This window comes from Streptomyces sp. NPDC037271, assembly GCF_055603605.1.
The window spans coordinates 417,811-530,710 of sequence record NZ_JBVJVN010000002.1; the positions used below are offsets into that span (position 1 = coordinate 417,811).

General features: G+C 72.3%; 99 protein-coding genes and 4 tRNA genes (2 of these 103 running past the window's edge). 56 read left to right on the forward strand and 47 right to left on the reverse strand.

Annotated features, from left to right (window positions below; genetic code table 11):
* Positions 1-715, forward strand: the 3' portion of a protein-coding gene (locus ACZ7G3_RS06520; RefSeq protein ID WP_470923628.1) for a ribokinase. It extends 191 nt beyond the left edge of the window; the window shows 715 of its 906 coding nt (coding positions 192-906); its start codon lies beyond the left edge, outside the window; it ends in the stop codon at positions 713-715.
* Positions 712-1,101: a D-ribose pyranase gene (gene rbsD / locus ACZ7G3_RS06525; RefSeq protein ID WP_470923630.1), complete on the forward strand. Its 390-nt coding sequence runs from the start codon at positions 712-714 to the stop codon at positions 1,099-1,101. Before ACZ7G3_RS06520 ends, rbsD begins: the two co-directional genes overlap by 4 nt.
* Before the next feature lie 170 nt (positions 1,102-1,271).
* On the opposite strand, the gene ACZ7G3_RS06530 is transcribed toward rbsD, so the two are convergent.
* Genes ACZ7G3_RS06530 through ACZ7G3_RS06540 form a run of 3 tightly spaced genes read right to left on the reverse strand, consistent with a single transcriptional unit; the run spans position 1,272 to position 4,446 of the window.
* Positions 1,272-2,105 carry a sugar phosphate isomerase/epimerase family protein gene (locus ACZ7G3_RS06530; RefSeq protein ID WP_470923982.1) on the reverse strand — a complete coding sequence of 278 codons (834 nt, stop codon included), beginning with the start codon at positions 2,103-2,105 and terminating at the stop codon, positions 1,272-1,274.
* A gap of 41 nt (positions 2,106-2,146) precedes the next feature.
* Positions 2,147-3,298: a dihydrodipicolinate synthase family protein gene (locus tag ACZ7G3_RS06535; protein WP_470923632.1), complete on the reverse strand. Its 1,152-nt coding sequence runs from the start codon at positions 3,296-3,298 to the stop codon at positions 2,147-2,149.
* Positions 3,295-4,446 (reverse strand): Gfo/Idh/MocA family protein, encoded by a 1,152-nt coding sequence (locus tag ACZ7G3_RS06540; RefSeq protein WP_426602827.1) that lies wholly within the window; start codon positions 4,444-4,446, stop codon positions 3,295-3,297. Before ACZ7G3_RS06540 ends, ACZ7G3_RS06535 begins: the two co-directional genes overlap by 4 nt.
* Positions 4,447-4,788: 342 nt before the next feature.
* Here ACZ7G3_RS06540 and ACZ7G3_RS06545 point away from each other — a divergent pair, with 342 nt between their 5' ends.
* Both ACZ7G3_RS06545 and ACZ7G3_RS06550 read left to right on the forward strand, forming a co-directional pair.
* Complete coding sequence (locus ACZ7G3_RS06545; RefSeq protein ID WP_426602829.1) at positions 4,789-5,835, forward strand: LacI family DNA-binding transcriptional regulator; 1,047 nt, start codon at positions 4,789-4,791, stop codon at positions 5,833-5,835.
* A 467-nt stretch (positions 5,836-6,302) separates the two neighbouring features.
* Positions 6,303-7,103 carry a sugar phosphate isomerase/epimerase family protein gene (locus tag ACZ7G3_RS06550; RefSeq protein ID WP_426601466.1) on the forward strand — a complete coding sequence of 267 codons (801 nt, stop codon included), beginning with the start codon at positions 6,303-6,305 and terminating at the stop codon, positions 7,101-7,103.
* Here ACZ7G3_RS06550 and ACZ7G3_RS06555 read toward each other — a convergent pair.
* Positions 7,087-7,764, reverse strand: coding sequence for a GNAT family N-acetyltransferase (locus ACZ7G3_RS06555; RefSeq protein ID WP_470923635.1), 678 nt, complete (start codon positions 7,762-7,764; stop codon positions 7,087-7,089). The two genes, ACZ7G3_RS06550 and ACZ7G3_RS06555, sit on opposite strands and share 17 nt — an antisense overlap.
* Before the next feature lie 530 nt (positions 7,765-8,294).
* On the opposite strand from ACZ7G3_RS06555, the gene ACZ7G3_RS06560 reads away from it, so the two are divergent.
* Together ACZ7G3_RS06560 and ACZ7G3_RS06565 are read left to right on the forward strand one after the other, a co-directional pair.
* Entirely contained in the window at positions 8,295-10,145 is a 1,851-nt protein-coding gene (locus ACZ7G3_RS06560; RefSeq protein WP_470923637.1) for a glycoside hydrolase family 3 protein, read from the forward strand.
* 124 nt (positions 10,146-10,269) lie between these two features.
* Positions 10,270-10,947: a hypothetical protein gene (locus ACZ7G3_RS06565; protein ID WP_470923639.1), complete on the forward strand. Its 678-nt coding sequence runs from the start codon at positions 10,270-10,272 to the stop codon at positions 10,945-10,947.
* A gap of 57 nt (positions 10,948-11,004) precedes the next feature.
* Here ACZ7G3_RS06565 and ACZ7G3_RS06570 read toward each other — a convergent pair whose 3' ends face one another.
* The 4 genes from ACZ7G3_RS06570 to ACZ7G3_RS06585 all read right to left on the reverse strand — a co-directional run bounded on the left by ACZ7G3_RS06570 (position 11,005) and on the right by ACZ7G3_RS06585 (position 17,829).
* Positions 11,005-12,429: a S28 family serine protease gene (locus tag ACZ7G3_RS06570; RefSeq protein ID WP_470923641.1), complete on the reverse strand. Its 1,425-nt coding sequence runs from the start codon at positions 12,427-12,429 to the stop codon at positions 11,005-11,007.
* A 94-nt stretch (positions 12,430-12,523) separates the two neighbouring features.
* Positions 12,524-12,916: a hypothetical protein gene (locus ACZ7G3_RS06575; protein ID WP_470923984.1), complete on the reverse strand. Its 393-nt coding sequence runs from the start codon at positions 12,914-12,916 to the stop codon at positions 12,524-12,526.
* A gap of 86 nt (positions 12,917-13,002) precedes the next feature.
* Positions 13,003-16,743 carry an ABC transporter ATP-binding protein gene (locus tag ACZ7G3_RS06580; protein WP_470923986.1) on the reverse strand — a complete coding sequence of 1,247 codons (3,741 nt, stop codon included), beginning with the start codon at positions 16,741-16,743 and terminating at the stop codon, positions 13,003-13,005.
* 96 nt (positions 16,744-16,839) lie between these two features.
* A complete protein-coding gene (locus tag ACZ7G3_RS06585) occupies positions 16,840-17,829 on the reverse strand; it encodes an esterase-like activity of phytase family protein (protein ID WP_470923643.1) in 990 nt (329 codons plus the stop codon).
* Positions 17,830-17,921: 92 nt separating this feature from the next.
* On the opposite strand from ACZ7G3_RS06585, the gene ACZ7G3_RS06590 reads away from it, so the two are divergent.
* The 5 genes from ACZ7G3_RS06590 (at position 17,922) to ACZ7G3_RS06610 (ending at position 22,568) form a co-directional block, all read left to right on the forward strand.
* Positions 17,922-18,293, forward strand: a complete 372-nt coding sequence (locus ACZ7G3_RS06590; RefSeq protein ID WP_470923645.1) for a hypothetical protein — start codon at positions 17,922-17,924, stop codon at positions 18,291-18,293.
* A gap of 71 nt (positions 18,294-18,364) precedes the next feature.
* Positions 18,365-18,592 (forward strand): DUF397 domain-containing protein, encoded by a 228-nt coding sequence (locus ACZ7G3_RS06595; RefSeq protein WP_470923647.1) that lies wholly within the window; start codon positions 18,365-18,367, stop codon positions 18,590-18,592.
* 570 nt (positions 18,593-19,162) lie between these two features.
* Positions 19,163-19,291, forward strand: a complete 129-nt coding sequence (locus ACZ7G3_RS06600; RefSeq protein WP_470923649.1) for a hypothetical protein — start codon at positions 19,163-19,165, stop codon at positions 19,289-19,291.
* A gap of 75 nt (positions 19,292-19,366) precedes the next feature.
* Positions 19,367-21,595 (forward strand): ArnT family glycosyltransferase, encoded by a 2,229-nt coding sequence (locus ACZ7G3_RS06605; RefSeq protein ID WP_470923651.1) that lies wholly within the window; start codon positions 19,367-19,369, stop codon positions 21,593-21,595.
* Positions 21,596-21,743: 148 nt separating this feature from the next.
* Positions 21,744-22,568, forward strand: coding sequence for an endonuclease I family protein (locus tag ACZ7G3_RS06610; RefSeq protein ID WP_426601479.1), 825 nt, complete (start codon positions 21,744-21,746; stop codon positions 22,566-22,568).
* Between the two features lie 4 nt (positions 22,569-22,572).
* Here the strand turns inward: ACZ7G3_RS06610 and ACZ7G3_RS06615 are convergent, their stop codons facing one another.
* The 4 genes from ACZ7G3_RS06615 to speB form a co-directional block, all read right to left on the reverse strand.
* Positions 22,573-23,199 carry a class F sortase gene (locus tag ACZ7G3_RS06615; protein WP_470923653.1) on the reverse strand — a complete coding sequence of 209 codons (627 nt, stop codon included), beginning with the start codon at positions 23,197-23,199 and terminating at the stop codon, positions 22,573-22,575.
* A gap of 101 nt (positions 23,200-23,300) precedes the next feature.
* Positions 23,301-24,119 carry a hypothetical protein gene (locus tag ACZ7G3_RS06620; RefSeq protein ID WP_470923655.1) on the reverse strand — a complete coding sequence of 273 codons (819 nt, stop codon included), beginning with the start codon at positions 24,117-24,119 and terminating at the stop codon, positions 23,301-23,303.
* 210 nt (positions 24,120-24,329) lie between these two features.
* Positions 24,330-26,015, reverse strand: a complete 1,686-nt coding sequence (locus ACZ7G3_RS06625) for a thiamine pyrophosphate-binding protein (RefSeq protein ID WP_470923657.1) — start codon at positions 26,013-26,015, stop codon at positions 24,330-24,332.
* Positions 26,012-27,001 (reverse strand): agmatinase, encoded by a 990-nt coding sequence (gene speB, locus ACZ7G3_RS06630; RefSeq protein ID WP_470923659.1) that lies wholly within the window; start codon positions 26,999-27,001, stop codon positions 26,012-26,014. The genes ACZ7G3_RS06625 and speB overlap by 4 nt, the downstream gene beginning before the upstream one ends.
* A gap of 273 nt (positions 27,002-27,274) precedes the next feature.
* Here speB and ACZ7G3_RS06635 point away from each other — a divergent pair, with 273 nt between their 5' ends.
* On the forward strand, positions 27,275-28,837 hold the full coding sequence (locus tag ACZ7G3_RS06635) for a PucR family transcriptional regulator (RefSeq protein WP_470923661.1): 1,563 nt from the start codon (positions 27,275-27,277) through the stop codon (positions 28,835-28,837).
* A 61-nt stretch (positions 28,838-28,898) separates the two neighbouring features.
* The gene (locus ACZ7G3_RS06640) at positions 28,899-29,687 is read left to right on the forward strand and encodes a phosphatase (RefSeq protein WP_470923663.1); all 789 of its coding nucleotides are present in this window, start codon (positions 28,899-28,901) and stop codon (positions 29,685-29,687) included.
* Positions 29,688-29,746: 59 nt separating this feature from the next.
* Here the strand turns inward: ACZ7G3_RS06640 and ACZ7G3_RS06645 are convergent, their stop codons facing one another.
* The 4 genes from ACZ7G3_RS06645 to ACZ7G3_RS06660 all read right to left on the reverse strand — a co-directional run bounded on the left by ACZ7G3_RS06645 (position 29,747) and on the right by ACZ7G3_RS06660 (position 33,538).
* Positions 29,747-30,721, reverse strand: a complete 975-nt coding sequence (locus ACZ7G3_RS06645) for a cation diffusion facilitator family transporter (protein ID WP_470923664.1) — start codon at positions 30,719-30,721, stop codon at positions 29,747-29,749.
* A 5-nt stretch (positions 30,722-30,726) separates the two neighbouring features.
* Positions 30,727-31,608, reverse strand: coding sequence for an acyl-CoA thioesterase (locus ACZ7G3_RS06650; RefSeq protein WP_470923666.1), 882 nt, complete (start codon positions 31,606-31,608; stop codon positions 30,727-30,729).
* A gap of 10 nt (positions 31,609-31,618) precedes the next feature.
* Positions 31,619-32,776, reverse strand: coding sequence for an acyl-CoA dehydrogenase family protein (locus tag ACZ7G3_RS06655; RefSeq protein WP_470923668.1), 1,158 nt, complete (start codon positions 32,774-32,776; stop codon positions 31,619-31,621).
* Positions 32,777-32,896: 120 nt separating this feature from the next.
* Complete coding sequence (locus ACZ7G3_RS06660) at positions 32,897-33,538, reverse strand: SACE_7040 family transcriptional regulator (protein WP_470923670.1); 642 nt, start codon at positions 33,536-33,538, stop codon at positions 32,897-32,899.
* 105 nt (positions 33,539-33,643) lie between these two features.
* Here ACZ7G3_RS06660 and ACZ7G3_RS06665 point away from each other — a divergent pair, with 105 nt between their 5' ends.
* The 13 genes from ACZ7G3_RS06665 (at position 33,644) to glmS (ending at position 49,877) form a co-directional block, all read left to right on the forward strand.
* A complete protein-coding gene (locus tag ACZ7G3_RS06665) occupies positions 33,644-35,260 on the forward strand; it encodes a carboxyl transferase domain-containing protein (RefSeq protein WP_470923672.1) in 1,617 nt (538 codons plus the stop codon).
* Between the two features lie 37 nt (positions 35,261-35,297).
* Entirely contained in the window at positions 35,298-37,238 is a 1,941-nt protein-coding gene (locus ACZ7G3_RS06670; RefSeq protein ID WP_470923988.1) for an acetyl/propionyl/methylcrotonyl-CoA carboxylase subunit alpha, read from the forward strand.
* Positions 37,235-38,200 (forward strand): hydroxymethylglutaryl-CoA lyase, encoded by a 966-nt coding sequence (locus ACZ7G3_RS06675; RefSeq protein ID WP_470923673.1) that lies wholly within the window; start codon positions 37,235-37,237, stop codon positions 38,198-38,200. Before ACZ7G3_RS06670 ends, ACZ7G3_RS06675 begins: the two co-directional genes overlap by 4 nt.
* A gap of 5 nt (positions 38,201-38,205) precedes the next feature.
* The gene (locus ACZ7G3_RS06680) at positions 38,206-39,366 is read left to right on the forward strand and encodes an acyl-CoA dehydrogenase family protein (protein WP_470923675.1); all 1,161 of its coding nucleotides are present in this window, start codon (positions 38,206-38,208) and stop codon (positions 39,364-39,366) included.
* A gap of 132 nt (positions 39,367-39,498) precedes the next feature.
* Entirely contained in the window at positions 39,499-40,545 is a 1,047-nt protein-coding gene (locus ACZ7G3_RS06685) for an ABC transporter substrate-binding protein (protein ID WP_470923677.1), read from the forward strand.
* A gap of 29 nt (positions 40,546-40,574) precedes the next feature.
* Positions 40,575-41,450 (forward strand): siderophore-interacting protein, encoded by an 876-nt coding sequence (locus ACZ7G3_RS06690; RefSeq protein WP_470923679.1) that lies wholly within the window; start codon positions 40,575-40,577, stop codon positions 41,448-41,450.
* 219 nt (positions 41,451-41,669) lie between these two features.
* A complete protein-coding gene (desA, locus tag ACZ7G3_RS06695) occupies positions 41,670-43,112 on the forward strand; it encodes a lysine decarboxylase DesA (protein ID WP_470923681.1) in 1,443 nt (480 codons plus the stop codon).
* On the forward strand, positions 43,096-44,376 hold the full coding sequence (locus ACZ7G3_RS06700) for a lysine N(6)-hydroxylase/L-ornithine N(5)-oxygenase family protein (protein ID WP_470923683.1): 1,281 nt from the start codon (positions 43,096-43,098) through the stop codon (positions 44,374-44,376). Before desA ends, ACZ7G3_RS06700 begins: the two co-directional genes overlap by 17 nt.
* Entirely contained in the window at positions 44,373-44,930 is a 558-nt protein-coding gene (locus ACZ7G3_RS06705; RefSeq protein WP_470923685.1) for a GNAT family N-acetyltransferase, read from the forward strand. Before ACZ7G3_RS06700 ends, ACZ7G3_RS06705 begins: the two co-directional genes overlap by 4 nt.
* A complete protein-coding gene (locus ACZ7G3_RS06710; protein WP_470923687.1) occupies positions 44,927-46,699 on the forward strand; it encodes an IucA/IucC family protein in 1,773 nt (590 codons plus the stop codon). The genes ACZ7G3_RS06705 and ACZ7G3_RS06710 overlap by 4 nt, the downstream gene beginning before the upstream one ends.
* 81 nt (positions 46,700-46,780) lie before the next feature.
* Positions 46,781-47,671 carry a DUF4429 domain-containing protein gene (locus ACZ7G3_RS06715; RefSeq protein WP_470923689.1) on the forward strand — a complete coding sequence of 297 codons (891 nt, stop codon included), beginning with the start codon at positions 46,781-46,783 and terminating at the stop codon, positions 47,669-47,671.
* A 76-nt stretch (positions 47,672-47,747) separates the two neighbouring features.
* Positions 47,748-48,005 carry a hypothetical protein gene (locus ACZ7G3_RS06720; protein WP_399897016.1) on the forward strand — a complete coding sequence of 86 codons (258 nt, stop codon included), beginning with the start codon at positions 47,748-47,750 and terminating at the stop codon, positions 48,003-48,005.
* Between the two features lie 54 nt (positions 48,006-48,059).
* A complete protein-coding gene (gene glmS / locus ACZ7G3_RS06725) occupies positions 48,060-49,877 on the forward strand; it encodes a glutamine--fructose-6-phosphate transaminase (isomerizing) (protein ID WP_426516929.1) in 1,818 nt (605 codons plus the stop codon).
* 123 nt (positions 49,878-50,000) lie between these two features.
* Here the strand turns inward: glmS and ACZ7G3_RS06730 are convergent, their stop codons facing one another.
* The gene (locus ACZ7G3_RS06730) at positions 50,001-50,528 is read right to left on the reverse strand and encodes a universal stress protein (RefSeq protein ID WP_426601498.1); all 528 of its coding nucleotides are present in this window, start codon (positions 50,526-50,528) and stop codon (positions 50,001-50,003) included.
* A 294-nt stretch (positions 50,529-50,822) separates the two neighbouring features.
* Between ACZ7G3_RS06730 and ACZ7G3_RS06735 the strand changes: the two genes are divergently transcribed.
* The 4 genes from ACZ7G3_RS06735 (at position 50,823) to ACZ7G3_RS06750 (ending at position 53,707) form a co-directional block, all read left to right on the forward strand.
* A complete protein-coding gene (locus tag ACZ7G3_RS06735; protein ID WP_470923692.1) occupies positions 50,823-51,176 on the forward strand; it encodes a hypothetical protein in 354 nt (117 codons plus the stop codon).
* 387 nt (positions 51,177-51,563) lie between these two features.
* A complete protein-coding gene (locus ACZ7G3_RS06740) occupies positions 51,564-52,754 on the forward strand; it encodes a helix-turn-helix domain-containing protein (protein ID WP_426601500.1) in 1,191 nt (396 codons plus the stop codon).
* Positions 52,755-52,910: 156 nt separating this feature from the next.
* Positions 52,911-53,513 (forward strand): oligoribonuclease, encoded by a 603-nt coding sequence (gene orn / locus ACZ7G3_RS06745; protein WP_426601501.1) that lies wholly within the window; start codon positions 52,911-52,913, stop codon positions 53,511-53,513.
* A gap of 121 nt (positions 53,514-53,634) precedes the next feature.
* Positions 53,635-53,707: transfer RNA gene (locus tag ACZ7G3_RS06750), tRNA-His, on the forward strand.
* Between the two features lie 197 nt (positions 53,708-53,904).
* On the opposite strand, the gene ACZ7G3_RS06755 is transcribed toward ACZ7G3_RS06750, so the two are convergent.
* Positions 53,905-54,960: a LacI family DNA-binding transcriptional regulator gene (locus ACZ7G3_RS06755; RefSeq protein ID WP_470923695.1), complete on the reverse strand. Its 1,056-nt coding sequence runs from the start codon at positions 54,958-54,960 to the stop codon at positions 53,905-53,907.
* A 363-nt stretch (positions 54,961-55,323) separates the two neighbouring features.
* Between ACZ7G3_RS06755 and ACZ7G3_RS06760 the strand changes: the two genes are divergently transcribed.
* The 4 genes from ACZ7G3_RS06760 (at position 55,324) to ACZ7G3_RS06775 (ending at position 60,138) form a co-directional block, all read left to right on the forward strand.
* Positions 55,324-56,649 (forward strand): ABC transporter substrate-binding protein, encoded by a 1,326-nt coding sequence (locus tag ACZ7G3_RS06760; RefSeq protein WP_470923697.1) that lies wholly within the window; start codon positions 55,324-55,326, stop codon positions 56,647-56,649.
* A 5-nt stretch (positions 56,650-56,654) separates the two neighbouring features.
* The gene (locus ACZ7G3_RS06765) at positions 56,655-57,665 is read left to right on the forward strand and encodes a carbohydrate ABC transporter permease (RefSeq protein ID WP_426517249.1); all 1,011 of its coding nucleotides are present in this window, start codon (positions 56,655-56,657) and stop codon (positions 57,663-57,665) included.
* A 12-nt stretch (positions 57,666-57,677) separates the two neighbouring features.
* A complete protein-coding gene (locus tag ACZ7G3_RS06770) occupies positions 57,678-58,586 on the forward strand; it encodes a carbohydrate ABC transporter permease (protein WP_470923699.1) in 909 nt (302 codons plus the stop codon).
* Positions 58,587-58,698: 112 nt separating this feature from the next.
* Entirely contained in the window at positions 58,699-60,138 is a 1,440-nt protein-coding gene (locus ACZ7G3_RS06775; protein WP_470923701.1) for a GH1 family beta-glucosidase, read from the forward strand.
* Positions 60,139-60,310: 172 nt separating this feature from the next.
* On the opposite strand, the gene ACZ7G3_RS06780 is transcribed toward ACZ7G3_RS06775, so the two are convergent.
* On the reverse strand, positions 60,311-61,741 hold the full coding sequence (locus tag ACZ7G3_RS06780; RefSeq protein WP_470923703.1) for a sensor histidine kinase: 1,431 nt from the start codon (positions 61,739-61,741) through the stop codon (positions 60,311-60,313).
* A complete protein-coding gene (locus ACZ7G3_RS06785; protein ID WP_470923705.1) occupies positions 61,738-62,475 on the reverse strand; it encodes a response regulator transcription factor in 738 nt (245 codons plus the stop codon). The genes ACZ7G3_RS06780 and ACZ7G3_RS06785 overlap by 4 nt, the downstream gene beginning before the upstream one ends.
* Before the next feature lie 120 nt (positions 62,476-62,595).
* Between ACZ7G3_RS06785 and ACZ7G3_RS06790 the strand changes: the two genes are divergently transcribed.
* On the forward strand, positions 62,596-63,162 hold the full coding sequence (locus tag ACZ7G3_RS06790) for a hypothetical protein (RefSeq protein ID WP_470923707.1): 567 nt from the start codon (positions 62,596-62,598) through the stop codon (positions 63,160-63,162).
* A gap of 104 nt (positions 63,163-63,266) precedes the next feature.
* On the opposite strand, the gene ACZ7G3_RS06795 is transcribed toward ACZ7G3_RS06790, so the two are convergent.
* Positions 63,267-64,136 (reverse strand): spermidine synthase, encoded by an 870-nt coding sequence (locus tag ACZ7G3_RS06795; RefSeq protein WP_470923709.1) that lies wholly within the window; start codon positions 64,134-64,136, stop codon positions 63,267-63,269.
* A 56-nt stretch (positions 64,137-64,192) separates the two neighbouring features.
* Positions 64,193-64,576, reverse strand: a complete 384-nt coding sequence (locus tag ACZ7G3_RS06800) for a hypothetical protein (protein WP_470923711.1) — start codon at positions 64,574-64,576, stop codon at positions 64,193-64,195.
* 294 nt (positions 64,577-64,870) lie between these two features.
* Between ACZ7G3_RS06800 and ACZ7G3_RS06805 the strand changes: the two genes are divergently transcribed.
* Positions 64,871-66,454, forward strand: a complete 1,584-nt coding sequence (locus ACZ7G3_RS06805; RefSeq protein WP_470923713.1) for a hypothetical protein — start codon at positions 64,871-64,873, stop codon at positions 66,452-66,454.
* A 287-nt stretch (positions 66,455-66,741) separates the two neighbouring features.
* On the opposite strand, the gene ACZ7G3_RS06810 is transcribed toward ACZ7G3_RS06805, so the two are convergent.
* Positions 66,742-67,338, reverse strand: a complete 597-nt coding sequence (locus ACZ7G3_RS06810; RefSeq protein ID WP_470923715.1) for a histidine phosphatase family protein — start codon at positions 67,336-67,338, stop codon at positions 66,742-66,744.
* A gap of 194 nt (positions 67,339-67,532) precedes the next feature.
* On the opposite strand from ACZ7G3_RS06810, the gene ACZ7G3_RS06815 reads away from it, so the two are divergent.
* Genes ACZ7G3_RS06815 through ACZ7G3_RS06830 form a run of 4 tightly spaced genes read left to right on the forward strand, consistent with a single transcriptional unit; the run spans position 67,533 to position 72,799 of the window.
* Positions 67,533-68,486: a phosphatase PAP2 family protein gene (locus tag ACZ7G3_RS06815; RefSeq protein ID WP_426601514.1), complete on the forward strand. Its 954-nt coding sequence runs from the start codon at positions 67,533-67,535 to the stop codon at positions 68,484-68,486.
* Positions 68,383-69,816 (forward strand): hypothetical protein, encoded by a 1,434-nt coding sequence (locus tag ACZ7G3_RS06820; protein ID WP_470923717.1) that lies wholly within the window; start codon positions 68,383-68,385, stop codon positions 69,814-69,816. The genes ACZ7G3_RS06815 and ACZ7G3_RS06820 overlap by 104 nt, the downstream gene beginning before the upstream one ends.
* Entirely contained in the window at positions 69,807-71,441 is a 1,635-nt protein-coding gene (locus ACZ7G3_RS06825) for a hypothetical protein (RefSeq protein WP_470923719.1), read from the forward strand. Before ACZ7G3_RS06820 ends, ACZ7G3_RS06825 begins: the two co-directional genes overlap by 10 nt.
* The gene (locus tag ACZ7G3_RS06830) at positions 71,438-72,799 is read left to right on the forward strand and encodes an AAA domain-containing protein (RefSeq protein ID WP_470923721.1); all 1,362 of its coding nucleotides are present in this window, start codon (positions 71,438-71,440) and stop codon (positions 72,797-72,799) included. Before ACZ7G3_RS06825 ends, ACZ7G3_RS06830 begins: the two co-directional genes overlap by 4 nt.
* 283 nt (positions 72,800-73,082) lie before the next feature.
* Here ACZ7G3_RS06830 and ACZ7G3_RS06835 read toward each other — a convergent pair whose 3' ends face one another.
* Positions 73,083-73,514: an ATP-binding protein gene (locus ACZ7G3_RS06835; RefSeq protein ID WP_470923723.1), complete on the reverse strand. Its 432-nt coding sequence runs from the start codon at positions 73,512-73,514 to the stop codon at positions 73,083-73,085.
* Between the two features lie 222 nt (positions 73,515-73,736).
* Between ACZ7G3_RS06835 and ACZ7G3_RS06840 the strand changes: the two genes are divergently transcribed.
* The 3 genes from ACZ7G3_RS06840 to ACZ7G3_RS06850 all read left to right on the forward strand — a co-directional run bounded on the left by ACZ7G3_RS06840 (position 73,737) and on the right by ACZ7G3_RS06850 (position 75,959).
* On the forward strand, positions 73,737-74,588 hold the full coding sequence (locus ACZ7G3_RS06840) for a helix-turn-helix domain-containing protein (RefSeq protein WP_470923990.1): 852 nt from the start codon (positions 73,737-73,739) through the stop codon (positions 74,586-74,588).
* A 6-nt stretch (positions 74,589-74,594) separates the two neighbouring features.
* Positions 74,595-74,789 carry a DUF397 domain-containing protein gene (locus ACZ7G3_RS06845; RefSeq protein ID WP_470923725.1) on the forward strand — a complete coding sequence of 65 codons (195 nt, stop codon included), beginning with the start codon at positions 74,595-74,597 and terminating at the stop codon, positions 74,787-74,789.
* Positions 74,790-74,858: 69 nt separating this feature from the next.
* Complete coding sequence (locus ACZ7G3_RS06850) at positions 74,859-75,959, forward strand: LLM class flavin-dependent oxidoreductase (protein WP_426554448.1); 1,101 nt, start codon at positions 74,859-74,861, stop codon at positions 75,957-75,959.
* On the opposite strand, the gene ACZ7G3_RS06855 is transcribed toward ACZ7G3_RS06850, so the two are convergent.
* On the reverse strand, positions 75,935-77,872 hold the full coding sequence (locus ACZ7G3_RS06855; protein WP_470923727.1) for a putative bifunctional diguanylate cyclase/phosphodiesterase: 1,938 nt from the start codon (positions 77,870-77,872) through the stop codon (positions 75,935-75,937). The genes ACZ7G3_RS06850 and ACZ7G3_RS06855 overlap by 25 nt on opposite strands.
* Positions 77,873-78,156: 284 nt before the next feature.
* On the opposite strand from ACZ7G3_RS06855, the gene ACZ7G3_RS06860 reads away from it, so the two are divergent.
* Positions 78,157-79,533, forward strand: a complete 1,377-nt coding sequence (locus ACZ7G3_RS06860; RefSeq protein WP_470923729.1) for a M6 family metalloprotease domain-containing protein — start codon at positions 78,157-78,159, stop codon at positions 79,531-79,533.
* Positions 79,534-79,668: 135 nt separating this feature from the next.
* Here ACZ7G3_RS06860 and ACZ7G3_RS06865 read toward each other — a convergent pair.
* From ACZ7G3_RS06865 to ACZ7G3_RS06890, 6 genes are all read right to left on the reverse strand, one after another.
* Positions 79,669-79,742, reverse strand: a tRNA-Lys gene (locus tag ACZ7G3_RS06865).
* The gene (locus ACZ7G3_RS06870; RefSeq protein ID WP_470923731.1) at positions 79,733-80,449 is read right to left on the reverse strand and encodes a bifunctional DNA primase/polymerase; all 717 of its coding nucleotides are present in this window, start codon (positions 80,447-80,449) and stop codon (positions 79,733-79,735) included. Before ACZ7G3_RS06870 ends, ACZ7G3_RS06865 begins: the two co-directional genes overlap by 10 nt.
* A 156-nt stretch (positions 80,450-80,605) precedes the next feature.
* Positions 80,606-80,977: a hypothetical protein gene (locus tag ACZ7G3_RS06875; RefSeq protein ID WP_426601525.1), complete on the reverse strand. Its 372-nt coding sequence runs from the start codon at positions 80,975-80,977 to the stop codon at positions 80,606-80,608.
* A 164-nt stretch (positions 80,978-81,141) separates the two neighbouring features.
* On the reverse strand, positions 81,142-82,710 hold the full coding sequence (locus tag ACZ7G3_RS06880; RefSeq protein ID WP_470923733.1) for a pectate lyase family protein: 1,569 nt from the start codon (positions 82,708-82,710) through the stop codon (positions 81,142-81,144).
* A gap of 600 nt (positions 82,711-83,310) precedes the next feature.
* Entirely contained in the window at positions 83,311-84,042 is a 732-nt protein-coding gene (locus ACZ7G3_RS06885; RefSeq protein WP_426601527.1) for a maleate cis-trans isomerase family protein, read from the reverse strand.
* On the reverse strand, positions 84,039-84,908 hold the full coding sequence (locus tag ACZ7G3_RS06890) for a maleate cis-trans isomerase family protein (protein WP_426601528.1): 870 nt from the start codon (positions 84,906-84,908) through the stop codon (positions 84,039-84,041). The genes ACZ7G3_RS06885 and ACZ7G3_RS06890 overlap by 4 nt, the downstream gene beginning before the upstream one ends.
* 188 nt (positions 84,909-85,096) lie before the next feature.
* Between ACZ7G3_RS06890 and ACZ7G3_RS06895 the strand changes: the two genes are divergently transcribed.
* Entirely contained in the window at positions 85,097-86,050 is a 954-nt protein-coding gene (locus tag ACZ7G3_RS06895) for a D-2-hydroxyacid dehydrogenase (RefSeq protein WP_470923736.1), read from the forward strand.
* 28 nt (positions 86,051-86,078) lie between these two features.
* Positions 86,079-87,473: an amidase gene (locus ACZ7G3_RS06900; protein ID WP_470923738.1), complete on the forward strand. Its 1,395-nt coding sequence runs from the start codon at positions 86,079-86,081 to the stop codon at positions 87,471-87,473.
* A 371-nt stretch (positions 87,474-87,844) separates the two neighbouring features.
* On the opposite strand, the gene ACZ7G3_RS06905 is transcribed toward ACZ7G3_RS06900, so the two are convergent.
* Positions 87,845-88,339, reverse strand: a complete 495-nt coding sequence (locus ACZ7G3_RS06905) for a DUF3830 family protein (protein WP_426601531.1) — start codon at positions 88,337-88,339, stop codon at positions 87,845-87,847.
* Between the two features lie 107 nt (positions 88,340-88,446).
* Here ACZ7G3_RS06905 and ehuB point away from each other — a divergent pair, with 107 nt between their 5' ends.
* From ehuB to ACZ7G3_RS06935, 6 genes are all read left to right on the forward strand, one after another.
* On the forward strand, positions 88,447-89,376 hold the full coding sequence (ehuB, locus tag ACZ7G3_RS06910; RefSeq protein ID WP_426601532.1) for an ectoine/hydroxyectoine ABC transporter substrate-binding protein EhuB: 930 nt from the start codon (positions 88,447-88,449) through the stop codon (positions 89,374-89,376).
* Positions 89,373-90,077 carry an ectoine/hydroxyectoine ABC transporter permease subunit EhuC gene (ehuC, locus tag ACZ7G3_RS06915; protein ID WP_426601533.1) on the forward strand — a complete coding sequence of 235 codons (705 nt, stop codon included), beginning with the start codon at positions 89,373-89,375 and terminating at the stop codon, positions 90,075-90,077. The genes ehuB and ehuC overlap by 4 nt, the downstream gene beginning before the upstream one ends.
* Positions 90,074-90,724, forward strand: coding sequence for an ectoine/hydroxyectoine ABC transporter permease subunit EhuD (gene ehuD / locus ACZ7G3_RS06920; RefSeq protein ID WP_426601534.1), 651 nt, complete (start codon positions 90,074-90,076; stop codon positions 90,722-90,724). Before ehuC ends, ehuD begins: the two co-directional genes overlap by 4 nt.
* The gene (ehuA, locus tag ACZ7G3_RS06925) at positions 90,714-91,499 is read left to right on the forward strand and encodes an ectoine/hydroxyectoine ABC transporter ATP-binding protein EhuA (protein ID WP_426601535.1); all 786 of its coding nucleotides are present in this window, start codon (positions 90,714-90,716) and stop codon (positions 91,497-91,499) included. The genes ehuD and ehuA overlap by 11 nt, the downstream gene beginning before the upstream one ends.
* Before the next feature lie 242 nt (positions 91,500-91,741).
* Positions 91,742-92,500 (forward strand): IclR family transcriptional regulator, encoded by a 759-nt coding sequence (locus ACZ7G3_RS06930; RefSeq protein ID WP_426601536.1) that lies wholly within the window; start codon positions 91,742-91,744, stop codon positions 92,498-92,500.
* A 113-nt stretch (positions 92,501-92,613) separates the two neighbouring features.
* Positions 92,614-92,687: transfer RNA gene (locus ACZ7G3_RS06935), tRNA-Lys, on the forward strand.
* 66 nt (positions 92,688-92,753) lie between these two features.
* Here the strand turns inward: ACZ7G3_RS06935 and ACZ7G3_RS06940 are convergent.
* From ACZ7G3_RS06940 to ACZ7G3_RS06950, 3 genes are all read right to left on the reverse strand, one after another.
* Positions 92,754-93,359 carry a lytic polysaccharide monooxygenase auxiliary activity family 9 protein gene (locus ACZ7G3_RS06940; RefSeq protein WP_470923741.1) on the reverse strand — a complete coding sequence of 202 codons (606 nt, stop codon included), beginning with the start codon at positions 93,357-93,359 and terminating at the stop codon, positions 92,754-92,756.
* 113 nt (positions 93,360-93,472) lie between these two features.
* A complete protein-coding gene (locus ACZ7G3_RS06945; protein ID WP_470923743.1) occupies positions 93,473-94,660 on the reverse strand; it encodes an SPFH domain-containing protein in 1,188 nt (395 codons plus the stop codon).
* A 70-nt stretch (positions 94,661-94,730) separates the two neighbouring features.
* The gene (locus ACZ7G3_RS06950; protein WP_470923745.1) at positions 94,731-95,804 is read right to left on the reverse strand and encodes a peptidoglycan-binding protein; all 1,074 of its coding nucleotides are present in this window, start codon (positions 95,802-95,804) and stop codon (positions 94,731-94,733) included.
* A gap of 205 nt (positions 95,805-96,009) precedes the next feature.
* Between ACZ7G3_RS06950 and ACZ7G3_RS06955 the strand changes: the two genes are divergently transcribed.
* From ACZ7G3_RS06955 to glxA, 3 genes are all read left to right on the forward strand, one after another.
* Positions 96,010-96,083: transfer RNA gene (locus ACZ7G3_RS06955), tRNA-Lys, on the forward strand.
* Positions 96,084-96,375: 292 nt separating this feature from the next.
* Positions 96,376-98,367, forward strand: coding sequence for a glycosyltransferase family 2 protein (locus tag ACZ7G3_RS06960; protein ID WP_470923747.1), 1,992 nt, complete (start codon positions 96,376-96,378; stop codon positions 98,365-98,367).
* A complete protein-coding gene (gene glxA, locus ACZ7G3_RS06965) occupies positions 98,364-100,301 on the forward strand; it encodes a radical copper oxidase GlxA (RefSeq protein ID WP_470923749.1) in 1,938 nt (645 codons plus the stop codon). Before ACZ7G3_RS06960 ends, glxA begins: the two co-directional genes overlap by 4 nt.
* A gap of 75 nt (positions 100,302-100,376) precedes the next feature.
* On the opposite strand, the gene ACZ7G3_RS06970 is transcribed toward glxA, so the two are convergent.
* From ACZ7G3_RS06970 to ACZ7G3_RS07025, 12 genes are all read right to left on the reverse strand, one after another.
* Complete coding sequence (locus ACZ7G3_RS06970) at positions 100,377-101,408, reverse strand: glycoside hydrolase family 6 protein (RefSeq protein WP_470923751.1); 1,032 nt, start codon at positions 101,406-101,408, stop codon at positions 100,377-100,379.
* A 140-nt stretch (positions 101,409-101,548) separates the two neighbouring features.
* Entirely contained in the window at positions 101,549-102,199 is a 651-nt protein-coding gene (locus ACZ7G3_RS06975) for a class F sortase (RefSeq protein ID WP_470923992.1), read from the reverse strand.
* A 237-nt stretch (positions 102,200-102,436) separates the two neighbouring features.
* Positions 102,437-103,042: a hypothetical protein gene (locus tag ACZ7G3_RS06980; RefSeq protein WP_470923753.1), complete on the reverse strand. Its 606-nt coding sequence runs from the start codon at positions 103,040-103,042 to the stop codon at positions 102,437-102,439.
* Positions 103,043-103,158: 116 nt separating this feature from the next.
* Positions 103,159-103,938, reverse strand: a complete 780-nt coding sequence (locus ACZ7G3_RS06985; RefSeq protein ID WP_426601188.1) for an HAD-IIA family hydrolase — start codon at positions 103,936-103,938, stop codon at positions 103,159-103,161.
* 83 nt (positions 103,939-104,021) lie between these two features.
* Positions 104,022-105,074 carry a 2-aminoethylphosphonate ABC transporter substrate-binding protein gene (locus tag ACZ7G3_RS06990; RefSeq protein WP_470923755.1) on the reverse strand — a complete coding sequence of 351 codons (1,053 nt, stop codon included), beginning with the start codon at positions 105,072-105,074 and terminating at the stop codon, positions 104,022-104,024.
* Positions 105,075-105,112: 38 nt separating this feature from the next.
* Positions 105,113-105,910, reverse strand: coding sequence for an ABC transporter permease (locus tag ACZ7G3_RS06995; RefSeq protein ID WP_470923757.1), 798 nt, complete (start codon positions 105,908-105,910; stop codon positions 105,113-105,115).
* Positions 105,897-106,766, reverse strand: coding sequence for a 2-aminoethylphosphonate ABC transporter permease subunit (locus tag ACZ7G3_RS07000; protein WP_470923758.1), 870 nt, complete (start codon positions 106,764-106,766; stop codon positions 105,897-105,899). The genes ACZ7G3_RS06995 and ACZ7G3_RS07000 overlap by 14 nt, the downstream gene beginning before the upstream one ends.
* On the reverse strand, positions 106,759-107,904 hold the full coding sequence (locus tag ACZ7G3_RS07005) for an ABC transporter ATP-binding protein (RefSeq protein WP_470923760.1): 1,146 nt from the start codon (positions 107,902-107,904) through the stop codon (positions 106,759-106,761). The genes ACZ7G3_RS07000 and ACZ7G3_RS07005 overlap by 8 nt, the downstream gene beginning before the upstream one ends.
* On the reverse strand, positions 107,904-108,596 hold the full coding sequence (locus tag ACZ7G3_RS07010; protein ID WP_470923762.1) for an HAD family hydrolase: 693 nt from the start codon (positions 108,594-108,596) through the stop codon (positions 107,904-107,906). Before ACZ7G3_RS07010 ends, ACZ7G3_RS07005 begins: the two co-directional genes overlap by 1 nt.
* An 8-nt stretch (positions 108,597-108,604) precedes the next feature.
* Complete coding sequence (locus tag ACZ7G3_RS07015; protein WP_470923764.1) at positions 108,605-109,729, reverse strand: TIGR03364 family FAD-dependent oxidoreductase; 1,125 nt, start codon at positions 109,727-109,729, stop codon at positions 108,605-108,607.
* A gap of 132 nt (positions 109,730-109,861) precedes the next feature.
* A complete protein-coding gene (locus ACZ7G3_RS07020) occupies positions 109,862-110,617 on the reverse strand; it encodes a GntR family transcriptional regulator (RefSeq protein ID WP_470923766.1) in 756 nt (251 codons plus the stop codon).
* 222 nt (positions 110,618-110,839) lie between these two features.
* The gene (locus tag ACZ7G3_RS07025; RefSeq protein WP_470923768.1) at positions 110,840-111,766 is read right to left on the reverse strand and encodes a hypothetical protein; all 927 of its coding nucleotides are present in this window, start codon (positions 111,764-111,766) and stop codon (positions 110,840-110,842) included.
* A 277-nt stretch (positions 111,767-112,043) separates the two neighbouring features.
* Here ACZ7G3_RS07025 and ACZ7G3_RS07030 point away from each other — a divergent pair, with 277 nt between their 5' ends.
* Positions 112,044-112,900, forward strand: partial view of a PQQ-dependent sugar dehydrogenase gene (locus ACZ7G3_RS07030; protein WP_470923770.1) — the 5' portion only. The gene runs 682 nt beyond the window's last position; the window shows 857 of its 1,539 coding nt (coding positions 1-857); the start codon lies at positions 112,044-112,046; its stop codon lies off the right edge, out of view.

Consider the following 112,900-nt stretch of genomic DNA (forward strand, 5'->3'; position numbering starts at 1 on the left):
CGACGACGACTACGGCCGGCTGCTGCTGGACTCGCAGCGGGCGGCCGGTGTCGACACGGTCGGCGTGCTGGTGGGCGGGGCGCCGACCGGCGTCGCGCTGATCACCGTCGACCCGTCCGGCGACAACAGCATCGTCGTCTCGCCGGGCGCGAACGGCCGGCTGGCACCGGGGGACGTCCGCGCCGCCGCGAGCCTCTTCCACGCCTCCCGCGTGGTCTCCACGCAGTTGGAGATCCCGCTGGAGACGGTCGTGGAGGTGGTCCGGAGCCTGGCACCGGACAGCCGGTTCGTGCTGAACCCGTCACCGCCGCGCCCGCTCCCGCCGGAGGTGCTGGCAGCCTGCGACCCGCTGATCGTCAACGAGCACGAGGCGAAGGTCATCCTCGGCGACTCCTGCGTGAGCGAACGCCCCGAGGACTGGGCCCGCATCCTGCTGGCCAAGGGGCCGCGCTCGGTGGTGGTGACCCTGGGCGCCGAGGGCGCGCTGGTGGCGTCCTCGTCCGAGGGTGTCTCCCGCGTCCCCTCCGTGAAGGTGGACGCCGTGGACACGACGGGCGCGGGCGACGCGTTCACCGCGGCGCTGGCCTGGCGGCTCGGCACGGGCGAGTCGCTCACCGAGGCGGCGGCGTACGCGGCGCGGGTCGGCGCGGCGGCCGTCACCAAGGCGGGGGCGCAGGCTTCGTACCCGACGGCGGCCCAGGCGGAGGCGCTGTGAAGAAGGCCGGGATACTCAACCGCCACCTCGCCGGGGCCCTGGCCGGACTCGGCCACGGCGACGGGGTCCTGGTGTGCGACGCGGGCATGCCCATCCCCGACGGCCCGCGCGTCGTCGACCTGGCCTTTCGCGCCGGGGTGCCGTCCTTCGCCGAGGTCCTGGACGGCCTGCTGGCCGAGCTGGTGATCGAGGGCGCCACCGCGGCGACGGAGGTGCGGGAGGCCAACGAGGAGGCCGCCGCGCTGCTCGACCGGCACTTCCCCGCCCTCGGGCTCGTCCCGCACGAGCGGCTCAAGGAACTCTCCGCGGGCGCGCGGCTGGTGGTGCGGACCGGGGAGGCCCGGCCGTACGCGAACGTACTGCTGCGCTGCGGGGTCTTCTTCTGAGGACCGGCCGGCGCGTGCCGAAGAGCTTCGAGGGGACCCGGTCGACCGGGTCCCCTCGGGTTTCCCCACCCCGTTCAGAACCCCGTGATTCCCCCCCGGGTCCCCCACAGGGGTTCTGATGCCGAGTACGACCCGCCGGGCGTCGAAACGGTTGCACGGGTCGCCGGGATTTATTTCTCCGTGCCCGCGTCACCCGCGCCGACCGCGTCCCCCGCGTGGGCGGCGAACCGTGCCGCCGTCTCGGCGAGTACCTCCCGTCCGTCCCGTGCCCACAGCCCCTCGTTGAACAGCTCGACCTCGATCGCGCCGGTGTAGCCGGCCGCCTCCACGTACGCCTTCCACTCCCGCATGTCGATCGCGCCGTCGCCGATCTGGCCGCGGCCGTTGAGGACGCCCTCGGGCAGGGGGGTGGTCCAGTCGGCGAGCTGGAAGGTGTGGATGCGGCCCGTCGCGCCCGCCCGCGCGATCTGTTCCGGTGCCCGGTCGTCCCACCAGACGTGGTACGTGTCGACGGTGACGCCGACCTGGTGGGCCGGGAAGCGTTCGGCGATGTCCAGGGCCTGGGTGAGGGTGGAGACCACGCAGCGGTCGGAGGCGTACATGGGGTGGAGCGGCTCGATGGCGAGGCGGACGCCGTGCTCCTCGGCGTAGGGGGCCAGTTCCGCGAGCGCGTCCGCGATGCGTTCGCGGGCCGCGCCCAGGTCCTTGCTGCCCGCCGGGAGGCCGCCCGAGACGAGGACCAGGGTGTCGGTGCCGAGGGTGGCGGCCTCGTCGACGGCGCGGCGGTTGTCGGCCAGGGCCTTCGCGCGTTCGTCCGCGTCCGTCGCCGTGAGGAAGCCGCCGCGGCACAGGGTGGTGACGGTCAGGCCCGCGTCGCGGACCAGTTTCGCCGCCGCCTCGACGCCGTACGCCTGGACGGGTTCGCGCCACAGGCCGACGTTGCCGACGCCCAGTTCGCGGCAGGCGTCGGTCAGTTCGGGCAGCGTCAGCTGCTTGACCGTCATCTGGTTGATGCTGAAACGGGTCAGGTCGGGTGCCGTGTCGCTCACTGGTCCACTCCGTACAGGTTCAGCAGGGTCCGCATGCGCTCCTGGGCCAGCTTCGGGTCCGGGAACAGGCCTAGGCCGTCGGCGAGTTCGTAGGCGCGGGCGAGGTGCGGCAGGGAGCGGGCCGACTGGAGGCCGCCGACCATCGTGAAGTGGCTCTGGTGGCCGGCCAGCCAGGCCAGGAACACCACGCCCGTCTTGTAGAAGCGGGTGGGGGCCTGGAAGAGGTGCCGGGAGAGTTCGACGGTGGGGTCGAGGAGGGCGCGGAAGCCCTCCGTGTTCCCCGTGTCCAGGACGCGGACCGCCTCGGCCGCCAGCGGGCCCAGCGGGTCGAAGATGCCGAGCAGGGCGTGGCTGAAGCCCTGCTCGTCGCCGGCGATCAGCTCGGGGTAGTTGAAGTCGTCGCCGGTGTAGCAGCGCACGCCCTGCGGGAGGCGGCGGCGCAGGTCGATCTCGCGCTGGGCGTCGAGGAGGGAGACCTTGATGCCGTCGACCTTGTCGGGGTGGGCGGCGATGACCTCCAGGAAGGTGTCGGTCGCCGCGTCGAGGTCCGCCGACCCCCAGTAGCCCTCCAGGGCGGGGTCGAACATCGGGCCGAGCCAGTGCAGGACGACCGGTTCGGCGGCCTGGCGCAGGAGGTGGCCGTAGACCTCCAGGTAGTCGTCCGGGCCCTGCGCCGTCGCGGCCAGCGCGCGGGAGGCCATCAGGATGGCCTGGGCGCCCGACTCCTCGACGACGGCGAGCTGTTCCTCGTAGGCCGCCCGGACCTCGGCGAGCGTGCCGGCGGTGAGCTGGTCGGTGCCGACGCCGCAGGCGATGCGGCCGCCGCACGTCTTCGCCTCGGCGGCGGACCGGCGGATGAGCTCGGCCGCGCCGGCCCAGTCCAGGCCCATGCCGCGCTGGGCGGTGTCCATCGCCTCGGCGACGCCGAGTCCGTGGGACCACAGGTGGCGGCGGAAGGCGAGGGTGGCGTCCCAGTCGACGGCGGCGGGGCCGTCGGGCGTGGTGTCCGCGTACGGGTCGGCGACGACGTGCGCCGCCGAGAACACCGTACGGGACGTGAAAGCGCTTTCTGGGGTGACGATGAGGGGTTCGGCGCGGGGCTCGTAGGCGCGCGTGGTGCCGTTCGCGTCCGGCAGGTGCAGGGTCACAGCGAGACCTCCGGGACGTCGAGGCGGCGGCCCTCGGCCGACGACTTCAGGCCCAGCTCGGCGAGCTGGACGCCGCGGGCGCCGGCCAGCAGGTCCCAGTGGTAGGGGGCGTCGGCGTAGACGTGGCGCAGGAACAGCTCCCACTGGGCCTTGAAGCCGTTGTCGAAGTCGCCGTTGTCCGGGACCTCCTGCCACTGGTCGCGGAAGACCTCGGTGGCGGGGATGTCCGGGTTCCAGACCGGCTTGGGGGTGGCGGAGCGGTGCTGGACCCGGCAGTTGCGCAGGCCGGCCACCGCGGAGCCCTCGGTGCCGTCGACCTGGAACTCGACGAGCTCGTCCCGGTTGACGCGGACCGCCCAGGAGGAGTTGATCTGGGCGATCGCACCGCCGTCGAGCTCGAAGACGCCGTAGGCGGCGTCGTCGGCGGTGGCGTCGTACGGCTTGCCGTTCTCGTCCCAGCGCTGCGGGATGTGGGTGGCGGTGAGGGCCTGGACGGACTTCACCCGGCCGAACAGCTCGTGCAGGACGTACTCCCAGTGCGGGAACATGTCGACGACGATGCCGCCGCCGTCCTCCGCGCGGTAGTTCCAGGAGGGGCGCTGGGCGTCCTGCCAGTCGCCCTCGAAGACCCAGTAGCCGAACTCGCCGCGCACGGACAGGATGCGGCCGAAGAAGCCGCCGTCTATGAGGCGCTTGAGCTTGAGCAGGCCGGGGAGGAAGAGCTTGTCCTGGACGACGCCGTGCTTGATGCCGGCGTCGTTGGCCAGGCGGGCGAGTTCCAGGGCGCCGTCCAGGCCGGTGGCGGTGGGCTTCTCGGTGTAGATGTGCTTGCCCGCTGCGATCGCCTTCCTGATCGCCTCCTCGCGGGCCGAGGTCACCTGGGCGTCGAAGTAGATGTCGACGCTGTCGTCGGCGAGGACCGCGTCCACGTCCGTCGAGACGTGCTCCAGACCGTGCCGCTCGGCCAGCGCCCGCAGCGCGTGCTCGCGGCGGCCGACCAGGATCGGCTCCGGCCACAGCACGGTGCCGTCGCCGAGGTCGAGACCGCCCTGTTCACGGAGGGCCAGGATGGAGCGGACGAGGTGCTGGCGGTAGCCCATGCGCCCGGTCACACCGTTCATGGCGATACGCACCGTCTTGCGTGTCACGTCATTCCCTTCGTACGAGCCGTACAGCGAGCGAGAGCGATCGATACGGCCGGCGATGCGGCGAGCGGTACGGCAACGCAGTACAGCAAGCGCTTTCTATGTATGAGGAAGCTAGCCTGTGGACGGTGGTCCGGACAAGACCGTGTCTCGGGCGAGTTGTTCGAGGGGGCGAACGGGGGCGGGGCGGTGCCCGTAAGGTCACCTGGACGGCTGAGACGGACCTGGACGGCTGCGACGGCCGAGATGGCACTTGGACGGCCGAGACGGCTGAAACGGCACTTGGACGGCGCTTGAACGGCCGAGACGGGCGTTCGGGACACGCGCGATGCGGAGGACGAGGACATGACGGTGACACTGGCGGACGTGGCGGCCCGCGCCCAGGTCTCCCCCGCGACGGTGTCGCGCGTGCTGAACGGGAACTATCCCGTGGCCGCCTCCACCCGGGCGCGGGTGCTGAAGGCGGTCGACGACCTGGACTACGTCCTCAACGGGCCCGCGAGCGCGCTCGCGGCGGCGACGTCCGACCTGGTGGGAATCCTGGTCAACGACATCGCCGACCCCTTCTTCGGCATCATGGCCGGCGCGGTCCAGTCCGAGATCGGCGGGCCGGGCGGCAGAGCGGGCGGCGAGAGACTCGCCGTGGTCTGCAACACCGGCGGCGCCCCGGAGCGCGAACTGACCTACCTCACGCTGCTGCAGCGGCAGCGGGCGGCGGCCGTCGTACTGACCGGCGGTGCGATGGAGGACGCGGCGCACCAGGCGGCCGTGGCGGCGAAGCTGCGCAGGCTGGCGGAGGCCGGCACGCGGGTGGTGCTGTGCGGGCGGCCGCCGGCTCCCGGCACGGGGGCCATCGCGCTGACCTTCGACAACCGCGGGGGCGGCCGGGAACTGACCGAGCACCTCATCGGGCTCGGGCACCGGCGGCTCGGCTACATCGCGGGCCCCGAGGAGCGCACCACGACCCGGCACCGGCTGGAGGGGCACCGCGCCGCGCTGGCCGCGCACGGCATCGAGGAGGACCCCCGCTGGACGCTCCACGGCCGCTACGACCGGCAGTCCGGCTACGAGGCCACGCTGGAACTCCTGCGCAGGGACCCGGAGCTGACGGCCGTCGTCGCCGCGAACGACTCCGTCGCGCTGGGCGCGTGCGCGGCGCTGCGCGAGCTGGGGCTGCGGATCCCGGACGACGTGTCCGTGGCCGGCTTCGACGACCTGCCGTTCAGCATCGACGCGGTGCCCGCGCTGACGACGGTGCGGCTGCCGCTCGCGGAGGCGGGGGCGCGGGCCGGCCGCATCGCGATGGGGCGGGAGGAGGCGCCGCCCGGGGGGATCGCCACGGTGCGGGGGGAGTTGATGGTGCGGGGGTCCTCCGGAGGGCCGCGGGGGTAGGTGCCGTGGGGGTAGGTGCCGTGGGTGTCGGGGCGCCCCGCGTCGGTGTGGGCCTCGCTGGGGGCTGCCGCCCCCAGGCCCCCGCTTCGGCCTGAACGGCCTCGTCCTCAAACGCCGGACGGGCTGGTCGGCCTGCGCCGCGCGCCTTCGCAGGTACTGGGACGAACGGGCTGGGTCGGTCTCGGCCACGCCCCTCCGCAAACACAGGACGAAGGAGATAGGGCAGCCCTGCACCCCAGCCCCTCCGCAAACGCTGGGACGAACGGGCTGGGCCGCGGCCTCGGCCACGCCCCTCCGCAAGCACAGGACGAAGGAGATAGGGCAGCCCTGCACCCCAGCCCCTCCGCAAACGCTGGGACGAACGGGCTGGGCGGCCTGGGCGGCGGCGCCCGTCCGTCGGTGCTGGGGCTGCGACACCCGGCCGGTGGGAGGAGTGGCCGGGTCGGGGGCGGGTACGCTCCGTGGGCATGAAGCTGGCGTTCTCCACCCTCGGTGTCCCCGGCCTGCCCCTGACCGACGTCCTGGGGCTCGCGACCGCGCACGGCTACCACGGTGTCGAGTTGCGCGCCCACCCGGAGGAACCGGTCCACCCGGGCCTGACCCGCGGTGAACGGTCCGCGGTGGCCGAGGCGTTCAAGGCGGCGGGCGTGGAGCTGCTGGGCCTCGCGGGGTACGCGCGGGTCGCCGCGCCGGGCGACGACGACGCCGTGATCGCCGAGATCCGCACCCTGCTCGACCTGGCCCGCGACCTGGGCGCCCCGTACGTCCGGGTCTTCCCCGGCGGCGGTACGGAGCAGAGCCCGGAGGAGGCCGACGCGACGGCCGCCCGGCGGCTGGGCACGGCCGCCGAGTACGCGGCCGAGCTCGGCGTGCGCATCCTCCTGGAGACCCACGACTCGCACCGCACCGGGGCCGACGCGATGCGCGTCCTCGGCCTGGTCGGGCACCGCCGGGTCGGCGCCCTGTGGGACGTGATGCACACCTGGCTGGGCGGCGAGCAGCCCGCGGAGAGCTACCTGGCCCTCGCCCCGCACCTCGGCTACGTCCAGGTCAAGGACATCGCCTCCCCCGACGACACCACGCCGCTGCCGCTGGGCGCCGGTGTGCTGCCGCTCACCGAGGTGGTGGACGTGCTCTCCCGGCACGGCTGGGACGGCTGGCTGTGCTGGGAGTACGAGAAGCGGTGGTACGAGTCGGCCGCCCCGCTGCCGGAGTTGCTGGACGCGGGCCGCGAACACCTCGCCCGGCTGCTCAGCGACGCGGCGTGAGCGTGGCGGCCGAGGCTGAGGCGGAGGCGGAGGCGGAAGCGGGTACCGCCGACCGCACCCGGCGTTCCAGCCGCTCCCGGCACCGCGGCCACTCCGCCGCCGTGACCGAGTAGATCGCGGAGTCGCGCAGCCGGTCCTCCTCGCCCGGCGCCCAGGAGCGGGACCAGTTGCGCAGGACGCCCTCGAAGCGGGCGCCCGTCGACTCGATCGCGGCGCGGGAACGGCTGTTGCGGGCGTCGGTCTTCAGATCGACCCGGGACACCTGCCAGACCTCGAAGGCGTGGCGGAACAGCAGGTACTTGGCCTCGGCGTTCACGCCCGTGCCCTGCGCCGAGCGGGCCAGCCAGGTGAAGCCGACCTCGATCGCGTCGAGGGCGTCGTCCGCCAGCCAGGAGCGGGGTTCCCAGTAGGCGGTGGCGCCGACCGCCCGCCCGGTGGCGAGGGACACCTGCGCGTAGGGCGCCAGCCGTCCCGTGGCCGCCCGGGCCAGCTGGGCGTCGATGTAGGCGCCGACCTCGTCGGCCCTCGGCACCCACGTGTACGCGTAGCTGTCGCGGTCCTCCTCCGCCGCCACCGCCAGGTCGGCCGCGTGCTGCGGGCCCAGCGGTTCCAGTCGGACCAGGGCTCCTTCGAGGGCGGGGCCCTCCAGTGCGAACGTCACCGGGCGGATTCTTCCGCCGGTGCGGGACGCCGTCCAACGAATTCCTGGCGGGCCGGCACGCCGTCCGGCAAGCGCCCCCTGGACGTCCCTCGACGTTCGCGGCGTCCTCGGCCGCCCCCGCCGCTCCCGTCGTCTCCGTCGTCCCCGTCGCTCCCGCCGTCTCCGTAGCCCCACGGCCCCCGTACGCCCCGACTTGGAGAATCCCCTCCCGACCGGGAACCCCTCCCCGGCCCCGGTCGTCCAATCCGCACGCTGCCGGACGAGTCTTCGCGGTGCGGTGTCGGCCTCGCTGCTGGCTGCGATCGCTGACCACCCTCTCCATCCGTACCGCGGCCGGCAGCCCGCCGCCGTCGGCGCGCCCCCCTCCCTAGCGCCGACGGCGGCCCCACCGGCTCGGTCTTCACCGCTTCGGACGACTCCTGTGCGCTCCCTTGACTGGCAGAAACTTCCCGGATATTGGTGACTCCTTGGAAGTTTCCTTCAGCAGCTCTCCAGCGATTCCCCAGCGGATCACTCCGGAAGGAGCGCACGTGCACCACAGCAGCACGGCCGGCCCGGGAAGCACCGCACACCCCTCCAGACGTACCGTCCTCACCGCCACCGCGGTCGTCACCGCGGCTCTGGCGGCCGGCGGCGGCACCGCGTACGCCGACGCCGCCCGCGGGCCCGGCGACGACAAGCTCCGCGCCCTCGTCTCGCGCATGACGCTGGAGGAGAAGGTCGGTCAGCTCTTCGTCATGCGGGTCTACGGCCACTCCGCCACCGACCCGGACCAGGCCGACATCGACGCCAACCTCGAGGAGATCGGCGTCCGCACCGCGGCCGAGCTGGTCGCCAAGTACCGGGTCGGCGGGATCATCTACTTCGCCTGGGCGCACAACACCCGCGACCCGCACCAGATCGCCGGCCTGTCCAACGGCATCCAGAAGGCGTCGCTGGGGCTGCCGCGCGGCCTGCCGGTGCTCATCTCCACCGACCAGGAGTACGGCATCGTGGCCCGGGTGGGCGAGCCCGCGACCCTCTTCCCGGGCGCGATGGCCGTCGGTGCGGGCGGGTCGCGTTCCGACGCCCGCGCCCTCGGCCGGATCGCGGGAGCCGAGCTGCGCGCGATGGGCATCCGGCAGGACTACTCCCCCGTCGCCGACGTGAACGTCAACCCGGCCAACCCCGTGATCGGCGTGCGGTCCTTCGGTGCCGACCCGGAGGCGGTGGCGGGGATGGTGACCGCCGAGGTGACGGGGTACCAGCGGTCCGGGGTCGCCGCGTGCGCCAAGCACTTCCCCGGGCACGGTGACACGGCCACCGACAGCCACACCGGCATTCCGGTCATCACGCACAGCCGCGCGCAGTGGGAGGAGCTGGACGCTCCGCCCTTCCGCGCGGCGGTCGAGGCCGGCATCGACGCGATCATGACCGGCCATCTCATGGTCCCGGCGCTCGACGACTCGGGCGACCCGGCCACCCTCTCCCGCCCCATCCTCACCGGCATACTGCGCGAGGAACTGGGCTTCGACGGGGTCGTGGTCACCGACTCCCTCGGCATGCAGGGCGTACGGACCAAGTACGGCGACGACCGGGTGCCGGTGCTGGCGCTGAAGGCGGGCGTCGACCAGCTGCTCAACCCGCCGGACCTGGACCTCGCCTGGAACGCGGTCCTGACGGCCGTACGGGACGGCGAACTCACCGAGGCCCGGCTCGACGAATCGATCCTGCGCGTGCTGCGGCTGAAGGCGAAACTCGGGCTGTTCCGGGACGCCTACACCAGCCGGCGGGACGTCGACCGCACGGTCGGCACCCGCGGTCACCTGGCCGCGGCCGACCGGATCGCCGAGCGGACCACCACGCTGCTGGTCAACGAGGGGCAGCTGCTCCCGCTGTCCCGGCGGGAGCACCCGAGGGTGCTCGTCGTGGGCGCCGACCCCGCCTCCCCCTCGGGTACGACCGGGCCGCCCACGGGTGTCCTCGCGGACGAGCTGACGCGGTCGGGTTTCACGGCCACCGCCCTGTCCACGGGCACCGCCCCGTCCGCCGCCGTCGTCGACCGGGCGGTCGCGGCGGCCGGGGACGTCGACGCGGTGGTGGTCGCCACGTACAACGTCACGGCGCGCAGCAGTCAGCGCACGCTGGTCGCGCGGCTGCTGGAGACCGGGAAGCCGGTCGTCGCGGTCGCGGTCCGCAATCCGTACGACGTGGCCCACCTCCCGGACGTCCCCGCCCACCTCGCCGCCTACTCCTGGACCGACGTCGAGGTGCGGGCGGCGGCCCGGGTGATCGCCGGGCGGGTACGGCCGCGCGGGAAGCTGCCGGTTCCGGTGGTGCGGGCGGACGACCCGGCGGCGGTGCTGTTCCCCCTCGGGCACGGGCTGTCGTACCGGCCGTAGGGCGTAGCGCGGCCTACGCCACGCGCCGGGGGCGCCCCCGTCACCCGTGCGCAATGCACCCCGCGCGTCTGGCGTGCCCCGCCCGCGGCGGGGCACGCTGGACCAGGGGTCCGGGGGGTTGGCGATGCGTGAGAGATGGTCCGCGGGGGTGCTGTGCGCGCTGTCGATGCTGTGCGCCGTGCTGCTGACGGGCTGCCAGAGCCCGGCGGGCCCGGCGGGCGAGGTCGACGGCGCGAGCGGGGACACGAACGGGGACGCCCGGATCGGCGGCGAGGCCGCGTCGGGCTCGGCCCCGGCCGCCGTCCGGCCGTCCGGGTACGGCGCGGTGTTCCTGGCGATCGACGAGTGCAGCTCGTTCGGGACGGTCAGCTTCACCGAGGTGCCGTGCGGCAGTGAGCGGGCGGCGGCGCGGGTCGTGGCGCGGGAGGACGGCCGTGCGGACGACGGGCCGCCGTGCCCCGCCACCACCGACTTCGTCCTGCACATCAGCGAGCAGCGCCCTTCCGCCGACGAGGACGGCGACGGGGCCGTGCCGCGGGGCTACGCCTGCATGCGCAAGCTCCAGCCGCCGCACCCCGGTGATCCGGGCGGCGGGGGCGGCCCGCGCACCATCGTCGGCGACTGCGTCTACGACGCCGGGAGCGGCAAGGTCCGCGAGACCGCGTGCGACGGCAAGGGCGAGAGGAAACCGCAGTTCAAGGTGGTCGAGGCGGTCGCGTCCCGGGGGGACTGCCCTGCCTCCACCGGCCTCTACGTCCGTCTCGGCGGCGAACGGCCGGTGGGCTGCGCCCGGCCGCTGTGACCCACCGCGGAGCCTCACGGGCTCGGGGTCTCAGCGGCGCCGGACGCAGCCACCGTCCTACGGGCGCAGCATCGGTTCGCGCTGCACGTCCCGCTCGTCCAGCTTGGCGTCGAACGTCGCCAGCGGCCTGGCCGCCGACGGGTTCTCCTGGACCTTGGCGGAGGCGACGCCCGCCCAGTCGAGGATGCGGGCCGTGGCGAGGGCCTTCTCCTCGGGCACCAGACCGGCGACGTTGGCACCGTGGTTCATGCCGGGCGCGGTGAGGACGTAGGAGTCACGCGCGCCGTGCCCGAGGCGGAAGGGCTCGGCACCCCACGGGTCGTTCTCGCCGTACACGAACAGCATCTGGTCGGCGTTGTGCCGCACCCAGCGGTCGACGTCCCGCATCGCCCACGGCTCGAACCTCATGTCGATCGAACGGGGCACGAAGTTGCGCGGCGGCTGGTAGCCGTAGCGGACGTACTTCTTCTCGATGTGCGGGAAGTGGATCGTCGGCGCGCCGAGCTGGGTGCCCGCCTGGTAGTAGTACGGCGTGTAGGGGGCGAGGCCCTGGTCCGTGTAGAAGGAGAAGCCGGAGATGGTGTTCACCGACTCCCAGAGCGCCTCGTCGGTGGCGTTCTCGGCGTCGGCCGGGATGCCGGCGCAGTCCTTCACGGTGCTGTACTGCCAGAAGCCCCAGACGTAGTCGAGGACGACGGCCTCGTAGGCGCGGTCCAGGCCGCCGATGGTGTCGAAGGTGTAGCCGTTCTCGGCCGCGTACGCCCGGTACTTCTCCTTGAGCGGCGCCCGGCGTACCAGTGCCTCGCGCTGCACGCCGTTCAGCCGGTCGCGGCACTCCTCGGTGCCGACGCGGGCGAAGAAGCGGTCGTAGGCGGAGTCCTCGCGGTTCACCACGTCGTTGGGGGCGACGTAGGCGACGACGCCGTCCATGTCGCGCGGGTAGAAGCGCTCGTAGTAGGTGGCGGTCATGCCGCCCTTGGAGCCGCCGGTGGAGATCCAGTTCTCGGAGTAGACCGGCTTCAGTGCCTTGAAGATGCGGTGCTGGTCGCTGGCGGCCTGCCAGATGTCCAGCTTGGACCAGTCGGCGGGCTCGGGACGGGACGGGGTGAAGTAGCGGTACTCCATGGAGACCTGGTTGCCGTCGACGATCTGGGTCGGCTCGCGGCGACTGGGGTTCGTGGAGACGCTGTAGCCGCCGGTGTAGAAGACCGTCGGGCGGGCCGTGTCCTTGTGCAGCACGGTGATCCGCTGCTGGAACGTGCCCTTGGACGGGCGCCGGTGGTCGACCGGCTGGGTGTAGTTGAGGACGAAGAAGCGGTAGCCGGTGTACGGCTTCTCCTCGATCAGGCTCATGCCCGGTATGGACAGCAGCCGGTCCTTGATGTCGACGGCCTTCGGCTCGGCGGCGGTGGCCGCGCCCGCCGTGCTGACGGTGCCTATGAGCACCGCGAGCGCCAGCAGCCATCTGAGCGCCTTGCGCATGCACCCTCCCTGTGAAGCAGATGTGCGCCGGAAGCTATCGGAGCAAGTCGTCCGCACACCAGGGGAGATGAGGAATTGGCAGCCGAAGACCCCTTCAGCAGAGGATCCAGCCGGAGCTGACCGAGCCCCCGGACACCTTGCCCCTCACCCACACGCAGCGCTTCCCGACGTGCACGGTCACCGGCCCCGCCCGGTAGGCGAACCGCCCCGCGTCCACGACCGGCCGGCCGCCGCGCGCCTGCACGCTGACGGACATCTGCCGCTTGGTGCCGGGGTTCTTGGGGACGGTGACGGCGCAGACGTAGCTGCCCCGCTTGTGGACGAGGACGGACCCGGTGGAGAACTGCAGTGTGCGTACCTTGCGGCCCGGGCACGCCGCGGCGGCCTGTGCCTCCTGCGGTACCGCGACGGCGAGCAGCCCGGCCGCGGCCAGCAGGGCCGTGCCGTGCGCCAGCCGCCGTCGTATTCCCGCCCCGCCCTGGCCCACCACGGTCCCCTCCGCCTCATCCGTACGGCGATCACCGACGTACGGGTGTACGGACGCACGCCACCTGTCGCATGGTTGCGCGAGTGTCAGTGCAGGGCGCCGACCGGCTCCTCCGGTTCGGCCGCGCCGACGAAGGTCCGCCACAGCCGCGCGTACCGCCCGTCGAGCGCCAGCAGCTCGTCGTGCGTACCGTCCTCGGCGACCCGTCCGCCGTCCATGACGACGACGCGGTCCGCGCGGGCGGCGGTGGTGAGCCGGTGTGCGACGACCAGTGTCGTACGGCGGCCCGCGACACGGTCGGTGGCCTGGTTGACCTGCGCCTCCGTGGCCAGGTCCAGGGCTGCGGTGGCCTCGTCGAGGAGCAGTACGTCGGGGTCGACCAGTTCGGCGCGGGCCAGCGCGATCAGCTGCCGCTGTCCGGCGGAGAGGTTGCGGCCCCGCTCGGCGACCTCGTGGAGGTAGCCGCCCTCCAGTGTCGCGATCATCTCGTGGGCGCCGACCGCCCGCGCCGCCGCCTCCACCTCGGCGTCGGTGGCGTCCGGGCGGCCGTAGGCGATGGCGTCCCGGACGGTGCCGGGGAAGAGGTACGCCTCCTGCGGGACGACTCCCAGCCGGTGCCGGTAGGAGGTGAGGTCGAGGGCGCGCAGGTCCTGCCCGTCGACGGTGACCCGTCCGCCCGTCGGGTCGTAGAACCGGGCGACCAGCTTGACCAGGGTCGACTTGCCCGCGCCGGTCTCGCCGACGAAGGCGACGGTCTGTCCGGCGGGGATGCGCAGGTCGATGCCGGTGAGGGCGGCGTCCTCCTCGTCGGCGCCCCCGTACCGGAAGTGCACGTCCTCGAAGGCGATGTCGCCGCGCAGGGATTGGACGTCGAGCGGCTTGTCGGGGGCCTTCGTCGACGTCGGTTCCCGCAGCAGTTCCTGGATGCGGCCGAGGGAGACGGACGCCTGCTGGTAGCCGTCGAAGACCTGGGAGAGCTGCTGGACGGGCGCGAAGAACAGGTCGATGTAGAGCAGGTACGCCACCAGCGCGCCGGTCGTCAGCGTCGCGTCGTCGATCCGCGCGCCGCCGACGATCAGTACGGCGGCGACCGCGGCCGAGGACAGCAGCTGCACGAACGGGAAGTAGACCGAGATCAGCCACTGGCCCCGGATGCGTGCCTGCCGGTAGCTGTCGCTGTGTTCGGCGAACCGCCGGCCGCCGTCGTGCTCGCGCCGGAAGGCCTGCACGATCCTGAGCCCGGCCACCGATTCCTGGAGGTCGGCGTTGACCGAGGAGACCCGTTCCCGGGCCAGTTCGTACGCCTTCACGCTGGCCCTGCGGAAGAAGTACGTGGCGATGATCAGCGGCGGCAGGGTCGCGAAGACGACCAGCGCGAGTTCCACGTCGATGACCAGCAGGGCGACCATGATGCCGAAGAAGGTGACGACCGAGACGAAGGCGGTGACGAGTCCGGTCTGCAGGAACGTCGACAGCGCGTCCACGTCCGTCGTCATCCGGGTCATGATCCGCCCGGTCAGTTCGCGCTCGTAGTAGTCGAGGCCGAGCCGCTGGAGCTGGGCGAAGATCTTCAGCCGGAGCGAGTAGAGGATCCGCTCCCCCGTCCGGCCGGTCATGCGGATCTCGCCGGTCTGCGCCGTCCACTGGGCGAGCACGGCGAGCAGCCCCAGCAGCGAGGCCGCCCAGACCGCGCCGAGGGCGGCCTGGGTGACGCCCTCGTCGATGCCGTGCCGGATCAGTACGGGCAGCAGCAGGCCCATGCCGGCGTCCACGGTGACCAGGGCGAGGCTGATCAGCAGCGGTGTGCGGAAGCCGCGCAGCAGGCGGCGCAGGCCGTAGGACTCCTCCGGTTCGACGGCCCGCGCCTCGTCGATGTCCGGGGTCGCGTCGGCGGGGGGCAGCGCGTCGACCTGGGCGAGCAGTTCCGGGGTGGCGGGGGTGCCGGCGAGGGCGGTGTCCTTCGGTACGCGGTCGCCGGTCCACAGCCGTGGGGTGACCCCGCGCTCGGCGTCGAACTCGGCGTCCAGCTCGTCGCGGACGGAGGTGTCCTCGGCGGGCGCGGCGGGCCGGGCGTGCCCCGGTGACACCCCGCCCAGCTCGTCGGGGTCGGTGAGCAGGCGCCGGTAGAGGGCGGAGCGCTCCTGGAGCTCTTCGTGGGTGCCGAGGTCGGCGAGGCGGCCGTGGTCGAGGACGGCGATGCGGTCGGCGAGGCCGAGGGTGGAGCGGCGGTGGGCGATGAGGAGCGTGGTGCGGCCCCGCATGACCTGCTTCAGCGCGTCGTGGATCTCGTGCTCGACGCGGGCGTCCACGGCGGACGTGGCGTCGTCGAGGACCAGCAGCCGGGGGTCGGTGAGGATCGCGCGGGCGAGGGCGACACGCTGGCGCTGGCCGCCGGAGAGGGTCAGGCCGTGCTCGCCGACGGTGGTGGCGTAGCCGTCGGGCAGTTCGGTGATGAACCGGTGGGCCTGCGCGGCCCGGGCGGCGGCCTCGATCTCCTCGTCGGTGGCGTCCGGACGGCCGTACGCGATGTTGGCGCGCACGGTGTCCGAGAAGAGGAAGGAGTCCTCGGGCACGAGTCCGATGGCGGCCCGCAGCGAGTCCAGGGTCAGTTCGCGCACGTCGTGGCCGCCGATGAGGACGGCGCCGCGCGTCACGTCGTAGAAGCGCGGCAGGAGCAGCGAGAGGGTGGACTTGCCGGAACCGGAGGAGCCGACCACGGCGAGGGTCTCGCCCGCGCGGATCTCGAAGGAGAGACCGTCGAGGACGGGCCTGCTCTCTCCGGAGTCCGTGGCGTAACCGAAGGCGACGTCGTCGAACTCGACGGTCGCGGGCGCGTCGGCGGGCAGGGTCCTGGTGCCGTCCTCGATCACGGGCTCGGTGTCGATCAGCTCCAGGACGCGTTCGGTGCCGGCGCGGGCCTGCTGGCCGACGGTGAGGACCATGGCGAGCATGCGGACCGGGCCGACGAGCTGCGCGAGGTAGGTGGAGAAGGCGACGAAGGTGCCGAGGGTGATGTTCCCGCGTACGGCGAGCCAGCCGCCGAGGGCGAGCATGGCGACCTGGCCGAGGGCGGGGACGGCCTGGAGGGCGGGGGTGTAGGTGGCGTTCAGTCTGATCGTCCGCAGCCGCCCGGCGAAGAGCCTGCGCCCGACCTCCCTGAGCTTCCCGGTCTCCTGCTCCTCCTGTCCGAAGCCCTTCACCACGCGTACGCCGCTCACCGAGCCGTCGACCACGCCGGCGACGGCGGCGGCCTGGGCCTGGGCGTACCAGGTGGCGGGGTGCAGGCGGGTGCGGCTGCGGCGGGCGATGAACCACAGCGCGGGGGCGACGGCGAGGGCGACGAGCGTGAGCGGCGGGGACAGCCACGCCATGATGACGAGGGAGATCAGGAAGAGCAGGACGTTCCCGATGGTCATCGGGAGCATGAACAGCAGGCTCTGGACCAGCTGGAGGTCACTGGTCGCCCGTCCGACGACCTGCCCCGTGGACAGCTCGTCCTGACGCTGCCCGTCGAGCCGGGTGATCGTCCCGTACATGTCGGTGCGCAGGTCGTGCTGGACGTCGAGGGCGAGCCGGCCGCCGTAGTAGCGGCGGATGTAGGTGAGGACGTAGACGACGACCGCGGCGCCGATCAGGAGACCGGCCCAGAGCGCCATGCCCCTGGTCTTGTCGCCGATCACGTCGTCGATGATCACCTTGGTGATCAGCGGGACCAGGGCCATGACGGCCATGCCCCCCAGAGAGGCGCCGAGGGCGAGGACGACGTCCTTGGGATAGCGCCAGGCGTAGCCCGCCAGTCGTCGTGCCCATCCCCGTTGCGCGTCCACGCCGTGCCCTCCGGTCATTCGTCGGTCGTCCTGCTCACCTGATCTACCGGAAGGCACCAACGCGGGCGAGCGGGGATTTCATCCCGCGGCAACGATTCAGGCGCGGACCCGGAGCCTGAGGAAGCGGGTCGTCTGTGCGGCGTTCTGGTTGTCGTCGCTGACGATCAGGACCTCCAGGCGGCCCTTGCTCCGGCCGGTGACGGTCATCCCCTCGAAGTTGTCGAGGAGCGGACTGGGCTGGGGCTGCTTGGCGGTGGCGCCGAGGGAGGGGCAGTCGGCGAGGTCGGCGAGGAGGGTCTTGCCGAGGGTGGCGCCGCGCCGGTCGGCCAGGTAGAGGCGGACGGTGTTGCCGACGCCGGAGGTGAAGCCGCGCTCCAGGACGAGGAGGCGCCCGTCGGGGGTGGCGGTGGTCTCGGAGACGCCGAGGCCGGTGTCGGTCCGGTAGGTGTACTGGGCGCCGAGCCGGAAGTGTCCGTGCCGCGTCCGCTGCCAGGTCTGGAAGCGGACCAGGTCGGCCGGGTCACCGGCGAGCGGGTACTCCATGGAGGCGATCAGGGTCCGGCCGCCGGGGAGGGCCGTGAGCCCCTCGAAGCTGCCGTTGGTCCGGGCGCGGCCCTCGGGGGCGGTGCGGAGGGCGTCCGGCACGGGGAGGCGGTCGAGGATCCGGCCGGTGCGGGAGTAGCGGCGGATGGACGGCTCGGTCTCGGAGGAGACGAGGTAGGTGCCGTCGCGGGAGACGACAAGCCCCTCGGCGTCGAGGGCGGCGCCGTTCTCGTCGGCGAGCGGGATCACGCCCCGCGGCTTCAGCGTGCGCGCGTCCAGCCGGAAGAGGGCGGAGCGGTCGGAGAGCGCGGCCAGGGAGCCGTGGCGGTCGCGGGCGAGGGCGGAGAGGTTGCCGACGTAGGTGCCGTCGTGGGTGGTCTTGTCGAGGGCGTCGGAGAAGCCGGTGAGGGAGACGGCGGGCGAGCAGTCGTTCCTCGGCGGCCTCTCGTGCGCGGCGGCGGGTCCGGCGGCGGTGAGGCAGCCGGCCGCCGCGAGACCTGCGGTGAGGGTGGCGAGGGCGGTACGAAGGGTTCTCGGGCGCATGGCCGTCACCGTAGGGCGGAGGGGTGGCCGGAAGTTGGCCGCTTTTCGAAGGGTGGGGTGCGGGAGGGCGTTCCGACGGCAAGTAATGAGACATGGCAGAGCAGAGGGAGAGCGGTCAGAGGCTGGCCGGGCGGCTGTACGCGACGCTGCGGGTACTGAAATTCCTCGTCGACTCCGGCGCGCCCAAGCCGGCGGTCCGGGACGAGTTCGAGGGGAAGGACAGTCCGCGCCGGCGGATCGAGGACCTGGAGCTGGATCTCTTCGAGGACCTGGTGACCGCTGTCCAGCGGGAACGGCACGCGAAGGCGGTGGGCGAGGTGTTCGGCGCGATAGCGGCCCTGGTGCCTGCGCAGGCCGTCGCCCTCGACAAGAACCTGGGCCTGCCGGAACTGGCCGAGTTCAACGCCGGACATCGCGCTCAGCTCGCCGCGCTCAAAGAGGAGTTCCCCGAACTGGTCGAGTGACGGGCCGCGGTCGGCGTCACCGCGTGCCCCGGCTCTCCGCGCCGCGGACGTTGCGAAGGACTACGGACACCATGACTGACCACAGCTTTCCTGACGCCGACGTACTGGGCGGGTGGCGACGTTCGACTCACAGCGACAGCGAGGGCGGCAGCTGCGTGGAGGTGGTGGACGACTGGCCTGCCGGAATACCCGTCCGGGATTCGAAGGTCCCCCACGGCCCCGCGCTGGTGCTCTCGACGGTCGGCTGGTCGTCGTTTATCACAGCACTCAAGGCGCACCCCTCCCCCTCAGAAGCGTGAACTTTCCAGCCCAATCGTCCTTACGTCGCTCATCTGAGTGCCCCAAGGACAAACACCCTCAAAAGTTCACGCTTTTCCGGACCATGGGTCCATGAGCCCGGCCCCCTGGCACGACCGTGACCCCCTCAGCACCGGACACGTGATCAGCACGACGCGCACACTCATGCGCACCGACGGACTGAACGTGTCCCTCCCCTCCGTCGCCCGCGCGTGCGGCGTCTCGCGCAACTACCTCTACTCCAACTGGAAGACGGCCTCCGCGCTTCACCTGCGCGCGCTGAAAACCGAACTTGGGCACGCCTTCGACAGCGCGGACCGCACGCACCCCAGTGACGGCACCGTCCGGGGAATCGTCGAGCACCTCGCGCAGGTCGTACGCGTCGTCCGACGCCATCCGACGACAGCCGCCGTCGCCCGAACCTCCTCCAGGGCGCTCTCACAGGCGCACACGGCGACCGACGGCCCTTTGGTGCAGGTGGTGACGAGGTGCGTCAGCGACCTGCTCCACCCCCTCGCCCGCACGGCGGAGTGTGGAGCGACCCCGCCCTGCATTCCACACCCTGGAAAATCATGTGGATCGCCCGGCCGGCCGCCCTCTGCCCCGAGGCCGTCGGCGACCAGGACTGGGAGGCCACTCTGGACGGGGCCTTCGCCGAGCTGCTGCGCGACCTGCTCGCCCCGTGGGCCGCGCCTGAGTGATCCCGCCACGGGATTCACAGCTGAGCCCCAGGCGGGGCACAGTCCGTGCCCATCGGCCGCGGACACGGTGGTGTGGTGACATCTGCCACCGCTCCACCGCACGCGGCCACCGAGCCGCCCGTACCGTCCCCGTCCCCGTCCCCCGGCGCGCCACGATGGTCGCTGCCGGTCCTGTCGGCGATCCTCGTCCTGGCGGCGGTTCTGTACTCCTGGAACCTGTCCGGGGCCGGCCTGAACAGCTTCTACAGTGCCGCCGTACTCAGCGGCACCGAGAGCTGGAAGGCATGGTTCTTCGGCTCACTGGACGCGGGGAACTTCCTCACCGTGGACAAGCCGCCCCTCGCCCTGATGGTCATGGGCCTGTCCTGCCGCCTCCTCGGCTACGGCACCTGGCAGATGATGCTGCCGCTGATCGCGGCCGCGCTGGCCACGATCTGGATCCTGCACTCCTCCGTGAAGCGGGTCTGGGGCCACGGCGCGGCGGCGGTCGCCGCGCTGGTGCTGGCGCTGACCCCGATCACGGTCGCCATCAACCGGGACAACAACCCCGACACGCTGCTGGTGTTCCTGATGGTGGCCGGGGCGGCCCTCGGCCTGCGCGCGGTCCGGGGCGGCCGGCTGCTGCCCCTGGTGGGCGCGGCGGCCTGCTTCGGGCTCGCGTTCAACACGAAGATGCTCCAGGGCTACATCGCGCTGCCGGCGGTCTTCGCCGTGTACGTGTACGCGACGGACCTCGGTTGGACGAAGCGCATCAGGAACCTGGTGCTCGCCGCTGTCACCCTGGCCGTCTCCAGCTTCTGGTGGGCGGCGGCGGTGTCCCTGGTGCCCGCCTCCGAGCGGCCCTACATCGGCGGTTCGACGGACGGCACGGCCTGGGACCTGATCACGGGCTACAACGGGTTCGGCCGGATCTTCGGCGGCGACGGCAACATGGGCGGCGGCGGAGGTGGCGGAGGCTTCGCGGGGGCGGCGGGCATCGGCAGGATGTTCAACGACGTCCTCGGCGGCCAGATCTCCTGGCTGCTCCCCTTCGCGGGCATCGCACTCGTCGGCGGCCTGGTGCTGTGCGGCAGGGCGCCCCGCACCGACCTCACCCGCGCCGCGCTGGTGCTCTGGGGCGGCTGGACGGTCCTGCACTACCTGACCTTCGCCATGGCCGAGGGCACCATGCACCCGTACTACACGACCGCGCTCGCCCCCGGCATCGCGGCGCTGTGCGGGGGCGGCGGCGTCATGCTGCTGCGCGCCTTCCGGGCCGGCCGGCGGTGGGTGTGGGTGCTGCCGCTCGCCCTCGGTGTCACCGGGGTCTGGGCGATCGTGCTGCTGCGCCGCGCGGCCGGCTGGAACACCTGGCTGTGGCCGACGATCGCGGTGGTGATGGCGCTGGCCATCGCGGGGCTGCTCGTCTTCCGTTCCGGACGCCGGGTGCGGCTGCTTGCGGTGTCCGTGGCCGCGGCCGTCGTCGCCGGGGTCGCGGGCCCGGCGGCGTACGCGTGGTCGGTGCCGTCCGGTTCGGGCGGCGGCATGGGCGGCACCAACCCGACCGCGGGCCCCTCGACGGGCGGTGGAATGGGCGGCGGCCCGGGCGGAGGCGGCGGCGGCCGGGGCGGATTCCCCGGGGGCGGGTCCGGCGAGGGGCCCGGCGGTCAGCCGGGCGGTCAGCCGGGCGGTCAGCCGCGGAGCGGCCAGGACACCCCGGCCGGCGGCACCGCCCCGGGCGGCGGCGAGCTGCCCGACGGCAGCGGGAACGGCCAGGCTCCCGGCGACGCCGGCGAGGCGGGCGGCACACCCCCGACCGGCACTCCCCCGGACAACGGCACGGGCACAGCCGGCAGCGGCGGTACCGACGCGGACGGCGGCGCAGGCACCGCCAACCGGCCGAACGGCGTCGGCGGCATGGGCGGCGTGAGCAGTGAGCTGATCGCCTACCTGAAGAAGCACCAGGACGGCGCCAAGTGGCTGCTGGCTGTGTCGAGTTCGCAGAGTGCCGCGCAACTCGTCCTCAGCAGCGGCGAGCCGGTCATCTCCATGTGGGGCTGGTCCGGCAGCGACAACGCGATGACCCTCGCCCGGCTCAAGGAGCTCGTGAAGAAGGGCGAGTTGCACTACGTCCAGGTCGGCGGCGGCATGGGTGGCGGTACGGGCGGCGGCTCCGGGGTCAGCACCCAGGTGACCCAGTGGGTCCAGGAGCACGGCACGGCCGTAGAGGAGAGCGACTACGCCGCCACCTCCACCGAGGAGTCCGCCTCGCAGGCGGAAAACACGTCGGCCGTGTACCGGTTGGACCCCTCGGACGTCACCTGACACCCGGCACATCCGACACAGCGGCCCCCGACCATCACGGTCGGGGGCCGCCGTCACGCAATCGACACTCTCCGTACACCCCACCTCCTACATGTCCATGCCACGCTCGTCGTACCGCTCCAGTCAACCCGCGTAGATCGGACACCCCATGCTCGCTATACGCATACGCCACCGGAAAGCGGTGGCCCTCGCCACGGCCGCCGTCCTCACCGCCCTCGCCGCCCCCTCGCTGACCGCCACCCCGGCCACGGCCACGACAGCCGCGCCGGCGACGACGGCCTCGGACTACGACTCGACGTACTACAGGAACGCGGTCGGCAAGACGGGCGAGAGCCTCAAGTCCTCGCTCCACACGATCATCAGCGACCAGACGAAGCTCTCGTACTCGGCGGTCTGGAACGCCTTGAAGTCCACCGACCAGGACCCGGCCGACAGCGGCAAGGTGATCCTGCTCTACTCCGGCATCTCCCGCAGCAAGTCGCTGAACGGCGGCGACACCGGCGACTGGAACCGCGAGCACGTGTGGGCCAAGTCCCACGGCGACTTCGGCACCTCGACCGGGCCCGGCACGGACCTGCACCACCTGCGTCCCGAGGACGTCCGGGTCAACAGCATCCGGGGCAACAAGGACTTCGACAACGGCGGCAGCGGCTTCACCGACAGCGGCGGCAGCCTCACCGACTCCGACTCCTTCGAACCCCGCGACGCCGTCAAGGGCGACGTGGCCCGCATGATCTTCTACATGGCGGTCCGGTACGAGGGCGGCGACGGCTGGGCCGACCTGGAGGTCAACGGCAGCGTCGGCAACGGCAGCAGCCCGTACATCGGCAAGCTCTCGGTACTGAAGGCGTGGAACGACGAGGACCCGCCGGACGCCTTCGAGGAGCGCCGCAACCAGGTCATCTACGACTCCTACCAGCACAACCGCAACCCGTTCGTCGACCACCCGGAGTGGGTCGAGGCGATCTGGTAGGCGGTCAGGCCACGAGGTCGGCGTAGACGATGATGTTGTCCGGGCGGTGGCCGTCGGTGATCTCGCCGCCGCAGGTGATCAGGCGCAGCTCGGGGCGGTCGGTCCTGCCGTAGACCTTCTCGGTGGGGAACGCGTCCTTGTCGACCTGTTCCAGCGCGGTGACGGCGAAGACCGCCCGGGTGCCGTCCTCGCGGGTGACGTCGATCGTGTCGCCGGGTTCGATCCTGTCGACGTTCTTCATGACCGCCGGGCCGTTCACCGTGTCGAAGTGGCCGACGAGGACGGCCGGTCCGGTCTCACCGGGCGTGACGCCGTTCCCGTACCAGCCGATGCGGTCGGCCTGGGCGACGGAAGGGACCTCGATGGTGCCGTCGGGGTTGAGGCCGAGCCTGAGCAGAGGGGCGGTGTCGACTCCGGCGGCGGGGACAGTGACCCTGACCGGCGGCGAGGCGGGCATCGGGGCCGGGGCGGTCCTGTCCGGGACGGGGGAGGCGGCGGGTGCGGCGGCGGACGTGGTGATCTTCGGGGGCGGCGTGGCCGCATGCCCGTCCGCCCCGCAGCCGGCGAGCGCGGCGGCGAAGGGCAGGACGAGCAGGGCCGTGGCCAGTCGGCGTCCGGCGGGCAGGCGCATGTCGGTCTCCTGGAAGCCCTGGCCCGATCCGGCCGTGAGGCGCGTACGTGCGTACGTGCGTACGTGCGGTTGACCGGACCAGGGCGCGGGTGTGTGCGGTCTCAACGGGTGGCGGCCGGCCTGCGTCGGCGCAGTGCGACGAAGGCGATCCCGGCGGCGCCGAGGGCCGCGGACGTTCCACCGACCGCAACGAGTGGCGAGTCGCCGCCGTCCGACGCCTCATAGCCCGCTGCGACACCGCCCCTCGGGACCACGGAGGTCTGAGCATTTCCACCCTGCCCCGTGTGACCCTTCTGGCCCGTCTGGCCCTTCTGGCCGGAGTCGTCGGTCCGGTACGCGAAGCTGCACCCCTCCGGCAGGCGGGGGAAAGAGTGGACCGACGCCGGGTGACCGCCGCCCTCCATGTTCGTCCGCAGCTGCGGGTGGCTGCTGTTGGGGCGGAGGATCTCCGCGAGGAAACCCGCGCTCGCGGGCAGCTTCGGGTGCGTGCGGTCGAGCGAGAGGCCCGGGAGAAACCCTTCCTCGCCCGCCACCCGGAAGCGGACGGACGGCCCGGAGGGACTGATCGTGAGCACCGCGGCGGTACCGGCGCCGATGCTCTGCTCCTTCGTCACGACGCACCGGACGGGAGTCACCGGGCCCTGCCCGTCGGAACCCCCGTCGGTGACCGGGGCCGTCGGGGCCGTCGGGGCCGGCAAGGCGGTGGCCGGGGCGGTGGCCGGGGCGGACGTGGAAGCGGAGGCGGAGGGCGAGGGCGGGGCGGTGTCCGGCGCCTCGGGGGAAGCGGATGCCGTGAGGGGGGCGGTCGCCGGGGCGGTGACGGACTCGGCCGGCGAGGGGGAGGTATGGGCGACGGCGGTCACCGCGGAGGTGAGGACGACGCCGGTCACCGCGACGGTACCGACGGCTGCGCGCAGCACGCGACGACGGCCTGCGGACTGGGCAGAAGCAACAAAAGAGGGCGCAACAATCTTTCGCAAGGAAGGGACATCTTTCCGGTTGGCGGGACTCATCGAGGCTATGAACCGCCAACCGTGGAACCGTGTGTTCCACGTCACAGGCCTGTCGCAGGGCACGCGCGGTGCGGCAGTGCCCTGCGGTGCCGTCGAGCGCCTGCGGGTGCGCTGCCGTCAGTCCAGGTGCGTCGGCGCGAACATCCGCAGGACGGCGGGGAGGACGACCACCGACGGACCCGGCGAGGCGAGCGCCTTCGCCAGGTCCGCCTCCAGGGTCCGCGGGCAGGTGCGTACGCCCGGCACACCGAAGGACTCCGCCAGCGCCACGTAGTCGGGGCCGGTCAACTCGGTCGCCGTCGGCTGCCCGAAGGCGTCCGTCATGTACTCGCGCAGGATGCCGTAGCCGCCGTCGTCGACGATCAGCCAGGTGACGTTCAGGTCGTACTGGCGGGCCGTGGCGAGTTCGGCGACGGAGTACAGGGCGCCGCCGTCGCCGGACACCGCCAGCACCGGGTGGGTGGGATCGGCGACCGCGGCTCCCAGCGCCGCCGGGAAGCCGTAGCCGAGGCCGCCCGCGCCCTGGGCCGAGTGCATCGTGTTGGGGGCCTTGGCGTCGAAGGCCGACCACGCCCAGTAGGCGAGGATGGTCATGTCCCAGAAGGACGGGGCGCCGGCCGGAAGGGCCCCGCGGACTGCCGCCAGCACGTCCTGCTCCAGGGTGAGCCCCTGGGACGCGATGCGCTCGCGGACCTTGTCCAGTACCTCCCGTACACGCTCCGCGGCGGTGGGATCGGGACGCTCCTCCACCGTCTCCAGGAGTGCCTGGAGGGCGAGGCGGGCGTCGGCGTGGATGCCGAGGGCCGGGTGGTTGGATTCCAGTTTGCCGAGGTCGGCCTCGATCTGGATCACCCGGCCGCGCGGCTCGAACGTGTGGTAGTTCGAGGACAGTTCGCCGAGGCCCGACCCGACCACCAGCAGTACGTCGGCGTCCTCCAGGAAGTCCGTCGTGTGGCGGTCCTCCAGCCAGGACTGGAGGGAGAGCGGGTGCGTCCACGGGAACGCGCCCTTGCCGCCGAAGGTCGTGACGACGGGGGCCTGGAGCCGCTCCGCCAGCTGCCGCAGCTTCTTCGACGCGTCCGCCCGTACGACTCCCCCGCCCGCGATGACGGCCGGACGTTCCGCGCGCGACAGCAGGTCGGCGGCGACCGCCGTCAGTTCGGGGCGCGGCGGCAGTTCCTCGGGGAAGGTGTCGCCGCCCGTCACCACCGGGATCGACGTCCGCGCCAGGAGGACGTCCTGCGGGATCTCCACCCACACCGGCCCGTGCGGCACGGTCAGCGCCGACGTCCACGCCTCCGCGATCGCGGACGGGATCTGGGACTGGGTGCGGGCCGTGTGGACGGACTTCACCACGCCGCGGAAGGACGCCGCCTGGTCCGGGAGTTCGTGCAGGTAGCCTCGGCGCCCGCCGCCCAGGCCCGCCGTCGGGACCTGGCTGCCGATCGCCAGCACGGGCGCGGAGGCCGCCCGCGCCTCCTGGAGCGCGGCCAGCGAGGTGAGCGCGCCCGGGCCGGTCGACAGCAGCAGCGGGGCCGCCTCACCGGTGATCCGGCCGTACGCGTCCGCCGCGAAACCGGCGTTGTTCTCCACCCGCAGGCCGATGTAGCGCAGGTCGGAGCGGCGCAGCGCGTCGAACACGCCGAGGGCGTGCTGGCCGGGCAGGCCGAAGACGGTGGTCGCGCCGAGCCCGGCCAGGGTCTCCACGACCAGGTCTCCGCCGGTGCGGCCGCCGGGAGGGTTCAGTGCGGCCTCCGTCTGCGCGGCGGTCGGGCGGAGCACCAGGTCGTGGTCGTGGGTCACTTGTTCTCGGTCTCCTGGTCCGTCGCGCGCGCCCGGGCGATCTGGCGGCTCATGATGGTGGTCAGTTCGTAGGCGGTGTGGGAGGCGGCCACCGACGTGATCTCCGCGTGGTCGTACGCGGGGGCCACCTCGACGACGTCGGCCGACACCAGGTTGCAGGATGCCAGGCCGCGCAGGATCTCCAGCAGCTCGCGGGAGGTCATGCCGCCGGCCTCGGGGGTGCCGGTACCGGGGGCGTGCGCGGGGTCCAGGCAGTCGATGTCGATGGAGATGTAGAGGGGGCGGTCGCCGATGCGCTGGCGGAGCTGGTCGGCGACCTCGTCCGCGCCGCGGCGGTAGACGTCGGCGGAGGTGACGATGCCGAAGCCCATCTTCTCGTCGTCGGTGAGGTCCTGCTTGCCGTACAGGGGGCCGCGGGTGCCCACGTGGGAGAGGGCCGACGTGTCGAGGATGCCCTCCTCCACCGCGCGCCGGAACGGCGTGCCGTGCGTGTACTCGGCGCCGAAGTAGGTGTCCCAGGTGTCCAGGTGGGCGTCGAAGTGGAGCAGGGCGACCGGGCCGTGCTTCCTGGCGACCGAGCGGAGCAGCGGGAGGGCGATGGTGTGGTCGCCGCCCAGGGTCATCAGGCGGGCGCCGGTGCCGAGGAGGTCGTCGGCGGCGGCCTCGACGGTCTCGACGGCCTCGTTGATGTTGAACGGGTTGACGGCGATGTCGCCGCCGTCGGCGACCTGGGCGAGGGCGAAGGGAGAGGCGTCCTGGGCCGGGTTGTAGGGGCGCAGCAGGCGGGAGGCCTCACGGATCGCGTTGCCGCCGAAGCGGGCGCCCGGCCGGTACGAGACACCCGAGTCGAACGGCACGCCGACGACGGCGACGTCGGCGGTACCGACCTCGTCCAGGCGCGGCAGCCGGGCGAAGGTCGCGGGACCCGCGTACCGCGGCACGCGGGAGGAGTCGACGGGTCCGCGGGGCGTCTCGTTGCTGCTCATGTACTGCCTTCCTTCTTACGCTTCGTCGCGTATGTACTGCCGCTGTCCGACTCTACTGGTGAGCCGGGAATGCCGGTTCGGACAGGATTTCGGGGGCGTCCGCGCGGACCGTCTTCCCCTCCGCATTCGGTCCGCATTCGGTCCGCATTCGGTCCGCATCGGGTTCCGCGTTGGGTCCGCGTTGGGTCCGGAATGACACTAGGTGGTTGAAAAGCGGCTGCGAAGTGTACGTTTCATCCACTCGGGCTCGCTTTGAGGGAGGAAACGTCCACCATGCAGGAACCGGCCGTTCCACCCGGGCCTCCCGGGCCTCCCACGCCCCCGGTGTCCCTCGCGGCCCTGCTGACCCGCGACGACCTGGCCCTGCGGCAGCTCGCCGGGCCCCCGGCCGCGGACGTCACGATCCGCTGGGCGCACACCTCGGAGATGTCCGACCCCTTTCCGTACCTGCTGGGCGGCGAACTGCTGCTGACGGCGGGCGTGCACATCCCGGACGGGGCGGGCTCGGGGCCGTACTTCGACGGCTACGTGTCCCGGATCGTGGCAGCGGGCGGTGCCGCGCTCGGCTTCGGGGTGGCGCCCGTGCACGACACCGTGCCGGGGGCGCTGGTCGCGGCCTGCGAGGCGTACGGGCTGCCGCTGGTGGAGGTGCCGCCGCGGACGACGTTCTCGGGCGTGGTCCGCGCGGTGTGGCAGCTGATGGCGCAGGCCCGGCTGGCCGAGCTGCGCCGGGTCGCCGAAGCCCAGCAGGGCCTGGCCGCCGCGGCCTCCCGTCCGGACCCGGTGCCGTCGGTACTGCGCCGGCTGGCCGGCCGGCTCGACGGGCGGGCGGTGCTGTACGGGCCGGAGGGCGCGGAGATCGCGGCGGCGGGACGGGAACCCGGGGCCGAGGTGCGGCGGGCGCTGGCGGAGCTGGCCCGGTTCGTCACCGGCCACGCCCCCACCACCGCCACGGACACCGTCGCCGGCACCCGCCTCGCCGCGTACGCCCTCGGCACCGGGCGGGGCTTCGTCCTCGCGGTCGCCGCCCCGCACCGGGAACCCGGGGACCACACCATCGCGTCGGTCGCCGCCGTCCTGCTCTCCCTCCTCACCGGCGAACACCGGAGCGGCACGGGCGCGGCCCGCTCCTCCGCGCTCGTCCGGCTGCTGCTGGGCGCCCGCCCCGAGGAGGTCGCGCCGCTGCTCGGCGGCGGGGACGGCGAGAGTGCCGCCCGCTGGCACGTCGTCCACGCCCACCCCCACACCGGCACTCCCGACCCGGTCGCCGCCTCGGCGCTGGGCGCGGCCCTCGGCTCGCCCCTGGTCGACGCGGCCGGGGACGTCGTGCGGGTACTGGTCCCGGCCGGGCCGGAGGACGGCCGCCCGGCGAACCCGGCCGCCCCGGACCGCCCCACCGGGCCGAAGGCACCCGCCGGCCCCGGATCCAGCCCCGCCGCTCAGCCCGGCTGGACGCTCGGCGTCAGCGCCCCCGTCGCCCCCGCCGAGTGGCCGGCCGCCGATGCCCAGGCGGCCCGTGCGCTGGCCCGGGCCAGGGCCACCCGGGTGCCGCTGGTCCGGCACGGCGCGCGGCCCGCGTTCGCCGACCTCGTGCCGGACGGCGAGGCCGAGGCGCACGCGCGGGCGCTGCTCGCCCCGGTCGCGGCCGTCCCCGCGCTCACCGAGACGCTGCGCACCTGGCTCTCCCTGCACGGCAGCTGGGACCGCACCGCCGTCGCCCTGTCCGTGCACCGCAACACCGTCCGGCAGCGCATCGCCCGCTGCGCGGCCCTGCTGGACACCGACCTCGACGACCCGGACGTACGGATGGAGTTGTGGTTCGCGCTGCGAAGGTGACCCGCGTCCCAGCGTGCGCCATGCCGAAGACGCCGAGCGGCGGCTGCCCCACAATGGAGCCATGCCGATACCCGGGACACCCAGCCGCGCCGAACTCGCCGAACACCTCGTCAGAACCCGTATCGCGGGCGACGTCGCCACGCCCCGCGAGAACAACCTCTCCCACTACCGCAAGCTGGCGAACGGGGACCGGGGCTTCTGGCTCGGCCTGGAGCTGGGCGACCGCTGGACTGACGAGCAGGACGTGCTCGCGGTGATGGCCGAGCGGGTCGGCGTCAACGACGACCCCGAATACCGGTACGGCCAGGACACCATCGACCCCGAACTGACCGTGGCCGCGCTGGAACGCATGGCCGGCCGGCTGCGCAAGGCGGCGGACGGCGGGCAGCGGGTGCTGTTCGCCACCGGCCACCCGGGCGGCCTGCTCGACGTGCACCGCGCCACGGCCGACGCGCTGCGCACCGCCGGATGCGAGATCGTCGTGATCCCCGAGGGGCTGACGACGGAGGAGGGGTACGTCCAGCAGTTCGCCGACGTGGCGGTGCTGGAACACGGCGCCACGCTGTGGCACACCCATTCCGGTGAACCGATGAAGGCCATCCTCACCGGCCTGGAACGTGCGGGCCGCCCGCTGCCCGACCTGGTCGTCGCCGACCACGGCTGGGCCGGTTACGCCGGTCAGCACGGCGTCGACTCCGTCGGCTACGCGGACTGCAACGACCCGGCGCTCTTCCTCGCCGAGTCCGAGGGCACCCTCCAGATCGCGGTGCCGCTGGACGACCACGTGGTCAGCCCGCGCTACTACGACCCGATGACGGCGTACCTGCTGACGGAGGCCGGGCTGAAGTAGCCCCCGCCGCCCCGCCGGCCCGCCGCCTCTCCGTCTTCCCTCCCGCCCCGACGGCCCGTTCACGGCCAGGGCTTGAGCCCCTCCGAGCGGCGCTGCGCGAACCCGGGCGTCGGGTCCAGGTAGACCCGGCGGATCATCGGGAACTCCTCGCGCAGCCGCTGCTCGGCCCGCTCGCACGCCCACTCGATCTGCGCCGCCGTCGCCACGTCCCGGAAATCGACCTTGGCGGCGACCAGCGCCTCCCGCGGCCCCTGCACCAGCGTGGTCAGCTCCAGTACGGCCTCGATGTGCTCGACGGCCACCAACTCCGACCGGATGCGCTCCCGCACGGTGCGGGGCAGCGGGCGGCCGATGAGGAACTCGGCGTTGGAGCGGCCCAGCACCCAGGCGACGTACAGCAGCAGCGCGCCGATGCACAGGGAGGCGACGCCGTCCCAGACGCCGGAGCCGGTGAGCTGCCCGCCGAGCAGTCCGCCCGCGGCCAGCAGCAGGCCGGCCAGGGCGGCGGAGTCCTCCATGACGACGGCCTTGACGGCGGTGTCGGGGGTACGGCGCAGGTAGCGGCCGAAGGGCACCTTGTGGCGGCGGGCCTCGCCGTGCGCCTGCTTGAGGCCGGTGCGCAGCGAGTACCCCTCCAGCAGGAAGGCGACGGCGAGGACGAGGTAGGCGATCAGCGGGTCGCCCACTTCCTCCCCGTGGGTGAGGGTGTGAACGCCGTCGTAGAGGGAGAAGACCGCGCCGCCGACGAAGGTGGCGACGGCGGCGAGCAGGGCCCAGATGTAGCGTTCGGGGCCGTGGCCGAGGGGGTGGTCCTCGTCGGCGGGGCGGGCGCTGCGTTTGAGCGAGGTCAGCAGCAGGACCTCGGTGACGGTGTCGGCGACCGAGTGCGCGGCCTCCGACAGCATCGCGCTGGAGCCGCTGATCACGCCGGCCACCGCCTTGGCGACGGCGATGCCCAGATTGGCGAAGGCGGCGACCAGCACCGTGAAGGTGCTCTCGCCGCCGCCGGTCTCGTGCCGCTGAGGTTCCGCCATGCCCCTCAGTGTTCCCGAGGTACGCGCACCACGCCTTCCTGGATGACCGAGATGGCGAGCCGCCCGTCCTGGGTGTAGATGCGGGCCTGGCCCAGGCCCCGGCCGCCGGACGCGGACGGCGACTGCTGGTCGTACAGCAGCCACTCGTCGGCGCGGAAGGGCCGGTGGAACCACATCGCGTGGTCCAGCGAGGCCCCCACGACGTCACCGACGGCCCAGCCGCCGCGGCCGTGCGCGAGCAGGACCGAGTCGAGGAGGGTCATGTCGGAGACGTAGGTGGCGAGGACGACGTGCAGGAGGGGTTCGTCGACGGCGCCGCCGAGTTTGCCGTTGGTGCGGAACCACACCTGGGAGTGCGGCTCGCGCGGGGTGCCGAAGTCGCCGAAGGGCGGGTCGTCGACGTAGCGGAGGTCGACGGCGGCGCGGGCCTCCAGGAAGCGTTCCACCGTCTCGGCGGGCAGGTGCGGGTAGCTCCGCAGCCGCTGCTCGCCGGTGGGGAGGGTCGCCGGGTCCGGGGCGGGCGGCATCGGGGCCTGGTGGTCGAGGCCCTCCTCGTACGTCTGGAAGGACGCCGACAGGCCGAAGACCGGCTTGCCGTGCTGGACGGCGACCACCCGGCGGGTGGTGAAGGAGCGGCCGTCGCGCAGGCGGTCGACGTTGTAGACGATGGGAGCGCCGGGGTCCCCGGGGCGCAGGAAGTACGCGTGCAGGGAGTGCGCGTGCCGGTCGGCGGGGACCGTGCGCCCGGCGGCGACCAGCGCCTGGGCGGCCACCTGCCCGCCGAAGACCCGGGGGACGACGGCGGAGCGGGAGTGGCCGCGGTAGATGTCCTCCTCGATCCGCTCGAGGTCGAGCAGATCGAGGAGGGACTGGAGTGCTTCGCTCATGCCCCGAGGGTCACAGGCCCATGTTCTTCGCGATGATCATCTTCATGACCTCGCTGGTGCCGCCGTAGATGCGGTTGACACGGTTGTCCGCGTACAGGCGGGCGATCGGGTACTCGTTCATGTAGCCGTAGCCGCCGTGCAGCTGGAGGCAGCGGTCGATGACGCGGTGGGCGACCTCGGTGCAGAACAGCTTGGCGCTGGCGGCCTCGGCGGGGGTGAGCTCGCCGGCGTCCAGGGCCTCGGTCGCGCGGTCGGCGACGGCCTCGGCGGCGTCCACCTCGGCCTGGCAGGCGGCCAGCTCGAACTTGGTGTTCTGGAAGTGGGCGACCGGCTTGCCGAAGACGGTGCGCTCCTGCACGTACTGCGTGGCGAAGCGGACGGCGGCCTTGGCCTGCGCGTAGGCGCCGTAGGCGATGCCCCAGCGCTCGGAGGCCAGGTTGTGGCCGAGGTAGGAGAAGCCCTTGTTCTCCTCGCCGAGCAGGTCCTCGACGGGCACCTTGACGTCGACGAACGCCAGCTCGGCGGTGTCGGAGGTGCGCAGGCCCAGCTTGTCCAGCTTGCGGCCCACCGAGTAGCCCTCGGACTTGGTGTCCACGGCGAACAGGGAGATGCCGTGGCGGCGGTCCTCGGCCGTGGGGGCGGCGGTGCGGGCGCAGACGATCACCTTGTCGGCGTGCACGCCGCCGGTGATGAAGGTCTTGGCGCCGTTGAGGACGTAGTGGGTGCCGTCCTCGGAGAGCTTGGCGGTGGACTTCATGCCCGCGAGGTCGGAACCGGTGCCCGGCTCCGTCATCGCGATGGCCCACATCTCCTCGCCGGTGACGAACTTCGGCAGGTAGCGCTTCTTCTGCTCGTCGGTCGCCAGCATGTTGATGTACGGCAGGGCGAGCAGCACGTGCACGCCGGAGCCGCCGAACTGGACGCCCGCGCGGGCGGTCTCCTCGTAGAGGACGGCCTCGAACTTGTGGCTGTCCATGCCGGCGCCGCCGAACTCCTCGGGCACGTTGATGCCGAAGATGCCCAGCTCACCGAGCTTGTAGTAGAACTCGCGCGGCGCCTGGCCCGCGGCGAACCACTCGTCGTAGACGGGGACGACCTCGGCCTCGATGAAGGCGCGGAGGGTCTCCCGGAACGCCTCGTGGTCCTCGTTGAACACCGTACGGCGCACCGCGCCACCTCCAGGGTACGTATCTAAGCGCTTGCTCAGACTTCACCGTACCGGCGGGTAGGGAGAGGCGTCCAGAGTGGGGCGCGGGTAACCCTCGTCACTCCCCGGCCCCGTCGGGCGTCAGCCCTCCCCCACCGCCGCGAACGCCCCCCGCGCCATCCGGTGCAGCAGCGCCGCCGTCACCGCACGGCCCGGCAGGGAACCCGAGCGGCCCAGGTGCGGGGTGGAGTTCAGGAGGCCGAAGACCGAGTGGACCGCGGAGCGGGCGGCGGGCTCGGCGACCGCCGGGTAGACCTCGCGGAGCACGCCGACCCACAGCTCGACGTACTGCCGCTGCAACTGCCGCACCAGCTTGCGGTCGGTGTCCCGGAGGCGGTCCAGCTCGCGGTCGTGCAGGGTGATGAGCGGGCGGTCGTCGAGCGCGAAGTCGATGTGACCCTCGATGAGCGAGTCGAGGACCGCCTCGGGACCCGCCCCGGCACCGGAACCGGCCCCGGGCCCCGCACCGGAGCCGCTCACCCCCTCGGCCTCCGCCAGCCGCCGCTTGGCCCCGGTCAGCAGCGAGTCGCTGATCCCGACCAGCAGCTCGGCGAGCATCGCGTCCTTGCCGGCGAAGTGCCGGTAGAGGCCGGGGCCGCTGATACCGACCGCGGCCCCTATCTCGTCGACGCCGACCCCGTGGAAGCCGCGCTCGGCGAAGAGCCGGGCGGCCTCCCTGAGGATCTGCTCACGGCGGGTGGGGGCGTCGGTTCTGGTGGCCATGGGATCAATTCTAGACAGGGCGGTTAGCGGTCGTTAACCTGAGGGAAATGCGTTAACGCTCATTAACCGATCGACCGATCGACCATCGGGTGAGGGGACCGCAGGATGCACGAGGCACCGGAGCTGACGACGGCGGCGGATCCCGCCTCAGAGGCCTTTCGGGCCAACGAGGAGGCGCACCGCGTCCTCGTGGAGGAGCTGCGCGCCAAGCTGGCGGCGGCCAGGCTCGGCGGCGGGGAGCGGGCCCGGGCCCGGCACACCGCCCGCGGCAAGCTGCTGCCGCGCGACCGCGTGGACACGCTGCTCGATCCGGGCTCGCCGTTCCTGGAGCTGGCGCCGCTCGCGGCCGACGGGCTCTACGACGGGCAGGCCCCGGCCGCCGGCGTGATCGCCGGGATCGGCCGGGTCGGCGGCCGGGAGTGCGTGATCGTCGCCAACGACGCCACCGTCAAGGGCGGCACGTACTACCCGATGACCGTGAAGAAGCACCTGCGGGCGCAGGAGGTGGCCCTGGAGAACCGGCTGCCGTGCCTGTACCTCGTGGACTCCGGGGGCGCCTTCCTGCCGATGCAGGACGAGGTCTTCCCCGACCGCGAGCACTTCGGGCGGATCTTCTACAACCAGGCCCGGATGTCCGGCGCCGGCATCCCGCAGATCGCGGCCGTCCTCGGCTCCTGCACGGCGGGCGGCGCGTACGTCCCGGCGATGAGCGACGAGGCGGTGATCGTCCGCGATCAGGGGACGATCTTCCTGGGCGGCCCGCCGCTGGTGAAGGCGGCCACCGGCGAGGTGGTCACGGCGGAGGAGCTGGGCGGCGGCGAGGTGCACGCGCGGGTGTCCGGCGTGACCGACCACCTGGCGGAGGACGACGCGCACGCGCTGCGGATCGTGCGGCAGATCGTCTCCACGCTGCCCGGGCGCGGCCCGCTCCCGTGGGGCGTGGAGCCCGCCGTGGAGCCGAAGGTCGACCCGCAGCAGATGTCCGGCGTGGTCCCGGTCGACTCCCGCACCCCCTACGACGTGCGCGAGGTCATCGCCCGGGTGGTGGACGGCTCCCGCTTCGCCGAGTTCAAGTCCGAGTACGGGCAGACCCTGGTCACCGGCTTCGCCCGCATCCACGGCCACCCGGTCGGCATCGTCGCCAACAACGGCATCCTGTTCTCCGAGTCCGCCCAGAAGGGCGCCCACTTCATCGAGCTGTGCGACCAGCGCGGCATCCCGCTCGTCTTCCTCCAGAACATCTCCGGGTTCATGGTCGGCAAGGACTACGAGGCCGGGGGCATCGCCAAGCACGGCGCCAAGATGGTGACGGCGGTGGCGTGCACGCGCGTACCGAAGCTGACGGTGGTGGTCGGCGGGTCGTACGGCGCGGGGAACTACTCGATGTGCGGGCGGGCGTACTCGCCGCGCTTCCTGTGGATGTGGCCGGGCGCCAAGATCTCGGTGATGGGCGGCGAGCAGGCCGCGTCCGTGCTGGCCACGGTCAAGCGGGACCAGCTGGAGGCCCGGGGCGAGGAGTGGGCGGCCGAGGAGGAGGAGTCCTTCAAGGCGCCGATCCGCGCGCAGTACGAGCACCAGGGGAACGCCTACTACGCGACCGCCCGCCTGTGGGACGACGGGGTGATCGAGCCCGCGGACACCCGGCAGGTGCTGGGTCTGGCCCTGACCGCGTGTGCCAACGCGCCGCTGGGCGAGCCCCGGTTCGGCGTCTTCCGGATGTGAGGAGGGGACTTCGATGGGAAGCGCGATGGGGAGCTTGATGTTCGACACGGTGCTGGTGGCCAACCGCGGTGAGATCGCGGTGCGGGTCGTCCGGACCCTGCACTCGATGGGCGTGCGCTCGGTGGCGGTCTTCTCCGACGCCGACGCGGACGCCCGGCACGTACGGGAGGCCGACGAGGCGGTACGGATCGGCCCGGCGCCGGCGGCGGAGAGCTATCTGTCGGTCGAGCGGCTGCTGGAGGCCGCCGCCCGCACCGGGGCGCAGGCCGTCCACCCGGGGTACGGCTTCCTCGCCGAGAACGCCGGTTTCGCACGGGCCTGCGAGGAGGCGGGGCTGGTCTTCATCGGTCCGCCCGCCGACGCGATCGCCCTGATGGGCGACAAGATCCGCGCCAAGGAGACGGTGAAGGCGGCCGGGGTGCCGGTCGTCCCCGGCTCCAGCGGCAGCGGCCTGACGGACGCGCAGCTCGCGGAGGCCGCCCGTGAGATCGGGACGCCGGTGCTGCTGAAGCCGTCGGCCGGCGGTGGCGGCAAGGGCATGCGGCTGGTGCGGGACGCGGCCGTGCTGGCCGACGAGATCGCCGCCGCCCGCCGCGAGGCCCGCGCCTCCTTCGGCGACGACACGCTGCTGGTGGAGCGGTGGATCGACCGGCCCCGGCACATCGAGATCCAGGTCCTGGCCGACGGCCACGGGAACGTCGTGCACCTGGGCGAACGCGAGTGCTCACTGCAACGCCGTCACCAGAAGATCATCGAGGAGGCGCCCAGCGTGCTCCTCGACGAGGCGACCCGCGCCGCGATGGGCGAGGCTGCCGTGCAGGCGGCCCGCTCCTGCGGCTACCGGGGCGCGGGCACGGTGGAGTTCATCGTGCCGGGCGAGGACCCCTCGCAGTACTACTTCATGGAGATGAACACCCGCCTCCAGGTCGAGCACCCGGTGACCGAGCTGGTCACGGGCCTGGACCTGGTCGAGTGGCAGCTGCGGGTGGCGGCGGGCGAGGAGCTGGGCTTCGCGCAGCAGGACGTACGGCTGACCGGGCACGCCATCGAGGCCCGGCTGTGCGCGGAGGACCCCGCGCGCGGCTTCCTCCCCTCCGGCGGCACGGTGCTGCGGCTGCACGAGCCCGAGGGCGACGGCGTCCGCACCGACTCCGGGCTCAGCGAGGGCAGCGAGGTCGGCAGCCTCTACGACCCGATGCTGTCCAAGGTGATCGCGTACGGTCCCGACCGCGCCACCGCCCTGCGCAAGCTGCGGGCGGCCCTCGCGCGGACGGTGACATTGGGCGTGCAGACCAACGCCGGGTTCCTGCGCCGGCTGCTCGCCCACCCGGCGGTGGTGGCGGGTGAGCTGGACACCGGGCTGGTGGAGCGGGAGGTCGATTCCCTGGTCTCCACCGACGTACCGGAGGAGGTGTACGAGGCGGCGGCGGCCGTACGGCTGGACGCGCTGCGTCCGCGCGGGGACGGCTGGACGGACCCGTTCTCGGTGCCGAGCGGCTGGCGCATGGGCGGCGAGCCGAAGCCGGTCTCCTTCCACCTGCGGGTCACCGACCCGGTGGAGCACACCCCGCGCGGCGTCCACACCGTCACCGACGACCACGTCGCCGTCACCCTGGACGGCGTCCGGCACACCTTCCACCGCGCCGCCGACTGGCTGGGCCGCGACGGCGACGCCTGGCACGTGCGCGACCACGACCCGGTCGCCGCCTCCCTCACCGGTGCCGCCCACGCGGGCGCCGACTCGCTGACCGCGCCGATGCCGGGCACGGTGACGGTGGTGAAGGTCGCCGTCGGCGACGAGGTGAGCGCGGGGCAGAGTCTGCTGGTGGTGGAGGCGATGAAGATGGAGCACGTCATCTCCGCCCCGCACGCCGGCACGGTCGCCGAGCTGGACGTGGCGCCGGGCACGACCGTCGCCATGGACCAGGTACTCGCGGTCATCACCCCGACCGAGAACGGCGAGGAGGAGACGGCGTGAACGCCACCGAACTGGGCCTGCCCATGGCCGTACCGGCCGAAGGACTGCCCGCCCGTGTCCGCATCCACGAGGTCGGCGCCCGCGACGGCCTGCAGAACGAGAAGGCGACCGTCCCGGCGGAGGTGAAGGCGGAGTTCATCCGCCGCCTGGCCGGCACGGGCCTGACCACGATCGAGGCGACGAGCTTCGTGCACCCCAAGTGGGTGCCCCAACTGGCGGACGCGGAGCAGCTCTTCCCGGCGGTCGCCGGCCTGCCCGTCGAGCTGCCCGTCCTGGTGCCGAACGAACGCGGCCTCGACCGCGCCCTCGCGCTGGGCGCCCGCCGCGTCGCGGTCTTCGCCAGTGCCACGGAGTCCTTCGCCAAGGCCAACCTGAACCGGACGGTGGACGAGGCGCTGGCCATGTTCGAGCCGGTGGTGGCGCGGGCCAAGGGCGCGGACGTCCACGTCCGGGGCTATCTCTCGATGTGCTTCGGCGACCCGTGGGAGGGCGCCGTCCCCGTCGAGCAGGTGGTGAAGGTCTGCCGGGCCCTGCTGGACATGGGCTGCGACGAACTCAGCCTCGGCGACACGATCGGGGTGGCGACCCCGGGCCACGTCAGCGCCCTGCTCACCTCCCTCGGCGACGCCGGCGTTCCCGTGGACACGCTCGGCGTCCACTTCCACGACACGTACGGACAGGCCCTGTCCAACACCTACGCCGCCCTCCGGCACGGCGTGACGACCGTCGACGCCTCCGCCGGCGGACTGGGCGGCTGCCCCTACGCGAAGTCCGCCACCGGAAACCTCGCCACCGAAGACCTCGTGTGGATGCTGCGCGGCCTCGGCATCGACACCGGGGTCGACCTCGGCTCTCTCGTCGCCACCAGCGTCTGGATGGCCGCCCACCTGGGCCGACCCAGCCCGTCCCGCACCGTCCGGGCCCTCGCGGGCCCGGGCGACGACTCCGACCAGGAGAAGTGACAGCCATGGACCACAAGCTCTCCCCCGAACTCGAGGAACTCCGCCGCACGGTGGAGGAGTTCGCCCACGACGTCGTGGCACCCAAGATCGGCGACTTCTACGAGCGGCACGAGTTCCCGTACGAGATCGTCCGCGAGATGGGCCGCATGGGCCTGTTCGGCCTGCCCTTCCCGGAGGAGTACGGCGGCATGGGCGGCGACTACCTGGCCCTCGGCATCGCCCTGGAGGAGCTGGCCCGCGTCGACTCGTCGGTGGCGATCACGCTGGAGGCGGGCGTCTCGCTGGGCGCGATGCCGGTCCACCTGTTCGGCACCGAGGAGCAGAAGCGCGCGTGGCTGCCCCGGCTGTGCTCCGGCGAGATCCTGGGCGCCTTCGGCCTGACCGAGCCGGACGGCGGCTCGGACGCGGGCGCGACGCGGACCACGGCCCGCCTCGACGAGGCGACGAACGAGTGGGTCATCAACGGCACCAAGTGCTTCATCACCAACTCGGGCACCGACATCACCGGCCTGGTGACGGTCACGGCGGTCACCGGCCGCAAGCCGGACGGCCGTCCGCTGATCTCGTCGATCATCGTGCCGTCCGGCACCCCGGGCTTCACGGTGGCCGCCCCGTACTCGAAGGTCGGCTGGAACGCGTCGGACACCCGTGAGCTGTCCTTCGCCGACGTCCGGGTCCCGGCGGCGAACCTCCTGGGCGAGGAGGGCCGCGGCTACGCGCAGTTCCTGCGCATCCTCGACGAGGGGCGTATCGCCATCGCCGCGCTGGGCACGGGGCTGGCGCAGGGCTGCGTGGACGAGTCGGTGAAGTACGCCAAGGAGCGGCACGCCTTCGGCAGGCCCATCGGCGCCAACCAGGCCATCCAGTTCAAGATCGCCGACATGGAGATGAAGGCCCACACGGCCCGGCTCGCCTGGCGCGACGCGGCCTCCCGGCTGGTGACCGGCGAGCCGTTCAAGAAGGAGGCGGCACTGGCGAAGCTGTACTCGTCGACGGTGGCCGTGGACAACGCCCGGGACGCCACGCAGATCCACGGCGGCTACGGCTTCATGAACGAGTACCCCGTGGCCCGCATGTGGCGGGACGCGAAGATCCTGGAGATCGGCGAGGGCACGAGCGAGGTCCAGCGGATGCTGATCGCCCGGGAGTTGGGGCTGGTCGGCTAGGTCCACTTCCAGCGGCCGGCGGTCCGGGCGGGGCAGGTCTCAGCCCCGCCCTATGGACAAGATCTGAGGTTAGGCTAACCTACCTTCGACTTGTCCCGCGGAGGCTCCGCACCGTTCGAAAGCAGCCACACCATGCCCAACGCCAGCGCTACCCACCTGACCCGCCGTGGAATCCTCGCCGCGGGCGGCGCACTCGGTCTCGGTGCCGCGCTCACGGCCTGCGGCGACGACGACGCGAAAAACGGTGGCTCGGACGACGGGACGGCCGCCGCCAAGTCCGGCCCCTGGTCCTTCAAGGACGACCGCGGCACGACCGTGAAGCTGGACAAGGTCCCGACGAACATCGTCGCCTTCACCGGCGTCGCCGCCGCCCTCTGGGACTACGGCGTCCAGGTCAAGGGCGTGTTCGGGCCCACCACCACCAAGGACGGCAAGCCCGACGTCCAGGCCGGCGACATCGACGTCGACAAGGTGACCGTGCTCGGCAACGAGTGGGGCAAGCTCAACATCGAGAAGTACGCCACCCTCGCCCCCGAAGTGCTCGTCACCACGACGTTCGACACCGCGGGCACCCTCTGGTCCGTCCCGGAGGACTCCAAGGACAAGATCGCCAAGCTCGCCCCGAGCGTCGCGATCTCCGTGTTCGACCGCCAGCTCACCCAGCCGCTCCAGCGCATGTGGGAGCTGGCCGAGTCGCTCGGCGCGGACATGAAGGCGAAGAAGGTCACCGACGCCAAGGCCGCCTTCGAGAAGGCCGCGGCCCGGCTGCGCGCCGCCGCGAAGGCCAGGCCCGAGATCAGGGTGCTGGCCGGCTCCGCGAGCCCCGAGCTCTTCTACGTCTCCGGCACCAACCTCTCCGTCGACCTGGAGTACTTCAAGGCTCTCGGCGTGAACTTCGTCGAACCCTCCGAGGCGGCCAAGAAGGCGACCGGCGGCTGGTTCGAGTCCCTGAGCTGGGAGAACGTCGACAAGTACCCGGCCGACGTCATCATCATGGACGACCGCGCCTCCACCATCCAGCCTGCCGACATCACCGAGGGCACCTGGAAGCAGCTCCCCGCGGTCAAGGCCGGCCAGGTCATCTCCCGCTCTCCCGAGCCGATCCTGTCCTACGACAAGTGCACGCCGCTCCTCGACAACCTGGCCGAGGCGATCGAGAACGCCAAGAAGGTCGGCTGACCTTTCCGCCCTCCCTCCCGGAGCCCTCCATGACGACGGCCGTGGCCGCCCCGTTCCGTTTCTTCTCCCTCCAGGTCGTACGGACGAGGCGGCTCGGCCCGTCCCTGGCCCGGGTCACCTTCGCGGGCCCCGACCTGCGTGCCTTCCACTCCGACGGACAGGACCAGTCCCTGTCGCTGTTCCTGCCGCACCCGGGGCAGTCGGAGCCCGCCGTTCCCGTCGAGTCGGGAGACGGATGGTGGCAGGGGTGGCGTGAACTGCCGGACGATGTCCGGGCGGTGATGCGCTCGTACACACTCCGTGCACTGCGCCGGGACGCCGACGGGCACACCACCGAGATCGACATCGACTTCGTACTGCACGGCGTCGAGCTGCACGGCGTCGAGCCGGAGTCGCCGGTCCAGGCGGGCCCCGCCGCCCGCTGGGCCGCCGGCGCCGCCCCCGGCGACCGGGTCGTCCTGCTCGGCCCGGCGGTCGCGGACAACCGGGCGATCCGCTTCCGGCCGCCCGAGGACACCGACCTGGTGGTGATCTGGGGCGACGAGACCGCCGTACCGGCCGCCTGCGCCATCGTCGAGGCGCTGCCGCCCGGCACCCGCGCCCGGGTCTGGCTGGAGGTGCCGCACGCCGACGACGTGCAGGACCTCCGGACCGCGGCGGACGCCGAGGTCACCTGGCTGGTCAAGGACGCCGGCAGCAGCCCCGGGACGACCCTCGCCACCCTCCGCGCGGCCCAGCTGCCGCCCGCCGGACACCCCTACGTCTGGATCGCCGGCGAGTCCGGCCGCGTCAAGCAGCTCCGTCGGCACTTCGTCGGCGAACGCGGCATCGACCGCCGCCGCGTCACCTTCGTCGGCTACTGGCGCCAGGGCCTGACCGAGGAACAGCTCCGCGAACAGGGCTGACGCCCCGCACACCCCCCATGCCCCGCGCACTCCGCACACTCCGCACGCCCCGCAGCGCGCCAACTCACCCTCCGTGACGCACGGATGAGGCGTGAGTGACGGCAGTCACGTACAGGCACGCGTTTGAACAAGGTCAATTAGGTTAGGCTAACCTAAGTCGAAGCCAGGGCCCCGCCCTCTCCCGTCCCTCTCGGACCGTCCCCACCGGAGGACCCCCGCATGCGCTCGCACCTGCTCAACGACACCACCGCGGAGCAGTACCGCCGCTCCGTGACCGAAGGAGTCGAGCGGGTGGCCGCCAAACTCGCCACCACCGACCGCCCGTTCACCGGTGTCACGGTCGACGCCCTCTCCCCCCGCATCGACGAGATCGACCTCGACAAGCCGCTGCACGACACGGCCGCGGTCCTCGACGAGCTGGAGGACGTCTACCTCCGCGACGCCGTCTACTTCCACCACCCCCGCTACCTCGCCCACCTCAACTGCCCGGTCGTCATACCGGCCGTGCTCGGCGAGGCGGTGCTCTCCGCCGTCAACTCCTCCCTGGACACCTGGGACCAGTCGGCCGGCGGCACGCTCATCGAGCGGAAACTGATCGACTGGACCTGCGCCCGCATCGGCCTCGGCGCGGCGGCCGACGGCGTGTTCACCTCCGGCGGCACCCAGTCCAACCTCCAGGCGCTCCTGCTGGCCCGCGAGGAGGCGAAGACCGACAACCTCGCCGACCTGCGCGTCTTCGCCTCCGAGGTCAGCCACTTCAGCGTGAAGAAGTCGGCGAAACTGCTCGGCCTCGGCCCCGACGCCGTCGTGTCGATCCCCGTCGACCACGACAAGCGCATGCAGACCGTCGCCCTCGCCCGCGAACTGGAGCGCTGTGCGCGGGACGGCCTGGTCCCCATGGCCGTCGTCGCCACCGGCGGCACCACCGACTTCGGCTCCATCGACCCGCTGCCGGAGATCGCCGGCCTGTGCGAGCAGTACGGCGTGTGGATGCACGTGGACGCGGCCTACGGCTGCGGACTGCTCGCCTCCCTGAAGTACCGGGACCGCCTGACCGGCATCGAGCGGGCCGACTCGGTCACCGTGGACTACCACAAGTCCTTCTTCCAGCCGGTGAGCTCGTCCGCCGTGCTGGTCCGGGACGTGGCCACCCTGCGCCACGCCACCTACCACGCGGAGTACCTCAACCCGCGCCGCATGGTGCAGGAACGTATCCCCAACCAGGTGGACAAGTCCCTCCAGACCACCCGCCGCTTCGACGCGCTCAAACTGTGGATGACGCTGCGCGTGATGGGCGCCGACGGCATCGGACAGCTCTTCGACGAGGTGTGCGACCTGGCCGCCGAGGGCTGGAAACTGCTCGCCGCCGACCCCCGCTTCGACGTCGTCGTCGAACCGTCGTTGTCCACGCTGGTCTTCCGCTACGTACCGGCGGCCGTCACCGACCCCGCCGAGACCGACCGCGCCAACCTGTACGCCCGCAAGGCCCTGTTCGCCTCCGGCGACGCCGTGGTCGCGGGCACCAAGGTGGCCGGGCGCCACTACCTGAAGTTCACCCTGCTCAACCCCGAGACGACCACGGCCGACATCGCCGCCGTCCTCGACCTGATCGCCGGCCACGCCGAGCAGTACCTGGGAGAGTCCCTTGACCGCGCTTCCTGAAGCCAGTGCCCCGTACGACTTCGTGGGGATCGGCCTCGGCCCCTTCAACCTCGGACTGGCCTGCCTGACCGAGCCCATCGCCGAGCTGAACGGCGTCTTCCTGGAGTCCAAGCCGGACTTCGAGTGGCACGCCGGGATGTTTCTGGACGGCGCCCACCTCCAGACCCCGTTCATGTCGGACCTGGTCACCCTCGCCGACCCGACCTCCCCGTACTCCTTCCTCAACTACCTGAAGGAGAAGGGCCGGCTGTACTCGTTCTACATCCGGGAGAACTTCTACCCGCTGCGCGTCGAGTACGACGACTACTGCCGCTGGGCCGCGAACAGACTGAGCAGCGTCCGCTTCTCCACCACGGTCACCGAGGTGACGTACGACGGGACGGACGAGCTGTACACCGTCGCCACCACCTCCGGCGACACCTACCGCGCCCGCCGCCTGGTCCTCGGCACCGGCACCCCGCCGCACATCCCGGACGCCTGCCGCGGCCTGGCCGGCGACTTCATCCACAACTCCCGCTACGTGCAGCACCGGGCGGAGCTGGTGAAGAAGAAGTCGATCACGCTGGTCGGCAGCGGCCAGTCCGCCGCCGAGATCTACCACGACCTGCTCGGCGAGATCGACGTCCACGGCTACCGGCTGAACTGGGTGACCCGCTCCCCCCGCTTCTTCCCCCTCGAGTACACGAAGCTCACGCTGGAGATGACGTCCCCGGAGTACGTGGACTACTACCACGCGCTGCCGGAGCCGACCCGCTACCGCCTCATGTCCGAGCAGAAGGGCCTGTTCAAGGGCATCGACGGCGACCTGATCAACGAGATCTTCGACCTGCTCTACCAGAAGAAGCTCGGCGGCCCGGTCCCCACCCGCCTGCTCACCAACTCGGCGCTGACCGGCGCCCGGTACGCCGACGGCACGTACACCCTCGGCTTCCGGCAGGAGGAGCAGGGCACGGACTTCGAGATCGAGACCGAGGGCCTGGTCCTGGCCACCGGCTACCAGTACGCGGAGCCGGAGTTCCTCAAGCCCGTCCGGGACCGGCTGCGCTACGACTCCCGGGGCAACTTCGACGTGGCCCGCAACTACGCCGTCGACGTCACCGGCAACGGCGTGTTCCTGCAGAACGCGGGTGTCCACACGCACAGCATCACCAGCCCCGATCTGGGCATGGGTGCCTATCGCAACAGCTACATCATCCGAGAGCTGCTCGGCACCGAGTACTACCCGGTCGAGAAGTCGATCGCGTTCCAGGAGTTCAGCGCATGAGCACCACCACCCCCACGGTCGCCGGCATCGGCGCCCTCACCCTCCGCCCCCTCGACCCGCTGAAGGACGCCGGCCTGCTGCACGGCTGGGTCACGCACCCGAAGTCCGCGTTCTGGATGATGCAGGACGCGAAGCTGGTCGACGTCGAGCGCGCCTACATGGAGATAGCCGCCGACGAGCACCACCACGCGTACATCGGCCTGCACGACGGCGTCCCCGCCTTCCTGATGGAGAAGTACGACCCCGCCCACCGCGAGCTGACCGGCCTGTACGAGCCGGAGCCGGGTGACGTCGGCATGCACTTCCTGGTCGCCCCCACCGACCGGCCCCTGCACGGCTTCACCCGCGCCGTGATCACCGCCGTGATGACCGAGCTGTTCGCCGACCCGGCGACCGCCCGCGTCGTCGTCGAGCCGGACGTCGGCAACAAGGCCGTCCACGCCCTGAACGCAGCCGTCGGATTCGTGCCCGAGCGCGAGATCCAGAAGCCGGAGAAGAAGGCGTTGCTGAGCTTCTGCACCCGCGAGCAGTTCGAGAAGGCGGTGTCCGCATGAGCCTCGCCGACGCCGTCGCCCACCTGACCCCCGAGCACTGGGAGCAGGCCAACCGCCTCCTGATCCGCAAGGCGCTGGCCGAGTTCACGCACGAGCGGCTGATCACGCCGGAGCGGTCCGCGGGTGACGCGTACGTCGTCCGCTCCGACGACGGCAAGACCGAGTACCGCTTCACCGCCACCGTCCGCGCCCTGGACCACTGGCAGGTGGACGCCGCCTCGATCACCCGCCACCGGGACGGCACCGGGCTGCCGCTCGCCGCGCTGGACTTCTTCATCGAGCTGAAGGAGTCCCTGGGCCTGAGCGACGAGATCCTCCCCGTCTACCTGGAGGAGATCTCCTCCACCCTCTCCGGCACCTGCTACAAGCTCACCAAGCCGAAGCTCACCTCGGCCGAGCTGGCGAGGAGCGACTTCCAGGCCGTCGAGACCGGCATGACCGAGGGCCACCCCTGCTTCGTCGCCAACAACGGCCGCCTCGGCTTCGGCATCCACGAGTACCTGTCGTACGCCCCGGAGACCGCGAGCCCCGTCCGGCTGGTGTGGCTGGCCGCGCACCGCTCGCGGGCGGCGTTCACGGCCGGCGTCGGGATCGAGTACGAGTCCTTCGTGCGCGACGAGCTGGGCGAGGCGACCGTCGACCGCTTCCACGGCGTCCTGCGCGACCGCGGCCTGGACCCGGCCGACTACCTCTTCATCCCGGTCCACCCCTGGCAGTGGTGGAACAAGCTCACGGTCACCTTCGCCGCCGAGGTCGCCCGCGGGCACCTGGTCTGCCTCGGCGAGGGCGACGACGAGTACCTGGCCCAGCAGTCCATCCGCACCTTCTTCAACACCGCGCACCCCGAGAAGCACTACGTGAAGACGGCTCTGTCCGTCCTCAACATGGGCTTCATGCGCGGCCTGTCGGCGGCGTACATGGAAGCGACCCCGGCCATCAACGACTGGCTCGCCCAGCTCATCGAGTCCGACCCGGTGCTGAAGTCGACGGGCCTGACGATCATCCGGGAGCGGGCGGCCGTCGGCTACCGGCACCTGGAGTACGAGCAGGCCACCGACCGCCACTCGCCCTACCGCAAGATGCTGGCGGCGCTGTGGCGGGAGAGCCCGGTGTCCTCCCTCCAGGACGGCGAGACCCTGGCCACCATGGCCTCCCTGGTCCACGTCGACCACGAGGGCGCCTCCTTCGCGGGCGCGCTGATCGAGCGGTCGGGGCTCGCGCCCACCGAGTGGCTGCGGCACTACCTGCGGGCGTACTTCGTCCCGCTGCTGCACAGCTTCTACGCCTACGACCTGGTGTACATGCCGCACGGCGAGAACGTGATCCTGGTCCTGAAGGACGGGGTCGTGCAGCGCGCGGTCTACAAGGACATCGCCGAGGAGATCGCGGTGATGGACCCGGACGCGGTGCTGCCGCCGGAGGTCTCCCGCATCGCGGTGGACGTGCCCGAGGACAAGAAGCTCCTGTCGGTCTTCACGGACGTCTTCGACTGCTTCTTCCGCTTCCTCGCCGCGAACCTCGCGCAGGAGGGCGTCGTCGAGGAGGACGACTTCTGGCGGACCGTCGCGGAGGTCACCCGCGAATACCAGGAGTCGGTACCGGAGCTGGCCGACAAGTTCGGCCGGTACGACATGTTCGCGCCCGAGTTCGCGCTGTCCTGCCTCAACCGGCTCCAGCTGCGCGACAACAAGCAGATGGTGGACCTCGCCGACCCGTCCGGCGCGCTCCAGCTCATCGGCAACCTGAAGAACCCCATAGCGGGCCGGTAGGCGAAGGCCCCCGCAAGCGGGCGGGCACCTCGGAGACGGTCCTCCGGGGTGCCCGTCGGGCGTCGGTGGAACAATCCCCGCATGGCGGAAATCATCCAGAAGGACGGAACGTGGGTCTTCGACGGCGACACCCTGCGGCTGACCCCCGGACGGGACAAGAACGTCAGCCTGATCCGCAGGGAACTGGGTGAACTGCTCGTCCCCCTCGCGGCGTTGGCGGGCATATCGTTCGAGCAGGGCAAGAAGTCCGGGCGGCTGCGGCTGCGCCTGCGGGACGGCGCCGATCCGCTGCTGCACGCGACCGGCGGCCGGCTGACCGAGCCGCACGACCCGTACCAGCTGACCGTGGAGTCCGACCGGTACGGCGTCGCCGAGTACGTCGTGGACGAGGTGCGCAACGCCCTGCTCCTCGACCAGGTCCCCTCCGGTCCGGTCGACTCCTACCTGCTGCCGGGCCCCTCCGTCCCGCTGTCGGTGTCCGCCGGGGACGGCGTCGCGAGCTTCGACGGCGAGCGGGTGCGGCTGGAGTGGAAGTGGCAGGCAGAGGACGCCAAGTCGGCCGCCGGCCCGCGCACCCTGCCCCTGGCCGACATCGTCGCGGTGGAGTGGCAGCCGACGGTCGGCCTGGAGAACGGCCACCTCCGCTTCACCGTGCGGGGCGCGCCGACCAAGGCGCCGCCCAAGTACGACCCCAACGCCGTGGAGCTGTGGGGCTTCAAGAAGGACCCGCTGATGGCCCTGGTCGCCGCCGCCGTGCAGGCCCGCCTCCCGCACCCGTCCACACCGGCCGCCCGTGCGGCGACGGAGGACGCCCCGCCGGCCGCGGCGGCGCCCGCCCCGGCCCCCGCCGCCGAGGACGACCACGACGCGCTGCTGCGGCGGCTGCGGGAGCTGGGCGAACTGCACCGCTCCGGGGTGCTGACGGACAAGGAGTTCAGCCTCGCCAAGCAGGCGGTACTGAAGCGTATGTAGGCACAGCCACGCAGACCCTGCCCGAAATCGGGCAGGTTTCTTGCGAAACCTGCCCCCGTACCCCAGGATCTACCGGGTGCACGACGAACTGGTTGATCACCTGACGCGGTCCACTCCCCTGAGCCGGGGCGAGGCACTGCGTGTGATCCAGGACGTGCTCGCCTACTTCGACGAGACGACCGAGGAATACGTCCGTCGCCGCCACCGCGAGCTCCAGGCCCAGGGCCTGGTGAACGCGACGATCTTCGAACGGATCGAGGCGGAACTGAAATACCGGGCGGTGGCACCACCGGAGCTCTCGCTCCGCCAGCTGCGCCGCATCGTCTACGGCTGAGAAGCCATCGTCTACGGCTGAGAAGCCGAAGAGGGACACGAGGTTTACGTATACATGTGCGGAATCGTCGGATACATCGGCAAGCGTGACGTCGCGCCCCTGCTCCTCGAGGGCCTCCAGCGCCTGGAGTACCGCGGCTACGACTCGGCGGGCATCGTCGTCACGTCCCCGAAGGCGGCCGGCCTGAAGATGGTCAAGGCCAAGGGCCGGGTCCGCGACCTGGAGGCCAAGGTCCCGGCACGCTTCAAGGGCACCACCGGCATCGCCCACACCCGCTGGGCCACCCACGGCGCCCCGTCCGACGCGAACGCCCACCCGCACATGTCGGCCGACGACAAGGTCGCCGTCGTGCACAACGGCATCATCGACAACGCCGCCGACCTGCGCCGCAAACTGGAGGCGGACGGCGTCGAGTTCCTCTCCGAGACCGACACCGAGGTCCTCGTCCACCTCATCGCCCGCTCCGAGGCCGCCAAGCTCGAGGACAGGGTCCGCGAGACCCTCCGGGTCATCGAGGGCACGTACGGCATCGCCGTGATGCACGCCGACTTCCCCGAGCGCATCGTCGTGGCCCGCAACGGCTCGCCGGTCGTCCTCGGCATCGGCGAGAAAGAGATGTTCGTCGCCTCGGACATCGCCGCGCTGGTCACCCACACCCGCCAGATAGTCACCCTCGACGACGGCGAGATGGCCACCCTCAAGGCCGACGACTTCCGCACCTACACCACCGAGGGCACCCGGACCACGTCCGAGCCCACCACCGTGGAGTGGGAAGCCGCCTCCTACGACATGGGCGGCCACGACACGTACATGCACAAGGAGATCCACGAGCAGGCCGAGGCCGTGGACCGCGTCCTGCGCGGCCGGATCGACGACCGCTTCTCCACCGTGCACCTCGGCGGCCTCAACCTGGACGCCCGCGACGCGCGTGCCGTGCGCCGGGTGAAGATCCTCGGCTGCGGCACCTCGTACCACGCGGGCCAGATCGGCGCCCAGATGATCGAGGAGCTGGCCCGCATCCCCGCGGACGCCGAGCCCGCCTCCGAGTTCCGCTACCGCAACGCGGTCGTCGACCCCGACACCCTGTACATCGCCGTCTCCCAGTCCGGCGAGACGTACGACGTGCTGGCCGCCGTGCAGGAGCTGAAGCGCAAGGGCGGCCGCGTCCTCGGCATCGTCAACGTCGTCGGCTCGGCGATCGCCCGCGAGGCCGACGGCGGCATGTACGTGCACGCCGGCCCCGAGGTCTGCGTCGTCTCCACCAAGTGCTTCACCAACACCTGCGTCGCCTTCGCGCTGCTCGCCCTGCACCTGGGCCGCACCCGCGACCTCTCGGTCCGCGACGGCAAGCGGATCATCGAGGGGCTGCGCAAGCTGCCCGCGCAGATCGCCGAGATGCTGGAGCAGGAGGAGGACGTCAAGAAGCTGGCCGCGCAGTACGCCGACGCCCGCTCGATGCTCTTCATCGGCCGTGTCCGGGGCTACCCGGTCGCCCGCGAGGCCTCCCTGAAGCTGAAGGAGGTCTCCTACATCCACGCCGAGGCCTACCCGGCCTCCGAGCTCAAGCACGGGCCGCTCGCCCTGATCGAGCCGGCCCTGCCGACGGTCGCGATCGTGCCGGACGACGACCTGCTGGAGAAGAACCGTGCGGCCATGGAGGAGATCAAGGCCCGCAGCGGCCAGATCCTCGCCGTCGCCCACCAGGAGCAGGAGAAGGCCGACCACACCATCGTCGTCCCGAAGAACGAGGACGAGCTGGACCCCATCCTCATGGGCATCCCCCTCCAGCTCCTCGCCTACCACACGGCCCTGGCCCTGGGCCGCGACATCGACAAGCCGCGGAACCTCGCCAAGTCGGTGACGGTGGAGTAGGACTGCTCAGCAGAACCCCGGCAGGGATTCAGAACGCCGGCAGGGCTTCAAAGGGCCGGCAGCGCTTCGGCTTCCAGAGCGGCCCCCCGTGTGCCACCGGCACGCGGGGGGCCGTCCGGCGTGTCAGGGGATGACCACCACGGGCCGCTTCGCCCGCTTGGCGAGCCGGCCGGCGACGGAGCCGAAGAGGCGGCCCACCAGGCCGTGGCTGGAGCCGACGACGATGGCGTCCGCCTCGTACTCCCGGCCCACCTCCTCGAGTTCGTGGCAGATGTCGCCGCCGCGCTCGACCAGGATCCAGGGCACTTCGACGAGATAGTCCGCACACGCCAGCTCCAGACCCAGCACCTCGGTGCGGTGGTCCGGTACGTCGACGAAGACGGGGGGCTCGCAGCCGGCCCACACGGTGGTGGGCAGCCGGTTGGCGACGTGCACGATGACCAGGCCCGAGCCGAGCCGGCGTGCCATGCCGATGGCGTACGCGAGGGCACGCTCACTGGAGGTGGAGCCGTCGAAGCCGACGACGACACCGTGCTTGAAGGCTGGGTCGCACGACTGGCGTGGCTCTTCGGCCGCCAGGGGCTCGGCCGCCGTAGGTTCGGCGACGGGCCGCTTGCGGTCCGCGGGTTCGAAGAATTCGTGACCGGCCATGGCTGTCTCGGCGTTTTTATCCTCTGTGGGGGACAACAGTGTGCGGCGAAGCTGTGTGTCCGGGAATCATCTTCCCAAGCCCATACCCCCAAGGGTACGGCGCCACGCCTCCTTCGCCCGGATCCCGCACGGTGTCCGCCGCGGGTTCCCCGGAGCATGCCCGAGGGGGTGCCCGTAACGCAATGGTTGCTGCGCTGTACAGGCGGTTTGCACGGGGTTCAACTGTCCGTGATCGTCGTGACCGACGCGTCGCACGGGCGTTGATCCCCATGCCGCCAGCCCCAGGGAGCACGCATGTCCGGACCGCACCGCCCCGCCGATCCGCCGTCCGGCACCCCCGACGCCCCGGAACCGGCCGCGCCGCCGCGGGACGGCGTCACCGACCTCGTCCGCTGGGCGGCCTTCAGCTGCTTCCTCGTCCCGGTCGTGCTCCTCTGGTACGGCACCTCCTTCGCCGGCACCGCCGGTACGGCCCTCGGCCTGGCCGCCGTCACCGGCGTCTGCCGCCTGCTGCTGCGCCGGTCCGAGCGCGTCGCGGCCCGGCTGCCCGGCGACGATTGCGCGGGCCGGGCCGGCCGCCGGCACCGGGCCGGACGGCCGGCGCGCAGGGGCGGGCGGCACGCCGGGCAGAAGACACCGGTCGACTGACCGGTTTCCGCGCACACGTCCGCTTCTTTTCAGCCAACTTCCATCGGTGGTACGTCCCGGTCCCCACCCACCCCCCATACCCCGTTCCACCTGCACGGAAAGGGTCTCAGGGCCCATGCGCACCCTACGGGGATTGGCCACTGACACAAGGCGTACTTCCCTGTGGCGCCCCGGAGTGCAACGCTTCGTGATCGACTGCTTCACGCCAAGTTGCCATGTCGACAATGTCCCAAGTGCCGAACCGGCCACCTCGGCTCGACGGGACACAGTAGATTCGATCTTGACTGTCTACGGCGGGGGACTCGTGCAGGACCGAGGGGAAACGTGTTGGAGCGACAGACCCGAAAGGACCAGGGCGCCGCGACCACCGAGGGGGGCTTAGCAGTTATGGGCCACGACTCCACTGCCGCGCCGGAATCCGCGGCCCGGAAGCTCACCGGGCGACGCCGCAAGGAGATCGTCGCGGTGCTGCTGTTCAGCGGCGGCCCCATCTTCGAGAGTTCCATACCGCTGTCGGTGTTCGGGATCGACCGCCAGGACGCCGGCGTGCCGCGCTACCGACTGCTGGTGTGCGCCGGCGAGGAAGGCCCGCTGCGGACCACAGGGGGCCTGGAACTCACCGCGCCACAGGGTCTGGAGGCGATCTCGCGGGCCGGCACCGTCGTGGTGCCCGCCTGGCGGTCGATCACCTCTCCGCCGCCGGAGGAGGCGCTCGACGCCCTGCGCAGAGCGCACGAGGAGGGTGCCCGCATAGTCGGGCTGTGCACCGGCGCCTTCGTGCTCGCCGCGGCCGGCCTGCTGGACGGCCGGCCCGCCACCACCCACTGGATGTACGCGCCGACGCTGGCCAAGCGCTATCCGTCGGTGCACGTCGATCCGCGCGAGCTGTTCGTGGACGACGGGGACGTGCTGACGTCGGCGGGCACGGCGGCCGGCATCGACCTGTGCCTGCACATCGTGCGCACGGACCACGGCAACGAGGCGGCCGGCGCGCTGGCCCGCCGGCTGGTGGTCCCGCCGCGCCGCTCGGGCGGGCAGGAGCGCTACCTCGACAGGTCTTTACCGGAGGAGATCGGTGCCGACCCGCTCGCCGAGGTCGTCGCCTGGGCACTGGAACACCTCCACGAACAGTTCGACGTGGAGACGCTGGCGGCCCGCGCCTACATGAGCCGCCGCACCTTCGACCGCCGCTTCCGCTCCCTGACCGGCAGTGCGCCGCTGCAGTGGCTGATCACCCAGCGGGTGCTCCAGGCGCAGCGCCTGCTGGAGACGTCCGACTACTCGGTGGACGAGGTCGCGGGCCGCTGCGGCTTCCGCTCGCCGGTGGCCCTGCGCGGCCACTTCCGCCGCCAGCTCGGTTCGTCGCCGGCCGCCTACCGGGCCGCCTACCGGGCCCGCCGCCCGCAGGGCGAGAGAACGGTGGACCCGGAGGCCGGCACCGCGGGAGCCTCCCGGCCCCCGGCCCCGCCCGAACCGGCCGCCCTGCCGCCCGAGAGCGCCGTCCCGTTCCAGACCCGCCGCACGGCGGCACCGATGCCGACGGCGGCGAGCCTGCCGGGCCAGCGCAGCGCGCCGTGACCCCGTGAACGCCGGACGGGCAGACCCACTCAGCCCGTCCGGCGTTCGAGGACGAGGCCGTCCGGGCCGAAGCGGGGGCCCGGGGGCGGCAGCCCCCGGAGAGGCCCGCACCGACGCCGGGGTCCGGGAAACATGCACCCACCGTAAAGTGGCCGCATGAACGATCGCATGGTGTGGATCGACTGCGAGATGACCGGCCTCTCGCTGTCCGACGACGCGCTCATCGAGGTTGCCGCCCTCGTCACCGACTCCGAGCTGAACATCCTCGGCGAGGGGATCGACATCGTCATCCGCCCGCCGGATCGGGCGCTGGAGACGATGCCGGAGGTGGTGCGTCAGATGCACACCGCGTCCGGCCTGCTCGCGGAGCTCGACGGTGGGACGACGCTGGCGGACGCCGAGGCTCAGGTCCTGGCGTATGTGAGGGAGCACGTGAAGGAGCCGGGCAAGGCCCCGCTGTGCGGCAACTCGGTCGGCACCGACCGCGGCTTCCTGCTGAGGGACATGGCGGCACTGGAGAGCTACCTCCACTACCGGATCGTCGACGTCTCCTCGATCAAGGAGCTGGCCCGCCGCTGGTACCCGCGGGCGTACTTCAACAGCCCCGAGAAGACCGGCAACCACCGCGCGCTCGCCGACATCCGCGAATCCATCGCCGAACTGCGCTACTACCGGGAAGCGGTCTTCGTCCCGCAGCCGGGCCCCGACAGCGACACCGCGAAGGCGATCGCCGCGAAGCACGTCAGGTCCGCCGAGTAGCTGCCGGACGGCCGGAGAGCGGTGTCCCGAAAAGCCTGGCGCGAGCACCCCTTCGGACCCTGTACACTTTTTCTCAGCCGGTCGGGGAACCCCACCACGCGGGATTCGACTACCGGCCTTGGTGGGTGTAGCTCAGCTGGTAGAGCACCTGGTTGTGGTCCAGGATGCCGCGGGTTCAAGTCCCGTCACTCACCCTGAGTAATCAGCCGGTGGCCTTCCGAAGAAGGCCACCGGCTGATTCGCGTTGGCGGAGCACGCCGGAGCGGTCGGACCGGCGGAGATCGGGCCATCGGGCCATCGGGCCATCGGCCCGGCGAACGATCAAACGGTCGGGCAGTACGGCAGTCCGGCCGTCGCGCGGAGGATCACGCGCGGCCCCGCCGCCGCGGCCTCACGACGACCTGCGCTCCACCAGCTCCGTCGCCAGCACCACCTGATGCCGCTCCAGTCCCCGCGAGACCGCCGGACGACGATCCGCGATCTCGGTCAGCAGCAGGTCTATCATCGCGCGGCCCATCTCCTCGATGGGCTGCCGCACACTGGTCAGCGGCGGCTCCATGTGGCGGGCGATGGCCGAGTCGTCGTAGCCGACCAGCGCCACGTCGTCCGGAATGCGCCGGCCCATCTCACGCAGGGCCTGGCGGGCACCGGCCGCGGTGACGTCCGAGGCGGCGAAGACCGCGTCCACCTCCGGGCGGCGGCGCAGCAGCTCCAGCATGGCGCGGCGCCCGCCCCCCTCGGTGAAGTCCCCCGCCTCGATCAGCTGCTCGTCCGCGGGGTGGCCCGCGTCGCGCAGAGCCTCGCGGTAGCCGTCGACGCGCCGCTGGGCACCGTAGACGTCGAGGCGTCCGGTGATGTGCGCGATGTGGCGCCGGCCGCGCGACAGCAGGTGCTCGACGGCCGAGCGGGCACCGCCGAAGTTGTCCGAGTCCACCGACGCCAGCGACTCCGCGGCCGAGCGCGGGCCGCTGATCACCGCGGGGATCTCCAGCTGGGACAGCAGGTCGGGCAGCGGGTCGTCGGCGTGCACCGAGACCAGCAGGACGCCGTCCACGCGGTGCGCGGCCAGGTACTGGGCCAGCCGCCGCCGCTCCCGGTCGCTGCCCGCGAAGATCAGCAGCAACTGCATCTCGGTGTCGGACAGTTCCGAGCCGACACCCTTCAGCATGCCCGAGAAGTACGGTTCCGCGAAGAACCGGGTCTCCGGTTCGGGCACCACCAGCGCGATCGCGTCCGTACGGTTGGCGGCCAGCGCGCGGGCCGCCGTGTTCGGTACGTAACCGAGTTCCGCGACCGCCGCCTCGACCGCCGCCCGGGTCGCGTCGCTGACCCGGGGCGAGCCGTTGATCACCCGGGAGACCGTGCCGCGGCCGACGCCCGCCCGTGCCGCCACCTCTTCGAGGGTGGGCCGGCCACCGCTCCGCCCACGCGCTCCGTGGCCTGCCATCGGCTCCGCCTCCCGTCGACACCCCGCACTCTGCGGCTGGCCTGGAATTTAACAGGCCGGTCGGGTGTAATGACCGGCTCCGGGCCGTCGCCCGCCGCCCGGAGGTGTCTCCGCGCCGCTCGACACGTCCAGTTAACAGGCCGATAACTGAACGCGTTTCGCCGCGTCCGCTCCCTTGACACCCTCGCCCGGACCGACGACTCTTCAACACATCACTTGTGGGAGCGCTCCCACACTACCTGGCACATACACATCCCGCACGTTCCCCGCCCGAGCCGCAGCGACGAACGAACGACATGAAGCAGCGGGCCCAACCATGTAGTTGGCCGGGGGGTCGGCACGTCAGGGCAACAGGAGGACGCAATGCGAGCAGCACGTACACGATCCGCCCGCAAGGCGGTGGTCGTCGCGGCCATCGCGTCGCTGGGCGCCGGGCTGCTGGCCGGCTGCGCCGACGACGGCAACGACGAGGACAGCACGTCGTCGGGCGACAGCAGCGGCAAGACCACCATCACCCTCGGCCTGTTCGGCACCATGGGCTTCAAGGAGGCCGGGCTCTACGAGGAGTACGAGAAGCTCAACCCCGACATCAACATCGAGGAGACCGTCACCGAGCGGAACGAGAACTACTACCCCGCTCTGGTCAACCACCTCACCACCGAGAGCGGCCTGCAGGACATCCAGGCCATCGAGGTCGGCAACATCAACGAGATCGTCGAGACCCAGGCCGACAAGTTCGTGGACATGTCCAAGGTCCAGGGCGTGCAGGCGAGCAGCTGGCTGGACTGGAAGTGGAAGCAGGGCATCACCAAGGACGGCAAGGCGGTCGGTCTCGGCACCGACGTCGGCCCCATGGCGATCTGCTACCGCAAGGACCTCTTCGAGAAGGCGGGCCTGCCGACCGACCGCGACGAGGTCAGCGCGCTGTGGGCCGGCGACTGGAACAAGTTCGTCGAGACCGGCGAGAAGTACAAGAAGGGTGCCGGCAAGGACACCTACTTCATGGACTCGCCCGGCGGTCTGATCAACGCCATCCTCAGCAGTGAGGAGGAGAAGTTCTACGACGCCTCCGGCAAGGTCATCTACAAGACCAACCCCGCCGTCAAGAAGGCCTTCGACCTGACTGCGGAGGCCGCCGAGAAGGGCCTGGTCCAGGCGCAGACCCAGTTCCAGCCGGCCTGGGAACAGACCATCTCCAACAACCTGTTCGCCACCGTCGCCTGCCCGCCGTGGATGCTCGGCACCATCAAGGCCAAGTCCCAGCCCGAGGCGGCCGGCAAGTGGGACGTGGCCGCGGCGCCGAAGTCCGGCAACTGGGGCGGCTCCTTCCTGGGCGTGCCCAAGAGCGGCAAGAACGTGAAGGAGTCGGAGAAGCTGGTGGCCTGGCTGACCGCTCCGGAGCAGCAGGCCAAGCTGTTCGCCGTGCAGGGCAGCTTCCCGAGCGCCCCGGCCGCGTACAAGCTGCCCCAGGTGACGGACGCCAAGAACGAGATGACCGGTGACACGCCGCTCGGTGACATCTTCGCCAAGGCCGCCGACGCCATCCCGGCCCAGGTGATCGGCCCGAAGGACCAGATCATCCAGCAGGGTCTGACCGACAACGGCGTCATCCTCGTCACCCAGGGCAAGTCGCCCAAGGATGCCTGGGAGAACGCCACCAAGACCATCGACAACAACCTGGAGAAGTGACCGGAATGACCACCCGGCACGACACCGCCGCGCCCCCCTCGAAGGGGGGCGCGGCCCCGGGCCGACCGCCCGGTGACGCGGTCTCCCCCGAGGCGGCGAAGAAGCGGGCCCGGCTCTCCCGCCGCTGGCAGCGGGACATGCGCTGGAGCCCGTACGCGTTCGTCTCCCCGTTCTTCCTGCTCTTCGCCGCGTTCGGCCTGTTCCCGCTGCTCTACACCGGCTGGGCCTCGCTGCACTCGGTGCAGCTGACGGCGCCCACCGACATGGAGTGGGTGGGCCTGAAGAACTTCACCAGGCTCTTCGACGACGACTTCTTCTGGAACGCCGCGAAGAACACGCTGACCATCGGCATCATCTCCACGGTGCCGCAGCTCCTGATGGCGATGGGCCTGGCGCACATCCTCAACTACAAGCTGCGCGGCTCCACCTTCTACCGCGTCGTGATGCTGGCGCCGTACGCCACCTCGATCGCCGCCGCCTCGCTGGTCTTCATCCTGCTCTTCGGCCGCGACTACGGCATGATCAACTGGGCGCTCGACTCGGTCGGCCTGGGCAAGATCGACTGGCAGAACGACAAGTGGGCCTCCCAGATCGCCGTCTCCACGATCGTCGTCTGGCGCTGGACCGGCTACAACGCGCTGATCTACCTGGCGGCGATGCAGGCGATCCCGCAGGAGCTGTACGAGTCCGCGGCGCTGGACGGTGCCAGCCGTTGGCGGCAGTTCATCCACGTCACCCTGCCCCAGCTGCGTCCGACGATCCTCTTCACGGTCATCGTGTCGACCATCGGCGCCTCGCAGCTGTTCGGCGAGCCGCTGCTGTTCGACGCCAACCGGGGCGCGTCGGGCGGCTCCCAGCACCAGTTCCAGACGCTCGGCCTGTACATGTACGAGCAGGGCTGGATCAACCAGCACCTGGGCCGCGCCTCCGCGATCGCCTGGACGATGTTCCTGATCCTCATCGTGATCGGGCTCGTCAACTACGTCATCTCGCGCCGGCTGCGCGCCAGTAGTTAAGGAGAACCGGCCGTGACGACGACCCTGACGAAACCCCCGGCCGAGCCGGCATCCGAGCCGCCCAGGCGGCGCCTGCGGTCCAAGGCGTCCCGGGCCGGCGGGCAGCACCACGCCGGACCGATCGCGTACATCATCCTCGCCGTGTTCACCATCGGCTCGCTGTTCCCGCTGGTGTGGACGGCGATCGCCGCCTCCCGCGACAACCAGCGCCTGGCCCAGACGCCGCCGCCGTTCTGGTTCGGCGCCAACCTCTTCGACAAACTGGAGATCGCCTGGAAGGACGCCAACCTGGGCGAGGCGATCCTCAACACCACCATCGTGGCGGGGATCTCGTCGATCACCGTCGTCCTGCTGTCGACGGTCGCCGGCTTCGCCTTCGCCAAGCTGCGGTTCAAGGGCCGCAACGCCCTGATGCTGATCGTGGTCGGCACGATGACGGTGCCGCCGCAGCTCAGCGTCATCCCGCTGTACATGATGGTCGCCGAGCTCGACTGGACCGACCAGCTCCAGGCGGTGATCTTCCCGTCGCTGGTCAGCGCGTTCGGCGTGTTCTTCATGCGGCAGTACCTGCTCCAGGCGCTGCCGGACGAGATCATCGAGGCGGCCCGCGTGGACGGCGCCAGCAGCTGGCGCGTGATCTGGCACGTGGTGTTCCCGACGGCGCGGCCCGCGATGGCCGTGCTGGGCATGCTGATGTTCGTGCAGGTGTGGAACGACTTCCTGTGGCCGTTCCTGGTGTTGACACAGACCGGCAGCCCGACCGTGCAGGTCGCGGTGGCGGGCCTCGGCCGCGGTTTCACCCCCGACCAGGCCCTGATCATGGCCGGCGCGCTGCTCGGTACGCTGCCCCTGCTGCTGGTCTTCGCGATCTTCGGCAAGCAGATCGTGGGCGGCATCATGCAGGGCGCCGTCAAGGGCTGACGCCGCGCCCGCGGGGGTCGGGTCACCGCCGCCCCGGCCCCGCCTTCCCCCCTCGTCCTTCGTACCCGTCGGTCTTCCACGACCAGCCACGACCCGCTATGGGAGCGCTTCCATGCTTGAGTCCGCAACGCCGGTGACCCCGGTGACCTTCCCCCCTGCCTTCCTGTGGGGCGCCGCGACCTCGGCGTACCAGATCGAGGGCGCGGTCCAGGAGGACGGCCGTACCCCCTCGATCTGGGACACCTTCAGCCATACGCCGGGGAAGACGGCCGGCGGCGAGACCGGTGACATCGCTGTCGACCACTACCACCGCTACCGCGACGACGTGGCGCTGATGAAGGATCTGGGTCTCAGCGCCTACCGCTTCTCCGTCTCCTGGCCCCGGGTGCAGCCGACCGGCCGCGGCCCCGCCGTCCAGCGCGGCCTGGACTTCTACCGCCGCCTGGTGGACGAGCTGCTGGCCGCCGGGATCAAGCCGGCCGTCACGCTCTACCACTGGGACCTGCCGCAGGAGCTGGAGGACGCGGGCGGCTGGCCGGCGCGGGACACGGCGTACCGGTTCGCCGAGTACGCGCAGATCGTCGGCGAGGCGCTCGGTGACCGGGTGGAGCAGTGGATCACGCTCAACGAGCCGTGGTGCGCCGCCTTCCTGGGCTACGCCTCCGGGGTGCACGCCCCCGGCCGTACCGACCCGGCGGCCTCGCTGCGCGCGGCGCACCACCTGAACCTGGCGCACGGCCTGGGCACGGTGGCGCTGCGTTCGGTGATGCCGGCCCGCAACTCGGTGGCGATCAGCCTCAACACCTCCGTGGTCCGGCCGCTGTCGCAGAGCCCGGCGGACCTGGCGGCCGCGCAGAAGATCGACGACCTGTCCGGCGGGATCTTCCACGGCCCGATCCTGCACGGCACCTACCCGCAGACCCTGCTGGAGGCGACGGCGTCCGTCACCGACTGGTCTCACGTCGAGGACGGCGACCTGGGCCTGATCCGCCAGCCGCTGGACGCGTTCTGCCTCAACTACTACACGCCGACCGTGGTGTCGGCGGCGGACGCGGGTTCGCACGTCCCGAACTCCGGTGGACACGGCGAGAGCGACCACTCGCCGTGGCCGGCCACCGAGGACGTGACGTTCCACCAGCCGCCCGGCGAGCGCACGGAGATGGGCTGGAGCGTCGACCCGACCGGCCTGCACGAGCTGATCATGCGCTACAACCGTGAGGCTCCCGGACTGCCGCTGTACATCAGCGAGAACGGCGCCGCCTACGACGACAAGCCCGGCGCGGACGGCACGGTGCACGACCCCGAGCGGGTCGCCTACCTGGACGGCCACCTCAGGGCGGTCCGCCGGGCCATCGCCGACGGCGCCGACGTCCGCGGCTACTACCTGTGGTCCCTGCTGGACAACTTCGAGTGGGCCTACGGCTACGAGAAGCGGTTCGGCGCGGTGTACGTCGACTACGTCACCCAGCAGCGCATTCCGAAGTCGAGCGCCCTGTGGTACGGGCGGGCGGCCCGGACGGGCTCCCTGCCGCCGGTGGAGCCGGCCGAGTAGTCCACTGTCCCGGGAGGCGGGGGCGCGGCATTCCACGGGGGGGTGCCGCCCCCCCGCTTGCGGGATGTCATGTGCGCCGGGTGGTTGTCCCGCCGGCGACGTCGCTGACGCCGATCGTGACGTTCCCGCCTCCGCCGGAGACGGGCCGGGGCCGGGCGACCCGTGGGCGCGCTCAGCGAAGGGATCGGGTCCGGTCGGTGGCCGGCGCCGGCCGGGGTTGCCGGCGGCGGCGTACGGTCCCGCGGTGTCCGCGCCGTCCCGTCGCCGCCCGCCCGTTCAGCTGGATCCAGATCCGCACCTCGGTGCCGCCCAGCACGGAGGAGCCGATCCTCACGTCACCGCCCGTCGACTCGGCGAGCCGGCGCACGATGTCCAGGCCGAGGCCCGTGGATCCGTCGCTGCCCGAGCCCCGGCCGCGGGCCATCGCCGCCTCGGGGTCGGAGATGCCGGGGCCCGCGTCCGAGACGAGCACGATCACCGCGTCCTCGCCGTTGTGCAGGTCGACGGCGAAGGCGGTGCCCTCGGGGGTGTGCCGGAAGACGTTGCCGAGCAGGGCGTCGAGGGCGGCGGCCAGGTCGGCGCGGGCCACGGGTATGCGCACCGGCCGGTCGGTGCCGGCCACCCGCCACTTGCGGCCCTCGTCCTCGGCGAGCGCGGACCAGAACCCCATCCGCTCCCGGACCACCTCGGCCGCGTCGCACCCGGCTCCGGGACCGGCCGCGGCCGTCTGCGGCTTGGCGTCCCGGGCGGTGCGGATGATCGTGTCGACCTCGCGTTCCAGCTGCTCGACGGCGGCCCGGGTCTGGTCGGCGGCCGGTCCGTCGCCGAGCGAGGCGGCGTTGAGCCGCAGCACGGTGAGCGGGGTACGGAGTCGGTGGGACAGGTCGGCGGCCAGTTCCCGCTCGTTGGCCAGGAGCTGGACGACCTGGTCGGCCATGGAGTTGAACGCGACCGCCGCGAGCCGCAGTTCGTTCGGCCCCTCCACGGGCACCCGGGCGCCCAGTTTCCCCTCCCCCAGCTCGTGCGCGCCCTCGACCAGGCGCCGCGCGGGCTGCACCATCCGTACGCCCAGCCGGTCGGCGACGGCGACCGAGCCGACGATCAGGGCGGCGCCGACCGCGGCGAGCACCGCCCAGGCCGTGCCGACGCCGTTGGTGACCTCGGACTCGGGGACGTACACCTCGACGACGGCGATCTCGCCGGAGCTGAGCGCGACCGGCTGGAGCAGCGTGGAACCGCCGGTGACCTCCGTGGTGGAGGCGCGCCCCATCCGGCGCACGGCGGCGATGTCCTCGTCGGTGGCGCGCTGCCGGCCGATGCCGGTGGTGCGCCGCCCGGTGTCGGTGGCGCCGCTCGCCTCGCCGGACGCCGGTACGTGCACGGCCATCCCGGCGTCCGAGCCGGCGGAGGCGACGACGCGCTCCAACTGGTCGCGGTCGGTGGTGATAGACAGCGCCGGGGCGACGGCGGCGGCCTCGCGCTCGGCGTTGGTGAGGGCGCGGTCGCGGGCCATCTCCCGGACGACCAGTCCCAGCGGGACCGCGAAGGCGACCACGACCATCGCGGTGACCGCCAGCGACACCTTGACCAGGGCCCACCTCATCGTGGCGGCTCCGCTCCGGGAAGCGTCGCCGGCCCCGTGGGCGGCTGCGTGGGCGGCTCCAGTTTCACGCCGACACCGCGCAGGGTGTGCAGGTAACGCGGCCGGGCCGCGGTCTCACCGAGTTTGCGCCGCAGCCAGGACAGATGGACGTCGATGGTCTGGTCGTCGCCGTAGGACTGCTGCCAGACCTCGGCCAGCAGTTCCTTGCGGGGGACGACGACTCCCGGCCGGCCGGCCAGGAAGGCGAGCAGGTCGAACTCACGGCGGGTCAGGTCGAGTCGCGTGCCGTCCAGTTCGGCCTGGCGGCGCAGCGGGTCGACGGTGAGGCCGCCGACCCGGATGACGGCCGGCGGTGCCGCCTGAGCGGCGCCGGTCCGGGCGCGGCGCAGTACGGCCGCCATCCGGGCCGACAGGTGCTCGACGGAGAACGGCTTGGTGAGGTAGTCGTCCGCGCCCGCGTTCAACAGCCGTACGACCTCCGCCTCGTCGTCCCGGGCGGTGGCGACGATCACCGGTACGTCGGTGATGCCGCGCAGCATCTTCAGCGCCTCGGAGCCGTCCAGGTCGGGCAGTCCGAGGTCGAGGACCACCACGTCGAAACGGAAGTGGGCGACCTCGCGCAGCGCCTCCAGCGCCGTCCCGACGCTGCGCACGGTGTGCGAGGCGTCGGTCAGCTGCCGGATGAGCGCCGAGCGTACGAACTGGTCGTCCTCGACCACGAGCACACTTGCCATGGGCGGCACCGTACGCCATGCGGGCGAGCCCGGTGCGGGCCCTGTGGACAACTCCGGTGCGTTCCCGTTCCGGCCGGGTTCGGGCGACACGCGTGTGACGCGTGCGGCAGTATGGCCGCGATGCGCAGAGGACTCGTACACGTACTCGCCTGGCTGCTCGCCACCGGCGCGGCGGTCACGCTGTCGTGGTGGGGTGTCCACACGGTGTTGTCGGGCACGGCCTACGACCGTCCCCGCGCCCTGCCCATCACGGCGGCCGACGCGTCCGTGCGCGACTCGCGGGAACCGGACGACGCGGGGGACACCGACGGCCCGGAGTCGTCGGTCTCCTCCACCAGGAGGCCGCCCCCGTCGGGCAGTTCGTCGTCGGCGCCGAGCACGCCGCCCCGCGAGCCGAGTCCCGCGCCGTCGCGGACGGCGACGGCCACGGCTCCCGCCGCCCACGGTCCGGCCCCCACGGCTTCCGGCCGGGTCAGGAGTTACGACACGGACGGCGGCCGCGCGGTGTTCGACCTCGGTACCTCGTCCGCTTCCCTGGTGTCGGCGACGCCGGGCGCGGGCTGGTCGATGCAGGTGTGGAAGACGGAGTCGTGGATCCGGGTGGAGTTCACCTCGGGCGCGGACCGGGTGTCGGTGTTCTGCACCTGGCACGACGGGCCGCCGCGGGTGGAGGTCGGAAGCTACTGAGCCGGGCCGGGCCCGACGGACCCGGCCGGCTCAGTCTGCTCAGTGCCCTGTCGGAATCACCGGGTCACCGGGGTCACCGGGTCACCGGGTCACCGGGTCCCGTGTCACCGGAAGACGGAGGCCGGCGGTGCCGGGGAGGCCACCGCCGCCGCGTCCGTCACGGGTGCGGCGCCGCCGGTGAAGTCGGTCAGCGCGCGGCCGTGTTCCACGCGCGCCGGCTGCGGGTCGGAGGCGGCGCGGCGGGTGAGTTCGGCGACCGGCAGCGGGTGGTCGGAGGCGACGAGGACCGCGTTGCCGAAGCGTTTGCCGCGCAGCACGGCCGGGTCGGCGACGAGGGCGAGTTCGGGGAAGCGGTCGGCGGCGGTGGCGATCTGGCCGCGCAGGTGGGCGAGCGGCGGGCCGTCGGCGAGGTTGGCGGCGAAGACACCGCCGGGCACGAGCGCGCGCCGGACCTCGTCGAGGAACTCGGTGGACGTCAGATGGGCCGGGGTCCGGGCCCCGCTGAACACGTCCGCGATGACCAGCCGTGCCCAGCCGTCGGGCACCTTGGCCAGCCCGGCGCGCGCGTCGGTGGAGCGCACCCGGATCCGCGCGCCGGGGTCCAGGGGGAGCTCCCGGCGGACCAGTTGGACGAGGCCCACGTCCTTCTCGACGACCTGCTGGGTGGAGCGGGGGCGGGTGGCGGCGACGTAGCGGGCGAGGGTGAAGGCGCCGCCGCCGAGGTGCACGGCCTGGACGGGCCTGCCCGCCGGGGCGGCCAGGTCGATGACGTGCCCGAGGCGGCGCTGGTACTCGAAGGACAGGTACGCCGGGTCGTCGAGGTCCACGTGCGACTGCGGGGCGCCGTCGATCAGCAGCGTCCAGGCCCGCGTCCGTTCCCGGTCGGGGACCAGCTCGGCGAGCCCGCCGTCGACGTTCTCGGCGACGGTTTCGGCGGCAGCGCGCCCGCGGCGGGCGTTCCTGGACTTTCCCATCGATCCATTATCGGCGCACGGGAACGCCTTCGACGGCCGTACCTCTCGGGGGTGGCTCAGCGGCAGCTGTCCGCGGCCTCGATCAGCCGGGCCGCCTCGCCCAGCGCGGCGCGCAGCACGACGGGGTCGGTCGCCGGGTCGGCCTCACCGGGCGGCAGCAGCCAGGCCGAGCCGTCCACGGGAGGCTCGGGGGCCGGGTCGAGGTGCCGTCCTCGGCCGTCCGTCTCCGTGCAGGTGCTGCCCGGCACGTCCCAGGCGGCGGCCGTGCCCGGGGGCACCAGGAACCCCAGGGTGTCGCAGCCGTCGTCGTGGATCACCGGGCCCACCCCCTCACCGACACCGCGCCTGATGATGTCGACCGCCTCCAGGCCCTGCCGGGCCGGCACGGTGACCACGTCGCAGGCATCACAGGGGGGATCACCGATCCACCTGGTATCCATCCCGGCCTCCACCACGGAACTCCTCCTCGGACGAGCGGCTCGGGAGTCGGGAGCCTCCCGGCCCACAGGGTTCAACGCGTGGGACCGTCAACGGCTACGGCACGATTCGGCCGTAAAGGATGGCACTTCATGGCAGATCAAGCATGAGATATCCGGTTTGTAGCCAAACACCGCGTGGTCGATCGGTCACAGCCGGTACGTTCTTGCTCGCCGGAAACAGGGCTGCCGGAGGGAGGAATCCTCACCGGTCCCTGTCCCGGCATGGTTCGACGGTTCGCACGAGAGGACCCGGCCATGGCGTCGACGACAGTGCCCTCCGCCCAGCCCGAACGGCCGCCTCGGCCGAACCTCGCCTTCCGGCGGTTGCGCGGAAAGCGCTCGCCGGCCGAGTTCGCCGCGGCGGTGCGCCGGGCCGCGCGCGAGATCGGCGAGCGGGTCAGCTGTGACGCGCGCTACGTCGGGCGGGTCGAGGCGGGCGAGATCCGCTGCCCCAACTACGCGTACGAGCGGGTGTTCCTCCACATGTTCCCCGGCCGCACGCTCACCGACCTGGGGTTCGCGCCCCGCTCGTCGGTACGCGGGCGCCGGGCGCCCGCCGTCGAGAACGCGCTCCCGGCGCACTCCGAACGGTCACCGCGCGCCGCAAGTGAGACGCACGGGCCCGACGAGGCGTATGAGACGCGGGACACGCAGGACACGGACGACACACAAGGCAGGCATGACCCACACGACCCCCACGGCACGTACAACCCGTATGACCCGTACGACAGGCGTGATCCGCACGACCGTCATGGCACGGACGACCGCCATGACCCGTACAACCCGTACGACACGTACGACACGCACGACGACAATGAGGAGAGCGACGTGCTGCGTCGCGCATTCATGACGAGCGGTGCCACGGCGGCCGCCGCCTCGCTGGGCCCCCTGGGGTTCGCCCTCGACGCCGCGGCGGCGCGACGCCCCGTGCGCCGGGCCGGGGCGGGCGACGCGGGCGCCCTCGAAGAAGCCGTCCGCCGGATCCGGCTGCTCGACGACCGGCACGGCGCGGACGGTCTCTACCGGCGCGCGGCGGCCCCGCTGCGCACCGCGTACGCACTGCTGGACGCCGGCGCGACCCGGCAGGCGACGGCGGACCGGCTCTACTCGGGCGCGGGTGAGCTGGCGATCTCCGTGGGCTGGCTGGCGCACGACTCCGGGCGCTTCGACGACGCCCGCTCCCACTACGCCGAGGCCCTCGCCACCGCCCGGACGACCGGCGACCCGGCTCTGGAGGCGCACGCCTTCTGCAACATGGCGTTCCTGGCCCGCGACGCCGGCCGGCCGCGCGAGGCGGTACGGGCGGCCCAGGCCGCTCAGCGCGCCGCCCGGCCGCTGGGCTCCGCCCGGCTGATGTCCCTGCTGGCGCTGCGCGAGGCGGGCGGCTGGGCGGGGCTCGCCGACCGCGTCGGCTGCGAGCAGGCGCTGGCCCGCGCGCAGGCCTTCTACGAGCGGGGCGCCTCGGACGCCGACCCCGAGTGGATGAGCTTCTACGGCGAGGCCGAGCTGGAGGGGCTGGAGGCGCAGTGCTGGTCCACCCTGGGCGACTGGCCGCGGGCGGCCCGGCACGCACGACGGGCGGCCGGTCTGCAGGACCCGCACTTCACCCGGAACCTCGCGCTGTACTCGGCGGAACTGGCGGACGACCTGGCCCGCGGCGGACGCCCCGACGAGGCGGCGGGGGCGGGCATGCGGGTCCTGGACCTCCTGGGCGAGGTCCAGTCGTCCCGTATCCGTACGATGCTGGCCGGCACGGCCCGGGTGCTCCTCCCCCACCGGCGGGCCTCGGGTGTGGCGCCCTTCCTGGACCGCCACGCGTCCCTGCCGCGGACGGCGTGAGGTCCGTCACCGCCCGGGCAGCCGCGGACGGTCGTGCCGCGCCGGGCGGCACGGGTCGGCGACGGGGAGGCACCCCACGACGCCGGGCGGGGCGCGCCACCCGCCCGCGCCGGCGCCGGGCCGAGGTCGGGCCGGGCCGAGGTCGGGCCAGGCCGAGGTCGGGCCAGGCCGAGGTCGGGCCAGGCCGAGGTCGGGCCAGGCCGAGGTCGGGCCAGACCGGGCCAGGCCGGGCCGGGCCAGGCCGGGCCGGGCCAGGCCGGGCCAGGCCGGGCCAGGCCGGACCGAGGTCAGCCGGCCAGGTGCCCCAGGTCGTTCCAGCTCTCCAGCGCCGGCTCCCCGTACGCCCACCCCAGCACCGACAGCGACGTCGGATTCAGTCGTATCCGCGCCGCGAAGTCCAGCGGCAGCCCCAGCCACCGCGCGCCGATCGACCGGAGGATGTGGCCGTGGGCGAAGACGAGGACATCGCGGTCCGCCTCACGCGCCCACGCCACGACCTCGTCCGCGCGCGCGGTGACGGCCGCCAGGCTCTCCCCCTCGGGAACCCCGTCCCGCCAGATCAGCCAGCCGGGCCGGACGGCCTGGATCTCGTCGGGGGTCATGCCCTCGTACGCCCCGTAGTCCCATTCCATCAGCGTGTCCCACGCCTGGGCGCGCTCGCCGAAGCCGGCGAGTTCGCAGGTCTCCCGCGCGCGGACCAGCGGGCTGGTGCGCACCTCGACCCCGGGCAGCCCTTCCAGCGGCGCCCGGTGCAGCCGCTCGCCGAGCAGTTTGGCGCCGCGCCGGCCCTCTTCCAGAAGCGGCACGTCGGTCCTGCCGGTGTGTCTGCCGGACAGTGACCACTCCGTCTGTCCGTGCCGTGCCAGCAGGATGCGCGGTGCCATGAAGGGGGCCTTTCCGGGAGGGTGTCGGAGGGGACGCCTCCATCATCGCGCACGCCGTGCACGGGCAACCCGGCGGGCGATGTGGGCGTCTATCAGGGCCGAGGGCGCTCCGTGAACCGGGCGCACGAAGGCCGTAGAGTGGCACGCCCGTGTCCGTCCGAGGCGCGCGAGAACGAAGGGGGAGGGCGATCGGATTGCCGCACACCGAGACACCGGGCACCGAGGCGATCCCGAAACCCCGGCCGCGCTGGTGGACCGAGCTGCCGCTCATCGTCCTCGTGTACGCCTGCTACTCCGCGGGCCGCCTCCTCGTCCGGGGCGACGTCTCCGACGCCGTCGATCACGGTCTGGCCATCCTGCGCATAGAGAAGGTGCTGTTCCTCAACGCGGAGCACCCGCTCAACCGCCTCTTCACCCGCGAGCCGTGGATCGGCATACCGGCCGACTTCTGGTACGCGTCACTGCACTACCTGGTCACCCCCGCGATCCTGGTCTGGATCTTCCGCTCACGCACCGTGCGCTACCGGGCCGCCCGCACCTGGCTGATGACGTCCACGTTCATCGGTCTCATCGGCTTCACCCTGCTGCCGACCTGCCCGCCCCGGCTGCTGGACGCGAGCCACGGCTTCGTCGACACGATGGCCCAGTACAGCACGTACGGCTGGTGGGGCGGCGAGGCGAGCGCGCCGCGCGGCCTGGGCGGGATGACCAACCAGTACGCGGCCATGCCCAGCCTGCACGTGGGCTGGTCCCTGTGGTGCGGGGTGATGCTGTGGCGCTACGGCGGCACGCGCACGGCGAAGGTGGCGGGCGTCGTCTACCCGCTGGTGACCACGATCGTGGTGATGGGTACCGCGAACCACTACTTCCTCGACGCCGTGGCCGGCGCGGCCGTGATGGGCGCGGGGCTGCTGCTGACGCCGTTCGTGCTGCGGAGCGCGGACCGGGTACGGACGCGGTTCGCGACCCGCGCCACCCCGGCCGCACAGGCCCCGGCCGGCGTGAGTTCCGCGATTGTCAGTGGTGGATGCCAGACTTCCGCGGGTGAGCGATTTCCACGGCAGCGCGAGCAGCGGTTCGGAGCGGGAGCCGAGCCGGACCCCTCCCCAGCGGACGCGGGGGACGAGACTCCGGCACCGGCTCGCTGAGCTGCGCGGTCCCGACGTACCGGCCAGGGCACTGGACGCGCGCGCCCTGGCCGCGCTCGCCGCCAACCCCGGGTGCCGCCGTCGCGCGATCCTCGACGGCGCCGGGGTGGACAAGGCGTCGCTCGCGAGCGCGCTGGGCTCGCCGTCGGTCTTCGGGCAGTCGCAGTTCGCCTTCGTGCGGGGCAACGCCTTCGAGGCGCGGGTCAAGGCGGACGGCGGCGCCGAGCTGCTGCGGCTCGTGCACGAGAAACTGGACCGGGGCGCCGAGCCGCCCTCCGGCGCGCACGTGCCGGACCTGTCCGCGACCGGCCCCGAGGGCCGCGCGGCCCGGACGTCGCTGGCGCTGCGGGAGGCCACCGGCACACCCGGGGCCTCGAGTGCGCCAGGGGCGTCCGGTCCACCCGGTACTCCTGGCACGTGGACGCTCCTCGACCACCCGATGCTCGCCCTCGACGTCGCCGGTTCCCCCGCCTTCCTGGAGCCGGACGCCGTGGTGGTGCACCCGGACGGCAGCTGGACGGTGGTCGAGATCAAGTCCTTCCCCATGCTGGACGGCTCCGCCGACCCGGCGAAGGTCGGCGCCGCCGCCCGGCAGGCAGCGGTGTACGTGCTGGCCCTGGAGCGGGTCGCCGCCCGGCTGGACCCCGCCCCGCGCGTGCGCCACCGGGTGCTCCTCGTCTGTCCCGAGGACTTCTCCAACCTGCCCACCGCCTCCGCCGTCGACGTGCGCAAGCAGCGCGCGGTCACCGACCGCCAGCTGGCCCGCCTGACCCGTATCGAGGACATCGCCGACACGCTCCCCGAGGGCGTCTGCTTCTCCCCCGCGCTGCCGGCCGAGGAGCTGACGGCCGCGGTCGAGGCGGTCCCGGCGACGTACGCGCCCGAGTGCCTGTCCGCCTGCGAGCTTGCCTTCCACTGCCGCGGCCGGTCCCTCGAGGCCGGCGCGGTGACCGCGCTGGGCCGCCCGGTACGGGCCGAGCTCGGAGGGCTGTCGACGGTGGAGGACGTGCTGGCGGCGGCCCGGGGGGAGACCGGCGATCCGGACGACCCGGCGGTGGCCGCGCTGCGCAGGGCGGCCCGGCTGCGTGCGGAGGCCCTCGCGACGGCCGGCAGCGGGGTCGGCGGACACGGCGTCGGCGGACACGGGGCCGGTGGGAGCGGGGCCGACGGGAGCGGGACGACCGGGCACGGCGTGGCCGGGCACAGGGCCGACGGGAGCGGGACGACCGGGCACGGCGTGGCCGGGCACAGGGCCGACGGGAGCGGGATGACCGGGCACGGGGTGGCCGGGCACAGGGCCGACGGGAGCGGGGTGGCCGGGTGTCACTGATCACCACGCTCGCCCGTCTGGAGGCCATGCGCACCGGCCGGGCCCAGCCCGCCGCCACCGTCCGGCACCGGCACCTGTCCGACCGTCCGCTGGTCTTCGTGCCGCTGATCACCGCCGGTGAGGCCGGTGCCCCGCTCGGTGCCCTGGTCGGCACCGACCGGGACGCCCCGCATCTGCTGGTCGTCCCGCAGCCCCGCGACCGCGACCTGCGGTTCGCGTTCCTGGCCGAGCTGGCCGGCATCGTGCTGCCGCACATCGAGGCGTACGCCGACAGTGTGGAGACCGCCGAGCGCACCGAGACCGACCCGGAGACGGGCAAGCGCGTCAAGGTGGAGGTCGACCTGTGCGCGGACGCCGCGCAGCTGGTCGTGCCGAGCCGCGCGGGCATCGACTTCGTCCGGCTGCTGGGCCGGTCGATGCGGTTCCGGCGTACGGCGGAGGAGGACCCGGACACGCCGCATCCCGCGCCGCCGAGGGTGCCGTTGCTCGGCCGGTGGCTGACCCACTACGGCGAGCGGGCCCGGGTCCCCGGATCCTCCCTCCTCCTGGCCATGACCGACCTGCTGGGCCGGCAGTGGGCGACCGGTCAGTCCTCGTTGGAGGACCAGCACCTGGGGGCGCTGCTGGCCTGGATCGACCCGGAGGCCGACGCCGCCGGACTGACCGGCGCGCAGGCCGCGCGGCGCGCCGAACTCGCGCGTGACGCCGACGGTCAGTTGCTGTGCCCGCCCGCGGGCCCGGCGACCGACCCGGCCTTCGACAACAAGCTGCTCGCCCCCGCCATCGAGCGCTACGACCGCGCCCGCACCGCGCTCGCCGCCGCCGAGGACGGCCTGGAGGCCGACGACCGGCTCGGCGCCCTCACCACGGCCGAGCGGGAGATCCGCGCCCTGGTCGAGAGCCGTACCCGCCCCACCTGGGACACGGTGTGGCGGGGTCTGGACCTGCTGCGGGAGCTGCCCGTCGGCGCGCATGTCGAGGAACGCTGGACCCGCGACCGCTGGTCGTTCACCTCCCACCGCGACCGCGTGCTGTCCGGCGAGCCCCCGCAGCCGCGCCGCGACGACGCGGTGACCGCGGCGAACAAGCTGGCCACGCGCGAGCGCGAACAGGCCCGGCTGGAGGCCCAGGAGGCGCTGGACGATCCGCTGGTGATGGCCGGGCGGCGGCTGTCCGGCGAGGCGTTCGCCGGTGAGGTCACCGACGTGGTGATGGCGTACAGCGAGAGCAGGCGGCCCAGTCCGCGCCCGCTGGTCACGGTCCGCACGGACGACCGCCCGCACCTGGGCGAGCGCGTGAAGGTCTACCGGTCGCTGAACGGCAAACCGCAGGCGGCGGAGTACGTCGGGCCGGCCGACGCGGACGGGGACGGGGTCGGGGGCGGGGGCGGGGGCGGACTGGTCCTGCGGATCGTCGACAAGATGGGCCGCGGCAAGGAGCCCGAGGCCGGGTCGGTGCCCGAGAAGGGGGACCTGGTCTGCTTCACCCTCTTCGAGCACGAGCAGCGGGGCGGCGCGAAGCTGCCCGACCCGGAGCAGACCCCGTGGACGCACGGCGGACCGCCCGGCGAGACGGCGGCCGTACCGGAGGCCGCGGACGCCCAGACGGAGGAGGACATCCTGTGACCGCCGAGGCCACCACCGCTCCCGTCGAGGCCGGATTCGACCCGGGCGCCGAGGCCGCCCGCGCCACCGCCGCGATCCTCCACGACACCCTGCACGGCACCGAGCGCGGTGTCGTCGTCGACTCCCCGCCCGGCGCCGGCAAGTCCACGCTCGTCGTCCGGGCGGCGCTGGAGCTGGCCGAGGCCGGCCGCCCCCTGATGGTGGTGGCGCAGACCAACGCCCAGGTCGACGACCTGGTCCTGCGTCTCGCCGAGAAGAACCCCGACCTGCCGGTGGGCCGCCTGCACAGCAGCGACGCCGACCCGTACGACAAGGCACTCGACGACCTCGCGAACGTACGCAAGTCGGCGAAGGCCGCCGACCTCGCCGGGCAGGCCGTCGTCCTGTCCACGGCCGCGAAGTGGGCGCACGTCAAGGTGGACGAGCCGTGGCGGCACGCGATCGTCGACGAGGCGTACCAGATGCGCTCCGACGCCCTGCTGGCGGTCGCCGGTCTCTTCGAACGGGCGCTGTTCGTGGGCGACCCGGGCCAGCTGGACCCGTTCGCGACCGTGGGCAGCGAGCAGTGGGCGGGCCTGTCGTACGACCCGTCGGGCTCCGCGGTGACGACACTCCTCGCGCACAATCCGGGCCTGCCTCAGCACCGGCTGCCGGTGTCGTGGCGACTCCCGGCCTCGGCGGCGGGGCTCGTCTCCGACGCGTTCTACCCGTACACGCCGTTCCGCAGCGGCACGGACCACGGCGACCGGAGTCTGGCCTTCGCGGTGGCGTCGGACGGCTCGGGCCCCGACCAGGTGATCGACGAGGCCGCCCGTTCGGGCTGGGGTCTGCTGGAGCTGCCCCCGCGGCACACCCCGCGCACCGATCCGGAGGCGGTGCGGGCGGTGGCGGCGGTGGTCCGGCGGCTCCTCGACCGGGAGGGCGCGGCGACGTCCGAGCGCTCGCCCGACCCCGCCCCGCTGACCGCCGGCCGTATCGCCGTCGGTACGGCGCACCGGGACCAGGCGGCGGCGGTACGGGCCGCGCTGGCCGACCTCGGGGTGAGCGGCGTGACCGTAGACACGGCGAACCGGCTCCAGGGCCGCGAGTACGACGTCACCGTCGTCCTGCATCCGCTCTCCGGCCGCCCCGACGCCACCGCCTTCCACCTGGAGACGGGCCGCCTGTGCGTCCTGGCCTCCCGTCACCGGCACGCGTGCATCGTGGTCTGCCGGGAAGGGGTGGGCGAGCTGCTGGACGACTATCCGTCCACGGAGCCGGTCCAGCTGGGCACGCTGGTGAAATTCCCCGACGGCTGGGAGGCGAACCACGCCGTCCTCGCCCACCTGGCGGAGCACCGGGTGGCCTGGCGGCCCTGACGTGGGCGCCACGCGCCACTGGTCCGCGCCACGGGTCCGCGCAACTGGCCCGGAGTGGCGAACGCGGAGGGGGTGGGGGGCTGTCTCCGCGGTGAGGACAATCTGATGGTTTTGTCCTTGGGGCGCTCATCTGAGGGGTGCGTGAACGATTTCGCCGGAAAGTTCACGGATGCGGGCTACTGGGTGGGGGGGTGCCCGTCGTCGCGGACATCCGCGCCGCGTGGGCCGCCAAGGGCGTCAGCGGCCGGACCACCGCACGGCGATCGACCGCCCCGCGCCCGCTTCACGCCGTGCGTGTCACGGCTGTCGGGGCGGCACTCAGTTGACACCACACGTACTTGCCCCGGTTGCCCTCACGCGCCAACGGCTGCCACCCCCACACGTCGGCACAGGCCCGGACCAGCGCCAGACCCCGCCCGTCCTCCCGGTCCACGTCCCGGTCGAACGGCTGCGGCGGCTGCGGCGGCGTCGGGTCCGCGTCCCACGCTCCGATGCGCAGTACGCCCGCCGCCCAGCGCACCCGCAGAGCGACGGGCCCCTTGGTGTGCCGCACGGCGTTCGAGACCAGCTCCGTCGCCAGCAGTTCCGCGACGTCGACCAGCCCGATCAGTCCGTGCATCGTCAGGATCAGCCGGAGGGTCCGGCGGCAGACGGTGACGGCACGGGGATCGTTCGGAATGTAGAGGGAGTACTCCGACGGATCGTTTTCGGACATGCCGGGTCCCTTCGGGGATGTGGAGTGGTGTGCGGCGGGTGCCGGTGTCATTGCCGCGCCGCCACGGCAGGACGGAGCGGTGCGCTTCCAGCGCCCCGGAATTGCGCGGAGTGCGCGTCACGTCACCGACGGTAGGTCATAGATTTATTACTCAGCAAGCCCATCGCGTAACCTTGCCCCGAACGAGCCGCCTGCGGGCATCCGTTGAGCGAGGAGGAAGTCGTGCCGCCGAGACGCACGCCCACAGCACGTCAGGTGCGCCTGGGGGCCGAACTGAGAAAGATGCGGGAGGCCGCGGGACTCAAAGCAACCGAGGCGGCAGCCCTTCTCGGCGTGAACTCCGTCCAGATCAGCCAGATCGAGTCCGGAATCGCCGGAGTGAGCGAAGAACGCCTACGGCGCCTCGCAGCGCATTACGCCTGCACGGACGAAGAGTTGGTCTCGGCGCTGGCTGCGATGGCGACCGACCGCACGCGCGGCTGGTGGGAGGAGTATCGGGGCTCATTGCCCCACTCGTTCCTCGACCTCTCGGAGTTGGAGCATCACGCCTCCCTCCGCTGGGACGTTGACTTCCTACACGTCCCCGGGCTCCTCCAGACCGAGGATTACGCCCGCGCGCTCTTCCACTACGTGAACCCCCAGTTCTCGGAGGAGGAGGTGGAGCGCTGGGTGGAGCATCGTATGAAGCGACGGGGCATCATCGAACAGCCGCAAGCGGTTCCGTACGAGGCGGTCGTCCACGAAGCCGCCCTGCGCATCAAGGTCGGCGACAGTGCCGCGATGAGGGCTCAGCTCGACCATGTCCTGGACTTCGCCACTTCCGGCCACGTCACCGTGCGCGTCATCCCCTTCACGGTGGAAGGCTTCGCCGGCGCCGGGAGCGCCATGGTGTACGCGGGCGGCCCCGTCCCCCAGTTGGACACTGTCGTTCGCGACACCCCTCACGGCACCGTCTTCGTCGACGCCGAAGCTCAGCTGAGCCACTTTCGAACACTGTTCCATAAGGTGAGAGAAGCCGCGTTCGAGCCCGAGCGTTCCCGTGACTTCATCCACAAGCTGACGAAGGAGCTGTAAGCCCAGATGGTGACCCCCCGCATATGGAAGAAGTCGTCCTACTCCGGCGGTGGTGAGGGCAATGCCTGCGTGGAAGTGGCCCGCCGCCACCCCCACATAGCCGTCCGCGACTCCAAGACTCCCGCCCGCGCCGTGCTCACCTTCCCCGCCCCCGCCTTCACCGCCTTCCTCGCCGCCCTCAAGACTCCCACCGGGGAATAACCGGAGACCGCCTCCTGTTACGTCGCGCAGCGAACCGCGAACGTCACACCACACAGGAGGCACCCCACGATGGCCGCAGACGCCGCAGAGGAGATCCGGGGCCCGGTCCACGGCACCGCACCCGTTCCCCTCTCCGTACTGGACCTGGTGACCGTCGGCGCCGGTCGCACCGCCACCGACGCCCTGCGGACCAGCGTGGACATCGCACGCCTCGCCGAGGCCCGCGGCTTCCACCGTTACTGGGTCGCCGAGCACCACTCCATGCCCGGCGTCGCCTCCTCCTCACCCGCGGTGATCCTGGCCCACCTGGCGGCCCACACCGACCGCATCCGGCTCGGCTCGGGCGGCGTGATGCTGCCGAACCACGCGCCGCTCGTGATCGCGGAGCAGTTCGGCACGCTGGAGGCCATGGCCCCGGGCCGCGTCGACCTCGGCCTCGGCCGTGCCCCCGGCACCGACGGGGCCACCGCCGCCGCCCTGCGCCGCACCGACCGCCTGAACGAGGGCGCCGACGACTTCCCGCAGCAGCTCGCGGAGCTGCTGCGGTTCCTGGACGACGACTTCCCCGACGGGCACCCCTACCGCCGTATCCACGCCGTGCCCGGTCCCGTGCAGGCGACCTCCCCCGGCGGTGTCCAGTCCCCGCACCGGCCGCCGGTCTGGCTGCTCGGCTCCTCCGGCTTCAGCGCGCGGCTGGCCGGCACCCTCGGGCTGCCCTTCGCCTTCGCGCACCACTTCTCGGCGCAGAACACCGTCCCGGCGCTGGACCTGTACCGGGAGTCCTTCCGGCCGTCCGCCGTCCTCGACGCGCCCTACGCGCTCATCGGCGTCTCCGCGCTGGCGACGGACGACGAGAAGGAGGCCCGCCGGCAGGTGCTGGCCGCCGCGCTGAACATGGTCCGGCTGCGCTCCGGGCGTCCCGGGCTCGTACCGACGCCGGAGGAGGCCGAGGCGTACGACTTCAGCCCGATGGAGCAGGAGTTCGTGGCGTCCTGGAACTCCAACGTCATCCACGGCACCCCGGACGAGGTCCGGTCCGGCCTCGACGACCTCCAGAAGCGCACCGGAGCCGACGAGCTGATGCTCACCGCCAACGCCCACGGCGGCGACGTACGGCTGCGCTCCTACGAGCTGATCGCCGACGCCTACGGGTTGCCGACACCGGCCTGAACCCCGGCGGCCCCGGCGGTGCCGGCCGCCCCGTGCCCGCCGGCACCGAGCAGTGCGGAGATACGATCCGGCGCCACCGGTCGGGAGTACAGCCAGCCCTGACCGGTGTCGCAGCCGATGCGGCGCAGGCGGGTCGCCTGGTCGGAGGTCTCCACGCACTCGGCGGTGACGGTCAGCCCGAGCCGGTGGGCGAGCTGGACCATCGCCTCGACGATGACCTCGTCGGCCGGGTTGGCCGAGGCCGCGTCGGCCGCCGGGTCGGCGTCGGCGTCCGCCCCGGCGGCCTGGATCCCGCCGTCCCGCACCCCGTCGTACTGGAACCCCCGTACGAACGCACCGTCCAGCTTCAGGACCGAGACGGGCAGCCGGCTCAGGTACGCGAGGTTCGAGTAACCCGTGCCGAAGTCGTCGATGGCGATGTGGACACCCATGTCGCTGAGCGCCTTGAGGGCCTGGAGCGGGCGGCCCGCCGAGCCCATCACCGCCGACTCCGTCAGTTCCAGCTGGAGCAGGTGCGGGGCCAGGCCCGTCTCCTCCAGGGTCGCCGCCACGTCCGCCACCAGGTCGGAGTCCCAGACCTGGCGGACCGCCACGTTGACGCTGACGAAGATCGGCGGGTCGTCCGGGTGGGCCAGCTGCCAGCGGCGGGCCTGGTGGCAGGCGGTGCGCAGGATCCAGCGGCCCAGGGGAACGATCGAGCCGTCCTCCTCCGCCAGTGCGATGAACCGATTCGGCGCCAATACGCCGAACTGAGGATGATTCCAGCGGATGAGCGCCTCCACGCCCCGCACCCGGCCGTCCTCCATGCCGACCAGCGGCTGGTACTCCAGGGCGAACTCCCCGCGCTCGATGGCGGGGCGGAGCGTGGCGGCGAGGGCCTGGCGGGTCATGCGGTTCGCGTTGCGCTCGGGGTCGAAGAGCGTCCAGCGGGCCCGGCCGTCGGCCTTGGCCCAGTACAGGGTCGTGTCGGCGGCCTGCATCAGGGCGGTGGGGGTGGTGCCGACGGTGTGGCGTTCGACGACGCCGACCGACGCGGTGACCGACAGGCTGCGGTCGGCGAGCTCGAAGGGCGCCTGGAGCGCCGTCAGGACCGATTCGGCCAGTTCGGCGAGCTGGTCGGTACCCGTGGAGTCCTCCACGAGCAGGGCGAACTCGTCGCCGCCGAGCCGGGCGACCAGCGGGGCGCCGGACCGGGCGTGGGCGGCGTCCTCCGCGCAGCGGGTGAGGCGTTCGGCGACGGCGGCCAGCAGCCGGTCGCCGACACGGTGGCCGAGGGTGTCGTTGATGGCCTTGAAGCCGTCCAGGTCCAGGTAGCACACGCCGATCCGGCCGGTGCCCCCGTGCTCGTGCGACTCCGCCTCCAGCGCGGCCGTCAGGCGCTCGAAGAACAGCGCGCGGTTGGGCAGCCGGGTCACCGGGTCGTGCATCTGGAGGTGGCGCAGCCGGGCCTGGAGCTCGCGCCGGGCACTGATGTCGGCCACCGACAGCAGCAGCCCCTCCTGCGCGTCCCCGGACTCGGCCAGGGGAGCGAGGGTCACCTGCACCCACAGGGAGTGCCCGTCGGCCCGCTTCAGCCGCCGGGTGCAGCGCAGCCGGGGCCGCCGGCCCCGCAGCACCTCGCGGTACGCGTGCCAGGTGCCGGCGTCGGAGGCGAGGTCGACGAGGTCGGCCGCCGGGCTGCCGGCCAGCGCGGCCGGGTCGGTGCCGAGCAGGGCGCCCAGCGATGCGTTGGCGCCGACGACCAGGCCCTCGGCGTCGACGACGGCCATGGCCAGGGGGGCGGCCGTGAACGCCGACCGGTAGGCCGGGGACCCCGTACACGGAGTACGAGACGCCAGATGGTTGTCACTGTCCGTGACGGCCGACCGGTCGAGGTCTGCCGCGGGCGCCGGCCCTTCGGAGGTTCCGTTCACCGCTCGCTCCCGCAGTGCCTCGATCTCTGTTCGTGCTCTGTTCGTGCAGGAAAGTGTGCCGATCATAGAGGCTGCCAACGGGCCCTTCCACCCGCCGTTCCGCGTTCGGGACCAAGTGATCTCTCCGGCAGATCGTTTCTGCTCACACCTGGACGGGTTTCACGCACCCCCGACCAGTTGTGACGTTCTGTGAGTGACCCGAAGGTGCCGGCCAGGAGTCCTCCGGCGAAATTCCGGGCGGCTCACCCATCCGGTGCAGGCGAACAGGGCGCAGTACGACAAACATGCACAAGCTGAGTGCGGTGTCCCGTCAACCGCACCCGGAGGTCCATGTGCCGCGCCAGCTCCCCCTGAGGCGACTCCCCCGGGAAGCCCTCAAGAGGCTCGGCGCGGACCGGCGGGCCGCGGGGGCGGTCCGGCCCAGGCTGCGCAGCACGACGGCGATGTGCACCACGATGTCGGCCCTCGCCGCGACCTCCCTGGTCACCGCCCCCTCGGTCGCGGAGCCCTTCTCCCCGGAGCCCTGCGCGCTCCGGCGCGCCGACGTGCACCACTCCGAGGGCCTGGACACCTGGAACGCCGCCTATCCGCGGCCCGTCCGCGCCCTGGACGCGGTGATGGTGTTCCTGTCCTTCCCCGACTCCCAGCCGCTGACCGCGCCGGCCGAACTGGCCGCCGACCACTTCCCGGCCACCACCCGTTTCTTCCGGCGCGCCTCGTACGGCACGTTCACGCTCCGCCCGCACCCGCTGCGCACCTGGGTCCCCATGCCCCGGCCCTCGACCTGGTACGACATACGGCGCGACTGGAGCCCCCGGCACCGGGCCGCGTACCTGCGGGACGCGCTCGACGCCGCCGACCGGCACGTCGACTTCTCCCGCTACGACGTCGTCTACTTCGTCGCCGACCCGGACGCGCCCGGCGTGGACTCCGACGCCACGAAGGTCGTCAACCTGGACACCCCGATGCGGGCCGACGGCACCGACATCCGGCGCGTCGTCACGGTCTTCGAGAACCATCCCCCGGACCGGCTGGTCCTGGCCCACGAGACCGGGCACGTCTTCGACCTGCCCGACCTGTACCAGCGGCCCGTCGACGGCAAGGGCGACTGGGACACCCACGTCGGCGACTGGGACCTCATGGGCAGCCAGTTCGGACTGGCCCCCGACCTGTTCGGCTGGCACAAGTGGAAGCTGGGCTGGCTGCAGCCCCGGCAGGTGGCGTGCGTGCGGGGCAGCGGCCCCACCCGGCTGACACTGGAGCCGCTGGGGGCGGGGCCGGGGGTGGTGGTGACGGGCGCGGCCGGGGCGCCGGCCTTCGGTCTCGGCCGGGGCACCAAGCTCGCGGTGGTGCGCACCGGGGCGGACAGCGTGCTCGCCTTCGAGGCACGGGGGCCGGTCGGCAACGACGCCGCCGCCTGCCGGGCGGGGGTGCTGGTGTACCGGGTGCGCAGCGGGGCGGAGTCCGGGGGCGGGCCGGTCGAGGTGGTCGACGCCCACCCGGACACCGAGGCCTGCTGGGAGGACTCGGTCTACCCGCCGCTCGCCGACGCCCCGGTGGGTCTGGGCGAGAGCTTCACGGTGCCGGGCGAGGGCGTACGGGTCGAGGTGGCGGGGCGGACGGTGTCGGGGGCGTGGACGGTGCAGGTCACGCCGGGGTGAGCCATGCGCCCGGGGTCACGACGGCCGAGGGGGGCGGGTGGCGGAGCCCCCGGCCACGCGCGGCGCAGCCGCGCGGGAACAACGATGGCGAGGCCGCTTCGCGCTTTCCGCGAACCTGCCTCGCCATCGACAACGTGCGCCGCCAGGGACTCGAACCCCGGACCCGCTGATTAAGAGTCAGCTGCTCTAACCAACTGAGCTAGCGGCGCCTGCTGACGTCGTAGACCTTAGCATCCTGGTCGGCGCAGGGAAAAATCGAAATACGGACGGCGGCGCGGGCTGCCCGTACGGCCGCCCAGAGCAGGATCTCCGGGCCCGGCAGCCACGGCCGGCGCGTGTCCGGAGCCACCAGCCAGCGGGAACCGGACCGGGCGGACTCGCCCGCCGGGGCCGGGCCGGCCGCCGCGCCCACCGGAGCCGACCGGACGACCGCGTCCACCGGAGCCCGCCCGGCCACCGCGCCCACCGGAGCCCGCCCGGCCGCCGCGCCCATAGGGGCCGGCACGGTCACCGCGTCCCCGGCGCCGTGGCACAGCAGCGGCGGCACCGCGCCCGTGCGGCCGCCCTCCCGGCCACGCGCGCTCCACTCCTCCCACTCCAGCAGCGACGGCAGCCGCTGGGCCGTGCCCGGCGCGGTGAACAGCAGCATGCGGCCCCGGAACTCGGCCACCGGCCCCGAACCCGGCCCCTCCTCCCACATCCGGTCCAGCATCCGGCGCCCGAAGATCGCGGGGGCGCTCACCACGTCGAAGACGGAACCGCAGGGCAGGACGACCGGGGCCCCGGGGCGCTCCCCCCAGAGCGTGAGCGCGCTGCGCGGGTACGGGCCCGCCGAGGCCAGCCAGGCAGCGCCGTCCGAGGTGACGTCCGAGGTGCGGGGGGCGGATTCGAGGGCGACTTCGCGCGTGCTGCTCATGCCGCATACATTTACCGGGCGTGAGGAACCGACTCCGGCGAGTTGCGGGAAACCGGGACAGGAGGGAGGCGGACGCAGTATCTTGCCCACCCGCCTGGCATATGCGAGAGGACCGGCCGGCCGGCGCGGGGGCCCGACACCGGGCGTGGAGATCCGTCAGGGCACGGGCCGCCCGGGGTGCGAGCCGCCCTCGCCGCCGCGCATCAGGTCCCGGCCGAACTCCACCATCTTCTTGGCGTAGTCCTCGGTCCACTCGGCCCGCTCGGCGATGTCCGCGGCCGTCAGCCGGTCGAACCGCCGGGGGTCGGCCAGCTGCGCCGCCGCCATCGCCTGGAACTCCATCGCCCGGTCCGCCGCCGCCCGGAAGGCGTGCGTCAGCTCCGTCGCCCGGTCCAGCAGCGCACGGGGGTCGTCGATCGACTCGAGGTCGAAGAAGTGCTCCGGATCGGCGGCCGCCTCCGCCGGCTCGAAGAGCAGGGGCGCGGGGCGTAGCCGCGGTTCGTTCCGACGCGGCGTGGGCTCCGCCATGTCTTCTCCTCCTCGTGCGCACGACGGCCCTCCCCGGGGACCGGGGCACTCCGGGTGGAGTGGGCCACCGTCCATTGTCCCGCGCCCGTGCAAGAGGGCGAGGCCGTGCCCGGTACGCGCGCACCGGGCACCCCTCGCCCACTCCCGCGGGACCACGCCGCTCGCTAGCCGGCGTAGGTCTCGAACTCGGCGACCTTCGGTGTGCCGCCGGAGCCGGTGATCTGGAAGGTGATCTTCTTCAGCGAGGTCCGGTCGAAGCCGATGACGCCCGCTCCGCTGCCGGAGGCCAGTACGGAGCCCGTGTCGTGGTTGACGACCCGCCAGGTTCCGATGCTGCCCTCGGAGCCCGCCGCCTCCCGAATGTTGATCTTGGAGACCGTGGTGGCGGACCCCCACTTGACGGAGACGGAACCGGTGGAGCCGGACGGGGACCAGTAGGTGCTCATGTCACCGTCACGGACGTTGCCGTAGCTCGTTCCGTCGGCCTTGGAGGACCCGTCGGCGCCGGCCCCGATGCTGAGGTTGGTCCCGGTGGGCGGGTCGGTGGGGTCGGGCTCGGTCGGGTCCGGGTCCGGGTCGGTGGGGCCGGGCTCGGTCGGGTCCGGCTCGGTCGGGTCCGGGTTCTGCGGCGTGCAGCTGCCGTCCGACACCTTCAGGCCCTTGTTGGCGCCCGCCGTCTGACTCACGACGCCCGGCACGCAGTCGGCCGCGTCGAGGGCGTAGGAGTACGGGATGCTGACGCTGGTGTTGGACTGCGGGTCGGGGCCGGCGGGGTTGTTGTCGCCTTCGCGCTCGGACCAGGTCACGTTGTCGAAGATGTTGCCGCTGACCTGCCAGTAGCCGGCCTGGTCCGTGTAGAAGGTGCCGAGGACGTCCTTGGAGTCCTCGAAGTAGTTGTTGTCGACCTTGGCCTTCGCGCCGGCCCGGGAGTTGATGCCGGACTCGTTGAGGCTCACGTAGTGGTTGTTGTAGACGTGGGCGATGCCGCCGCGCAGCAGGGGCGCGCGGGAGTCGATGTTCTCGTACTTGTTGTGGTGGAAGGTGACGTAGCCGTTGGAGCGGTCGCTCTCGCTGGAGCCGATCAGGCCGCCGCGGCCGGAGTTGCGCAGGACGCTGTAGGACAGGGTGACGTACTTGGTGTCGTCCTTCATGTCGAAGAGGCCGTCGTAGCCCTCCGACTCCCCGCCCGACGCCTCCAGGGTCGTGTGGTCGACCCAGACGTTGCGGACGCCGCTCTCCATGCCGATGGCGTCGCCGCCGTTGGAGGTGGGCGAGCCCGACTTCTTGACGTTCCGGACCGTCACGTTCTGGATGATGATGTTGCTGGACTCCCGGATGTGGATGCCCAGTTGGTCGAAGACGGCGCCGCCGCCGACCCCGACGATCGTGACGTTGCTGATCTGCTTGAGCTCGATCTTGTCGGCCGCGGTGCTGCAGCTGTCGCCGGACACCTTGGTGGTGTTGCCGTGGTTGATGGTGCCCTCGACCTCGATGGTGATCGGGGTGCTGCTGCTGGCCCGGCCGCACAGGGCCTGGTGGATCGCGGTTCCGGTGGTGGCCCGGACCGTCTGTCCGCCCGCACCGCCGGTCGTGCCGCCGTTCTGGGTGGCGTAGCCGGTGGCGCCACTGGCCGCTGCCGCCGCCTCGGGCATCGACAGCACCACACCGGTCGCGGCGGCAACGGCCAAGGTGGCCAGCGCCGCGTTGAGTCGCAGCGCGACTGATCGTCTCATCTCGGGCTCCCCATTCGTCTTCACATGCCGGAACGGCATCTTTGTCGCGATCATGTCAATCGAATCGCGTGAAAGCGCTTTCTCGGCGTGAGAATAGGGGCGCCCCCGGGGGCTGGCAAGGGATCGGGCACGTTCAGAATGAAGGCCGCTGTACATGTGAGTGAACGTCAGGTGAGTTATCACCCCCGCCAGGTGAGTTCTCACCCACCGCCGCACCACCGCCGCGCCGAGCCGATGTGCACCTGGGGCGGAGCTGCGATACGATCATCCTGCCAGCTCGCGGGGGGCCAACCCCCGGCGAACGGCAGTGCGTTGGTGGTCCAAGGAAAGACGCCCCACTTCCCGTGGGGAAATGCAGGTGCAAGGCCTGCCCAGCGCTCGACGAGAACCCCGGCCCCGCTCCAGCGGGACCGGGGTTCTTTCCTGTGGTCCGGGCCACGCCGTCTGCCCGCCGCCGGTGACGGCGGGCCGGCCGCCCGCACGGCTCGCACCGCGGTCCCGACGCCCCGGCCGACGCGATCCGCTTCCCGACCGTGGTCCGCTTCCCGACCGGGATCCACGTCCCGACCGGCATCCGCGCTCCTGACCGGGAACCGCGCCTCAGGCCTGCACCACCGGCTCCCGGGTGAACAGCGCGCCCAGCTCCGGTGCGTTGACCCGGCGGTCGGCCAGGCGCAGGCCCTCCCAGACGGTGACCTGGTTCGCGGTGAGGACCGGCTTGCCCAGTTCCTTCTCCAGGGCCGGGATGTGGGCCACCGTGTGCAGGGCCGTGTCCGGGAGGAGGACGGCCTCCGCGTCCGGGCGGTCGGCGGCGCGGGCCAGGGCCAGCACCTGCGACTCGGTCCAGGTGCCGACCTCCGCCGCCGTGATGATGCCGGAGCTGACGACGCCGGCCGCTTCGATGCCGGCGGCGGTGAGGAAGTCCGCGAAGAGCCGCGCCACGTCGTCCGGGTAGGTCGCGCCGACGGCGACTCGCCGCGCCCCGATCTCCTGCGCCGCGCGCACGAAGGCGAAGGAGGTGGAGGAGGCCGGGAGGCCCGCCGCCCGGGCGAGGGCGCGCACCTGCTCCCGGGCGCCCTCCCAGCCGTGCACGAAGCTTCCGCTGGTGCAGGCCCACACCACGGCGTCGGCGCCGGCGAGGCGCAGTTCCTCGACGCCGGCCGCGAGCCGCCGCGGTGAGCCCATCTCGCGAAGGGCGTCGACCCGGTGCGCGTCCTCGCCGATGTCCGTGTGCACCAGGTCCACCCGGATGTCGCTGCCCAGGAGCTGCTCGATGCGTGGATAGTCGTCCTCGCCGGAGTGGCCCGGGTACAGGAACCCCAGTGCTGTCATGTCCACCCTTCCTGCTGCTGTTCCGTGTCCGGGGCGTCACCGACGCCCGGCAGGTCCGCCACCGCGGGACCGACCGGGCCCGCCACCGCGGGACCGACGGGCCCCGGCACCGCGGGGCCGATGCGCGCGGCCGGATCGGTCAGCGCCTGGTACGGCCCCACGGCAGGGGTACCCAGTCGGCGCAGCGCTGCCCACATCGTCACTTGGTTGGCCGAGATCACCGGGATCCGCAGCTCGGCCTCCAGCTGCGGGATGACGTCGTAGGTGGGGAGGTTGGTGCAGGAGATGAACAGGGCGTCCGCCGATCCCGGGCGCGGTACCGCCCGGCGTGCCATGTCGGCCACGTCGCGGTACGGCACCTGCCAGATGTGCCGGGTCAGCCCCATGAAGGCGCAGCCGGTGACGGTCACGCCGGCCTCGGCGACGTACGCCTCCAGCGCTCGGGTCACGGACACGGTGTACGGCGTCACCAGCGCGACCCGGCGTGCGCCCAGCTCGGCCAGCGCGTCCAGCAGCGCGCCGGAGGTGGTCACGGACGGGACCGCGCCCGCCCAGGTCATCGCCTCGCACATGGCGCGTTCGCCGGCGACGCCGCCGACGAAGCTGCCCGAGGTGCAGGCGTAGGCGACGACCTCGGGCGTGATGGCGTTGAGGGTGCGCACCGCCTCGCCGAGCGTCTCGTGCTCGCTGACCAGCCGGGCGAGGTCCAGACTGACCTCGACGGGCACGAACGGGGTCCGCGTCATGTGCAGTGACACGTCGTCGGGCACCCACCGCCACAGCTCGCGGTCGAGTGCGAAGTCGAACGGGGCGACCACGCCGACCCCGCGTTGCGGAGCTGGTCCGCCGAGAAAGGAGATGTCCATGGCACGCACCGGCCTCACACTGAGGAAGGAGAGGGCAACGCACCGTTACGCACGGCCGTGTTGACGAAGGTAGGTTCCGGTGCGAGCGTGGTCAATCCGCCCGCGTCACCTCCAGGTCAACAGCCGGTCAAGTTCCCCGCCGACCACCGAACCGCCCCCGCTCACGCCGACCGGAGACAGGCCTGCCGATGACCACGCCCACGCCCACGCTCCTCGTCCTGGACGCCGAACCGCTCCCCCGCCTGGGCCGGCTGACCGGCCGGGCCCGGATCGAGCACGCCGACGAGACGACCCTCGCCGAGCGGCTGCCGCACGCGGACGTCCTGCTCGTGTGGGACTTCACCTCGCACGCCGTACGGAAGGCATGGCCCGGCGGCGGCCCCCGGCCGCGCTGGGTGCACACGGCGAGCGCCGGTGTGGACCATCTGATGTGCCCGGAGCTGGCCGAATCGGACACGGTGGTGACCAACGCGCGCGGTGTCTTCGACCAGCCGATCGCCGAGTACGTCGCCGCGCTCGTCCTGGCGATGGCCAAGGACCTGCCCACGACGCTGCGGTTGCAGGGCGAGCGGACCTGGCGGCACCGCGAGTCGCTGCGGGTGGCCGGAACCCGCGCCTGCGTGGTGGGTTCCGGGCCGATCGGGCGGGCGATCGCGGGCACGCTCAAGGCACTCGGCATCACGACCGCGCTGGTCGGCCGGACCCCCCGCACCGGTGTCCACGGGCCCGGCGAGCTGGACCGGCTGCTGGCCCGGGCCGACTGGGTGGTCGCGGCGGCGCCCCTCACCGACGACACGCGCGGCATGTTCGACGCCCGGCGGTTCGGGGTGATGCAGCCCTCCGCCCGGTTCGTGAACGTGGGGCGGGGTCAGCTGGTCGTCGAGAACGCTCTCGCCGAGGCGCTGACCAGGCGCTGGATCGCCGGCGCCGCCCTGGACGTGTTCAGCCACGAGCCCCTCGCGCCCGACAGCCCGCTGTGGCGGGTCCCGGATCTGATCGTCTCGCCGCACATGAGCGGGGACACGGTCGGCTGGCGGGACGAACTGGGGGCGCAGTTCGTGGAGTTGTTCGAGAGCTGGGCGGCGGGCGGGCCGCTGGCCAACGTGGTCGACAAGAAGCGCGGATACGTGCCCGGACACTGACGTCCCCAGAAACGCGGGAGGGTGCTGCATGACCGACCTCACCGAGCTGACCGCGGTACAGCTCGTCGACGGTTACCGCAAGGGCGCTTTCAGCCCCGTGGAGGTGACCCGGGCGGCCCTGGGGCGGGCCGAGCGGATCCAGCCGGAGCTGAACGCGTTCGTCCGGCTGACCGGCGAGGAGGCGCTCGACCGGGCGCGGCGGGCCGAGGAGCGGTGGCGGCGCGGGGAGCCGTGCGGGCGGCTGGACGGGGTGCCGGTCACGGTGAAGGACATCCTGCTGACGCGGGGCCACCCGACGCTGCGCGGCTCCCGGGCCGTCTCGCCGGACGGGCCCTGGGACGAGGACGCGCCGTCCGTCGCCCGGCTGCGGGAGCACGGCGCGGTGTTCGTCGGCAAGACGACGACGCCCGAGTTCGGCTGGAAGGGCGTGACCGACTCGCCGCTGTCCGGCGTCACCCGCAACCCGCACGACCCCAGCCGCACCGCGGGCGGTTCCAGCGGGGGTGCGGCGGCGGCCGTCGCCCGCGGGGCGGGGCCGCTGGCGCTGGGCACGGACGGCGGCGGCAGCGTGCGCATCCCGGCGTCGTTCTGCGGCGTCTTCGGCCTGAAACCGACGTACGGCAGGGTCCCGCTCTACCCGGCGAGCGCGTTCGGCACGCTCGCGCACGTCGGCCCGATGACGCGGGACGCGGCGGACGCGGCGCTGATGCTGGACGTCATCGGCGCCCCGGACGCCCGGGACTGGTCGGCGCTGGGCCCGGCGCCCGGCTCGTACTCCGAGGCGCTGTCCGGCGGGGTGCGGGGGCTGCGGGTGGCGTACTCGCCCTCGCTCGGCGGGCAGGTGGCGGTGCGGCCGGCGGTGGCGACGGCGGTCCGGCGGGCGGTGGAGCGGCTGGCGGAGCTCGGCGCGTACGTGAGCGAGGCCGACCCGGACTTCGCGGACCCGGTGGACGCCTTCCACGCGCTGTGGTTCAGCGGGGCGGCACGCGTGGTGCAGCGTCTGCGGCCGGGGCAGCGGGAGTTGCTCGACCCGGGGCTGCGGGAGATCGTCGGCGCGGGGGCGCGGTACTCGGCGCTGGAGTACCTGGCCGCGGTGGACGTGCGGATGGAGCTGGGCCGGCGGATGGGCCGCTTCCACGAGGCGTACGACCTGCTGGTCACGCCGACGCTGCCGATCACGGCGTTCGAGGCGGGCGCCGAGGTGCCGAAGGGCTCGGGGCACCGGCGGTGGACCGGGTGGACGCCCTTCACCTATCCGTTCAACCTGACCCAGCAGCCGGCGGCGACCGTACCGGTCGGGACCGACGGGGACGGACTGCCCGTCGGCCTCCAACTGGTGGCGGCCCGCCACCGGGACGACCTGGTCCTGCGCGCGGCACACGCGCTGTACGAGGCGGGTGCGGTGCCCGCGCCGCACACGTAGGCCCGCCACGCCGAACGCGCGGGCCCGTGAAGCGAACGCGCAGGCCCGCGAACCGGCCGCCACGCCCGCCCGGAGCGGGGCCCGGCTCCGCCCCCGGGCGGAGCCACGGCACCGCCCCCCGGCGGCGGGAGGCCGAACCCACCTCGCGCACACCCCACCTCGCGCGCACACCCCGCCCCGCGACACGCCGGCCCCGCTGCGCCGGCACGGCCCCCGGCCCGCTCCCCGGCCCGGTACGGCCCACACCCGGCGGGACGCCATGAGCGCGCCGGCGCGCGGTCGCCTCCCCGAGGGATCGACGGCCAAGGCGGAGGCCGCGGCCCGGTGAGGCGCCGCCCCCGTCCCGCGGCCGGCCCGCCGGAGGCCCGGGCCTACGCCCGCCGGAAGCTGAGCGTCTCCCCCGCCGCTCCCGTGCGCCACAGGTCGTTGCAGGCGTCGGCCATCTCGCCCAGCCCCTCGACGACCTGGCCCCAGACGGTGCCCGGGACCCAGCCGACGTCGCCGTTGAGCAGCAGGTTGTTGCGTTCGTAGAACAGGGCCAGGTCGACGAGGGTGGTGCCGGCGCGGACCTCGCGGTCGTAGCCGTACGCCTTGGTGCCCAGCTCGGCGCCCGCGAAGGCGAAATAGCACAGGTCGCCCGGGATGGGCGTCACGGTCGGGTTCTCCAGGGGTGGTTCGGATGCCGCGAAGGGCGGGAAGAGGGCGTAGATCTCGTTTCGCGCGTATTTGGCGTGATACACGTCGCCGCCGAGGGGGAGCGCGTCCCAGACCGCCGCGCAGGTGACCGGTGCCCGGTCCTCCAGGAGTTGGGCCGTGCACGTGATTCCGCGCTTGACCAGCGAGACTTCGATGTAGCGATCAGCCATGCCCTCCATGGCAGTGCCCGGCGCCGTCCGGGTCAAGGGTGCCGTGCCGTCGTACCGGTCCGAAAAAGATCGGCATAACCTGCCCGGCTTCGGGTAGCTGCGCGCCCATGGCTCCACCACACAGAACCCCTCCATGGGGCATATCCGACCAATGGTCCAGGACAGCCGGGCCCACCCGCCGGTCGCTGCTCGCGGGGGTCGCGGCGCTCGGCGCGCTGGGGGCGGCCGGCTGCTCGCGGGTGGCCACCGCGTCCGACGTGGAAGGCGGCGATCTCCTCGACCGGCTCAGGGCCCAGGGCGTGGCCCGGCTCGGCATCGCGGGCGAGATCCCCTTCGGGTACATCAACAAGGACGGTGAGCTGACCGGCGAGGCCCCGGAGCTGGCGAAGGTCATCTTCAAGCGGCTCGGAGTGGACCGGGTGCAGCCGGTGCCGACGGAGTTCGGCTCCCTCATCCCGGGGCTGGCGTCGCAGCAGTTCGACGTGGTGGCGGCCGGGATGTACATCAACCCCGACCGCTGCCAGCAGGTCATCTTCTCCGACCCGGACTACCAGATGCTCGACGCGTACATCGTGCGCAAGGGCAACCCGCTCGGGCTGCACAACTACAAGGACGTCTTCCGGAAGAAGGCCAAGTTCGCGACCGGCACCGGTTACGCCGAGATCGCCTACGCGGTGGAGCACGGGATCAAGGAGGACGACATCCTGATCGTCCCCGACCAGGTGGCCGGACTCAACGCCGTCGAGTCCGGGCGCGTGGACGTCTTCGCGGGTACGGCGCTGACCGTCCGCGAGGTGGTGAAGAAGTCCGGCAAGGCCGAGGCGACCGAGCCCTTCTCGCCGGTCATCGACGGCAAGCCGAAGGTCGACGGCGGCGGTTTCGCCTTCCGGCCGACCGAGACGAACCTGCGGGACGCCTTCAACGTGGAACTGCAGAAGCTCAAGAAGAGCGGTGAGCTGCTCCGCATCCTCAAGCCCTTCGGTTTCACCGAGAACGAGATGACCGATCTGACCGCGAAGGAGCTCTGCGGCGGATGACCTCGGGACTGTGGGAACTCGTACTCCAGGGTGTCTGGGTCACGGTCCAGCTGCTCGTCTTCAGCTCACTGCTCGCGGCGGCCGTCTCCTTCGTGGTCGGCGTCGCGCGCACCCACCGGCTGTGGATCGTCCGCTTCCTGGCGGGCGTCTACACCGAGGTGTTCCGCGGGACCTCGGCACTGGTGATGATCTTCTGGGTGTTCTTCGTGCTGCCCCCGGCCTTCGGCTGGCAGCTGGTGCCGATGTGGGCGGGCACGCTGGCGCTGGGCCTGACCTACGGGGCGTACGGCTCCGAGATCGTGCGCGGCGCGCTCGGCGCGGTCGACCCGGCGCAGAAGGAGGGCGGCATCGCGCTCAGCTTCACGCCCTGGCAGCGGATGAGGCTGATCCTACTGCCGCAGGCGGTGCCGGAGATGATTCCGCCGTTCTCCAACCTGCTGATCGAGCTGCTCAAGGGCACCGCGCTGGTGTCGATCATGGGCATGGGCGATCTGGCGTTCAGCGGCAACCTGGTGCGCCTGGCGCTGCAGGAGAGCGCGGAGATCTACACGTACATCCTGTTGATCTACTTCGTGATCGCGTTCCTGCTCACCCGGGTGATGCGCGGTCTGGAGAAGAAGCTGAAGGCGGGCGTCGGGAAGACGGCCCCCAAGCGCACGGCCGCCGCCGCTGAGCCGGCCGGGATCGGGGGTGTCCGATGAAGTGGGACTGGAGCGCGGTCTCCGACTTCATGCCGCACTTCTGGGACGGGCTGCTGGTCACCCTGCAGATCCTGGTCCTGGGATCGCTGGTCTCGTTCGTCCTCGGTCTGGTGTGGGCGCTGCTGATGCGGGTGCCGTCCCGCTGGGTGACCTGGCCCGTCGGCGTGGTCACCGAGTTCGTCCGGAACACGCCGCTGCTGGTGCAGCTGTTCTTCCTCTTCTACGTGCTGCCCGAGTGGGGGGTGACCGCCTCGGCGCTCACCACCGGCGTGCTCGCCATCGGCCTGCACTACTCGACGTACACGATGCAGGTCTACCGGGCCGGTATCGAGGCGGTGCCGGTCGGCCAGTGGGAGGCCGCGACGGCGCTGAACCTGCCGCTGAAGCGGACGTGGACGGCCGTGATCCTGCCGCAGGCGATCCGCCGGGTGATCCCCGCCCTCGGCAACTACGTGATCTCCATGCTGAAGGACACGCCGCTGCTGATGGCGATCACGGTGCTGGAGATGCTCGGCGAGGCACGGCTGTTCTCGCAGCAGAACTTCCAGTTCACCGAGCCCCTGACGGTGATCGGCGTGGCCTTCATCGTCATCTCCTACCTGGCCTCCCTTGCCCTGCGAGCCCTGGAGCGACGCCTTGCCCACTGACACTCTCCCCAATCCCGAGAAGAGCCCCGAGCGCAGCTCCGGCGAGCTGATACGCCTGGAGCAGGTCACCAAGAGGTTCGGTGAGAACACCGTCCTCGACCACCTCGACTTCTCCGTCGACGCCGGCAAGCACGTCACCCTGATCGGCCCGTCCGGGTCGGGCAAGACGACGATCCTGCGGCTGCTGATGACGCTCCTCAAGCCCGACGAGGGCACGATCACCGTGGACGGGCAGAAGCTCTTCCCAGCGACGGAGAAGGAGCGGCGCGAGGTCCGCAAGCAGATCGGGATGGTGTTCCAGCAGTTCAACCTGTTCCCGAACATGAGCGTCCTGCGCAACATCACCGAGGCGCCGGTCACGGTGCTCGGGATGTCCAAGGACGAGGCGGTGGAGCGGGCCAAGGGCCTGCTCGACATGGTGGGCCTGGCCGACAAGTGCGACGCCCGCCCGGCCCAGCTCTCCGGCGGCCAGCAGCAGCGCGTGGCGATCGCCCGGGCGCTGGCGATGCGGCCGAAGGTGCTCCTCCTCGACGAGGTGACCTCCGCGCTCGACCCGGAGCTGGTCGCGGGCGTCCTCGACCTGCTGCGGGACATCGCCCGCAGCACGGACATCACCATGCTCTGCGTGACCCACGAGATGAACTTCGCCCGGGACATCTCGGACCAGGTCCTGATGTTCGACTCGGGCCGGGTCATCGAGACCGGCCCGCCGGAGAAGATCTTCACCGAGCCGGAGCACGACCGGACCCGGGAATTCCTCAGCGCGGTGCTCTGAACACCGCGCGCCGCTCCCCCTGTGCGGCGTCGCCGCCCCAACGCCCGAGGTCGGCGCGTTGGGGCAGGCCGCTGGCATATGCCAGCGGATCAGCGCCGCAGCTGGGGGCCCTGGAATCTCGCCAACATCCCCTCCCGCCCGGCCCGTTGGCCGCTATCGTGAAGGGGATCCGCTGTCCGGATCGCGGGCACAGGCAGGGACAGGGACAGGGGCCTACCAGCCAAGCGCAGGGGGAGACCACCGTGGCGCTGCAGCACAAGCCGACCGCGCCGCACCACTCGGCCCAGAACGCCCTGCGCGTCCTGGAGACAGTGGCGCGGCAGACCACCGGAATCACCGACACCGAAGTCGCCCGGCAGACCGGCCTCGACCGGGAGCGCCTGACCACGCTCCTGCGCATGCTGCGCCGCGAGGGCTACGTCGAGCAGAGCGCCGACGGCGCGTACACCGCCGGGGAGGCCCTGGCCCGCCTGGGTTCGGCCCACGGCCGCGAGGAGGCCCTGCGCGACAAGCTCCAGCACACCCTGGACCGGCTGCGCGACTCGGTGGGCGCCGCCGTCTACATCAGCCGGTACGTCGACGGCGAGGTCAGCGTCACCCAGTACGCCGACAGCCCGGCCACGCCCAAGGTCAACGAGTGGGTGGACTTCCGCGTCTCGGCGCACGCCACCGCGGTCGGCAAGAGCCTGCTGACCCAGCTGGACCACGCGGGCCGGCGCGACCACCTCGCCCGGCACCGGATGGCCCGCCTCACCTCGCGCACCATCACCAGCGACAAGCTGCTGCTGTCCCGGCTGGAGTCCCAGCCGCCCACCGTGCCGGTCCTCGACCTCCAGGAGTACGCGGTGGGCACGGTCTGCGCGGCCGTCCCCATCACGGCCGGTTCCGCCGTCGGCTGCCTGGCCCTGTCCCTCCCGGTCGCGCACGCCCACCGGCTGCGCCGGGCCGCGGACGAGCTGAACCGGAACGCGGCGCCGGTGCTGCTGTCACTGGCGATCTAGGGGGTGTCGTTCGGCTCTTGCCGGGGTCGCCCCGGCGGTGGTCGGAAGCACCCCTGAGGACCAGGTAGTATTTTCGTCGTCGCCGGCCGCGGGAAGCGGAAGGCGGGAGTCATGCGCCGCTAGCTCAGTTGGTTAGAGCAGCTGACTCTTAATCAGCGGGTCCGGGGTTCGAGTCCCTGGCGGCGCACAGAAGAAGGGCCCCTCGCCCAGGCGAGGGGCCCTTCTCTTGTTCCGGAACGTCACGTCCGCCTGTTCAGAAGGTCACGTCCGAGCACGCGTAGAACGCGTTGGCCGTGTCGGCGACCGTCCACACCGCGACGATCACGTGGCGCCCGCTCAGCCCGGACGGCAGCGTCCCGCTGTGGGAGAGCGTGGCCGGCGGCTGCTTGCCGCCGTAGGGCACCGTGAAGAACGGCGTGAGGTTGAGGTCGGACCGGGCCAGGTTGTGGTTCTGGTTCCAGCCCGGCTTGGTGACGTAGTACCTGAAGTCGGTCGTGGCGTGCCGGGCGGTGAACTGCCAGCGGAAGGTGTAGCTCTGCCCGCCGTTCACCTTGGTGGTCGGCCACGCCTGGCCGTTCGGCGTCCTCGGGCTGTCGAGTTGGCCGAACCGGGTGTTGTTCGCGGAACATATCCGCCCGTCGGCCGGCCCGCCCGCCGGGAAGCCCTTGGGGCCCTCGACGCTGTGCGGCTCCCACTGGATGTCGCCGCAGCCGCTGACGGTGCCGTTCTGGCAGACCTTCTGCCGGCTGACCGGCAGGTCGGTGTATCCGTGGCCGCTGGCACCGCCGGACGAGAGCACGAGGGCTCCGGTGGTCGCCATGGCCACCGCGGCGGCGTACAACGTGGTCCTTGTGCGCATACTGCTGCTCCTGTGACGTGGGGGAGGTTCAGTGAGCCGTGCAGGTCTAGACCAAGTCCCAGATTATTGCCGCGGATTGAACATGTCCATACCAATAACTGAACTGGACCCGTTCAGGGCCCCGCGTCCCCCCGCCCCGCGCAGAACGCCACCGTCAGGTCCTTCACCAGCACCTTGCGCTCGTAGTCGTCGAGTTCCACGAGCCCGCGCATGGTCAGCCGGGTCACCGTGTCCTCCACCGAGTCCACGACCGACGTGAGCACGCTCACCCGCTGGGCCGCGTCCAGCGCGGCGATCCGACGCTGGTGCATCGCGGCGGCGACCTCGGGGTCGTACTCCACCCGGACCGGCCGCACCGAGAACACCTCCAGGCCGACCGGCGCCGTGTCCGCCGCCACCAGCCGGGTCAGCGTCTCGCCGGCCACGTCCGCCGAGCTGCGGACCGTGCCCAGCGGCTCCACCGGGACCCGGGCCAGCGCCGCCTCCACGCACTCGCGCAGGTACGCCTCGTGGTCCTCGACGCCCAGCGTGGCCTTCGCGGTGTCCCGCACCCGCCACACCACCAGCGTCACCGCCCTGAGCGCCACCCCGTTGCCGTCGGCCGCGGGCATCGGCTCGCTGCGCCAGTGCCGCAGCCGGACGTCGACCCGGCGGCGCAGCAGCAGCGGGTTGACCCACATCAGGCCGGTGCGCCGGACGGTCCCCCGGTAGCGGCCGAAGAGACCGAGCACCCAGGCCCGCCCGGTCCGGCCCCGGGCCAGCCCGCCGAACCCGAACAGCCCCAGCGTCCCGGCGGCCGCGTACGCCGCCCACTGCGCGGGCCCGAGCCCGGACCCCGTGTGCGCCCCCAGCCCCAGCGCCTCGGCCGCGAGGGGCGGTACGGCCCCGGCCCACCAGGAGGTGACCGCGCAGCCCGCCACCCCGCAGGCACCGGCGACCACACCCGCCGCGCCGGACAGCACCCGGGCCGGACGCTCCGCCAGCTCCGGGTCGACGACCGGCACCGGGCGGGCGCGCGCGGCGACGGGGCGCCGCCCGCGGGGCGGCTCCCCCGCACCCGGCCGCCCGCCGGCGACCGCGGACCGCGCCGGCACCGGTGACGGTGACGGCGCCGGCGCCGGCGCCGGATCGGGGTCGTCGCGGAACAGCAGGTGGACGGGGATCTCGGTGGTGGCCTCGTTGTGGATGAGCCGGACGGACCGGTGGCCGGCCCCCGCCGCCCCTTCGGGCTCGGGAGCGGCCGGCGGCCGGGTCTCCGGGTTCGGCCGGGTCTCCGGGTTCGTGGGAGAGGTCGTACTCATGCGTGCTCCAGCCTCCGCGCCAGATGCGTCACGAACGGGGGAACGGGGGGGTCACCGCCGGGGCGGACGGTCAGGAGAAGAGCCGCCGCCAGGTCTCCGGGCCCGGGTAGCCGTCCGCCGCGCCGCCGCGCCAGCCCTGGGCGCGCTGGAAGGCCTCGACACCACGCCGGTCCGCCTCGCCCCAGCGCGGACCCGGTCCGCTCGTGTAGTACGTGCCGAATCCCCTCTCCACCAGCCGCCTGCCGAGCCGGGTGACGTACGGGTTCTCGGCGCCCGGCCGGAACATCGCCCGGCCGGGGTATCCGGCCACTCCGTGCGAGGCGGGGGTCGCGGCGGCCGGCGTGGCGGGAGGCGTGGCGGCCGGCGGCCCGCCCGCCGCGCCGGCGGTGCCCGCCGTGGCGCTGGTGAGGCCCTTGTAGCGGTAGGGCAGGTACTTGGCGGAGTTGCTCCAGTAGGCGTAGGGCGTCGACTGCTTGCGGGTGTGCGGCGGGGTCTGCTCGTAGGCCGTGTAGGTGGTGTGCGCGGCGTCCGTCCAGCCGCCGAAGATCACCACGTGGGAGCCGTTCAGGGGGTCGGCCGCGTTGTGGAACAGCAGGATGTCGCCGGGCAGCAGGTCCGCCTTCGTGATGCGGTCGGCGAACGTGCCGAGGCTGCCCGTCCATTCGTTCGTGGGCAGCTTCCAGGCCATCGACACATAACCCGAACAGTCCTGCCGGTAGCCGTCGGACCAGTAGGCGGACGTGCTGTACGGCACCTTCGCGGTGACCCAGGTCTGCGCCCGGGCGATGATCTCCGTTCGGGTGATCGCGGCCAGCTCCGCACCGGCCGGGGGCGCCGCCGGCCGGCCGGGCGGGCCGTACAGCGGGGCCCTGACCCCCTGGGGGGTGTCAAGCTCGTCACCTGCCGAAACGCCCGGCCGGTGCGGTGCGTGGGCGGCGGCCGGGGCTGCCGCCGCCGGGCCGGCGCCGAGAGCCGAAGCGGCAGTAGCAGCGGTGGCGGCGGCCACGATCAGCGCGCGGCGGGCCGCCGGGTGGGCGGGGGCGCGGCCGTCCGGGGAATGCGGCAGGACGCGGCGCCAGTGGCGGCAGCCGGGGCAGTCGCAGTCACTCGCGGGCTCGATCTCCTCGAATACGGGAGCATCCATGCGATTCCCCTCACACTCCCGGCGAACATGTCCGCAGTGGTGCACTTGTGTACATGACGGTCAGTTTCTCAACTGTCTTGTTCACGCGCATGTTGACGGTCCGAATGATGTACACGGCTGCGGGCGCCGCCCCGGGGGCTCGCGGGGCGCCCGGGAGCGGTCCGGAGCACCTGTCGGCATCCGGTAGAGTTGTGCAGGTCAGCAGGCGCCGCTAGCTCAGTTGGTTAGAGCAGCTGACTCTTAATCAGCGGGTCCGGGGTTCGAGTCCCTGGCGGCGCACCGACGGCCGAAGGCCCCTCGTAGCACACGAGGGGCCTTCGGTGTATCCGGACCCGTGCATCTTGCGATCATGACGAACACCGTAGAACCCTGGTCCGGTTGGGGGGCCGGGTGCCGTGGGGATGCCGAGGGGGGCATCATGCAACCGGGGGTCGCTGTTCCATGTCTATATAAGGTGTGGATGCCGTGGTGACAGCAACCCACCACAGTTACGTCCGTGAAGGTCGAGGGGGACCGGAGCGGGCGATGGAAGCGACGAAACACGCGTGACGCGCGTGTGGGGGGATGACTCATGACGTCGACGCCGACGGGCGCCGGGCAGGACCACGACCCGTCCCAGACCACGCAGCTCCGGGTGCCCGCGCATCGGACCTGGAACACCGGCTCGTTCCGCCGGCTCAAGAAGACTCTGCCGAGGTACGACTACGAGCACTACAGCCGGCTCGCGGGCCCCCTCACCCAGCCCGACCCGAACAAGCCGTACAAGGTGCAGTACCGGTCGCTGATCTCGCAGGAGCCGCACCGCATACGGGTCGCGCTGATGCTGGCCGCCGCCCCGCTGCTGTCGGTCGTACTGCTGGTCTGGCTGCTCCAGCCCACGCACTGGACCGAGCGCGACTACCCGGCCTTCGACTGGCTGCCCACGCTCGACATCGTGATGCTCGTCTCGATCGGCCTGATCGAGCTGTTCCGCTGCCTGAACGTGCTGTCGAACGCGCACGCCACCCTGGTCGCCCGGGACCCGATCCCGGTGGTGCCGGAGACCGGCACCCGGGTCGCCTTCCTCACCTCCTTCGTGCCCGGCAAGGAGCCGCTGGAGATGGTGACGAAGACCCTGGAGGCGGCCGTCAAGATCCGCCACCGCGGTCTGATGCACGTCTGGCTCCTCGACGAGGGCGACGACCCCGAGGTGAAGGCGGTCTGCGAGCGCCTCGGCGTCCACCACTTCTCCCGCAAGGGCGTCGCGAAGTGGAACATGCCCAAGGGCCCGCACCGCGCCAAGACCAAGCACGGCAACTACAACGCCTGGCTGGACGCGCACGGCGACGACTACGACTTCTTCGCCTCGGTCGACACCGACCACGTGCCGCTGCCGAACTACCTGGAGCGGATGCTCGGCTTCTTCCGCGACCCGGACGTCGGCTTCGTCATCGGCCCGCAGGTCTACGGCAACTACGACAACCCGATCACCAAGGCCGCCGAGTCGCAGCAGTTCCTCTTCCACGCGCTGATCCAGCGCGCCGGCAACCGCTACGGCTCCCCCATGTTCGTGGGCACCTCGAACGCGGTGCGCATCAGGGCCCTGAAGCAGATCGGCGGCCTGTACGACTCGATCACCGAGGACATGGCGACCGGCTTCGAGATCCACCGCCACAAGAACCCGGCGACGGGCCGCAAGTGGCGCTCGGTCTACACCCCGGACGTGCTCGCCGTCGGCGAGGGCCCGAACGCCTGGACGGACTTCTTCACCCAGCAGATGCGCTGGTCGCGAGGGACGTACGAGACGATCCTCAAGCAGTACTGGAAGGGCTGGTACTCGCTCCCGCCGAGCAAGCTCTTCAACTACACGATGATGATCATCTTCTACCCGATGTCGGCCCTGAACTGGATCCTGGCGGCGCTCAGCTGCTGCCTGTTCCTGGGCCTGGGCGCCTCGGGCGTGAACATCGACCCGGCGGTCTGGCTGATGCTCTACGGCAACGCCTCCGCCCTGCAGATCGGCCTGTACGTCTGGAACCGCCGCCACAACGTCTCCCCGCACGAGCCGGAGGGCTCCGGCGGTGTGGCCGGCATGGTCATGTCCGCGCTGTCGGCGCCGCTCTACGCGAAGGCGCTCATCGACTCCGTGCTGCGCCGCAAGAGCAAGTTCGTGGTGACGCCCAAGGGTGACTCGGCCAGCCCCGACACGCTGTTCGGGACCTTCCGGTACCACTGGTACTTCATCCTGATCTTCGCAGGCTCGATCACCGCGGGCTACGTCTACGGGCACGCGCACCCCGCGATGATCATCTGGGCGACGTTCGCGCTGCTGATCACCGCGTCGCCGATGTTCGCCTGGCGCCACGAACTGCGGAAGGCGAAGAAGCAACCGCCGGCCGTGGCGGCGGAGCCCGAGCCGCGGGTCCCGTCGCAGCAGTCGGCACCCGCGGACCCGGCGCAGGCCCACGCGCCACACGCGCCACACGCGCCGCAGCAGAAGCCCAGCTGGGCTGCCTCCGCCGACGGAGGCAGCGACCAGACCATGCAGATCGCCCTTGGTGGACTTGGGGGACGTAAGGAATGAAGGACCGTGCCGGCCGCCGCCGCGCCCGTCGCTTCGCGATAGGCACGGCGGTGGTAGTAGCGCTGGCCGGGATGAACGGGCCGTGGCTCTACCGCTTCGGAACCGAGAAATACCACCAGTACAAGATCAATCAGCCGGAGTACAAGGCCGCCAACGGCAAGTGGGAGATCATCGAGTTTCCCGAGGAGTACCGGCAGAACACCATCCACGCGGCGCTGCTGCGCACCGGCAAGGTGCTGCTCGTCGCCGGGTCGGGCAACAACCAGGACAACTTCGACGCGAAGCAGTACGACACCCGGATCTGGGACCCGGTCAAGGGCAGCATCAAGAAGGTGCCGACGCCGACCGACCTGTTCTGCACCGGCCACACCCAGCTCGCCAACGGCAACCTGCTGATCGCGGGCGGCACCAAGCGGTACGAGAAGCTCAAGGGCGACGTCACCAAGGCCGGCGGCCTGATGATCGTCCACAACGAGAACCCGGACAAGCCGATCACCCTGCCGGCGGGCACGAAGTTCACCGGCAAGGAGAACGGCAAGACGTTCGTCTCCAAGGACCCGGTGCTGGTGCCGCGGGCCGAGAAGGTCTTCGACAAGGAGACCGGGAAGTTCCTGCGCAACGACGCGGGCCTCGGCCGGATCTACGTCGAGGCGGAGAAGAGCGGCCAGAAGTACGCGACCGGCACCCAGGACAACTACACCGTCCAGGGCCTGTCGGGCGCCGACGCCCGCAACACGTACGGCATCGCGGAGAAGCTCGCACTCGACAAGAAGGACTTCCAGGGCATCCGGGACGCCTTCGAGTTCGACCCGATCGCCGAGAAGTACATCAAGGTCGACCCGATGAAGGAGGCCCGCTGGTACCCGACGCTCACCACCCTGAGCGACGGCAGGATCCTCAGCGTCTCCGGCCTCGACGAGATCGGCCAGATCGTGCCGGGCAAGAACGAGGTCTACGACCCGGAGACCAAGACGTGGGAGTACACCGGCAAGGTCCGTCAGTTCCCGACGTACCCGGCGCTGTTCCTGATGCAGAACGGCAAGATCTTCTACTCGGGTGCGAACGCCGGCTACGGCCCCGCCGACGTGGGCCGTGACCCGGGCGTGTGGGACCTGGACACCTACGAGTTCGACAAGGTCCCCGGCATGAGCGACCCCGACATGCTGGAGACCGCCAACACGGTGCTGCTGCCGCCGGCGCAGGACGAGAAGTACATGGTGATCGGCGGCGGCGGGGTCGGCGAGTCCAAGAAGTCCAGCGAGAAGACCCGGATCGTCGACCTGAAGGCGGACGACCCGAAGTTCGTGGACGGGCCGTCGATGGGCAAGGGCACCCGCTACCCGCAGGCCTCGGTCCTGCCGGACGACAGCGTGCTGGTCTCGGGCGGCTCGGAGGACTACCGGGGCCGCGGCGACTCCAACATCCTGGAGGCCCGGCTGTACCACCCGGACACCAACGAGTTCGAGCAGGTCGCGGACCCGCTGGTGGGCCGCAACTACCACTCGGGGTCGATCCTGCTGCCCGACGGACGCCTGATGTTCTTCGGGTCGGACTCGCTCTACGCCGACAAGGCCAACACCAAGCCGGGCAAGTTCGAGCAGCGCATCGAGATCTACACGCCGCCGTACCTGTACCGGGACTCGCGGCCGGACCTGTCGGGCGGGCCGCAGACCATCGAGCGCGGGGAGTCGGGCACGTTCACCTCGCGGGCGGCGCAGTCGGTCAAGAAGGTGCGGCTGATCCGGCCGAGCGCGTCGACGCACGTCACGGACGTCGACCAGCGGTCGATCGCGCTGGACTTCAAGGCGGACGGGGACAAGCTGACGGTGACGGTGCCGGAGAACAAGAACCTCGTCCAGGCGGGGTGGTACATGATGTTCGTCACCGACGGGGAGGGGACGCCTTCCAAGGCGCAGTGGGTGCGGGTGCCGTAGCGCTCCCGCAGGTGGTGACCAGGGGTGCGGGAGCGCTGTGGCTTGTCGCGCGGTTCCCCGCGCCCCTGGGTTTTCTTATCCCTGCGCCAGCTTCAGGGCGTACTCGGACCACCATGCGCCGGCCTTGGGGCCGCCCTTGCACTCGCCGTCCGACTCCCCCGGGCGCTTGACCCACAGGTAGGCGTCCACGAGGGGGTCGGCCGTCTTCGTCGTCGGGGTCTCACCGAGGGCGCGGCCGGGCGGGTTGCACCAGCGTTCGCCCGGGTCGCCCTCCGTGTAGGGGCCGTTGCCGTTGCGGCTGGTGTCGATGACGAAGTGCTTGCCGCCGACCTTGGCGGAGAGCTGCTTGCCGTAGGCGATGGAGTCCTCGGTGGTGTAGAAGTTCGAGACGTTGACCGAGAAGCCGTCGGCCTGGTCGATGCCCGCCCACTTCAGCGGCTCGAAGATCTGGTCGGGACTGCCCCAGCCGGCGTTGCCCGCGTCCAGGTAGACCTTGGTGTTCTTCAGCGCGGAGAGCTTGGCGATGGCGCCCTTGAGGAGGTCGTACCGCTCCTCGTGGAACTGCTCCGGGGTGCAGCCGTCCACCAGGTGGAGCACCGCGTCCGGTTCCAGGATGACCGTGGCGGAGCGGTCGCCGATGCCCTTGGCCACGCCGTCGATGAAGGCGCGGTAGGCGTTGCCGTCGGCGGCGCCGCCGCCCGAGTACTGGCCGCAGTCGCGGTGCGGGATGTTGTAGAGGACGAGCAGCGCGGTGCGCCCGGCCTCGTCGGCGGCCTCGGTGAAACCGCGGGCCTGCTCCTCGGGGTTCTCGGGGCTGATCCACTCGCCCGTCGGCTGCTGGGCGATCTTGCGGATCTGCTCGGCCTGTTCCTTCTTGTCGGACTTCTCCAGGGCCGCCAGTTGCTGGGCCGCGTTGCCGTCGGGGTTGACCCAGAACGGGTCGGCGTCCTTCGGCTGCTGCGTTATCCCGGCGCCCGCGCCCTTGTCCTTGTTCTTGTCCTCGCCGTCCGAGGACGAGGAGCAGCCCGCGAGCAGCAGTGCCGCCCCCAGCACCACCGCGGACGCTCGCCTCGTGGACAAGGTTCCGGCCCCCCTGCTGCCGTACATCCAACCCCCCTGGGTGCACTGTTCCGAGAGTCAATCCTGACATACGCCTGTGGCACCCACGAGGGTCCCGGGCACCGCCCCGGAGGTTCCTGGGGTTTCGGAGGTCTCGGAGGTATCGGAGGTTCCGAAGGTTCCGGGAGTCATCGGGGTCCGGTGCCCGTGAGGTACGCCGAGACGACGACGTTGGCCGTGTAGCTGTCGGTGGCGCGGTCGAAGGTGCCGCCGCAGGTGATCAGGCGGAGTTCGGCGCGTCCCGTGCGGTGCGGGCCGTACGCCTGCTGGGCGTCGAAGCCGTCGCGGGGGAGGACCCGGACGTCGTCGACGGTGAACTCGGCGACCCCGGCGGCCCCGGCGGCCCCGGCGCCGGCGCGGACCACCCGGATCGTCTCGCCGGGTTCCAGGGTGCTGACCTCGTGGAAGACGGCGGGCCGGGTCTCGGTGTCGACGTGTCCCACCATCAGCGCGGTGCCGGCCGCGCCCGGCATCACGCCGGCCGCGTACCAGCCGACGGTGCCGGGCCGGTCGAAGGGCGGTGGTTCGATCGCGCCCTGGGCGTCGAGGCCGCGGGCCACGACCGGGGCCCGGACACCGAGGGCGGGGATGTCGAGCCGCTGCGGCGGGGCGTCGCCGAGGGGCGTGTGGGCGGGCGGCAGCGGTACGTCGGGGGGCCGGCCGGCCGCCGCCATGTCGCCGGTGGCCGGCCGGGACACCTCCTCCCGCACGTCGGTGGCCTCGCGGCCCCACAGCCACAGCCCGAGGAGCAGCACCACCCAGGCGATGCCGGTCACCAGGCGACCGGAGCCGGCGGCGTCCTGCTGGTCCTGCCGGTCCCGCTGGTCTTGCCGGTCCCGCTGGTCCTGCCAGTCGCGCTGGTCCTGCCAGTCGCGCTGGTCCTGCCAGTCACGCCGGTCCTGCCAGTCACGCCGGTCCTGCCAGTCACGCCGGTCCTGCCAGTCACGCCGGTCCTGCCAGTCACGCCGGTCCTGCTGGTCCTGCTGGTCCTGCTGGTCCCGTTCGGACATGGTCGGTCAGTCCGTCCCGCGGCTCCGGCTGCGGACGCCGCGCAGCGCGACGGCGACGGCGGCGATGCCCGCGAGGACCAGGCCGGTCACGGTGTGCGCCGTGCCGGGGGGATCGGGGCGGGCCTCGTCGCGGGCGTCGGCGGCCAGTCGCGCGGTGCCGCCGCCGCCCGCGTCGACGGGCGCGACGGGCGAGGCGTGGGCGGCCGGGCGCCGCTGTTCGACGACGGTGACGGTGCCCTCGCGCACGTCGCGGGCGTCGTGCGCGTCGTGCGCGTCGTGCGCGTCGTGCGCGTCGTCGCCGCACGCGACGCGCACGGTGTACGCGCCGGCCGCTGTGGTGGAGCGGATGCTGCTCGACCCGACGAGGACGCCGTCCTGCGCGGACGGGGTGAGCGGTGCGTCCGAGACGAACGCCGCCGACACGGCGACGGCCGTCTGCTCGGCGCAGCCCGCCACGCGGACCGTGACGTCGCTGCCGGGCGCGGGTGTGGACGGTGACACCGAGACGCCTCCCCCGCCCGTCGCGTACGCGGTCGGCACGAGGGGTGCGACCGGTGCGAGCACCGCGGTCAGGGCGGCCCCGGCACGGAGAGTGGCTTTCAGTGAGCCCATCGTGCACCTCCAGTCACCTGGAGACTCCCCCGCGGGGCGGGCCCCCGCATCCTGCGCGGGGGCCCGGTTGCTCCGAACGGGTGGTACCGGGGGGCTGCGGGTTTACCCGGGTTCGATCAGACCCGGTCGACGAGGTCCGCGATCGAGTCGACCACCTTGGACGGGCGGTACGGGAAGTTCTCGACCTGCTCGGGCCGGGTAAGGCCGGTCAGCACCAGGAAGGTCTGCATCCCGGCCTCCATGCCGGCCAGCACGTCGGTGTCCATGCGGTCGCCGATCATCGCGCTGGTCTCGGAGTGGGCGCCGATCGCGTTGAGCCCGGTGCGCATCATCAGCGGGTTGGGCTTGCCGGCGAAGTACGGCTGCTTGCCGGTCGCCTTGGTGATCAGCGCGGCCACCGCGCCGGTCGCCGGGAGCGGGCCCTCGGTGGAGGGGCCGGTCTCGTCGGGGTTGGTGCAGATGAACCGGGCGCCCGCGTTGATCAGCCGTACCGCCTTCGTCATGGCCTCGAAGGAGTACGTACGGGTCTCGCCGAGGACCACGTAGTCGGGGTCGTGGTCGGTGAGGATGTAGCCGATGTCGTGCAGGGCGGTGGTCAGGCCCGCCTCGCCGATGACGTACGCCGAGCCGCCGGGCCGCTGGTCGTCCAGGAACTTGGCGGTGGCCAGCGCCGAGGTCCAGATGGACTCGATCGGCACCTCCAGCCCCATGCGCCGCAGCCGGGCGTGCAGGTCGCGCGGGGTGTAGATCGAGTTGTTGGTGAGGACCAGGAAGGGCTTGCCGGACTCGCGGAGCCTCTTGATGAAGGCGTCGGCGCCGGGGATCGGCACGCCCTCGTGGATGAGGACACCGTCCATGTCGGTGAGCCACGACTCGATGGGCCTGCGTTCTGCCATGTGCGGGATCTCCTGCCTGAGCGGTCCTGCGTGCGCCCCAGCCTAAACGGCGGCCCGATCATGGGGAACGGCCAGTTCCCGGGTCAGCTGCCGGTCGCCTCCTTCCAGGCGTCGACGTACGAGGTGAGGTTCTTCTCGATGTCGTCCCAGTCGGGCTCGAAGACCTCCACGCCGTCCATCAGTCTGGTGAGCGCGATGGCGTTGGCGTCGGTGGCCTTGACGTCCTGGCGGGCCGGGAAGCCGCCGCCGATCTCGCTGACCTGCTGCTGTGCCTTCTGGCTCAGCATGTGGTCGAGGAGCTTCTTCCCGTTCTCGGTGTGCGGGGCGTCGGTGACGAGGCCGGCCGCGTAGGGCAGGGCGAAGGTGGTGGGCTCGCCGCCCTCGCGGGCGGGGAACCAGATGCCGAGGTTGGGCATGGACTTGGACTGGGCGTAGTTCATCTGGACGTCCCCGTTGGCGACGAGGAGTTCGCCCTTGTCGACCTTGGGCGCGAGTTTGCCGGTGGAGGCGGACGGGCCGACGTTGTTGGCCTGGAGCTTCTTCAGGTACTCCATGGCGGGCTTCTCGCCGCCGAAGTCGTGCATGGCCTTGATGAGGACGGCGGTGCCGTCGCCGGCGATGCCGGGGGTGGAGTACTGGAGCTTGTTCTCGTACTTCCCGTCGAGCAGGTCCTCCCAGGTGGTGGGGGCCTGCTTCAGCTCCTTCTTGTTGTGGATGAACCCGAAGTAGTTGTTGACGACGGCGGTCCAGGTGCCGTTCGCGGCCTTGTCGGCGCCGCCGACCCGGTCGGCTCCCTCGGGCGCGTACTTCTGGAGGAGGCCCTTGGTGTCGGCCTGCTGGATGAAGGGCGGGAGGGTGACGAGCACGTCGGCCTGCGGGTTGCGCTTCTCGCGGGCGGCGCGCTGCACCATCTCGCCGGAGCCGCCCTCGACGTACTCGACCTTGATGCCGGTCTCCTTCTCGAAGTCGTCGAAGACCCGGTCGTACCAGCCGTCGCCGTTCTCGCCCTTGAGGCCGTCGGCGCTGTAGACGGTGACGACGTTCTCGTCGGAGGCGGCGGTGCCGGTGCCGCAGGCGGTGAGCGGGAGGGCGAGGGCGCAGAGGGCGGCGAGCGGCTTGGCGGCGTTCCTGGGCATGGCGAGGTGGACTCCTTGCGCGAGGGCGGGGAAGGGGGTCAGCGGTACGAGGCTCTGGTGCGGATCCGGGAGACCGCGAGGAGGACCAGCACGGTGGCCGCCATGAGGACCACGGCGATCGCCGAGCCGGTGAACAGGGCACCCCGGTCGGTGGCCGCGTAGATCAGGACGGGCAGCGGGGTCCAGTCGGGCGGGTAGAGCATCATCGTGGCGCTCAGCTCGCCCATGGACAGGGCGAAGCAGAGACCGGCGGCGGCGGTCAGGGAGGGCAGCAGCAGCGGCAGTCTCACCCGCCACAGGACGTACGCCGGGGAGGCCCCGAGGGAGGCGGCGGCCTGCTCGTAGGCGGGGTCGAGGCGGGTGAGCGCGGCGGAGACGGACTGGTGGGCGAAGGCGGTGACCAGGACCGTGTGGGCGATGACCACGATCCAGCGGGTGCCGTTGAGCAGCATCGGCGGCTGGGAGAAGGCGACCAGGGTGGCGAGGCCGACGACGACGGAGGGCACGGCGAGGGGCAGCACGAACAGGGCGTCGAGCACCTTGCGGTGACGCTTCCTCAGCGCCGCCGCGGCGAGGGCGGCCCAGGTGCCGGTGGCGAGGGCGAGCAGGCTGGCGGTGACGGCGGTGACCAGGCTGGTGGTGAGCGCTTGGAGGGCCTCGCCGCGGGTGGCCGCCTGGAAGTTGGCGGTCGTCATGCCGGAGGGCAGGACGCTCGACCAGTTGGTGGCGAGGGAGGCGCCGAGGACCACGAGGAGGGGCAGGGCGAACAGGGGCAGGAAGAGGAGGAGGAAGACCGTCCACACGGCCCACCTCGCCCCGCGGCTATGCACCAGCACGGCGGCTCACCACCCGGTAGAGGCCGTAGAGGCCCACGGAGATCAGGACGTTGACGACGGCGACCACGCAGGCGCCCGGGTAGTCGGACTCCAGGATCGCCTTGCCGTAGACGAGTGTCGGCAGGGTCGTGACGCCCTTGGCGCCGGTGAAGAGGACGATGCCGAACTCGTTCAGGCACAGGACGAGGACCAGGCTGCCGCCGGCCGCGAGGGCGGGCAGCGCCTCGGGCAGGATGATCTGCCGGATGATGCGCGGCGCGCGGGCGCCCAGTGAACCGGCGGCCTCCAGCTGGGCGGTGTCCAGTTGGGAGAAGGCGGCGAGCAGCGGGCGCATCACGAACGGCGTGAAGTACGTGATCTCCGCGAGCAGCACGCCCCACGGCGTGGTCAGGAACTGGAACGGCCCCTCCGCGGCGCCCGTGGTGTCGGTCCACGCGCCGTTGGCCATGCCCACCGTGCCGTAGATGAACAGCAGGGCGAGCGTGATCAGGAAGGACGGGAAGGACAGGAAGACGTCGATGAACCGCGACACCGCCCTCGCCCCCGGGAACGGCACGAAGGCGATGACCAGCGCGAGCGCGAACCCGAGCACCAGGCACCCGGCGGTGGCGGCCACCGCCAGCCACATGGTGGTCCACAGCGCCTCGCGGAACGCCCCCGAGGCGAAGACGTCGGCGTAGGGCTGGAGCGAGGTGCCGCCGGTGTCGGGCTGGAAGGACTGCTGGACGACGAGGGCGAGGGGGTAGAGGAAGAACAGGGCGAGGAGGGCGACGGGGGGCAGGGCCCAGACCCAGGCCGGGACCGCGGCACGGGTCCGTTCCTTCGTGACCGGTGTGCTGATCGTCGTACTAGCCATGGCCGCCCACCTCGGCCGGAAGCAGCACCGCGTCGTCGGGGGCGAAGTGCAGGGTGACCTCGTCCCCGTGCGCGGGCGGGTCCCGCAGTTCACGGAGGTCGGCCATGACACGGTGGCCGGCGACGTCGACGTAGAGGCGGTGGGTGGCGCCCCGCCACTGGATCTCCGCCACCGTCCCGGTGAGCCGGTTGGGCCCGTCGTCCGCACCGAGTCCGACGAGGTGGGGGCGTACGCACAGGGTGGCCGACGCGCCCCGCGCGACACCCGCCGTGTCGACCTCGATCCCGGCGCCGGCGAAGGTCACTCCGCCCGCGCCCACCGTCACCGGCAGCAGGTTCGCGTTGCCCACGAAGGACGCCGTGAACGCGTTGGCGGGCTCCCGGTACAGCTCGCGCGGGGTGCCGCAGGCCTGGAGGCGCGCCTTGTCCATCACGGCGATCCGGTCGGCGAGGGTCAGCGCCTCGACCTGGTCGTGGGTGACGTAGAGGATCGACACGTCGGGCAGCTCGCGGTGCAGCCGCGCCAGTTCGGCGAGCATGCCGGAGCGGAGCTGGGCGTCGAGCGCGGACAGCGGTTCGTCGAGGAGCAGGACACCGGGCCGGATGGCGAGCGCGCGGGCGATGGCGACGCGCTGCTGCTGGCCGCCGGACAGCTCGCGGGGGTAGCGGCGGGCGTAGGCGCCCATGCCGGTCATGTCCAGGGCCTCGGCGACCCGCTCCCGTAGGCCGGCGCGGGCGGCCTTGCGGGCGCGGAGCCCGAAGGCGACGTTGTCCTCCACCCGCATGTGCGGGAACAGGGCGTACTGCTGGACGACCATGCCGATGCCGCGCCGGTGCGGGGGCAGGCCGGTGACGTCGCGGTCGCCGAGGAACACCCGCCCGGAGACGGGCCGTACGAACCCGGCGACCGCCCGCAGCGCGGTGGTCTTGCCGGATCCGGACGGCCCGAGGAGCGCCATGACCTCGCCGGGTTCGACGGTGAGGTCCAGGGCGTCGAGGACGACGTTGCCGCCGTAGGCGACGGTGACCTTGTCGAAGCGGATGCCGGTGGTGGTGGCGGTGCGGGCGGCGGTGGCGGTGGTCGCGGTGGCGCTGTCGGTGGCGGTGGCGGTGGCGGTGGCGGTGGCGGTGGTGTCCATCAGCCGGCTCCCCTCAGGAGGGCGGGCAGGTCGGCGACGGAGTCGAGGACGTGGCCGGCGCCCGCCTCGCGGAACGCGTCGTCGCCGTGCGCCCCGGTGCGTACCCCGGCGACCAGGCCCGCACCGGCCCGTACGCCGCTGAGCACGTCGTACGAGGTGTCGCCGACGACGGCGACCTGGCGTACGGCGTCGGCGGCCTTCGTGCGCAGGAAGGCCTCCAGCACCATGTCCGGGTACGGCCGTCCGCGCCCGCCGGCGTCGGCGGGGCACAGGGTGAGCGGCACCAGGTCCTGCCAGCCGAGGGCGGCGAGGACGGCGTCCTGGGTGACGCGGGCGAAGCCGGTGGTGAGGACGACGGTGCGACCGTCGGCGGCCAGCTCCTCGACGGCTTCGCGGGCGCCGGGGACGGGGGCGATCAGGCCGCCGTCGACGAGTGCGCCGTACGCCTTCTCGAAGGCGGCGTTGGCCTGCCGGGCGCGGTCCTCGTCGCCGAACAGGTGCCGGAAGACGGAGATCTTGGACTCGCCCATGGTGGCGCGGACGTAGGCGAGCTTGTCGGCGTGGTCGTCGGTGCCGGGTTCGACGCCCAGTTCGCGGGCGGCGGCGAGGAAGGCGCGCTCGACGAGGCCGCCGTCGGCGACGGTGGTGCCGGCCATGTCGAGGACGACGAGGCGGATGTCTGTCGTGGTCATAGGGGTGTTCACCAGCCCAGTTCGTTCGCGGTGGTCTCGGCTATCGCGGGTGAGCAGGTCATGCCGCGCCCGCCCGGCCCGGTGACCAGCCAGACGCCGTCGCGGACCTGCTGCCGGTGCACGACCCGGCTCTTGTCGGTGCACTGCGCGTACACCCCGGCCCAGCGGCGGCGGATCTTCGGCAGCGGGCGGCCGAGGAGGGACTCGACGACGCCGGTGAGGTGCTCGTAGGGGTCCTCGACGGTGTCGAAGGCGAAGGGGTGCTCGTACTCGTGGGTGTCGCCGATGGTCAGGCCGCCGTCGGCGCGCTGCACCATCAGCAGCTGCATACGGTGCTCGGCGGCCGTGGCCGGCTGCGGCTGACGCGCGTTCAGCTCGTCCAGGGCGGGCGAGCCGTAGGCGGGGTAGTAGCGGAAGCTGTCGGCGTCGGCGACGGAGGTGGTCAGCGGTTCGCCGAGGGGGTCGGTCTGCATCATCTGGAGGCGGACCCGGCGCACGGGCAGGCCGGGTCCGGCGAGTTCGCGGACGAGGCCGCCGAGCCAGGCGCCGGTGCACAGGACGACGACGTCGCCGGTGTGCGTGTCGCCGTGGTCGTCGCGGACGGCCCGCTCGCCGATGACCTCGCGGACCTCGCGTCCGGGCAGGAACGTGTACGTCGGGGACCTGCGCAGCTCGGCGCGCAGGGCGATCTGCGCGGTGCGGGGTTCGACGGCCGCGTCCCGCTCGCAGTACAGGGCGGCGTCGAACGCGCCGCGCAGGGCCGGGTTCAGAGCCCGGGCCTCACCGGGGGTGAGGAGCTTGTGGCCGCGGGCGGCGGCGTCCGGGCGGGCGACGGCCGCCTCGGCGACCGCGCGTTCCAGGTCGCCGCGGACCGGGGTCAGGGAGCCGTTCGGACGGAAGCCCAGCGCCGGGATCCGGCCGCCGATCTCCTCCCACAGCTCCCGCGCCCGCAGCGCGGTCTCCAGCTCCTCTCCACCCGCGCGGCCACTGACCCAGATCTGGCCGAAATTGCGCAGTGAGGCGCCGCGTGCCTCGGTCTCGCGCTCGATCTGTACGACCTCGTGGCCGCGGTTCACTGCGTGCCAGGCGTGCATGGTGCCCACCACGCCGGCTCCGACGACTATCACTCTCACGACCGCCACGCTCCTTGGCACCGGGGAACCGGAGGAATCCGGCCGACGACGAGAGCGTGAACTGGTCATCACGTTTGGGCTAGACCCGTTATCTTTTCGTTATGCGTCTGGGGTGAGGGGATGCGGTGGTTTTCAGCCGCGGAGGTGGGTCGTGAAGGAGAAGCGGTCGCCCCGGTACAGCGTCCGTACGCGTTCCAGTGGGCGGCCTTCCGTGTCCCGCGAGACGCGGTGGATGAGCAGCATGGGGAGGGCCGGCGGGGTGCCGATGAGCAGCGCCTCGCGCGGGGTGGCGAGCACCGTCTCGATGCGTTCGTCGGCGTCGCCGAAGGCGATGCCCTGGGCGGCGAGGTGGGCGTAGAAGGAGGAGTCCGGGTCGAAGGCGGTGTCCAGGTCGGGGATGCGGGCCACGGCGACGTAGGTGCTCTCCAGGCCGACCCGCTCGTCGTCCGCGAGCAGTACGCGCTCCAGGTGCCAGACGGGCTCCCCGCGCGTGAGGCCGGTCTCGGCGGCGAGCGCGTCGGGGCAGGGGAAGCGGTCGAGGGTGACGAGCGCGCGGCCGGGGGTACGGCCCTGGCGCCGGACGCCCTCGGTGTAGCTGGCCAGGGACAGCGGCTGCGCCAGCTTGGGGCCGGCGACCACGGTGCCGCGTCCCTGCCGGCGCAGCTTGCCCTCCAGTACGAGTTCGCGCAGGGCCTGCCGGACGGTCTCCCGGGCGACCTCGTACCGCTCGGAGAGGTCCCGCTCGGTGGGGATGGCGCTGCCCTCCCCCAGCTCGGCGACCAGACGGTCGATCCGCGCCTTGACGGCGTAGTACTTCGGCACGCGGCCGTGCTCCGGGATCCCGGAGCGGACGGGGGCGCCCGGGGCCTGGTCGTTCGGGTAGTCCACGCAGGGATGGTCGCAGACGGGGGTGACGGGGGCGCAGGGTGTCCCGGCGTCCGGGTGTCCCGGCGTCCCGGCGTCCGGGTGTCCCGGCGTCCCGGCGTCCCGGCGTCCGGGCGTCCGGGCGTCCGGGACGGGGGCGCAGGGTGTCCCGGCATCCGGGCGTCCGGCACTCCTGGGTACCCGTCGCCCGGGCGCCGTACGCGTCAGCCGGGCACGCCGTACGCGTCAGCCGCGCCTGCGGGCCAGCAGGACGGCCGCGCCGCCGGCCGCGACGAGCAGGGCGGCGGCTCCCAGGGCCGCGCCCGTCCGACCCGGTCCGGTGCCGGCGAGTTCGTCGGCGAACGGGACACCGGTGCCGTCCTGGGCGTCCGGGGTGGCGGAGGGGGTGGCGGGGGCGGCGGGATCGGTGCCCTGTCCGGTGCCCGACTCGTCGGCCGGTCCGTCGGTCGCGCCGTCGGGGGAGTCACTGGTGGAGTCGCCGGTGGAGTCGCCGGTGGGCTCGCCCGCCCGGATGCGGAAGCGGTAGTCGTTCGACTGGCCGATCCACTCGCCGTCGCCGCCCCGGCGCTGGACGACGGCCGCGTTGGCGGTGACCTCGCCCGGGGCGGCGTCAGAGGTGAGCGCGAGCCGGACCTTGACGGTGAGGGTCTTGCCCGGGCCGACGGTGAAGCCGGGGAAGCCGTCCTCCCGCTCCCCGTCTCCCTCCGACCCCCCGTCACCCTCCCCCTCGCCCTCCCCCTCGCCCTCCCTCTCCGTCTCCCCTTCCCCGAAGGCGCCGATCAGTTCCTCCCGGTCGGTCGTCTCGAAGCCGACGGGGCGCGGGCGGGAACCGTCGTAGAACTCCAGGCGGGGCTGCGACGGCTCCAGCGCCCGCTGTTCGTCGACGAGGACGACGACCGGATGGATGCCCTCGCAGGTGCGGGACGTGGTGTTGGTGAGGTCCAGGTACCAGGTGCCGTAGCCGCCGCCCGCCTCATAGCCGGCGGGGCCGCCGTGGATGCGGGTGGTGAGGGGGAAGGTGTGGTCGTCCGGGGCCGTACAGGCGGGCAGCGGCGCCTGGGAATCCGCGTACGCGGGAACGACGGACGCGGAGGCCACGAGGAGGGCGGCTGTCGCCACCAGGGAGGGGGACGCGGGCGTGAACAGTCGCATAAACACATGAGCGTGCCGGTGGAACACGGCTTCGGGCACCGCCATTCGGGCCATGCCGCCCGGACGGAGGACAGGCGTCCCCCGATCGGCGACCGCGGCGCGCCGAGCGGCACCGTTTGCGCCAGGCGGCGTGAAAGTGGCGCAATCACGCGTTGCCGCTCCGCTTCATGAGCCGCAGCCTGAGTGCGGGAGCGCTCCCAGAACCCGGCCCCTCGACCCCCGTACACGGAGAAAAGGACTCATGGACGCTCTGGCTTGTCATATACATGCCCATTACTTGTGGCGCCGTCTCCCGCTTGTCCTGACCGCTCTCACCACGGCTCTCCTGCTGATCACCTTGATCCCCTCCCCCGCGGCAGCAACAACGGAGAAGGCGGCCGGGAAGGCGGCAGGACAGGCGTCGTCCCCCGTCCCCCTCCCCTCGCTCAGCGCCACCACCACCCAGGTCGCCTCCGGGCTGAGACGGCCCACCGCGCTCGCCGCCCCCGACGACGGCACGGACCGGCTGTTCATCACGGAGAAGCGGGGCACCATCCGCGTCTACCACCCGGACACCGGCCTGGCCGGGACCCCGCTGGTCGACATCACCCCGTCCGTGGACGAGTCCGGGAACGAGCGCGGCCTGCTCGGCCTCGCCCTGCCGCCCGACTTCGCCGACAGCCGGGTGCTGTATCTGGCGTACACGGCACTGCCCGACGGCGCGGTCACGCTCGCCCGCTACCGGCTCGACGAGTCCCGCCTGGAGGTCCTGCTCTCCCAGGAGCACGCCGAGTTCAGCAACCACAACGGCGGGCAGCTGGCGTTCGGCCCGGACGGCAACCTGTACTGGAGCATCGGCGACGGCGGCGGCTCCGGCGACCCCTTCGACACCGGGCAGCGGCTGGACACCCTGCTGGGCAAGATCCTGCGGATCGACGTGAGCCGCTCCTGCGGCCCGCTCGCCTACTGCGTCCCCGACGACAATCCCTTCGTCGGCACCCCCGGCGCCCGTGAGGAGATCTGGCTGTACGGGCTGCGCAACCCGTGGCGGTTCTCCTTCGACGCCGCCGACGGCTCCCTGTGGATCGGCGACGTGGGCCAGGGCCACTGGGAGGAGATCGACCACCTGCCCGCCGGGCAGGGCGGGCTGAATCT

What these genes read in the sequence shown, in the direction of transcription:
- desA (WP_470923681.1), top strand. Translation starts at nt 41,670, where the DNA reads ATGCGCTCGCACCTGCTCAACGACACCACCGCGGAGCAGTACCGCCGC.
- ACZ7G3_RS06950 (WP_470923745.1), bottom strand. Translation starts at nt 95,804, where the DNA reads ATGGATGCTCCCGTATTCGAGGAGATCGAGCCCGCGAGTGACTGCGAC.
- ACZ7G3_RS06790 (WP_470923707.1), top strand. Translation starts at nt 62,596, where the DNA reads ATGCGCAGAGGACTCGTACACGTACTCGCCTGGCTGCTCGCCACCGGC.
- ACZ7G3_RS06660 (WP_470923670.1), bottom strand. Translation starts at nt 33,538, where the DNA reads ATGGCCACCAGAACCGACGCCCCCACCCGCCGTGAGCAGATCCTCAGG.
- ACZ7G3_RS06895 (WP_470923736.1), top strand. Translation starts at nt 85,097, where the DNA reads ATGACCACGCCCACGCCCACGCTCCTCGTCCTGGACGCCGAACCGCTC.
- ACZ7G3_RS06960 (WP_470923747.1), top strand. Translation starts at nt 96,376, where the DNA reads ATGACGTCGACGCCGACGGGCGCCGGGCAGGACCACGACCCGTCCCAG.
- ACZ7G3_RS06805 (WP_470923713.1), top strand. Translation starts at nt 64,871, where the DNA reads ATGGCGTCGACGACAGTGCCCTCCGCCCAGCCCGAACGGCCGCCTCGG.
- ehuB (WP_426601532.1), top strand. Translation starts at nt 88,447, where the DNA reads ATGGCTCCACCACACAGAACCCCTCCATGGGGCATATCCGACCAATGG.
- ACZ7G3_RS06600 (WP_470923649.1), top strand. Translation starts at nt 19,163, where the DNA reads ATGTGGATCGCCCGGCCGGCCGCCCTCTGCCCCGAGGCCGTCGGCGAC.
- ACZ7G3_RS06650 (WP_470923666.1), bottom strand. Translation starts at nt 31,608, where the DNA reads ATGAGCGAAGCACTCCAGTCCCTCCTCGATCTGCTCGACCTCGAGCGG.
- ACZ7G3_RS06970 (WP_470923751.1), bottom strand. Translation starts at nt 101,408, where the DNA reads ATGTACGGCAGCAGGGGGGCCGGAACCTTGTCCACGAGGCGAGCGTCC.
- ACZ7G3_RS06635 (WP_470923661.1), top strand. Translation starts at nt 27,275, where the DNA reads ATGCAGGAACCGGCCGTTCCACCCGGGCCTCCCGGGCCTCCCACGCCC.
- ACZ7G3_RS06610 (WP_426601479.1), top strand. Translation starts at nt 21,744, where the DNA reads ATGCTCGCTATACGCATACGCCACCGGAAAGCGGTGGCCCTCGCCACG.
- ACZ7G3_RS06980 (WP_470923753.1), bottom strand. Translation starts at nt 103,042, where the DNA reads ATGGGCTCACTGAAAGCCACTCTCCGTGCCGGGGCCGCCCTGACCGCG.
- ACZ7G3_RS06900 (WP_470923738.1), top strand. Translation starts at nt 86,079, where the DNA reads ATGACCGACCTCACCGAGCTGACCGCGGTACAGCTCGTCGACGGTTAC.
- ACZ7G3_RS06835 (WP_470923723.1), bottom strand. Translation starts at nt 73,514, where the DNA reads ATGTCCGAAAACGATCCGTCGGAGTACTCCCTCTACATTCCGAACGAT.
- ACZ7G3_RS06710 (WP_470923687.1), top strand. Translation starts at nt 44,927, where the DNA reads ATGAGCCTCGCCGACGCCGTCGCCCACCTGACCCCCGAGCACTGGGAG.
- ACZ7G3_RS06845 (WP_470923725.1), top strand. Translation starts at nt 74,595, where the DNA reads ATGGTGACCCCCCGCATATGGAAGAAGTCGTCCTACTCCGGCGGTGGT.
- orn (WP_426601501.1), top strand. Translation starts at nt 52,911, where the DNA reads ATGAACGATCGCATGGTGTGGATCGACTGCGAGATGACCGGCCTCTCG.
- ACZ7G3_RS06990 (WP_470923755.1), bottom strand. Translation starts at nt 105,074, where the DNA reads ATGCCCAGGAACGCCGCCAAGCCGCTCGCCGCCCTCTGCGCCCTCGCC.
- ACZ7G3_RS06740 (WP_426601500.1), top strand. Translation starts at nt 51,564, where the DNA reads ATGGGCCACGACTCCACTGCCGCGCCGGAATCCGCGGCCCGGAAGCTC.
- ACZ7G3_RS06640 (WP_470923663.1), top strand. Translation starts at nt 28,899, where the DNA reads ATGCCGATACCCGGGACACCCAGCCGCGCCGAACTCGCCGAACACCTC.
- ehuC (WP_426601533.1), top strand. Translation starts at nt 89,373, where the DNA reads ATGACCTCGGGACTGTGGGAACTCGTACTCCAGGGTGTCTGGGTCACG.
- ACZ7G3_RS06665 (WP_470923672.1), top strand. Translation starts at nt 33,644, where the DNA reads ATGCACGAGGCACCGGAGCTGACGACGGCGGCGGATCCCGCCTCAGAG.
- speB (WP_470923659.1), bottom strand. Translation starts at nt 27,001, where the DNA reads ATGAGCAGCAACGAGACGCCCCGCGGACCCGTCGACTCCTCCCGCGTG.
- ACZ7G3_RS06585 (WP_470923643.1), bottom strand. Translation starts at nt 17,829, where the DNA reads ATGCGCCCGAGAACCCTTCGTACCGCCCTCGCCACCCTCACCGCAGGT.
- ACZ7G3_RS06545 (WP_426602829.1), top strand. Translation starts at nt 4,789, where the DNA reads ATGACGGTGACACTGGCGGACGTGGCGGCCCGCGCCCAGGTCTCCCCC.
- ACZ7G3_RS06595 (WP_470923647.1), top strand. Translation starts at nt 18,365, where the DNA reads ATGACTGACCACAGCTTTCCTGACGCCGACGTACTGGGCGGGTGGCGA.
- ACZ7G3_RS06550 (WP_426601466.1), top strand. Translation starts at nt 6,303, where the DNA reads ATGAAGCTGGCGTTCTCCACCCTCGGTGTCCCCGGCCTGCCCCTGACC.
- ACZ7G3_RS07025 (WP_470923768.1), bottom strand. Translation starts at nt 111,766, where the DNA reads ATGCGACTGTTCACGCCCGCGTCCCCCTCCCTGGTGGCGACAGCCGCC.
- ACZ7G3_RS06685 (WP_470923677.1), top strand. Translation starts at nt 39,499, where the DNA reads ATGCCCAACGCCAGCGCTACCCACCTGACCCGCCGTGGAATCCTCGCC.
- ACZ7G3_RS07005 (WP_470923760.1), bottom strand. Translation starts at nt 107,904, where the DNA reads ATGGACACCACCGCCACCGCCACCGCCACCGCCACCGCCACCGACAGC.
- ACZ7G3_RS06590 (WP_470923645.1), top strand. Translation starts at nt 17,922, where the DNA reads ATGGCAGAGCAGAGGGAGAGCGGTCAGAGGCTGGCCGGGCGGCTGTAC.
- ACZ7G3_RS06780 (WP_470923703.1), bottom strand. Translation starts at nt 61,741, where the DNA reads ATGAGGTGGGCCCTGGTCAAGGTGTCGCTGGCGGTCACCGCGATGGTC.
- ACZ7G3_RS06680 (WP_470923675.1), top strand. Translation starts at nt 38,206, where the DNA reads ATGGACCACAAGCTCTCCCCCGAACTCGAGGAACTCCGCCGCACGGTG.
- ACZ7G3_RS06905 (WP_426601531.1), bottom strand. Translation starts at nt 88,339, where the DNA reads ATGGCTGATCGCTACATCGAAGTCTCGCTGGTCAAGCGCGGAATCACG.
- ACZ7G3_RS06690 (WP_470923679.1), top strand. Translation starts at nt 40,575, where the DNA reads ATGACGACGGCCGTGGCCGCCCCGTTCCGTTTCTTCTCCCTCCAGGTC.
- ACZ7G3_RS06755 (WP_470923695.1), bottom strand. Translation starts at nt 54,960, where the DNA reads ATGGCAGGCCACGGAGCGCGTGGGCGGAGCGGTGGCCGGCCCACCCTC.
- ACZ7G3_RS06890 (WP_426601528.1), bottom strand. Translation starts at nt 84,908, where the DNA reads ATGGACATCTCCTTTCTCGGCGGACCAGCTCCGCAACGCGGGGTCGGC.
- ACZ7G3_RS06785 (WP_470923705.1), bottom strand. Translation starts at nt 62,475, where the DNA reads ATGGCAAGTGTGCTCGTGGTCGAGGACGACCAGTTCGTACGCTCGGCG.
- ACZ7G3_RS06810 (WP_470923715.1), bottom strand. Translation starts at nt 67,338, where the DNA reads ATGGCACCGCGCATCCTGCTGGCACGGCACGGACAGACGGAGTGGTCA.
- ACZ7G3_RS06615 (WP_470923653.1), bottom strand. Translation starts at nt 23,199, where the DNA reads ATGCGCCTGCCCGCCGGACGCCGACTGGCCACGGCCCTGCTCGTCCTG.
- ACZ7G3_RS06760 (WP_470923697.1), top strand. Translation starts at nt 55,324, where the DNA reads ATGCGAGCAGCACGTACACGATCCGCCCGCAAGGCGGTGGTCGTCGCG.
- ACZ7G3_RS06870 (WP_470923731.1), bottom strand. Translation starts at nt 80,449, where the DNA reads ATGAGCAGCACGCGCGAAGTCGCCCTCGAATCCGCCCCCCGCACCTCG.
- ehuD (WP_426601534.1), top strand. Translation starts at nt 90,074, where the DNA reads ATGAAGTGGGACTGGAGCGCGGTCTCCGACTTCATGCCGCACTTCTGG.
- ACZ7G3_RS06940 (WP_470923741.1), bottom strand. Translation starts at nt 93,359, where the DNA reads ATGCGCACAAGGACCACGTTGTACGCCGCCGCGGTGGCCATGGCGACC.
- ACZ7G3_RS06775 (WP_470923701.1), top strand. Translation starts at nt 58,699, where the DNA reads ATGCTTGAGTCCGCAACGCCGGTGACCCCGGTGACCTTCCCCCCTGCC.
- ACZ7G3_RS06730 (WP_426601498.1), bottom strand. Translation starts at nt 50,528, where the DNA reads ATGGCCGGTCACGAATTCTTCGAACCCGCGGACCGCAAGCGGCCCGTC.
- ACZ7G3_RS06735 (WP_470923692.1), top strand. Translation starts at nt 50,823, where the DNA reads ATGTCCGGACCGCACCGCCCCGCCGATCCGCCGTCCGGCACCCCCGAC.
- ACZ7G3_RS06670 (WP_470923988.1), top strand. Translation starts at nt 35,298, where the DNA reads ATGTTCGACACGGTGCTGGTGGCCAACCGCGGTGAGATCGCGGTGCGG.
- ACZ7G3_RS06860 (WP_470923729.1), top strand. Translation starts at nt 78,157, where the DNA reads ATGCACAAGCTGAGTGCGGTGTCCCGTCAACCGCACCCGGAGGTCCAT.
- ACZ7G3_RS06885 (WP_426601527.1), bottom strand. Translation starts at nt 84,042, where the DNA reads ATGACAGCACTGGGGTTCCTGTACCCGGGCCACTCCGGCGAGGACGAC.
- ACZ7G3_RS06875 (WP_426601525.1), bottom strand. Translation starts at nt 80,977, where the DNA reads ATGGCGGAGCCCACGCCGCGTCGGAACGAACCGCGGCTACGCCCCGCG.
- ACZ7G3_RS06645 (WP_470923664.1), bottom strand. Translation starts at nt 30,721, where the DNA reads ATGGCGGAACCTCAGCGGCACGAGACCGGCGGCGGCGAGAGCACCTTC.
- ACZ7G3_RS06765 (WP_426517249.1), top strand. Translation starts at nt 56,655, where the DNA reads ATGACCACCCGGCACGACACCGCCGCGCCCCCCTCGAAGGGGGGCGCG.
- ACZ7G3_RS06945 (WP_470923743.1), bottom strand. Translation starts at nt 94,660, where the DNA reads ATGAGTACGACCTCTCCCACGAACCCGGAGACCCGGCCGAACCCGGAG.
- ACZ7G3_RS06800 (WP_470923711.1), bottom strand. Translation starts at nt 64,576, where the DNA reads ATGGATACCAGGTGGATCGGTGATCCCCCCTGTGATGCCTGCGACGTG.
- ACZ7G3_RS06705 (WP_470923685.1), top strand. Translation starts at nt 44,373, where the DNA reads ATGAGCACCACCACCCCCACGGTCGCCGGCATCGGCGCCCTCACCCTC.
- ACZ7G3_RS06985 (WP_426601188.1), bottom strand. Translation starts at nt 103,938, where the DNA reads ATGGCAGAACGCAGGCCCATCGAGTCGTGGCTCACCGACATGGACGGT.
- glxA (WP_470923749.1), top strand. Translation starts at nt 98,364, where the DNA reads ATGAAGGACCGTGCCGGCCGCCGCCGCGCCCGTCGCTTCGCGATAGGC.
- ACZ7G3_RS06715 (WP_470923689.1), top strand. Translation starts at nt 46,781, where the DNA reads ATGGCGGAAATCATCCAGAAGGACGGAACGTGGGTCTTCGACGGCGAC.
- ACZ7G3_RS06795 (WP_470923709.1), bottom strand. Translation starts at nt 64,136, where the DNA reads ATGGGAAAGTCCAGGAACGCCCGCCGCGGGCGCGCTGCCGCCGAAACC.
- ACZ7G3_RS06565 (WP_470923639.1), top strand. Translation starts at nt 10,270, where the DNA reads ATGCGTGAGAGATGGTCCGCGGGGGTGCTGTGCGCGCTGTCGATGCTG.
- glmS (WP_426516929.1), top strand. Translation starts at nt 48,060, where the DNA reads ATGTGCGGAATCGTCGGATACATCGGCAAGCGTGACGTCGCGCCCCTG.
- ACZ7G3_RS06880 (WP_470923733.1), bottom strand. Translation starts at nt 82,710, where the DNA reads ATGAGACGATCAGTCGCGCTGCGACTCAACGCGGCGCTGGCCACCTTG.
- ACZ7G3_RS06850 (WP_426554448.1), top strand. Translation starts at nt 74,859, where the DNA reads ATGGCCGCAGACGCCGCAGAGGAGATCCGGGGCCCGGTCCACGGCACC.
- ACZ7G3_RS06570 (WP_470923641.1), bottom strand. Translation starts at nt 12,429, where the DNA reads ATGCGCAAGGCGCTCAGATGGCTGCTGGCGCTCGCGGTGCTCATAGGC.
- ACZ7G3_RS06530 (WP_470923982.1), bottom strand. Translation starts at nt 2,105, where the DNA reads ATGACGGTCAAGCAGCTGACGCTGCCCGAACTGACCGACGCCTGCCGC.
- ACZ7G3_RS07000 (WP_470923758.1), bottom strand. Translation starts at nt 106,766, where the DNA reads ATGGCTAGTACGACGATCAGCACACCGGTCACGAAGGAACGGACCCGT.
- ACZ7G3_RS07010 (WP_470923762.1), bottom strand. Translation starts at nt 108,596, where the DNA reads ATGACCACGACAGACATCCGCCTCGTCGTCCTCGACATGGCCGGCACC.